General features: G+C 64.9%; 102 protein-coding genes, 1 tRNA gene and 1 other RNA gene (2 of these 104 cut by a window edge). 65 read left to right on the top strand and 39 right to left on the bottom strand.

Going from position 1 to position 113,267, the window contains the following annotated elements; genetic code table 11:
- From orn to ACFPME_RS00780, 4 genes are all read left to right on the top strand, one after another.
- Positions 1-537: the 3' portion of an oligoribonuclease gene (gene orn, locus ACFPME_RS00795; RefSeq protein WP_377301052.1), read on the top strand. Its footprint begins 30 nt before the window's first position; only the last 537 of its 567 coding nucleotides appear in the window; its start codon lies off the left edge, out of view; its stop codon occupies positions 535-537.
- A gap of 39 nt (positions 538-576) precedes the next feature.
- Positions 577-1,485: a dihydropteroate synthase gene (folP, locus tag ACFPME_RS00790; protein ID WP_377301049.1), complete on the top strand. Its 909-nt coding sequence runs from the start codon at positions 577-579 to the stop codon at positions 1,483-1,485.
- A gap of 63 nt (positions 1,486-1,548) precedes the next feature.
- Complete coding sequence (gene glmM, locus ACFPME_RS00785) at positions 1,549-2,901, top strand: phosphoglucosamine mutase (protein WP_377301047.1); 1,353 nt, start codon at positions 1,549-1,551, stop codon at positions 2,899-2,901.
- Between the two features lie 96 nt (positions 2,902-2,997).
- On the top strand, positions 2,998-3,930 hold the full coding sequence (locus ACFPME_RS00780) for an isopenicillin N synthase family dioxygenase (RefSeq protein WP_377301045.1): 933 nt from the start codon (positions 2,998-3,000) through the stop codon (positions 3,928-3,930).
- Positions 3,931-3,935: 5 nt separating this feature from the next.
- On the opposite strand, the gene ACFPME_RS00775 is transcribed toward ACFPME_RS00780, so the two are convergent.
- On the bottom strand, positions 3,936-4,607 hold the full coding sequence (locus ACFPME_RS00775; protein ID WP_377301043.1) for a DUF6445 family protein: 672 nt from the start codon (positions 4,605-4,607) through the stop codon (positions 3,936-3,938).
- 80 nt (positions 4,608-4,687) lie between these two features.
- Complete coding sequence (locus ACFPME_RS00770; protein WP_377301041.1) at positions 4,688-5,491, bottom strand: SDR family NAD(P)-dependent oxidoreductase; 804 nt, start codon at positions 5,489-5,491, stop codon at positions 4,688-4,690.
- Positions 5,492-5,623: 132 nt separating this feature from the next.
- On the opposite strand from ACFPME_RS00770, the gene tpiA reads away from it, so the two are divergent.
- From tpiA to ACFPME_RS00755, 3 genes are all read left to right on the top strand, one after another.
- Entirely contained in the window at positions 5,624-6,391 is a 768-nt protein-coding gene (gene tpiA / locus ACFPME_RS00765; protein WP_377301039.1) for a triose-phosphate isomerase, read from the top strand.
- 7 nt (positions 6,392-6,398) lie between these two features.
- Positions 6,399-6,842 carry a preprotein translocase subunit SecG gene (secG, locus tag ACFPME_RS00760; protein WP_377301037.1) on the top strand — a complete coding sequence of 148 codons (444 nt, stop codon included), beginning with the start codon at positions 6,399-6,401 and terminating at the stop codon, positions 6,840-6,842.
- 11 nt (positions 6,843-6,853) lie between these two features.
- A tRNA-Leu gene (locus ACFPME_RS00755) sits at positions 6,854-6,938 on the top strand.
- Between the two features lie 173 nt (positions 6,939-7,111).
- On the opposite strand, the gene ACFPME_RS00750 is transcribed toward ACFPME_RS00755, so the two are convergent.
- Positions 7,112-7,267 (bottom strand): hypothetical protein, encoded by a 156-nt coding sequence (locus ACFPME_RS00750; protein ID WP_377301035.1) that lies wholly within the window; start codon positions 7,265-7,267, stop codon positions 7,112-7,114.
- Between the two features lie 87 nt (positions 7,268-7,354).
- Between ACFPME_RS00750 and ACFPME_RS00745 the strand changes: the two genes are divergently transcribed.
- Positions 7,355-8,008, top strand: coding sequence for a response regulator (locus ACFPME_RS00745; protein ID WP_377301033.1), 654 nt, complete (start codon positions 7,355-7,357; stop codon positions 8,006-8,008).
- 75 nt (positions 8,009-8,083) lie between these two features.
- Here the strand turns inward: ACFPME_RS00745 and ACFPME_RS00740 are convergent, their stop codons facing one another.
- Entirely contained in the window at positions 8,084-11,179 is a 3,096-nt protein-coding gene (locus ACFPME_RS00740; RefSeq protein WP_377301031.1) for a ribonuclease E/G, read from the bottom strand.
- A 332-nt stretch (positions 11,180-11,511) separates the two neighbouring features.
- On the opposite strand from ACFPME_RS00740, the gene ACFPME_RS00735 reads away from it, so the two are divergent.
- Positions 11,512-12,510: an RluA family pseudouridine synthase gene (locus ACFPME_RS00735; RefSeq protein WP_377301029.1), complete on the top strand. Its 999-nt coding sequence runs from the start codon at positions 11,512-11,514 to the stop codon at positions 12,508-12,510.
- On the opposite strand, the gene ACFPME_RS00730 is transcribed toward ACFPME_RS00735, so the two are convergent.
- The gene (locus ACFPME_RS00730; RefSeq protein ID WP_377301027.1) at positions 12,511-12,852 is read right to left on the bottom strand and encodes a 4a-hydroxytetrahydrobiopterin dehydratase; all 342 of its coding nucleotides are present in this window, start codon (positions 12,850-12,852) and stop codon (positions 12,511-12,513) included. It abuts the gene before it with no gap.
- A 149-nt stretch (positions 12,853-13,001) separates the two neighbouring features.
- On the opposite strand from ACFPME_RS00730, the gene ACFPME_RS00725 reads away from it, so the two are divergent.
- A complete protein-coding gene (locus ACFPME_RS00725) occupies positions 13,002-13,610 on the top strand; it encodes an NfuA family Fe-S biogenesis protein (RefSeq protein ID WP_377301025.1) in 609 nt (202 codons plus the stop codon).
- A gap of 83 nt (positions 13,611-13,693) precedes the next feature.
- Here ACFPME_RS00725 and ACFPME_RS00720 read toward each other — a convergent pair whose 3' ends face one another.
- Both ACFPME_RS00720 and ACFPME_RS00715 read right to left on the bottom strand, forming a co-directional pair.
- A complete protein-coding gene (locus tag ACFPME_RS00720) occupies positions 13,694-14,047 on the bottom strand; it encodes a c-type cytochrome (RefSeq protein WP_377301023.1) in 354 nt (117 codons plus the stop codon).
- Between the two features lie 18 nt (positions 14,048-14,065).
- On the bottom strand, positions 14,066-14,389 hold the full coding sequence (locus ACFPME_RS00715) for a c-type cytochrome (protein ID WP_377301021.1): 324 nt from the start codon (positions 14,387-14,389) through the stop codon (positions 14,066-14,068).
- A 273-nt stretch (positions 14,390-14,662) separates the two neighbouring features.
- On the opposite strand from ACFPME_RS00715, the gene ssrA reads away from it, so the two are divergent.
- Positions 14,663-15,017, top strand: a transfer-messenger RNA (tmRNA) gene (gene ssrA, locus ACFPME_RS00710).
- Positions 15,018-15,074: 57 nt separating this feature from the next.
- Here ssrA and smpB read toward each other — a convergent pair.
- Positions 15,075-15,566, bottom strand: coding sequence for an SsrA-binding protein SmpB (gene smpB, locus ACFPME_RS00705; RefSeq protein WP_077517912.1), 492 nt, complete (start codon positions 15,564-15,566; stop codon positions 15,075-15,077).
- 82 nt (positions 15,567-15,648) lie between these two features.
- Here smpB and ACFPME_RS00700 point away from each other — a divergent pair, with 82 nt between their 5' ends.
- Together ACFPME_RS00700 and ACFPME_RS00695 are read left to right on the top strand one after the other, a co-directional pair.
- A complete protein-coding gene (locus ACFPME_RS00700) occupies positions 15,649-16,080 on the top strand; it encodes a type II toxin-antitoxin system RatA family toxin (protein ID WP_377301018.1) in 432 nt (143 codons plus the stop codon).
- A gap of 7 nt (positions 16,081-16,087) precedes the next feature.
- Positions 16,088-16,351 carry an RnfH family protein gene (locus ACFPME_RS00695; protein ID WP_377301016.1) on the top strand — a complete coding sequence of 88 codons (264 nt, stop codon included), beginning with the start codon at positions 16,088-16,090 and terminating at the stop codon, positions 16,349-16,351.
- Positions 16,352-16,403: 52 nt separating this feature from the next.
- Here ACFPME_RS00695 and ACFPME_RS00690 read toward each other — a convergent pair whose 3' ends face one another.
- Positions 16,404-16,859, bottom strand: coding sequence for an outer membrane protein assembly factor BamE (locus tag ACFPME_RS00690; protein WP_377301014.1), 456 nt, complete (start codon positions 16,857-16,859; stop codon positions 16,404-16,406).
- A 76-nt stretch (positions 16,860-16,935) separates the two neighbouring features.
- Here ACFPME_RS00690 and fur point away from each other — a divergent pair, with 76 nt between their 5' ends.
- The gene (fur, locus tag ACFPME_RS00685) at positions 16,936-17,358 is read left to right on the top strand and encodes a ferric iron uptake transcriptional regulator (protein ID WP_377301012.1); all 423 of its coding nucleotides are present in this window, start codon (positions 16,936-16,938) and stop codon (positions 17,356-17,358) included.
- Between the two features lie 290 nt (positions 17,359-17,648).
- On the opposite strand, the gene ACFPME_RS00680 is transcribed toward fur, so the two are convergent.
- A complete protein-coding gene (locus ACFPME_RS00680) occupies positions 17,649-19,256 on the bottom strand; it encodes an MASE1 domain-containing sensor histidine kinase (protein WP_377301010.1) in 1,608 nt (535 codons plus the stop codon).
- Between the two features lie 93 nt (positions 19,257-19,349).
- Here ACFPME_RS00680 and ACFPME_RS00675 point away from each other — a divergent pair, with 93 nt between their 5' ends.
- Positions 19,350-19,982, top strand: a complete 633-nt coding sequence (locus ACFPME_RS00675; RefSeq protein ID WP_377301008.1) for a response regulator — start codon at positions 19,350-19,352, stop codon at positions 19,980-19,982.
- Between the two features lie 26 nt (positions 19,983-20,008).
- Here the strand turns inward: ACFPME_RS00675 and recN are convergent, their stop codons facing one another.
- A complete protein-coding gene (gene recN, locus ACFPME_RS00670; protein WP_377301006.1) occupies positions 20,009-21,682 on the bottom strand; it encodes a DNA repair protein RecN in 1,674 nt (557 codons plus the stop codon).
- 124 nt (positions 21,683-21,806) lie between these two features.
- On the opposite strand from recN, the gene hrcA reads away from it, so the two are divergent.
- The 5 genes from hrcA to dapB all read left to right on the top strand — a co-directional run bounded on the left by hrcA (position 21,807) and on the right by dapB (position 27,652).
- Positions 21,807-22,868, top strand: a complete 1,062-nt coding sequence (hrcA, locus tag ACFPME_RS00665; protein WP_377301004.1) for a heat-inducible transcriptional repressor HrcA — start codon at positions 21,807-21,809, stop codon at positions 22,866-22,868.
- A 79-nt stretch (positions 22,869-22,947) separates the two neighbouring features.
- Positions 22,948-23,487 carry a nucleotide exchange factor GrpE gene (gene grpE, locus ACFPME_RS00660; protein WP_377301002.1) on the top strand — a complete coding sequence of 180 codons (540 nt, stop codon included), beginning with the start codon at positions 22,948-22,950 and terminating at the stop codon, positions 23,485-23,487.
- Between the two features lie 149 nt (positions 23,488-23,636).
- Complete coding sequence (gene dnaK / locus ACFPME_RS00655; RefSeq protein WP_377301000.1) at positions 23,637-25,556, top strand: molecular chaperone DnaK; 1,920 nt, start codon at positions 23,637-23,639, stop codon at positions 25,554-25,556.
- 115 nt (positions 25,557-25,671) lie between these two features.
- Entirely contained in the window at positions 25,672-26,799 is a 1,128-nt protein-coding gene (gene dnaJ / locus ACFPME_RS00650; RefSeq protein WP_377300998.1) for a molecular chaperone DnaJ, read from the top strand.
- A gap of 52 nt (positions 26,800-26,851) precedes the next feature.
- A complete protein-coding gene (gene dapB / locus ACFPME_RS00645; RefSeq protein ID WP_377300996.1) occupies positions 26,852-27,652 on the top strand; it encodes a 4-hydroxy-tetrahydrodipicolinate reductase in 801 nt (266 codons plus the stop codon).
- A gap of 223 nt (positions 27,653-27,875) precedes the next feature.
- Here the strand turns inward: dapB and ACFPME_RS00640 are convergent, their stop codons facing one another.
- On the bottom strand, positions 27,876-28,571 hold the full coding sequence (locus tag ACFPME_RS00640; RefSeq protein ID WP_377300994.1) for a 2OG-Fe(II) oxygenase: 696 nt from the start codon (positions 28,569-28,571) through the stop codon (positions 27,876-27,878).
- Positions 28,572-28,784: 213 nt separating this feature from the next.
- Between ACFPME_RS00640 and carA the strand changes: the two genes are divergently transcribed.
- Genes carA through greA form a run of 3 tightly spaced genes read left to right on the top strand, consistent with a single transcriptional unit; the run spans position 28,785 to position 33,614 of the window.
- Entirely contained in the window at positions 28,785-29,921 is a 1,137-nt protein-coding gene (carA, locus tag ACFPME_RS00635) for a glutamine-hydrolyzing carbamoyl-phosphate synthase small subunit (protein WP_377300991.1), read from the top strand.
- Entirely contained in the window at positions 29,914-33,141 is a 3,228-nt protein-coding gene (gene carB, locus ACFPME_RS00630; protein WP_377300989.1) for a carbamoyl-phosphate synthase large subunit, read from the top strand. Before carA ends, carB begins: the two co-directional genes overlap by 8 nt.
- A complete protein-coding gene (gene greA, locus ACFPME_RS00625; protein ID WP_377300987.1) occupies positions 33,138-33,614 on the top strand; it encodes a transcription elongation factor GreA in 477 nt (158 codons plus the stop codon). The genes carB and greA overlap by 4 nt, the downstream gene beginning before the upstream one ends.
- A 103-nt stretch (positions 33,615-33,717) precedes the next feature.
- On the opposite strand, the gene ykgO is transcribed toward greA, so the two are convergent.
- From ykgO to ACFPME_RS00605, 4 genes are all read right to left on the bottom strand, one after another.
- Complete coding sequence (gene ykgO, locus ACFPME_RS00620) at positions 33,718-33,843, bottom strand: type B 50S ribosomal protein L36 (protein ID WP_007080705.1); 126 nt, start codon at positions 33,841-33,843, stop codon at positions 33,718-33,720.
- A gap of 61 nt (positions 33,844-33,904) precedes the next feature.
- On the bottom strand, positions 33,905-34,816 hold the full coding sequence (locus ACFPME_RS00615) for a LysR substrate-binding domain-containing protein (protein ID WP_377300984.1): 912 nt from the start codon (positions 34,814-34,816) through the stop codon (positions 33,905-33,907).
- 255 nt (positions 34,817-35,071) lie between these two features.
- A complete protein-coding gene (locus tag ACFPME_RS00610; protein ID WP_377300982.1) occupies positions 35,072-37,090 on the bottom strand; it encodes an oxidoreductase in 2,019 nt (672 codons plus the stop codon).
- Positions 37,091-37,169: 79 nt separating this feature from the next.
- Entirely contained in the window at positions 37,170-37,427 is a 258-nt protein-coding gene (locus ACFPME_RS00605; protein ID WP_377300980.1) for an acyl-CoA-binding protein, read from the bottom strand.
- A gap of 97 nt (positions 37,428-37,524) precedes the next feature.
- Here ACFPME_RS00605 and cmk point away from each other — a divergent pair, with 97 nt between their 5' ends.
- From cmk to bla, 11 genes are all read left to right on the top strand, one after another.
- Positions 37,525-38,208 (top strand): (d)CMP kinase, encoded by a 684-nt coding sequence (gene cmk, locus ACFPME_RS00600; protein WP_377300978.1) that lies wholly within the window; start codon positions 37,525-37,527, stop codon positions 38,206-38,208.
- A gap of 173 nt (positions 38,209-38,381) precedes the next feature.
- Complete coding sequence (gene rpsA / locus ACFPME_RS00595) at positions 38,382-40,055, top strand: 30S ribosomal protein S1 (protein ID WP_377300976.1); 1,674 nt, start codon at positions 38,382-38,384, stop codon at positions 40,053-40,055.
- Positions 40,056-40,129: 74 nt separating this feature from the next.
- On the top strand, positions 40,130-40,429 hold the full coding sequence (locus tag ACFPME_RS00590) for an integration host factor subunit beta (RefSeq protein WP_377300974.1): 300 nt from the start codon (positions 40,130-40,132) through the stop codon (positions 40,427-40,429).
- A gap of 170 nt (positions 40,430-40,599) precedes the next feature.
- On the top strand, positions 40,600-40,857 hold the full coding sequence (locus ACFPME_RS00585; RefSeq protein ID WP_377300972.1) for a DUF1049 domain-containing protein: 258 nt from the start codon (positions 40,600-40,602) through the stop codon (positions 40,855-40,857).
- Positions 40,854-42,026 (top strand): lipopolysaccharide assembly protein LapB, encoded by a 1,173-nt coding sequence (lapB, locus tag ACFPME_RS00580; protein ID WP_377300970.1) that lies wholly within the window; start codon positions 40,854-40,856, stop codon positions 42,024-42,026. Before ACFPME_RS00585 ends, lapB begins: the two co-directional genes overlap by 4 nt.
- Positions 42,027-42,033: 7 nt before the next feature.
- The gene (locus tag ACFPME_RS00575; RefSeq protein ID WP_377300968.1) at positions 42,034-43,062 is read left to right on the top strand and encodes an MraY family glycosyltransferase; all 1,029 of its coding nucleotides are present in this window, start codon (positions 42,034-42,036) and stop codon (positions 43,060-43,062) included.
- On the top strand, positions 43,049-44,947 hold the full coding sequence (locus ACFPME_RS00570; RefSeq protein WP_377300966.1) for a polysaccharide biosynthesis protein: 1,899 nt from the start codon (positions 43,049-43,051) through the stop codon (positions 44,945-44,947). Before ACFPME_RS00575 ends, ACFPME_RS00570 begins: the two co-directional genes overlap by 14 nt.
- Complete coding sequence (galU, locus tag ACFPME_RS00565; protein WP_377300964.1) at positions 44,944-45,819, top strand: UTP--glucose-1-phosphate uridylyltransferase GalU; 876 nt, start codon at positions 44,944-44,946, stop codon at positions 45,817-45,819. Before ACFPME_RS00570 ends, galU begins: the two co-directional genes overlap by 4 nt.
- A gap of 112 nt (positions 45,820-45,931) precedes the next feature.
- Entirely contained in the window at positions 45,932-47,212 is a 1,281-nt protein-coding gene (locus ACFPME_RS00560) for an NAD(P)/FAD-dependent oxidoreductase (protein WP_377300962.1), read from the top strand.
- Positions 47,209-47,553, top strand: a complete 345-nt coding sequence (locus ACFPME_RS00555) for a tRNA-binding protein (protein WP_377300960.1) — start codon at positions 47,209-47,211, stop codon at positions 47,551-47,553. The genes ACFPME_RS00560 and ACFPME_RS00555 overlap by 4 nt, the downstream gene beginning before the upstream one ends.
- Before the next feature lie 107 nt (positions 47,554-47,660).
- A complete protein-coding gene (gene bla, locus ACFPME_RS00550; protein ID WP_377300958.1) occupies positions 47,661-48,554 on the top strand; it encodes a subclass B3 metallo-beta-lactamase in 894 nt (297 codons plus the stop codon).
- Positions 48,555-48,559: 5 nt separating this feature from the next.
- Here bla and ACFPME_RS00545 read toward each other — a convergent pair whose 3' ends face one another.
- The 6 genes from ACFPME_RS00545 to ACFPME_RS00520 all read right to left on the bottom strand — a co-directional run bounded on the left by ACFPME_RS00545 (position 48,560) and on the right by ACFPME_RS00520 (position 53,897).
- Positions 48,560-49,480, bottom strand: a complete 921-nt coding sequence (locus ACFPME_RS00545) for an MBL fold metallo-hydrolase (RefSeq protein ID WP_377300956.1) — start codon at positions 49,478-49,480, stop codon at positions 48,560-48,562.
- 185 nt (positions 49,481-49,665) lie between these two features.
- On the bottom strand, positions 49,666-50,307 hold the full coding sequence (locus ACFPME_RS00540; RefSeq protein ID WP_377300954.1) for a DNA-3-methyladenine glycosylase family protein: 642 nt from the start codon (positions 50,305-50,307) through the stop codon (positions 49,666-49,668).
- A gap of 19 nt (positions 50,308-50,326) precedes the next feature.
- Complete coding sequence (gene alkB, locus ACFPME_RS00535) at positions 50,327-50,983, bottom strand: DNA oxidative demethylase AlkB (RefSeq protein ID WP_377300952.1); 657 nt, start codon at positions 50,981-50,983, stop codon at positions 50,327-50,329.
- A complete protein-coding gene (locus ACFPME_RS00530; RefSeq protein ID WP_377300950.1) occupies positions 50,980-51,726 on the bottom strand; it encodes a 2OG-Fe(II) oxygenase in 747 nt (248 codons plus the stop codon). The genes alkB and ACFPME_RS00530 overlap by 4 nt, the downstream gene beginning before the upstream one ends.
- Complete coding sequence (ada, locus tag ACFPME_RS00525) at positions 51,723-52,802, bottom strand: bifunctional DNA-binding transcriptional regulator/O6-methylguanine-DNA methyltransferase Ada (protein WP_377300948.1); 1,080 nt, start codon at positions 52,800-52,802, stop codon at positions 51,723-51,725. Before ada ends, ACFPME_RS00530 begins: the two co-directional genes overlap by 4 nt.
- A gap of 93 nt (positions 52,803-52,895) precedes the next feature.
- Positions 52,896-53,897, bottom strand: coding sequence for an NAD(P)H-quinone oxidoreductase (locus ACFPME_RS00520; protein ID WP_377302798.1), 1,002 nt, complete (start codon positions 53,895-53,897; stop codon positions 52,896-52,898).
- A 268-nt stretch (positions 53,898-54,165) separates the two neighbouring features.
- Between ACFPME_RS00520 and ACFPME_RS00515 the strand changes: the two genes are divergently transcribed.
- Genes ACFPME_RS00515 through ACFPME_RS00505 form a run of 3 tightly spaced genes read left to right on the top strand, consistent with a single transcriptional unit; the run spans position 54,166 to position 60,708 of the window.
- Positions 54,166-56,808: a beta-mannosidase gene (locus ACFPME_RS00515; RefSeq protein WP_377300946.1), complete on the top strand. Its 2,643-nt coding sequence runs from the start codon at positions 54,166-54,168 to the stop codon at positions 56,806-56,808.
- Complete coding sequence (locus tag ACFPME_RS00510) at positions 56,805-58,244, top strand: glycoside hydrolase family 125 protein (protein WP_377300944.1); 1,440 nt, start codon at positions 56,805-56,807, stop codon at positions 58,242-58,244. The genes ACFPME_RS00515 and ACFPME_RS00510 overlap by 4 nt, the downstream gene beginning before the upstream one ends.
- Positions 58,245-58,284: 40 nt before the next feature.
- Positions 58,285-60,708, top strand: a complete 2,424-nt coding sequence (locus tag ACFPME_RS00505; protein WP_377300942.1) for a GH92 family glycosyl hydrolase — start codon at positions 58,285-58,287, stop codon at positions 60,706-60,708.
- Here the strand turns inward: ACFPME_RS00505 and ACFPME_RS00500 are convergent.
- Entirely contained in the window at positions 60,705-61,406 is a 702-nt protein-coding gene (locus ACFPME_RS00500) for a pirin family protein (RefSeq protein WP_377300940.1), read from the bottom strand. The genes ACFPME_RS00505 and ACFPME_RS00500 overlap by 4 nt on opposite strands.
- Positions 61,407-61,768: 362 nt before the next feature.
- Between ACFPME_RS00500 and ACFPME_RS00495 the strand changes: the two genes are divergently transcribed.
- A complete protein-coding gene (locus tag ACFPME_RS00495; RefSeq protein ID WP_377300938.1) occupies positions 61,769-62,149 on the top strand; it encodes a carboxypeptidase-like regulatory domain-containing protein in 381 nt (126 codons plus the stop codon).
- Between the two features lie 159 nt (positions 62,150-62,308).
- Here ACFPME_RS00495 and ACFPME_RS00490 read toward each other — a convergent pair whose 3' ends face one another.
- Entirely contained in the window at positions 62,309-63,892 is a 1,584-nt protein-coding gene (locus ACFPME_RS00490) for an SDR family NAD(P)-dependent oxidoreductase (protein WP_377300936.1), read from the bottom strand.
- A gap of 364 nt (positions 63,893-64,256) precedes the next feature.
- Here ACFPME_RS00490 and ACFPME_RS00485 point away from each other — a divergent pair, with 364 nt between their 5' ends.
- Positions 64,257-65,336: a hypothetical protein gene (locus ACFPME_RS00485; RefSeq protein WP_377300934.1), complete on the top strand. Its 1,080-nt coding sequence runs from the start codon at positions 64,257-64,259 to the stop codon at positions 65,334-65,336.
- Between the two features lie 264 nt (positions 65,337-65,600).
- Here ACFPME_RS00485 and ACFPME_RS00480 read toward each other — a convergent pair whose 3' ends face one another.
- Positions 65,601-67,664 carry an autotransporter family protein gene (locus ACFPME_RS00480; protein WP_377300932.1) on the bottom strand — a complete coding sequence of 688 codons (2,064 nt, stop codon included), beginning with the start codon at positions 67,662-67,664 and terminating at the stop codon, positions 65,601-65,603.
- A 539-nt stretch (positions 67,665-68,203) separates the two neighbouring features.
- On the opposite strand from ACFPME_RS00480, the gene ACFPME_RS00475 reads away from it, so the two are divergent.
- The 5 genes from ACFPME_RS00475 (at position 68,204) to ACFPME_RS00455 (ending at position 74,643) form a co-directional block, all read left to right on the top strand.
- Positions 68,204-68,734 carry an ECF-type sigma factor gene (locus ACFPME_RS00475; RefSeq protein ID WP_377300930.1) on the top strand — a complete coding sequence of 177 codons (531 nt, stop codon included), beginning with the start codon at positions 68,204-68,206 and terminating at the stop codon, positions 68,732-68,734.
- Positions 68,735-68,812: 78 nt separating this feature from the next.
- Positions 68,813-71,629, top strand: coding sequence for a serine/threonine-protein kinase (locus ACFPME_RS00470; RefSeq protein ID WP_377300928.1), 2,817 nt, complete (start codon positions 68,813-68,815; stop codon positions 71,627-71,629).
- Positions 71,630-71,790: 161 nt separating this feature from the next.
- Positions 71,791-73,230, top strand: coding sequence for a c-type cytochrome (locus tag ACFPME_RS00465; protein WP_377300926.1), 1,440 nt, complete (start codon positions 71,791-71,793; stop codon positions 73,228-73,230).
- A 322-nt stretch (positions 73,231-73,552) separates the two neighbouring features.
- Entirely contained in the window at positions 73,553-73,951 is a 399-nt protein-coding gene (locus ACFPME_RS00460; protein ID WP_377300924.1) for a hypothetical protein, read from the top strand.
- 89 nt (positions 73,952-74,040) lie between these two features.
- Entirely contained in the window at positions 74,041-74,643 is a 603-nt protein-coding gene (locus ACFPME_RS00455; protein ID WP_377300922.1) for a hypothetical protein, read from the top strand.
- A gap of 335 nt (positions 74,644-74,978) precedes the next feature.
- Here the strand turns inward: ACFPME_RS00455 and ACFPME_RS00450 are convergent, their stop codons facing one another.
- Positions 74,979-76,121 carry a helix-turn-helix transcriptional regulator gene (locus ACFPME_RS00450; RefSeq protein WP_377300920.1) on the bottom strand — a complete coding sequence of 381 codons (1,143 nt, stop codon included), beginning with the start codon at positions 76,119-76,121 and terminating at the stop codon, positions 74,979-74,981.
- 327 nt (positions 76,122-76,448) lie between these two features.
- Between ACFPME_RS00450 and ACFPME_RS00445 the strand changes: the two genes are divergently transcribed.
- Positions 76,449-77,849, top strand: coding sequence for a tyrosinase family protein (locus ACFPME_RS00445; RefSeq protein WP_377300918.1), 1,401 nt, complete (start codon positions 76,449-76,451; stop codon positions 77,847-77,849).
- A gap of 261 nt (positions 77,850-78,110) precedes the next feature.
- On the opposite strand, the gene ACFPME_RS00440 is transcribed toward ACFPME_RS00445, so the two are convergent.
- The 6 genes from ACFPME_RS00440 to ACFPME_RS00415 form a co-directional block, all read right to left on the bottom strand.
- Positions 78,111-79,085 (bottom strand): ribonuclease H-like domain-containing protein, encoded by a 975-nt coding sequence (locus ACFPME_RS00440; RefSeq protein ID WP_377300916.1) that lies wholly within the window; start codon positions 79,083-79,085, stop codon positions 78,111-78,113.
- Positions 79,082-81,544, bottom strand: a complete 2,463-nt coding sequence (locus ACFPME_RS00435) for a DEAD/DEAH box helicase (protein ID WP_377300914.1) — start codon at positions 81,542-81,544, stop codon at positions 79,082-79,084. The genes ACFPME_RS00440 and ACFPME_RS00435 overlap by 4 nt, the downstream gene beginning before the upstream one ends.
- Before the next feature lie 132 nt (positions 81,545-81,676).
- Positions 81,677-82,963 carry an Nramp family divalent metal transporter gene (locus tag ACFPME_RS00430; protein WP_377300911.1) on the bottom strand — a complete coding sequence of 429 codons (1,287 nt, stop codon included), beginning with the start codon at positions 82,961-82,963 and terminating at the stop codon, positions 81,677-81,679.
- Positions 82,964-83,159: 196 nt separating this feature from the next.
- Positions 83,160-84,365, bottom strand: coding sequence for an acetyl-CoA C-acyltransferase (locus tag ACFPME_RS00425; protein ID WP_377300909.1), 1,206 nt, complete (start codon positions 84,363-84,365; stop codon positions 83,160-83,162).
- Between the two features lie 204 nt (positions 84,366-84,569).
- Complete coding sequence (locus ACFPME_RS00420; protein WP_377300907.1) at positions 84,570-86,957, bottom strand: 3-hydroxyacyl-CoA dehydrogenase/enoyl-CoA hydratase family protein; 2,388 nt, start codon at positions 86,955-86,957, stop codon at positions 84,570-84,572.
- Positions 86,958-87,003: 46 nt separating this feature from the next.
- Entirely contained in the window at positions 87,004-87,618 is a 615-nt protein-coding gene (locus ACFPME_RS00415) for a TetR/AcrR family transcriptional regulator (RefSeq protein WP_377300905.1), read from the bottom strand.
- A 233-nt stretch (positions 87,619-87,851) separates the two neighbouring features.
- Between ACFPME_RS00415 and ndk the strand changes: the two genes are divergently transcribed.
- The 7 genes from ndk to der all read left to right on the top strand — a co-directional run bounded on the left by ndk (position 87,852) and on the right by der (position 94,666).
- Positions 87,852-88,277, top strand: coding sequence for a nucleoside-diphosphate kinase (gene ndk, locus ACFPME_RS00410; protein ID WP_140656098.1), 426 nt, complete (start codon positions 87,852-87,854; stop codon positions 88,275-88,277).
- Positions 88,278-88,305: 28 nt separating this feature from the next.
- Positions 88,306-89,439, top strand: a complete 1,134-nt coding sequence (gene rlmN / locus ACFPME_RS00405) for a dual-specificity RNA methyltransferase RlmN (RefSeq protein WP_377300903.1) — start codon at positions 88,306-88,308, stop codon at positions 89,437-89,439.
- Positions 89,429-90,217 carry a type IV pilus biogenesis/stability protein PilW gene (gene pilW / locus ACFPME_RS00400; protein ID WP_377300901.1) on the top strand — a complete coding sequence of 263 codons (789 nt, stop codon included), beginning with the start codon at positions 89,429-89,431 and terminating at the stop codon, positions 90,215-90,217. The genes rlmN and pilW overlap by 11 nt, the downstream gene beginning before the upstream one ends.
- On the top strand, positions 90,214-91,215 hold the full coding sequence (locus ACFPME_RS00395) for a helix-turn-helix domain-containing protein (protein ID WP_377300899.1): 1,002 nt from the start codon (positions 90,214-90,216) through the stop codon (positions 91,213-91,215). Before pilW ends, ACFPME_RS00395 begins: the two co-directional genes overlap by 4 nt.
- 181 nt (positions 91,216-91,396) lie before the next feature.
- Positions 91,397-92,047, top strand: coding sequence for a YfgM family protein (locus ACFPME_RS00390; RefSeq protein WP_377302796.1), 651 nt, complete (start codon positions 91,397-91,399; stop codon positions 92,045-92,047).
- Positions 92,044-93,240, top strand: coding sequence for an outer membrane protein assembly factor BamB (gene bamB / locus ACFPME_RS00385; protein WP_377300897.1), 1,197 nt, complete (start codon positions 92,044-92,046; stop codon positions 93,238-93,240). Before ACFPME_RS00390 ends, bamB begins: the two co-directional genes overlap by 4 nt.
- A gap of 22 nt (positions 93,241-93,262) precedes the next feature.
- Positions 93,263-94,666, top strand: coding sequence for a ribosome biogenesis GTPase Der (der, locus tag ACFPME_RS00380; protein ID WP_377300895.1), 1,404 nt, complete (start codon positions 93,263-93,265; stop codon positions 94,664-94,666).
- On the opposite strand, the gene ACFPME_RS00375 is transcribed toward der, so the two are convergent.
- Positions 94,650-95,249: a GNAT family N-acetyltransferase gene (locus tag ACFPME_RS00375; RefSeq protein WP_377300893.1), complete on the bottom strand. Its 600-nt coding sequence runs from the start codon at positions 95,247-95,249 to the stop codon at positions 94,650-94,652. The two genes, der and ACFPME_RS00375, sit on opposite strands and share 17 nt — an antisense overlap.
- Positions 95,250-95,316: 67 nt before the next feature.
- Between ACFPME_RS00375 and folD the strand changes: the two genes are divergently transcribed.
- The 4 genes from folD to tadA all read left to right on the top strand — a co-directional run bounded on the left by folD (position 95,317) and on the right by tadA (position 100,002).
- Complete coding sequence (gene folD, locus ACFPME_RS00370) at positions 95,317-96,189, top strand: bifunctional methylenetetrahydrofolate dehydrogenase/methenyltetrahydrofolate cyclohydrolase FolD (protein ID WP_377300891.1); 873 nt, start codon at positions 95,317-95,319, stop codon at positions 96,187-96,189.
- A gap of 81 nt (positions 96,190-96,270) precedes the next feature.
- Positions 96,271-97,728: an IMP dehydrogenase gene (guaB, locus tag ACFPME_RS00365; RefSeq protein WP_377300889.1), complete on the top strand. Its 1,458-nt coding sequence runs from the start codon at positions 96,271-96,273 to the stop codon at positions 97,726-97,728.
- 136 nt (positions 97,729-97,864) lie between these two features.
- Positions 97,865-99,442, top strand: coding sequence for a glutamine-hydrolyzing GMP synthase (guaA, locus tag ACFPME_RS00360; RefSeq protein ID WP_377300887.1), 1,578 nt, complete (start codon positions 97,865-97,867; stop codon positions 99,440-99,442).
- 71 nt (positions 99,443-99,513) lie between these two features.
- Positions 99,514-100,002, top strand: a complete 489-nt coding sequence (gene tadA, locus ACFPME_RS00355) for a tRNA adenosine(34) deaminase TadA (RefSeq protein WP_377300885.1) — start codon at positions 99,514-99,516, stop codon at positions 100,000-100,002.
- A gap of 13 nt (positions 100,003-100,015) precedes the next feature.
- On the opposite strand, the gene ACFPME_RS00350 is transcribed toward tadA, so the two are convergent.
- Positions 100,016-100,534, bottom strand: coding sequence for a VOC family protein (locus ACFPME_RS00350; protein ID WP_377300883.1), 519 nt, complete (start codon positions 100,532-100,534; stop codon positions 100,016-100,018).
- A 305-nt stretch (positions 100,535-100,839) separates the two neighbouring features.
- On the opposite strand from ACFPME_RS00350, the gene ACFPME_RS00345 reads away from it, so the two are divergent.
- Together ACFPME_RS00345 and ACFPME_RS00340 are read left to right on the top strand one after the other, a co-directional pair.
- On the top strand, positions 100,840-101,799 hold the full coding sequence (locus tag ACFPME_RS00345; RefSeq protein WP_377300881.1) for a L,D-transpeptidase family protein: 960 nt from the start codon (positions 100,840-100,842) through the stop codon (positions 101,797-101,799).
- Positions 101,800-101,891: 92 nt separating this feature from the next.
- Complete coding sequence (locus tag ACFPME_RS00340; protein WP_377302794.1) at positions 101,892-102,551, top strand: murein L,D-transpeptidase catalytic domain family protein; 660 nt, start codon at positions 101,892-101,894, stop codon at positions 102,549-102,551.
- Positions 102,552-102,726: 175 nt separating this feature from the next.
- Here ACFPME_RS00340 and ACFPME_RS00335 read toward each other — a convergent pair whose 3' ends face one another.
- Complete coding sequence (locus ACFPME_RS00335) at positions 102,727-103,521, bottom strand: universal stress protein (RefSeq protein ID WP_377300879.1); 795 nt, start codon at positions 103,519-103,521, stop codon at positions 102,727-102,729.
- A 329-nt stretch (positions 103,522-103,850) separates the two neighbouring features.
- Here ACFPME_RS00335 and ACFPME_RS00330 point away from each other — a divergent pair, with 329 nt between their 5' ends.
- From ACFPME_RS00330 to ACFPME_RS00320, 3 genes are all read left to right on the top strand, one after another.
- Positions 103,851-104,741: a universal stress protein gene (locus tag ACFPME_RS00330; protein WP_377300877.1), complete on the top strand. Its 891-nt coding sequence runs from the start codon at positions 103,851-103,853 to the stop codon at positions 104,739-104,741.
- Between the two features lie 134 nt (positions 104,742-104,875).
- A complete protein-coding gene (locus ACFPME_RS00325) occupies positions 104,876-105,505 on the top strand; it encodes a DUF2238 domain-containing protein (protein ID WP_377302792.1) in 630 nt (209 codons plus the stop codon).
- Positions 105,506-105,667: 162 nt separating this feature from the next.
- Positions 105,668-106,321 carry a BON domain-containing protein gene (locus ACFPME_RS00320; RefSeq protein WP_377300875.1) on the top strand — a complete coding sequence of 218 codons (654 nt, stop codon included), beginning with the start codon at positions 105,668-105,670 and terminating at the stop codon, positions 106,319-106,321.
- Between the two features lie 78 nt (positions 106,322-106,399).
- Here the strand turns inward: ACFPME_RS00320 and ACFPME_RS00315 are convergent, their stop codons facing one another.
- Positions 106,400-107,188, bottom strand: coding sequence for a universal stress protein (locus ACFPME_RS00315; protein WP_377300873.1), 789 nt, complete (start codon positions 107,186-107,188; stop codon positions 106,400-106,402).
- A gap of 219 nt (positions 107,189-107,407) precedes the next feature.
- On the opposite strand from ACFPME_RS00315, the gene ACFPME_RS00310 reads away from it, so the two are divergent.
- The 3 genes from ACFPME_RS00310 to ACFPME_RS00300 all read left to right on the top strand — a co-directional run bounded on the left by ACFPME_RS00310 (position 107,408) and on the right by ACFPME_RS00300 (position 110,068).
- Complete coding sequence (locus tag ACFPME_RS00310) at positions 107,408-108,235, top strand: universal stress protein (RefSeq protein ID WP_377300871.1); 828 nt, start codon at positions 107,408-107,410, stop codon at positions 108,233-108,235.
- A gap of 18 nt (positions 108,236-108,253) precedes the next feature.
- Positions 108,254-109,225, top strand: a complete 972-nt coding sequence (locus ACFPME_RS00305; RefSeq protein ID WP_377300869.1) for a zinc-dependent alcohol dehydrogenase family protein — start codon at positions 108,254-108,256, stop codon at positions 109,223-109,225.
- Between the two features lie 120 nt (positions 109,226-109,345).
- Entirely contained in the window at positions 109,346-110,068 is a 723-nt protein-coding gene (locus ACFPME_RS00300; protein WP_377300867.1) for a Crp/Fnr family transcriptional regulator, read from the top strand.
- A gap of 184 nt (positions 110,069-110,252) precedes the next feature.
- On the opposite strand, the gene ACFPME_RS00295 is transcribed toward ACFPME_RS00300, so the two are convergent.
- From ACFPME_RS00295 to ACFPME_RS00285, 3 genes are all read right to left on the bottom strand, one after another.
- The gene (locus tag ACFPME_RS00295; protein WP_377300865.1) at positions 110,253-111,002 is read right to left on the bottom strand and encodes a response regulator; all 750 of its coding nucleotides are present in this window, start codon (positions 111,000-111,002) and stop codon (positions 110,253-110,255) included.
- 390 nt (positions 111,003-111,392) lie between these two features.
- The gene (locus ACFPME_RS00290) at positions 111,393-111,842 is read right to left on the bottom strand and encodes a host attachment protein (RefSeq protein ID WP_377300863.1); all 450 of its coding nucleotides are present in this window, start codon (positions 111,840-111,842) and stop codon (positions 111,393-111,395) included.
- A gap of 161 nt (positions 111,843-112,003) precedes the next feature.
- Positions 112,004-112,366, bottom strand: a complete 363-nt coding sequence (locus tag ACFPME_RS00285; protein WP_377300861.1) for an ArsR/SmtB family transcription factor — start codon at positions 112,364-112,366, stop codon at positions 112,004-112,006.
- Positions 112,367-112,526: 160 nt separating this feature from the next.
- On the opposite strand from ACFPME_RS00285, the gene ACFPME_RS00280 reads away from it, so the two are divergent.
- Positions 112,527-113,267, top strand: partial view of an NAD(P)/FAD-dependent oxidoreductase gene (locus ACFPME_RS00280; RefSeq protein ID WP_377300858.1) — the 5' portion only. Its footprint extends 561 nt past the window's final position; the window shows 741 of its 1,302 coding nt (coding positions 1-741); it begins with the start codon at positions 112,527-112,529; the stop codon falls past the right edge of the window.

Here is a 113,267-nt window from a genome sequence, read left to right as displayed (position 1 = left end):
TGGATCGATCTGGAGATGACCGGCCTCGACACCGACAACGACTCGATCCTGGAGATCGCCACAGTCGTTACCGACAAGGACCTGAACGTGCTGGCCGATGGTCCGGTGTTCGCGATACGCCACGAGATCGATCGGCTTGAATCGATGGACAGCTGGAACACCAACCAGCACCACAAGTCCGGGCTGTGGCGACAGGTGCTGATTTCCGAGACGGACCACGCGATGGCCGAACAGGCCACGGTGGACTTCCTGCGCGCGTGGGTGCCGCCCGGCAAGTCGCCGATGTGCGGCAACTCGATCTGCCAGGATCGACGCTTCATGTACCGGCAGATGCCGCGGCTGGAGCGCTACTTCCATTACCGCAATCTGGACGTGTCCACGCTCAAGGAGCTGGCGAGGCGCTGGGCGCCGGAGGTCGCCAGGAGTGTCGGCAAGGAGTCGGCGCACACGGCGCTGTCCGATATCCGCGATTCCATCGCCGAGCTGCGCCACTACCGCCGTTTCATGGGCGAGCTGGGTGGTCAGATTCCGGTTTGAGTGCTGCGCAGGCGCTGGCGGCACCAGCGAGGTGAAGAGATGTCGAACGATCTGTTTGCGACGGTACTGGATTGCGCCGGCCGCCCCTTGCGGCTGGATCGCGCGCGGGTGGTCGGCATTCTCAATGTCACCCCCGACTCGTTCTCCGACGGCGGCTCGCATGCGGACGTGGAGTCTGCCGTGGCGCACGGCCTGCGCATGGCGGCGGAGGGCGCGGACATGCTCGATGTCGGCGGCGAGTCGACCCGGCCGGGCGCGGAGGAGGTGTCGGTCGAGGAAGAGCTGCGCCGCGTGCTGCCGGTGATCGAGCAACTGATCGCACGTACCACGCTGCCGCTCGCGATCGACACGTCGAAGCCCGAAGTGATGCGCGCGGCAGTGGCCGCCGGTGCCGGCATGATCAACGACGTCTATGCCTTGCGCCGCGACGGTGCGATGGATGCCGTGGCGGAACTGGGCGTGCCGGTGTGCCTGATGCACATGCAGGGCGAACCGCGCAGCATGCAGGTCGATCCGCACTATGCCGACGTGGTCGGCGACGTGCACCGGTTTCTCACGGACCGTCTGTTCGCCTGCGAGCTGGCCGGGATCGATCGGCGCAAGGTGCTGGTCGATGTCGGTTTTGGTTTCGGCAAGACGCTGGAACACAACCTGGCGCTGCTGTGCGCGCTGGAGCGCTTCAGCAATCTGGGCAGCGGCGTCTACGCGGGGCTCTCGCGCAAGGCCATGATCGGCACGCTGACCGGTCGGACCGAGCCGGCCGATCGTGCGGCGGGCTCGGCGGCGGCGGCCCTGATAGCCGTTCAGCGTGGAGCGCGCATGGTTCGCGTGCATGATGTGGCCGCCACCGTGGATGCGTTGGCAGTGTGGCGGGCGGTACATGCCGTCGATGCGGTTCCACAGCGGGTCGAAAAATCCAGCGTGCCGCGTTGGCCGGACGACGATTGAACCGGATGTTCGTGACGGCGCCTTGATTCGATACAGGGGAAACTCCAGGAAATTGTGGACACCATGAACCAACGCAAATATTTCGGCACCGACGGCATTCGTGGATTGGTCGGGCAATGGCCGATCAGCGCGGATTTCATGCTGCGGCTGGGGCGTGCCGTCGGCAGCGTGCTGGCGCGCGAGGGTGAGGATCGGCCCCGGGTGCTGATCGGCAAGGACACCCGCATTTCGGGCTACATGTTCGAATCCGCGCTGGAAGCCGGCCTGGTGGCGGCTGGTGCCGATGTCGGGCTGCTCGGGCCGATGCCCACGCCCGCGGTGGCATTCCTTACCTGCTCGATGCGCGCCCAGGCCGGCATCGTGATCAGCGCCTCGCACAATCCGCATCACGATAACGGCATCAAGTTTTTTTCCGCCGATGGCGAGAAGCTGTCTGATGCGATCGAACTGGCGATCGAGCAGGAGGTGGACGCCGACTTCGTCACCGTAGCCTCCGAGCAATTGGGCAAGGCGGTTCGTGTGGCGGACGCCGCGACGCGCTATGCCGAGTTCTGCAAGGCCACGGTGCCGGAGAGTTTCAACCTGCGCGGGCTGCGGATCGTGCTGGACTGCGCTCATGGCGCGACCTATCAGGTGGCGCCGAAGGTGTTTGCCGAACTGGGCGCCGAGGTGATCGCGATCGGCGACAAGCCGGACGGCTTCAACATCAACCGCGACGTGGGGTCGACGCACCCGCAGGCGTTGCAGCGGGCGGTGCTTGAACAGGGCGCCGACATCGGTATCGCGTTCGACGGCGATGGCGACCGGGTGATGCTGGTCGACCGGCACGGCGCGCTGGCCGACGGCGACGACATTCTCTACGTGCTGGCGCGCAGCCTGCACGCGCGGGGGTTGCTCAAGGGGCCGGTGGTGGGCACCTTGATGAGCAACTACGGTCTGCAGCTGGCGCTGGCGGAGTTCGACGTGCCGTTGATTCGGGCCAACGTGGGCGACCGCTACGTGATGCAGCAACTCAGGCAGCACGGCGGCATGCTCGGCGGTGAAACCTCCGGCCACGTCTTGTGCCTGGATCGGGCTACCACCGGCGACGGCATCATCGTGGCGCTGGCGGTACTGCAGGCGCTGGCGCTTTCCGGCCAGGATCTTGCCACCGCTCGCCAGGGTCTCAGGAAGTTGCCCCAGGTCATGCTCAACGTGCGCGCTGCCGGTGCCCGCGAGGCTCTCGCCGGCAGCGAGGTGCAGCAGGCGCTGGCCGAGGTGGAACGGATACTGCAGGGGCGCGGCCGGGTGGTGTTGCGCGCTTCCGGCACCGAGCCGCTGGTACGCGTCACCATCGAGGGGGCGGATGCCGCGGAAGTGCAACAGTTGGCCGAGAAGCTGGCGGGGACTGTAAAATCCGCAGCCGAACGCTCGTGAACCTGTAGCCGTATTGGGTCGCCATGGATTGGCCCGACGTGCCCGCCCTTTTGGTGCGGATGACCGACCGCATGCCCTGCCCAACGGACCACAGCAATGAAGAATGTTCCCACCCTCGATATCCGTCGTTACGACAGCGACCGTGACGCCTTCGTTGCCGAGCTCGGCGCGGCCTACCGCGAGTTCGGTTTCTGCTGCATCAGCGGGCATGGCATTGCGCGCGAGCTGATCGATGGTTCGTACGACGCCTTTCAGCGTTTCTTCGCGCTGCCGACTGACATCAAGATGAAGTACCACGTCGCCGGCAGCGGCGGTGCGCGCGGCTACACGCCGTTCAAGGTGGAGACCGCCAAGGACAGCCAGTACGCCGACCTCAAGGAGTTCTGGCACATCGGCCGCGAGATTCCTCGCGACTCGAAGTTCGCCGACGTGATGCCGCCGAACATCTGGCCCAGCGAAGTGCCGGATTTCAGGAGGTACGGCTACGGCCTGTACGAGGCTCTGGACAAGCTCGGCACGCGCGTATTGCGCGCACTGGCGCTGCATATCGACCAGCCGGAGAACTTCTTCGAGGACAAGACCGACGTCGGCAACTCGATCCTGCGCCCGATCCACTATCCGCCGATCACCCAGGACAACATCCCCAACGTGCGTGCCGGCGCACACGAGGACATCAACTTCATCACCTTGCTGGTCGGCGCCAGCGCCGAGGGGCTGGAGGTGCTGAGCCATGGTGAGTGGTTGCCCATCACCACCGAGGGCGACGCTATCGTGGTGAACATCGGCGACATGCTGCAACGGCTGAGCAACCACGTGTATCCGTCGACCTCGCACCGGGTAGTCAACCCGCAGAACGAGAACGCGCGCAAACCGCGCTATTCGGTGCCGTTCTTCCTGCATCCGAACCCGGACGTGATGCTCGATCCGCTGGACTCGTGCGTCACGGCGGATAATCCGCGGCGTTACGACACCTCGATCAGCTCGCACGAATACCTGCTGCAGCGCCTGCGCGAAATCAAGTTGATCTGAGGGCGTCAAGCCATCCAGAAGAATACGGCGGTCATCCGCTTGGTCGCCATTTCCAGTCCCCAGTACGCGGTGGCGCTGTGGATCAGGTTGGCCTTGTACAGCAGCAGGCGGTTGAAGCGATGCGCCACGCGTACGTCCTCGATGAACGCATTCGGCTGCACGAAGCGGTTTCCCAGCGCTTCTGCCAGAGTGCGATACGGCGGCATCACGATGTTGCCGCCGAGTTGCCCTCCCGGCAGGCGCTGGCGGAAGAAGCTGGTGCCGCACTGGCTGGGCACATCGGGGTTGAGATAGAGCACGGCGGCGTAGCGGCAGAGATGGGTCGAATCGGTATGCGGCTTGACTGCGCCTTCGACGGATCCGACCACCTGCACGCAATTGTGGTTGAGCCGCATGCCAGCCTCGGCCTGCTCGACCCAGACTCTTTTCGCGCCCGTCAAATGTCGGACCTTTGCTTCCAATGCACCCAGTTCTTCGTCCAGCAAGGCAGGCGTGGCACGCATGCCAGGCCACACTTCGGCGGTGTATGGATAACCCGATTCCCAATCCGTCTTGGCCAGGCAACGCGCGCGCACCTCGTCGGCATTCGGCAGGACATCGTCCAGCACCCAGTAGTCACGACCTTCGACGGGCTTGCGGTAAGGCAGCGGGCGCATCTGGGTCGGAAACAGGGACATGGCGTGGAGGGGCCGTGGACGAAGATACAGGGAACAGTAGCCGATAGGCGGCGCGAATCGCCGGATGGGTGTGAGCCGACCTAAACCTCGGTGTTGCGGTAGCGCTTCGACTCCCTCGCGGAAAGCCAGAGTGCGAGCCGATCGGGCATCAACTGGACGATGGTCTTGATGGTGCGGTTGACCCGCCCGGGAATGTAGACCGCATCGCCGCGTTCGACGGCAGCGATGCCCTGGCGCACCACGTCTTCCGCGCTCAGCCACATGAAGGCCGGCAGCTTGTTCATCTTGTCGCGCGTGCGGGTGACATCGTGGAACTCCGACCAGGTGAAGCCCGGGCACAACGCGCAGACATGCACGCCGGCAGCGCGGTTCTCCAGCGCCAACGATTGGGAGAACTTGATCAGATACGCCTTGGATGCCGCGTACAGCGTGTGTCCAGCCGGCCCGGGCACATGTCCGGCGAGCGAAGCGACATTGATGATGCGACCACGACCGCGCTGGCGCATGCCGGACAGCAATCGCCACGTCAACTCGGTGGGAGCGATGAGGAGCACCTGCAGGAAGTCGGCATGCGTGGCCCAGTTGTTGGCCTCGAACGTGCCGGGTACGCCGTAACCGGCATTGTTGATCAGCCAGTCCACCTGCAGGCCACGTTGTTCCAGCGCGTCGCACAGCGTTTGTGGCGCGGCTGGATCGGCCAGGTCACAGGTCAGCACGATCACCTGGATGCCGTGTTGACTGCGCAGTTCGCGGGCGAGGGATTCCAGCCGGTCGGTACGACGCGCGGTCAGTGCCAAGTCGTGACCGAGTGCGGCCAGCTGTCGGGCGAACGCGGCGCCAATACCGGAGGACGCGCCGGTGATCAGGCTGAATGGATGGGACATGGCGATGGGCGATTCAGGACAGGAATTCTCATTCTTGACCGGACCTCCCTTCCGACGCCAGCGATCCGCGCCGTTTGCCCATAGCTGGAGCCGCCCGGTAAGCTCGCGGTTTGATCGCAGCGGAAGCAGACCATGCGCAAGAAATTTGTTGCGGGCAACTGGAAAATGCACGGCAGCCGCTCGATGGCTGCAGCGCTGGTGAACGACATTGCTGCCGCCAAGCCGGATTCCATCGATGTCGCCGTGTTTCCGCCGTTTCCCTACCTCGCCGAACTCGCCGGCCAGCATGCCGAGGCGGGACCGGGCATCGGCGCACAGGATGTCAGCGAGCACCCGGGGCAGGGTGCTTACACCGGCGAAGTTTCCGCTGCCATGCTGGCGGATGTCGGGGCACGCTGGGTGCTGGTGGGCCACTCCGAGCGTCGCCAATATCACGGCGAAGACGATGAGCTCGTCGCGCGCAAGTTTGCCGCGGCGTGCGCAGGCGGCCTCACGCCGATCCTGTGCGTCGGCGAGACGTTGGAACAACGTGAGGCTGGCGAAACCGAGGCCGTCATCGCGCGCCAGCTGCGGGCGGTGGTATCGCTCAACGGGATCGCCCGTTTCGATACCGCAGTGATCGCCTATGAGCCTGTCTGGGCGATCGGTACCGGCCGCACCGCCAGCCCGGATCAGGCCCAGCAGGTGCATGCCTTCATTCGTAGCCAACTGGAAAAAGAAGATGTTATGATTGCCCGTCTGACCCGACTGCTTTACGGCGGCAGCGTCAAGGCGGCCAATGCCGCGGAATTGTTCGCGCAGGCGGATGTGGACGGAGGGCTGATCGGCGGTGCCTCTCTGGCCGCGTCCGACTTCCTTGGAATCTGCGCCGCGGCGCATCAGGCGCTACAGGCTCAATAGAAAATCTATGTTCGTCATTTTCAGCGTGTTTTACATTCTGATCGCAGCGGCGATGATCGTGCTGATCCTGCTGCAGAACGGTGCGGGAGCCGACGCTGGCTCCGGCTTCGGCGGCGGTGCATCGGCCACGGTCTTTGGTGCGCGTGGTTCGTCCACCTTCCTGACCCGTGCGACCGGGGTGCTTGCCGGGCTGTTCTTCCTGCTCAGCCTGGGCATGGGTATTTACCTGCATGGCAACGGGGCGCCCCACAGCAACGCCAATGATCTGGGTGTCATGGGGGCGATTGCCGAAAAGCCGGCTGCCGCCAAAGCCGCAATTGCCGCATCATCGGCGGGTTCGGAAGTGCCGTCGGCAACCCGCACCGCCGTTCCGGCCGCGTCGCCAGCAGCACTCCCTACCCAGAACAAGGGTGAGGTACCGGCGGCCCCGCAGCCTCCGGCCAAGCACTAAGCAACACACCTGCCCAGGTGGCGGAACTGGTAGACGCACTACCTTGAGGTGGTAGCGACGCAAGTCGTAGGGGTTCGAGTCCCCTCTTGGGCACCAATGAAGGTTTCGGTGGATTCATCACCGGGCCCGTAACACGGAGAACCGCCGCGAGGCGGTTTTTTCCGTTCATGGCTACGGGATAGCATTCATGCCGACTTGGTGACGGCCAACTGGGCGAGGCGGATGCGCGGCGCTTCCCGTACATCGCTCGTGGGTGTTGGCCGACATAACTACCGCTTCTGCCATGGCAAATTGCGCCCACAGACGAAGCTTTCGCCATCGTGCTGGCGCACCATGCGAACGATGATGCGCATGTTGTAGCTGTTATGACCGCGCAGGGCGGCCAGCTCGGTGAAAGCCAGCGTCTGCGACAAGGATCGCGGCATACCAATCGGTGTTGATGAGCGGCAAGCTGCTTGCATTGGTAAGCGGCGCGGCCTAATTTCAGCAAACCCTACCAAGGAGGGCGTCAGGTGATCAATGTGGTTCTGGTGGACGATCACGAGCTGGTTCGTACCGGCTTTCGGATGATTCTGCAGCAGCAATCGGATATCAATATCAGCGGTGAGGCGGGTACTGCCGAGGAAGGCCTGCAGCTGATCCGTACGCTCGCGCCGGAAATCGCCCTGGTCGATGTGCATATGCCTGGCATGAGCGGCATCGAGCTCACCGAACGGGTCAGCCGGTCAAAGCTCGCCACCCACATCGTCATCGTTACGGTAGTTGACGACGCTCGCTTTCCCAAACGATTGCTTGACGCAGGCGCCCTTGGCTACCTTACCAAGGGTTGCACCGCCGACGAGCTGGTATCGGCGGTACGTCAGGTGGCGATGGGCCGTCGCTATCTGGCACCCGCAGTGGCGCAGCAGCTTGCGCTGGCCACTCTGGACGGCAGTGCTTCACCGTTCGACGTACTGTCCAGCCGTGAACTCGAGGTTGCGATGATGCTCGTTCGCGGCAAGCCGCTTACCATTATCGGCGAACAACTCAATCTGAGTCCGAAAACGGTATCCACCTACAAGCAACGTCTGATGGAGAAGTTGCATGTGGATCATGTTCTCAGCCTGGCCCATCTGATGACGATGCACGGCTTGATCGATTCGCCCAATCACCATGTGGGCAGCTGACGATCTGACAAGAAAACCTGGGCACAAAAAAGCCGGACAGAAGTCCGGCTTTTTTGTGCTTGCAATACGCGGGCCTCAACTTTGAGAGTCGGAGTTCCGCTCGTCGTGTTCAGTCTCTGCGGTCGGGGTGACCGCGGTGGACGTCTCATGAGACGGCGCAGCAGACGGCTCCGGGCGCACGGGTTGGGCGAGCAGGTCGCCTTGTTTGGGCAGCGCCGAAGTATTCGCGGCAGGACTTGGTGCCGCTTCAGGTGAAGCGGCCGCTCCGGCGGAAACCGTTGTGCGTCCAGGTTCTGTTGGCGGATGGGCTTCGGCAACTGCTGGAGCCGAAACCACGGGGGTGAGCCGAACCGACGAGGGGGCCATGGCCGCTGGCTTGGTTTCCGGTACGGGTGTGGCGGCCGGACCTTCCGCAGGTGCTGGCGTAGCTGTCCTGGCAGGCGCCGGAGTGACCCATTCCGCTCTGACGGGAACATCCACACTGGCGGAGGGTGCGCGCTGTGGAGTGTCGCTGGAAGGAGCTTGGGAGGCGCCAGGCTGAACGGCCACTGTCACATTCGGGCGATCGGAAGCAGTTCCTGCCTGATCGGGAATCGGCGGCAACGTGGGCAAGTTGAACGCTGCCGTCACGGGTGCGGCGGCGTTGACCGCCGCCATGACCGGAGCGGCGGCGTCGGGCTTCGGCGGCATATCCAGCGCGGCAGGGGCGGTGCCGGCATCCGGTTTGCCGCCGGGCGGGTTTCCGACAGGAGATGCACCCGCCGATCGGGCTGTTTCGCCGCGGATCGCGACTTTGGCCGGCGCCAGAGAACTGGCGATCTCATCACGGTCCTCATCGTCGAGCGCCTGTGCCTGCACGGTATCGAGATTCGCTTCATTCGGTACCGATTCGTCATGGCGACGCCGACGACGGCCGCCGCGACGGCCACGACGACGGCGCGACTGGCTGCCATCCGTGTCCAGAGCGTTATCGATTGCTTCCGACCCCATGGGCTCCGATTGGGTTGCGAGCAATTCGGCTTCCTTTGCGGCATCGTCCGCCGGAACGGCGATCGGTTGTTCGGTGGAAGGGCGGGGCTGGCGTTCGGGCTTGGGCTGTGGCGGATTGGGTTTGCGTTCGGCGCGGGCCTGATTGTTCTCGACGTTGGCGGGCCTGGGCTGGCGCTCCGCTTTCATGGTCTGGGTTTGGGACTGTTGCGCCTGGCGCGGTTGCGTCTCGTTGCCGCGCTGGCGATTGCTACGGGCCTGCTGCTGGGCACCGGCCTTGGACGACGAACCCGGCTGCGCAGACTCGCGCCGCGGCTGGCGCTGTGAAGGCGCGCTCGATGTGCTGGCACGCGCTCCCCGTTCGTCGCGTCGATTGCGATTGCTGTCACGAGCGTTGTCGTCGTTGCGTGGAGCTGCCGGCGGCGGGGCGGCCTCGGCGGCGCTGCGGAACCAGCCAAGGAGTCGCGAGATGACGCCGGTCGCCGGCGCCGTCGGAGGCACGGCGTGGGCGATCGGGCGTTGACGTCGTGCTACCGGTTGGGTTTCCACCGCAGCCGGTTCGGGGACTTCATCACGCAATGGGGCCGGGCTGGAAGGCACGATGCCGCTTACGGCTGGCTGCTCGGTGCTGCCAAGTGCCTGGCCCATCTTGGGTAGCTCGGCGGCGTCCACCGTGGTCAGGCGCTCATAGCTTGGTTTGCTATGTTCGCCCATGTCCGCCTCGCGAATGCGCTGGATCTCGATATGGGGCGTTTCCAGCTTCTCGTCAGCGACGATCATCACGTGCACCTTGTGGCGCAGTTCGATCTCGACCACGCTGGCGCGCTTTTCGTTGAGCAAAAAGTTGACGACGCTGGACGGCGCCTGCACCAGTACCTGGCCGGTGTTGTCCTTCATCGCGTGCTCTTCGATCAGGCGCAAGGTCGACAACGACAGCGACTCCACGCCGCGAATATGGCCGTGGCCTTCGCAACGCGGACAGACGATCTGACTCGCCTCACCAAGGCTGGGGCGTAGCCGCTGACGCGACATCTCGAGAAGGCCGAAGCGCGAAATGCGTCCGATCTGCACGCGGGCGCGATCCTGCTTCAGCGCTTCTTTCAGGCGATCTTCCACCTCGCGCTGATGTTTGGGGCTGTCCATGTCGATGAAGTCGATCACGATCAGGCCACCCGCATCGCGGATACGTGCCTGGCGGGCGATCTCCACCGCCGCCTCGCAATTGGTATTGAATGCGGTCTCCTCGATGTCGCTGCCCTTGGTGGCCTTGGAGGAGTTGATATCGATCGCGGTCAGTGCTTCGGTCTGATCGATGACGATGGAGCCGCCGGACGGCAAGCGCACCTGGCGATCGAACGCGCTCTCGATCTGCGTTTCGATCTGATAGCGGGTGAACAGTGGGGTGTCGTCCCTGTACAGCTTGAGTTTGCGCAACGCGTTGGGCATCACCTGCTGCATGAAATCGCGTGCATCGTTGTACAGCGCTTCCTCGTCGATCAGGATCTCGCCGATGTCGCTCCGCAGGTAGTCGCGCAGCGCCCGGATGAACAGCTTCGATTCCTGGTAGATCAGGAAGGGCGCGCGCTGCTTGCTGGCGGCTTCGGAGATCGACTTCCACAGCTGCAGGAGGTAGTCGAGATCCCATTGCAATTCTTCGGCGTCGCGGCCGAGACCCGCGGTACGCACGATCAGGCCGACGTCATCAGGCACAGTGACGTGGTCGAGTGCCTCCTTCAATGCCTGCCGGTCCTCGCCCTCGATCCGGCGCGAGACGCCGCCGGCCTTCGGGTTGTTCGGCATCAACACCATGTAGCGGCCAGCCAGGCTGATGAACGTGGTCAGGGCGGCGCCCTTGTTGCCGCGCTCTTCCTTTTCCACCTGGACGACGATTTCCTGGCCTTCCTTGACCAGTTCGCGAATGCTGGACTTGTGGTGGTCGAGGCCCGGCGTGAAGTACTCGCGGGAAATTTCCTTCAGCGGCAGAAAGCCATGGCGTTCTGCCCCATACTCGACGAAGCAGGCTTCGAGTGAAGCTTCAACTCGAGTGATTCGTCCCTTGTAAATATTGGACTTTTTTTGTTCCCGCGAAGGGATTTCAATGTCCAGGTCATACAGGGTCTGGCCATCGACAATGGCCACGCGCAACTCTTCACGCTGAGTCGCGTTGATCAACATACGTTTCATGGTGGTTATCCTCGGCTTGGCCGCGCGTCGCGTGCCGCGGTGGCGCCACAATGGCGGCCTGCCGGGGATCGCGCCGCTGCGGTTAAGCGGCAAAAAAACGGCACCGTTGCCGGCGTCGGGATGATTCGGTCAGCTGCGCCTGCCGCCCCGACACCTCACGGCATCGGACAAACAGCGACCCAAACCGTTACGATGAAAGGGAGCCGCGACCGGCCGCCAAGGCAACCGGCGCAATCCTCGCCGACGTTACGGGCAGGCATTCGACCCGATCCAGATACCGATGGGCAGAATGTAGCGCCCGACGAGTATCCTATTTCAGCAGGTTTTTTTCAATGCAGACGGCAACTTCCCCCGACGCACCTCACGGTGTACGTCAAGTCGAGATCGGTCCCGAAAGGGACGGTCAGCGCATCGACAATGCGCTGGTGACCCTGTTGAAGGGGGTGCCCAAGAGCATGATTTATCGCCTTTTGCGCACGGGCCAGGTGCGCGTCAACGGCAAACGGGCCAAGCCGGATACCCGTCTCGCTGACGGTGATACGTTGCGCATTCCGCCGGTTCGGGTAGCGGCGCGCCCGGAAGGGCGCCCGCCCGCCAGTGGCTTGGTGGCCTCGGTGGCCGATGCCGTCATATTCGAGGACAAGCACCTCCTGGTGATCGACAAACCCTCGGGGGTCGCCAGTCATGGCGGCAGCGGGGTCAGCCATGGCGCGATCGAACTGCTCCGAGCTGCGCGGCCGCACGAACATCTGGAACTGGTGCATCGACTCGACCGCGATACCAGCGGCGTCCTGGTGTTTGCCCGCACGCGGGCTGGTCTGACCGGGCTGCAGGCTGCGATTCGCGCCGGCGAGGTCACCAAACAATATTTGTGTCTCATGCTCGGCCACCCGTCCAAGGCGAAATTCGACGTCAACGCGCCATTGTTGAAATCGGTGTTGCAAGGCGGTGAGCGGATGGTGCGGGTCGCCGACAACGGCAAGCCGTCGCTGACGTTTTTTCGGGAAATGGAGCAGTATCCCGGTGCACGCCTGATGCAGGCTACGCTGGGCACGGGGCGCACACACCAGATCCGTGTGCATGCGGCGCACATCGGTCATCCTCTGGCGGGCGACCCGAAGTACGGCGACAAGGAAATGAACAAGCGTTTCCGCGACATGGGTTTGCAGCGGTTGTTCCTGCATGCTGCGCACATGAGCTTTGAGCTCGATGACCGGGCGTACAGTTTTTCCACACCGCTGCCGGATGACCTGAAGGAGTTTCTCGATGTGCTTGCCGTCAAAGGCAAACGGCTCGTCTACTCGCGGGACAAGTCGCGCACTGACTTCTGATCACCTTCCCAGCAACGCCTCGACCCGTGCAGCGCAGATGAAGTCGTTCAGCGACAGACCGCCGACGTCATGGGTCGACCAAAGCAACCGGCAATGGCCGTAGCCGGCTTCGAGATCGGGATGGTGGTCTTCCCTGTTGGCCATGAAACCGACTGCGTTGATGAAGCCGAGCGTTTGGTGAAAGTCGGAGAACTTGAAGTCCTTGGCAATGGCCATGCCGTCGTCAAGCAGTTGCCAGCCTGGCAGCTGCCGCAAATAGCCAGACACCTGATGGATATCCAGTGCATGTTCCTTGCCCTTGCGCGGCTCGCAATGGCGGGTGGCCAGGTCATTGGCATTCATAGAGGGTTTCCACGCGGATGACATTGAAGGCGAAGCGTCGAAGTTGTGCGCGTAAAAGTCAAAGCAAGCAGCGGATTCGAAACAGGACTAAAATGGTGCTGTTTCGCCGGCAGGGTTGCCGGCACCCGTTTGGCGACACTGGAGCAAGCATGATCGATATTTCCGAACGCGCGCAACAACACTTTCTGCGGCTTCTCTCACAGCAGGGCATTGACGGGTTGAGCATCCGCCTGCGGGTGACCGCGGCGGGTACGCCGGCGGCCAACTGCGAGCTCGAATTCTGCGAGCCGATCGATCTTGCGGGCGGTGAATGGACGATCGAGTGCGCCGGCTTCAACTTCCATGTCGACGGCGACAGCGCCAGCTGGCTGGACAACGCGACCATCGACTTCGAACCGAACGCCACCGGTGGCCAGCTGAACATCCGCGCGCCCAAGATCAAGGGCGACATACCGGGGGCGCAAGCGGGATTGATCGAGCGCGTGCGCTACGTGCTGGAAGCAGACGTCAATCCGAAACTGGCTTCGCACGGGGGCAGGGTGACCCTGCTGGAGATCACGGCCGCCGGTGCGGTGGTGCTTCAGTTTGGCGGCGGTTGTCATGGCTGCGGCATGGTTGATGTCACCCTCAAGCAGGGCGTGGAAAAGACCTTGCGCGAGCGGGTGCCGGAGATAACCGCGGTGCTTGATGCCACCGATCACGCCGTGGGGGAAAAACCTTATTACGCCAAGGCCGACGGCAAGTCGGCGGTCGCCTGATTGCACTTTCCTGATCCCGGATAAGCAAGGGCCCGCCATTGCTGGCGGGCCCTTGGTACGTGCGGTGCGGCAGCAGCGTTCGCCTATTTGTCGCCTTCGACGTGACCCTTCAAGGTATCGAGCTTGCTCGGCAGGCTGGAAAAGTACGCGGCGATATCCTCGATATCCTGATCCGACAGGGTGGCCACCATGCCCTTCATGATCGGGTTCTCGCGCTGGCTATCCTTGTATTCATGCAACACCTGCTGCAGATACATGTTGTACTGTCCCGCCAGGCGCGGATACTGGGGATCGACCGAATTGCCGTCCGCCCCGTGACAGGCGAAGCAGGTAGCGGCTTTCTGTTTGCCGTTCTCGATGCTGCCACTGGCCAGCAACTGGGTGGAAACGAACGCCAGTGTGGCGCCGAACGAAAGCAGGGTGATCGCATGTTTCATGCGGAGATTCCTTGGCAACTACTTGGCGAGGCTGGAAAGATAAGCGGCAATATTCTGGATGTCCGTATCGGACAGGCTCTGCGCCTGGGCGCCCATGGTCGGATGCTTGCGATCACCACTTTGGTAGCCATGCAGCGCGTTGACGATGTACTGAGCGTTCTGCCCGGCGATTTTCGGGACGGGATACTGTGGGTAGGCGTTGGTATAGCCGGGAACGCCATGGCAACCCGCGCAGGTGTAAATCAATTTGCGCCCGGCAGCCTTGTCGCCTTCAGCGTGCGCACCGAGGGTGGCGAAGAGTGCCATGGCCGCAGCCAGGCCAATCAATTGCAATCGAGTCATCGAGATCATTCCCACGAGTACGGCGGGTACAGGGTGATGTAAAGTCCGGAAGTATAGTCGTTGGGTTCACGGCGGAACAACACCGGGACGAACGCCATCCATTTTTGGGTAGCCGTCCCACGCCATCTTCGGCGGACGACGAGATGACCGGCATGAGGATGAAATCCGAAGGTGCCTGGATGCGGGCCATTGGACAACGATGGTTCCAGTGGCGGGGGCATTGATGTATCAGTGGCAAGCCCCATATACTGCTCTGATCAAATCGTTTTCCCCGGGGGTGTTCTGGCTTCGACGGGGGTAGTGAGATGACTTGGTGCATGCCGAGGGGGCAGCTTTCCTCGTTAATCCAGCAGCAAACTTCTAGTTGCCAACGACGACAACTACGCTCTCGCCGCTTAAGGCGTAAGCCCCGAACCCACTTGTGCTCATGCTCGTCGGTGTAGGGTCATTATCATGAGATCGCCGAACGCTGCCGCCTGGCGGTTCTAGGCTAGATCAATCAGGCTGGTTCCGCGGTGCGCTTCGCCCATCGTGCTTGTCGCGGAACGAGATCGAACGGTGAGCTAAGCATGTAGATCCGGGCATTTAACGCCTTCGGACGCGGGTTCGACTCCCGCCACCTCCACCAATGCAGAACCCCCGAGCGATCGGGGGTTTTTTTATGGACGACGGCAGTGGAGTGGATTCAAGCGGAGCGATTGTGCGAACGCATGGTGCGCTGTTTTTCGATCTGCCAGTCGCGCTGCTTTTCGGTGTCGCGCTTGTCATGCTCCTGCTTGCCGCGGGCGAGGCCGATCTCGACCTTTACCTTGTTGCCTTTCCAGTACATCGCGGTGGGCACCAACGTATAGCCCTTGCGCTCGACGGCACCGACCAACTGGTCGATTTCCTTGCGATGAAGCAGAAGCTTGCGCGTGCGCCGATCTTCGGCGATGACGTGGGTGGACGCGCTGATCAGTGGCGGGATCGAAGTGCCGATCAGGAAGATCTCGTTCTTGAGGACGACGGCATAGCTGTCGCCGAAGTTGATCCGCCCAGCACGCAAAGCCTTCAACTCCCAACCCTGCAGCGCCACGCCGGCCTCGAAACGCTGGTCGATGTGGTACTCGAAACGCGAACGCTTGTTGAGCGCGATGGTGCCGCCGCCCTTGTTGTCTTTGTCCTTCGCCTTGGCCATGTCCGTTAAACTCGGGCCTTGCTGCCCTGATGCTGGTTCCGCCGCACAGCGGGCCAAACCAAGCGTGATGTAAGAGGTTGCCGTGATCGAAATCCGCCGCAGCGCACTGGTGAAATACTCGCCGATGCAGATGTTCGACCTGGTCAATGACGTTGAAGCATACCCAAAGCGCTTCGCGTGGTGTGCCGGTGCGGAGATTCTCGAGCGTAAGGATAATGCGCTGGTGGCGCGGCTGGATCTCAAGTTCGCTGGATTGCGGCAGAGTTTCACCACAAGAAACACCGTCGACCCACCCGTGCGACTGCAGATGAGTCTGGTTGATGGCCCGTTTCGCAGCCTCGAAGGCCTATGGGAATTCACAGCCCTCGGTGACGCCGGTTGCAAGGTCGCCTTTGCGCTCGATTTTGACTACGCGGGCCGGCTTGGTGGCGCCGCCTTGAAGCTGGGCTTCCAGGGTTTGGCCGGGCGCATGGTGGACGACTTCTGCGGCGAGGCCGAGCGCATCTATGGTTGAGCGAACGATGGTGGTCGAGGTGGTCTATGCGGATGCCGACAGGCAGGTATTGCTGCGGGTGGAACTGCCCCATGGCAGCTCGGTCAAGCAGGTGATTGATCTTTCAGGTATTGCCGGCGAGCTCCCCGACGGCGTAGTCGACCTTCATCGGTTGGGCGTATTCGGCGACAGGGTCGCGCCTGATCGCACTGTGCAGAACGGCGACCGGATCGAGATCTATCGACCGTTGCTGCTAGATCCCATGGAAGCGCGCCGCCGGCGTGCCCGCTGACACCCCGCGAATAGGCAAATTGGCCTCGGGCTCGCCTGCCAGCGATTGACGATCAATGGCTGTTGTCGTCCTTCCCGAAACCACCGTCGTTCTTGCTTTCCTGCGGTGATTTGCTCTTGTCGCCTTCGGTTTCGTTGACTGGGTAACCGGCATTGTATTTCTTGCTGTCCTTGACCAATTGCTGGGCATCCTGCGCAAAGAAGTCGCCTTCGGTACGAACCAGCGTGTCGTTGTTGAAGGTCAGCGTGAAGGTACGCACTTTTTGCGGATTGCCGCGATGCGAAAACGTCGAGACATAGTCCCAGCGGCTTTGGTCGAACGGCGTGCTCACCGATGGCGTGCCCATGAGCACCAACACCTGGTGCTTGGTCATGCCCGGCTTGAGTTGATCCACTACCTTCTTGTCGAGCAGATTGCCCTGTTGCACGTCGGGTTTGTAAGCGATGTGGCAGCCGGCAAGGGAAAGCGCCAGCATGGCGAAAACCAGCAGGGTAATCAGCTTTTGCATGCGTATTGCGTCCGGGTCGTAAGGGTGTCGGATGATACACTACCGGCTCGAAAACGCCGTGTGCGGAGAGTGACCAATGGAGCAGGAAACCAAAGAGTTGCGCAGGGTTGGCCTCAAGGTGACCCATCCGCGCATGCGCATTCTGCAGATCTTCGACGAGGAGGGGGTGCAGCACCTGACGGCCGAAGACGTCTACAAGAACCTGCTTGCGCATCAGGAAGACATCGGACTGGCCACCGTTTATCGTGTACTGACCCAGTTCGAGGCTGCCGGCATCATCGTCAAGCACAACTTCGAAGGGGGCCAGGCGGTTTACGAACTGGATCGCGGAAAACATCACGACCACATGATTGATGTGGACAGCGGGAAGGTGATCGAGTTCGTCAGCGAAGAGATCGAGCGCCTGCAGCATGAGATTGCTGCGCGGCATGGCTACGTGATCGAGGATCACAGCCTGGTGCTTTACGTGCGACCGAAGCCGCATTCGCGCAAAGGCTAGCGTTGACGAGGCGGCGAAGGTTGGGCCTGGCGCTGAGGGGCAGGCATAAAAAAGCCGCGAGAAGGACTCCTGTCCACTCGCGGCTGCTCCCCTACCTGATTCGATCGGCATGCGCGAATGGCTCGCGATTGCCTTGCTCGTCGCCAGGTAGTGGCGAAACGGCATCCTGCCGTTGTTTCAGAGCCCCCGTCCCCACGGTGACTCTGATCCACCATCTCGCGATGGTGGCTCCCCCACATCGATGAACCGATCGTAACGAGGGCTTCACGTTTCCGGTATCGGAAAAATTCCTAGTCCCGTCGGGCGTCCCGATGGCTGTCTACAGGATGGTTGTTGCTTCGCAGCAAAATACGCAGATGAACCCCGGCTTGTTCCGGGCGCAGCCGAAACTGGCCGCCCAACGAGGTGACCCGGTCGCGCATGCCCTGGAGCCCTCGGCCACCTCGGGGCAGCCGGCTGGGCAGGCCGGCGCCGTTATCGCGCAGATCCAGCACGGCCAGCGCGATGCCTTGGCGCTCGCCGATACGCAGGCGCAGCCGGAACTCGCTGGCCTGGGCGTGTTTGACCGCATTGGTTGCGCTTTCCTGGACCAGCCGATAGATCGCGGTGCGCGTGTCATCGTCCAGCAGACGGGGTTCACCATGCAGTTCGGTGTGGTACGTCATGCCGGCGGTATTCAGTAGATCCCGGATAGGTCCTTCGTCCAGCGCGCGCAGCAACCCGAACTCGTCCAGCACGGCCGGACGCAGGTCGTCCAGCAGGCGGTGCAGGGCCCGTCGCATGTGGGCGAGGATGGTGTTGATCGAGGTGCTGATGTCTTCCATGCCAGCCTGATGCAAGCGCGTCTGCGCCAGCTTGACGTGGGTCTGGATGGCCGTGATGTTCTGTCCCAGTTCGTCGTGGAGTTCTGCTGCCAGGTGGCGGCGCTGGTTCTCGTCCGCCTGCAGGTTGCCGCGGGCTGCGTCACGTAACTGATGGGCCAGTTGATCCAGTCGACGATTGACCGCGCCCAGGTAGACGTTCTGCTCGGCGACCCGGTCACTGCTTCGTCGCAAGGCGTCGGTGGCCGAGCCGAGCATGAGCGCGCCGGTGCCAGCCACGGCCAGAAACAGGTACGCGGCGGCGGTGGACGGCGCATGGCCAAGATGCTGGTCGACCAGGGTCATGCCGAGGCTGGTGATGAGCATCGCCAGGCTGGCGCCGCGCCAGCCGTGGCGGAAGGCGAAGAACAATACCGGCGCCAACGAAAGCACTCGCGCAAACTGCGGTTGGGGTGCAGCCTGTTCCGACAACACCAGCAGGATCGTCATGGAGGGCAGCATTACCAGCAAACCGTCCATGACCAGACTTGCCAACGCTCCCTGATCGATCCGGGTACGCAGCAGCATGATCATCAGCGGCACGATCAGCAGGATGCCCAGGTAGTGACTAAGCAACTCTTCGCCGAGCACGCGAAGCATCAGTTCGGGAGAATCCGGCACGCGGACCAGGGCGAACAAGGCCGCGTCAACCGCGGTGGTCGCCGTCACCATCAGTACAACAGAAAGCAGCAGCCGGGTCACCTCTTGCGGACTGTGCAAACTGGCATGCAGATTGAACCGCCGCAAAAGCCATAGCCCGCCAGCCATCACTAACGGTTCGGGCAATTCATCCATGGCAAACCCGGCCCAGCCGGCAGGCAGTCCATGCGCCAGCGCCAGACCCGTCGCAGCGGCAAGTTCCGCACCCAGCAACCAGCCCCAATGGCGCACCGGTATCAACAACAAGGCGCCGAAGCGCAGGCCGTACGGCAGCATCCAGAACGGCTGCACCGTGGGCCACAGCAGCAGCCACAGCAACAGATAGCCGGCGCCGAGCAGCGGGCCGGAGTCGGGCAGATGGAGTGGTTTCAGACGCATGCCGGAGATGGTACATGCGCGGTCAGCAACGGTGCGGGGCGGGGCGTCACAACGAACGTGCATGCGACGCGGCGCAATGTGTAAAGTAGCGGGATGTACAGCATCGTTCTGGTTGATGACCACGCCATTGTCCGCGAGGGTTTCAAGCGGCTGATCGAGATGGAGCCGGATCTTGACGTCGTGGCCGAGTGCCGCAGCGCCGACGACGCGGTGGAAGCCGTCGGTCACTGGCGCCCGGATCTGGTGGCCTTGGATCTGTCGTTGCCCGATGGCAGCGGGCTGCCCTTGATCGAGCATCTGCTCAGCGTTTGCTCGCATACGCGTATCGTGGTGCTGAGCATGCACGACGGCGAGCCTTACGTCTCCGAGGCCCTGCGCCGCGGTGCCAGCGGTTATGTCACCAAGGGCGTGGCGCCCGAGGAACTGGTAGCCGGCCTGCGCGCGGTAATGCACGGGGAGTGTTTCCTCAGCTCGGATCTGCGCCAACGGCGCGCCGACCGTCCGAACGCTGCGCTGGATCCGATCAACCGGCTGACGGCGCGCGAACGTGAGGTGTTTCTGTTGCTGGCCGGTGGCCGGGCGCCCAAGCAGGTGGCGGCGGAGCTCGGTATCGGCCAGAAGACCATCTACATCCACCGCGCCAGCCTGATGGGCAAACTGGGCGCGGGTTCGGAACTGGATCTTTACCGGATGGCGACCGAGCGTGGGCTGCTGTCACCCCAATAGCTGAGTGTCGGAAGCGGGCCGTGCGCTCAGGCGGTCTGCGCCCGCTCCAGCATCTGTTTGGCATGCGCTCGCGTTTCACGGGTGATCTCGACGCCGCCGAGCATGCGCGCAAGTTCATCGCGTCGCCCGCCGGCATCCAGCTTGTCGATGTGGGTGCGGGTGGACTCACCGTCACTGTGTTTGCTGACGCGCAGATGGGCATGGCCTTGCGCCGCGACCTGCGGCAGATGCGTAACGCACAACACCTGCCGCTGACCACCCAGCGCACGCAGCTTCTGTCCAACGACCTCGGCCACGGCGCCTCCGATGCCGGTATCGACCTCGTCGAAGATCATGCTGCCCACGGTGTCCTTGCCCAGTGTGGCGACTTCGATCGCCAGGCTGATGCGCGCCAGTTCGCCACCGGAGGCGACCTTGCGCAGCGGCCGCGGCGGCTGGCCGGGATTGGCGCTGACCAGCAGTTCACAACGCTCCTGGCCCTGCGGGTCAGGCTCTTCGCCGGCTACCGTTTCCAGTTCGATACGCAACTGGCCGCCAGTCATCCCCAGCTCGGCCATCAACATGCTGACTTCCTCGCCGAGTTTGTCCGCCGCAACGGCGCGCGCCTGGCTCAGACGCGACGCCGATCGGGTGTAGTCATCCTGTAGCTGCTGGCGCTGCGTGGCGAGCTGCTCCAGGGCGGCGCCGGCACCTTCAAGCTCCATCAGTTCGGTGCGAAGCGTGCCGAGCCTGTCGTGCAGTTCGCTCATGGGTAATCGATGCCGACGCGACAGCTCGTGCAGGCGGGCCAGGTGGTTGTCGACTTCGGTGTAGCGCTCCGGGTCAAGGTCGACATCCTGCGCATACCGGGCCAAGCCGTCGGCCGCCTCGCCGAGCTCGATGCCTGCGTTGTCGAGCAATTCCAGCAGGGGTGCGAGTCTGTCGTCGAGCATGGTGAGCTTGCCGAGCTCGGCGTGTGCCCGTCCAAGCGCGCGGCGAAGGGCAAACTCGCTGTCGCCATCGAGCAGTTCCACCACGCTGGCGGCGCCTTCGGCCAACCGACCGGCATTGGCCAGACGCCTGTGGCTTGCTTCAAGCTCGCCCAGTTCGGTTTCGGGGAGCGTCCATTTTTCCAGTTCGCCGACTTCATGGCGCAGCATGTCGATGCGCTTGTCGCGATCATCGCCGCCGCTGAGCCTGCGCACGCGCACACCGATCTCGCGCCATTGCATCGCACTGTCGCGCACCTGTGCCAGCAGATCATCGTGGCCGGCGTAGGCGTCGAGCAGTGCCATCTGATGTGATCGCGACAACAGCGCCTGATGCTCGTGTTGACCGTGGATCTCCACCAGCAGCGCAGCGAGCTCGCCTAGCTGGCGCGCGTTGGCGGGCCGGCCGTTGATCCAGGCTTTGGAACTTCCTTCAGTTCGGATCACCCGGCGCAACTGGCACCCACCGTCTTCGTCCAGCTCCTCGCGCTGCAGCCATTGGCGCGCTTGCGGAAGATCCGCCAGATCGAACTCTGCGGCCAGTTCGGCCCGGTCACTGCCAGCCCGCACCATGCCACTGTCGGCACGGGCGCCCGCCAGCAGCATCAAGGCATCGACCAGCAGGGACTTGCCGGCGCCGGTTTCCCCGCTGACCACGGTAAGCCCGGGGCCGAACGCTACTTCGGCGGCTTCGACGACGGCAAAATGACGGACGTAGAGTGACGTGAGCATAGGCTGGCAGATGATGGAATGAGTGGATTGTAGCGGCAGGTCGATGACGCAAGACGCTGCTCCCACTTGCAAGGGACGCGCGCAAACCTTATTTCTGTCGGGTCTCAAGGACTGCTACAACACTATGATCAACCCGCATGGCCACGATCTCGATGCCCGCGCCCGGCGCCTGCTGCGCACGCTGATCTCCCAGTATCTGGTCGATGGCGAGCCGGTCGGCTCGCGTACGCTGTCGCGCTCCTCGGGCCTGGACGTGAGCCCGGCCACGATCCGCAACATCATGGCGGATCTGGAGGAGGCCGGGCTGGTCGCCTCCCCCCACACCTCGGCCGGTCGTGTGCCGACGCCGCGTGGCTTGCGCCTGTTCGTGGACAGCCTGATCGAACTGCAGCCGCTGCCGCACGACGAGATGGCACGCCTGCAACGCGAACTGCCGCCCGGTCCCACCACGACGCTGGACCTGCTCGGCAATGTTTCCACGCTGCTCTCGGCGATGACGCGCTTCGCTGGTGTGGTCACCGTGCCGCGCCAGGTCGACTTTCCGCTGCGACATATCGACTTCGTTCCGCTGCCGGACGCCCAGGTGCTGGTGATCCTGGTGTTCACTGACAACCAGGTGCAAAACCGCATCGTCCAGTTGGCGAAGCCATTGGGCAGCGCCGAGCTGGAGCAGGCCGCAAATTATCTCAACGCGCAGTTTGCGGGCCTTCGCGTGGACGACATCCGGCTGCACCTGCTGGCCGAACTGCGCGAGACCGGCAGCGAGCTGAACCAGCTGCTGGCCAGCACGGTCGAGCTGGCCACCGCGTCTTTTGCACCGCAGGCTGGTGGTACCGATGTGCTGGTCAGCGGCCAGACCAATCTGATGGCGTATTCGGAACTGGCCAACCTGCAACGCTTGCGTGAGTTGTTCGATGCGTTTCAGCAGAAGAACGAGCTGCTGCAGCTGATGGAAGTCTGCGCCCGGGCGCCGGGCGTGCGCTTGTTCATCGGCGAGGAATCCGGCTTCACCGCGCTCGATGGCTGCAGCGTGGTCACAGCCAGTTACGGCGCGCAGGGGCGCGTGCTGGGCGCGGTCGGCGTGATCGGGCCGACGCGGATGGCTTATGAGCGGGTGATTCCGGTGGTGCAAGCCACGGCCGGATTGCTCAGCGATGCCTTGAATCGTGCCGCCGTGACCCTATAACCGCTGCGGGAGGCGGTTTTTTGGCATTGAACGGTCGGCATGCGCGTGCCGGCCACGAACTTTTTGTCTGGAGTGATGCATGCAGAACAACGATCAGCAGTCGCCCGGCGAGACCTCGCCACAAGGCCAGCAGGGCGAGCCGTCGGCGATCCATACCGAGCTTGGCAATGCGCAGGCACGTGTGGCTGAGCTTGAGGGGATCAACGCCGAGCTGCTCGAAACCGTGTTGCGGGAGAAGGCCGAGCTGGAAAACCAGCGCCGGCGTTTGCACAGGGATCTCGAACAGGCGCGCCGTTTCGCCAACGAGAAACTGCTGAATGAATTGTTGCCGGTCTACGACGGCCTGGAGAGTGGCCTGGCGGTCGAAGGTGGTGACCTGGCGTCCATGCGCGAGGGAATCAACCTGACCCTGAAGGCGTTGCTCAAGGTGGCTGAGAACCACGGCATGTCCCAGATTGATCCACTCGGACAGCCGCTGGACCCCGAACGCCATCACGCCGTGAGCATGGTGGACGCCCCCGGCAGCGCACCTGGCACCGTGGTCAGTGTGCTGCAGAAGGGTTATGTGCTGAATGATCGCCTGCTGCGTCCGGCTCTTGTCGCGGTGGCGAAAGACTGAGCGATCCACCGACGGAGGCGCCGAATGGCGCAACCGTGGGAACTAGGTAGAGCATCCGGGGCCTTGCCGGCATTGAATCGCTGCACCAGGCCCCCATCTGGAAACCATCCGGCCGCGGGGCCGCAAGAAAGACATTGGAGAGTAGACACATGGGCAAGATCATCGGTATCGACCTGGGCACCACCAACTCCTGCGTGTCCGTGATGGATGGCAGCAGCACCAAGGTCATCGAGAACTCGGAAGGCGACCGCACCACGCCATCCATCGTCGCCTTCAACAAGGACGGCGAGGTTCTCGTGGGCGCCTCGGCCAAGCGCCAGAGCGTGACCAATCCGAAGAACACTTTCTACGCGGTGAAGCGGCTGATCGGCCGCAAGTTCACCGATGCCGAAGTGCAGAAAGATATCCACATCGTGCCTTACGCCATTGTCGCGCACGACAACGGCGACGCCTGGGTGCAGACTTCCGACGGCAAAAAGATGGCGCCGCAGGAAATCGCAGCAAAAGTGCTGATGAAGATGAAGAAGACCGCCGAGGACTATCTCGGCGAGACGATCACCGAGGCGGTGATCACGGTGCCTGCGTACTTCAACGACAGCCAGCGTCAGGCCACCAAGGATGCCGGCAAGATCGCCGGCCTCGACGTCAAGCGCATCATCAACGAACCGACCGCTGCCGCGTTGGCCTACGGGATGGACAAGAAGGGCGGCGACCGCAAGATCGCGGTGTACGACCTGGGCGGCGGCACCTTCGACGTGTCGATCATCGAGATTGCCGAGGTCGACGGCGAGAAGCAGTTCGAAGTGCTGGCCACCAACGGCGATACCTTCCTGGGCGGCGAAGACTTCGACATGCGCGTCATCGACTATCTCGTTGACGAATTCAACAAGGAGCAGGGCATCGACCTGCGCAAGGATCCGCTGGCGTTGCAGCGTCTGAAGGACGCGGCCGAGCGCGCCAAGATCGAGTTGTCCTCCAACCATCAGACCGACGTGAACCTGCCGTACGTCACGGCTGATGCGTCTGGCCCGAAGCATCTCAACATCAAGCTGACCCGGGCCAAGCTCGAGTCGCTGGTGGAGGAGTTGATCAAGCGCACCATCGAGCCATGCCGCACGGCGTTGAATGATGCCGGCTTGCGCGTGTCCGACATCGACGACGTGATCCTGGTCGGCGGCCAGACCCGCATGCCCAAGGTGCAGGAGTCGGTGAAGGACTTCTTCGGCAAGGATCCGCGCAAGGACGTCAACCCCGACGAGGCCGTCGCCGTGGGCGCAGCGATCCAGGGCGGCGTGCTGGGCGGCTCGGTCAAGGATGTGCTTCTGCTGGACGTGACTCCGCTGTCGCTCGGCATCGAGACGATGGGCGGCGTGATGACCAAGCTGATCGAAAAGAACACCACGGTGCCGACCAAGGCAGCGCAGACGTTCTCCACCGCCGACGACAACCAGACCGCGGTGACCGTGCACGTGCTGCAGGGCGAGCGCGAGCGCGCCAGCGCGAACAAGTCGCTGGGCAAGTTCGACCTGTCCGGCATCGAATCCGCGCCGCGTGGCCAACCACAGATCGAAGTGACCTTCGACATCGACGCCAACGGCATCCTGCACGTGTCGGCCAAGGACAAGAAGACCGGCAAGGAGCAGAAGATCGAGATCAAGGCCGGTTCCGGCCTGTCCGAGGACGAGATCCAGCGGATGGTTGCCGATGCCGAGGCCAACAAGGAAGAGGACAAGAAGTTCCACGAGCTGGTGGCGACCCGCAACAAGGCAGACCAACTGGTGCACGCCACTCGCAGCGCATTGAAGGAACACGGCGGCAAGGTTCCGCCAGACCAGCTCTCCACGATCGAGGGCGCCTTGTCCGATCTGGAAAAAGTCAAGGACGGCGAGGACAAGGCAGCGATCGAGTCCAAGGTGGAGAAACTGGAGCAGGTGGCGCAAGCGCTGCATGCGGCGGCCCAGGCCGGTCCCACCGATGCCGGCACGCAGCCGCCGCCGGGCGGTGGATCGGCCCAGCCGGACGACGTGGTCGATGCCGAGTTCACCGAAGTGAAGGGCGACAAGCAATAATCGCCAGGTACGTTGTCGGCATGGCCGATTGACCAGCCCGCGCCTGGAACTCCTGGCGTGGGCTGTTTGCTGAAGCCGTGGTGCAAGGGGCGCGACAAGCAGTGTGGATGCATGAATGAGCAAGCGTGACTATTACGAAGTGCTGGGCGTCGAGCGCAGCGTCAGCGAAGCCGAACTGAAGAAGTCGTTCCGTCGGCTGGCGATGAAATGCCATCCGGACCGCTGTCCGGACGATCCGGCGGCGCAGGAGAAGTTCAAGGAAGCCAAGGAGGCCTACGAGGTACTGTCCGACGCTTCGAAACGCGCCATGTACGACCAGCATGGCCATGCCGCGTTCGAGCATGGCATGGGTGGTCGCGGTGGCGCTGGTTTCGGCGATGTCGGCGACATTTTCGGCGACATTTTCGGCGACATCTTTGGCCGGAACGGCGGCAGCCGCGGTCGCCCCCGGCGCGGTTCCGACCTGCGCTACATCATGGAACTGGATCTGGAGGAGGCCGTGTTTGGCGTCAACCGGCAGATCGAGGTGCCAACCCAGGTCAACTGCCACCATTGCAACGGCAGTGGCTCCGAGGATGGCAAGGTCAGCAAGTGCAAGACCTGCCATGGTCATGGTCAGGTGCGCATGCAGAACGGCATCTTCTCGATCCAGCAGGCTTGTCCGCATTGCGGCGGTACCGGCCAGGCGATCGAGAAGCCATGCAGGAAGTGCCACGGCGAAGGCCGCATCGAGGAGACCCGCACGCTGTCGGTGCAGATTCCCGAGGGCGTCGACAACGGCGATCGCATCCGCCTGGCCGGGCAGGGCGAGGCTGGTCCATCCGGTGCGCCGGCGGGCGATCTGTATGTGGAAATGCACGTGCGCGAGCACGCGATTTTCCAGCGCGAGGGCAACGATCTTTACTGCGAACTGCCGATCCGCTTCTCGCAGGCTGCGCTGGGCGCCGAGTTGCCGGTACCGACGCTGGAAGGCGAAGTGCCCATCAGCATTCCGCCCGAGACTCAGACCGGCACGCAGTTCCGCCTGCGCGGTCGCGGCGTCAAATCGGTGCGCAGCAGCCGACACGGCGACCTGATATGTCGGGTGGTGGTGGAAACGCCGGTGCGATTGACCAAGCAACAGCGTGAATTGCTGGAATCACTGGAAGCGACCTTCGACAGCAACGACGCAGGTAAGCACACGCCACGCGCGAAGGGCTGGGTCGATGGTGTGAAGCAGTTCTGGTCGAAAGTGACCGCATGAGCCCGGCAACACCCACTTTGGCATGTACCGACCGACTCCGTGGAGTACGCCGATGACCCGCCCGGTGCGTCTTGCCCTCAACGGCGCGTCCGGTCGCATGGGTAGCGCACTGCTGAGCCTGCTCGGCGATGACGGGCGCTTCGAGCTGGTGCATGCGGTAGTGGCGCCCGGCTCTTCCAATGACGGCCAGCCAGTGGTTGCGGGCCATCCAGCCTCATTGCGTTTTGCGCATGACTGGACGCAGGCTCCTGCGCTTGATGTGGTCATCGACTTCAGCGGTCAGGTGGGATTGACCTGCGCGCTCGATCACTGCCTGGCGCAGGGCGCGGCCCTGGTAAGCGGCACCACGGGGATCGACGCGACGCTGGAAGCGCGGCTGGCGGCCGCCAGCAAGCATATCGCCGTATTGCGGGCCGCCAACTTCAGCGTCGGCGTGGCCGTGTTGACGAGATTGTTGCGCGAGGCGGCAGCAGTGCTGCCGACGTGGGATGTCGAAATCGTGGAAGCGCACCATGGACGGAAGCTGGATGCACCGTCCGGTACCGCAATCGCTCTCGGCCACGCTGCTGCGGCAGTGCGCGGCACCACGCTGGCCGCGGCCGCGGTACATGACCGTCACGGCCGTCCGGGCGGGCGCGCCGATGGCAGCATCGGTTTCGCGGTGATCCGCGGCGGCGACATCGTCGGTGAGCACACGGCCATGTTGATCGGTCAGGGCGAGCGACTGGAGCTGGTGCATCGGGCCACCGATCGGTCGGTTTTTGCGCGAGGCGCGCTGCATGCCGCGCATTGGCTGGCCGGCCGTCCGGCGGGGCAATGGCAGCTAGACGATGTGATCTCGCCGCCGCGCTGATCCCCCCTGCGCGTGTGGTTCATGTGGGCTGTCTGGTGCACGCGTCTGCGGCGTTGACCCATGCGTGCCGCTTCCGCCGGTGGCGGCGTGTCCCGAATGACAACGTGCGCCAACGCGGCGGCGCCATCCGGGCGGGCATCACAGGAATGTGCGAGCTCCGATCATGCAAACCAGCGCTTCGAAGACAGCATGCGGCGCGGTCGGTTTATCGGTATCAGCAGGCTCAATCGGGATGGGAGGCGCTGCGGTCGCGTCCGGCGCCCAGTTTGGTATCCAGGCTGCCGAACAGCTTCTTGAACGCGCGCGAGAACTTGCCGCGTTTCGTCTTGCGCAGTTTTTCGTCCTCGCTGGTGAGCCACGCCACCTGGATCACCCGCCGCTCGCCTTCATAGGGCAAATGGCCATGGAAGGAATTTTCGCAGCGTTTGAAGACGGCAAACTCGCCGTAGAGCGGCGTCAGCTCCGGTACCACCACGCTGTCGATATCGTCGATCTTGTGGAGGAAGCGCAGGCAGCCATCGCTGGTGTCCGGCCATTGGCCATTGAGGTAGATGAGCGCCGTGGCGATCTTCGATTTGCTGTCGGTATGGATGGTGCCATGGCGTTTGTTCAACAGGCGGCACAGTGTCACGAGGGTCGGGTACCGGCCGAGGTTTTCGATACCCAGGCGCTGGCCGATGGCGCTGGCAAAGGCGGGCGAGATCATGTCCTCGATCAGCGCGTTGACGGATGGGCCGCAATCCTTCGGGTCGTACGGAAAAAAGCCGGCGCTGGCATAACGCGGGAAATCCCGATCCAGATCGCCGCGCATTTCATCGGGCAGCTGACCGTGCGCCACCATGAACGGGAAGGGCTGCTGCTGCACCGTGGTATCCGGGCGATCGAGCCGGGCGGGATCGAGCAGGACGGCAGCGCTCATCGGGCATTCAACTCCATTGAAAAGTGGCCTAGTGTAGCGCCGCCCAAGGGGTACCGTCGGCGTCGTAGACGGCGGATTCAGCCTCCGTGAGGTGGACAGAAACGCCGTCGCCGCCTATCATTTCCACCCGCCCTGACCCTTTCCCTCCCGAGCTCCACAAGCCAGCAGTGCAGCGGCTTGCGGACTTTGCTGCATCCAAAAGGCGGTTATCGTATGCCTCATCCTGCTCTGCTGGCCCTCGAAGACGGCAGCGTGTTTCACGGTCATGCCGTCGGCGCGCTTGGGGATACCGTTGGCGAAGTGGTCTTCAATACCGCGATGACCGGTTACCAGGAGATCCTGACGGATCCCTCCTATGCGCGCCAGATCGTCACGCTGACCTATCCTCACATCGGCAATACCGGCGTCAACGTCGAGGATGTCGAGTCCAACGCCGTGCACGCTGCCGGGCTGATCGTGCGCGATGTGCCGCGGCGACCCAGCAGTTGGCGCAGCACCGAAAGCCTGCCGGATTACCTGAAGCGCCATGGCACCGTCGCGATCGCCGGCATCGACACCCGTCGGCTGACCCGCATCCTGCGCGACAAGGGCGCGCTGGCCGGCTGCATCATGGCCGGCGAGCAGGTCGATGCCGAGGCCGCGCTGTCCAAGGCGCGCGCGTTCCCCGGCCTGAACGGGATGGATCTGGCGAAGGTGGTCAGCACCACCAAACCGTATGTGTGGAACCAGGGTGTATACGACCTCGACCGCACTGCATTCAATCAGCCTGCGGTACGTTTCAAGGTGGTCGCCTACGACTTCGGCACCAAGTTCAACATCCTGCGCTTGCTGGCCGAGCAAGGTTGCGAGGTCACGGTGGTGCCGGCGCAGACGCCTGCCGCCGAAGTGCTGGCGATGAAACCGGATGGGGTGTTCCTGTCCAACGGTCCGGGTGATCCGGCAGCCTGCGACTACGCTATTGCCGCCACCCGCGTGTTCCTCGATGCGAAGATTCCGCTTTTCGGGATCTGCCTGGGCCACCAGCTGATGGGCCTGGCGCTGGGTGGCAAGACCCTGAAGATGAAATTCGGCCATCACGGCGCCAATCACCCGGTCAAGGATCACGATGATGGTCGCGTGCTGATCACCTCCCAGAACCATGGTTTCGCGGTGGACCCGGCCACGTTGCCGGCAAACGTGCGAGTCACGCATACCTCGTTGTTCGACGGCTCGCTGCAGGGTTTCGCGCTCACCGACCGACCCGCGTTCTGCTTCCAGGGTCATCCCGAGGCGAGTCCGGGTCCTCTCGACGTCGGCTATCTGTTCAACCGTTTCGCGACCCTGATGCAGGAGGCCCGCACGCATGCCTAAGCGTACCGATATCAAGAGCGTCCTCATCATCGGTGCCGGTCCGATCGTGATCGGCCAGGCCTGCGAATTCGACTACTCCGGCGCGCAGGCGTGCAAGGCGTTGAAGGAAGAGGGTTACCGGGTGATCCTGGTGAACTCCAACCCGGCCACCATCATGACCGACCCGGAGACCGCCGACGCGGTTTATATCGAGCCGATCAACTGGCAGACGGTGGAACGCATCATCGCGAAGGAGCGTCCCGATGCCGTGCTGCCCACGATGGGCGGCCAGACCGGCCTGAACTGCGCGCTGGACCTGGCCGACCACGGCGTGCTGGAGAAGTACAACGTCGAGTTGATCGGCGCCTCCCGCGAAGCCATCCGCATGGCCGAGGACCGCGAATTGTTCCGCGTGGCGATGGCCGAGATCGGGCTGGATTGTCCGAAGGCCGAGGTGGTGCGCACGTTCGAGCAGGCGCTGTTGACCCAGGCCAAGGTCGGCTATCCGACCGTGATCCGCCCAAGCTTCACGCTGGGTGGCTCCGGTGGCGGCATTGCCTACAACCGCGAGGAGTTCGAGGAGATCGTCAAGCGCGGCCTGGAACTGTCGCCGGTCGGCGAGGTACTGGTCGAGGAATCCGTGCTCGGCTGGAAGGAGTTCGAGATGGAAGTGGTCCGCGATACCGCGGACAACTGCATCATCGTCTGCTCGATCGAGAATCTCGACCCGATGGGCGTGCACACCGGTGACTCGATCACGGTGGCACCGGCGCAGACCCTCACCGACAAGGAATACCAGCGCCTGCGTGACGCCTCGATCGCCGTGCTGCGCAAGATCGGCGTGGACACCGGCGGTTCCAACGTGCAGTTCGGCATCAATGCCGAGAACGGCCGTGTTGTCGTGATCGAGATGAATCCGCGGGTGTCGCGTTCGTCGGCGCTGGCGTCCAAGGCAACCGGCTTTCCGATCGCCAAGATCGCCGCCAAGCTGGCGGTGGGTTACACGCTGGACGAATTGAAGAACGACATCACCGGTGGTCTCACGCCAGCGTCGTTCGAGCCATCGATCGACTATGTGGTCACCAAGATTCCGCGCTTCGCATTCGAGAAATTTCCGGCTGCCGACGCCCGCCTGACCACGCAGATGAAATCGGTGGGTGAAGTGATGGCGATCGGCCGCAGCTTCCACGAGTCGCTGCAGAAGGCATTGCGCGGGCTGGAGATCGGCAAGACCGGGCTCAACCCGACCGGGCTGGACATCAGCACCGAGGATGGCCTGGCCGTGCTCAAGCGCGAGTTGCGCGAGCCGCGACCGGATCGCGTGTTCCATCTGGCCGACGCTTTCCGTGCCGGCATGTCACTGGAGGAAGTGCACAACCTGAGCCGGGTCGATCCGTGGTTCCTCGCCGCGTTCGAAGACATCGTGCTGACCGAGGCGGACGTCATCAAGCAGGGGCTGACCGCGCTGAACGAGCCGCGCATGCGCGAACTCAAGCGGCTCGGCTTCGCCGATGCCCGGGTGGCCGAATTGCTCAATACCGACGAGGCCGCCGTGCGCCATCTGCGCCATACGCTTGGCGTGCGTCCGGTATACAAGCGGGTGGATTCCTGTGCGGCCGAGTTCGCCACCAGCACCGCCTACATGTATTCGACCTACGAGGAAGAGTGCGAGGCAGCGCCGACCGATCGCGACAAGATCATCGTGCTCGGTGGCGGGCCGAACCGGATCGGGCAGGGCATCGAGTTCGACTACTGCTGCGTGCACGCTTCGCTGGCACTGCGCGAGGATGGCTACGAAACCATCATGGTCAACTGCAATCCGGAAACCGTCTCGACCGATTACGACACGTCCGATCGCCTGTACTTCGAGCCGCTGACGCTGGAAGACGTGCTCGAGATCGTGCACCTGGAAAAGCCGAAAGGCGTGATCGTGCAGTACGGCGGCCAGACGCCGTTGAAGCTGGCGCGTGCGCTGGAAGCGGCGGGCGTGCCAATCATTGGTACCAGTCCGGACAGCATCGATCTGGCTGAGGACCGCGAGCGTTTCCAGCAAATGGTCGAGAAGATCGGGCTTAAGCAGCCGCCGAATCGCACAGCGCGCAACGCCGATGAAGCCTTGGCGCTGGCCCGCGAGATCGGCTACCCGCTGGTGGTGCGGCCGAGCTACGTACTCGGCGGCCGTGCGATGGAGGTGGTTCATGATGACGCCGACCTGTCGCGCTACATCCGCGATGCGGTAAAGGTTTCGAACGATTCGCCGGTGCTGCTGGACCGCTTCCTCGATCACGCGGTTGAGGTTGACGTGGATGTGATCGCCGATGCTGAAGGGAATGTGCTGATTGGCGGCATCATGGAACACATCGAGGAGGCTGGCGTGCACTCGGGCGATTCGTCCTGCTCGCTGCCGCCGTATTCGCTGACCGCGGAAATCCAGGACGAGATGCGCCGCCAGGTCACCGCGATGGCGAAGGAGTTGAAGGTCATCGGTCTGATGAACACCCAGTTCGCGATCCAGGGTGACACTGTGTTCATCCTCGAGGTGAACCCACGCGCCTCGCGCACGGTGCCGTTCGTTTCCAAGGCGACGGGCGTGCCACTGGCCAAGATAGCGGCGCGGGTGATGGCAGGTCGTTCACTGGCCAGTCTTGGTGCAACGCATGAGGTGATCCCGGCCTACTACTCGGTGAAGGAAGCCATCTTCCCGTTCCTGAAGTTCCAGAATGTCGATCCGATCCTCGGCCCGGAGATGCGCTCGACCGGCGAGGTAATGGGGGTGGGTCGCAGTTTCGGCGCCGCCTTCGCCCGCGGTCATGAGGCCGCCGGGATCAGGCCGCCGACGGTGGGCAAGGTGTTCCTGTCGGTGCGCGATGCCGACAAAGATCGCCTGTTGCTGATAGCCAAGGAGGTCATCGCCCGCGGTTTCAATCTGGTGGCGACGTCCGGAACCGCCAGTTATCTGGCCGAGCACGGTGTGGTCTGCGAGCGCATCAATAAAGTGCTTGAAGGGCGCCCGCATATCGTCGATCTGATCAAGAACGGCGAAATCGTCTACATCGTCAACACTACCGAGGGCAAGCAGGCCATTGCCGATTCGTTCTCGATCCGGCGTGAGGCGCTGCAGCATCGCGTTACCTATTCGACCACCGTGGCAGGCGCGCGCGCGCTCGTGCATTCGCTGGATTTCCGTAGCGATGGCGAAGTGCACAGCCTGCAGGAACTGCATCAGGAGCTGAGCGCATGAGCCGTCCGCCGATCACCAAAGCGGGTTCCGAGCGCCTGCGCGCCGAGCTTGAGAAGCTCAAATTCGTCGATCGGCCGCGCATCATCGCGGCGATTGCGGAGGCGCGGGCGCACGGCGACCTCAAGGAAAATGCCGAATACCACGCGGCGCGCGAACAGCAGAGCTTCGCCGAAGGCCGCATCGGCCAGCTGGAGTCCCTGCTGTCGAATGCCGAGGTCATCGACGTCACGCGGCTCAATGCAGGCAGCCGCGTGGTGTTCGGCGCCATCGTCGACCTGGAGGATGAGGACAGCGGGACGACGGTGACCTACCAGATCGTTGGCGACCTGGAGGCCGACATCAAACGCCACATGATCGCGGTGTCTTCGCCGATTGCGCGGGCATTGATCGGTAAAAGCGCTGGCGACAGTTTCGAGTTCACGGCGCCCAACGGCGTCAAGCACTACGAGATCATCGGCGTTCGCTACGAGTGAAGCTTTACTGGCGCGATCGTTGACTCATCGATGCGCAGGCACGCAAAAAAAAAGGCCGCTTCCGCGGCCTTTTTCATGACTTCTTGCGGCGAGCCTGCTGGACTCAGCGCTGACGAGCCTTGAAACGGGGATTGCTCTTGCAGATCACGAACACCTTGCCGCGGCGACGCACGATCTTGCAGTCGCGGTGCCGCGCCTTGGCGGACTTCAAAGAGTTAAGCACCTTCACGGCCAGCTCCTGACACTAAACGAAAATGTAAGCGCGCAAGTGTAGCGACTCCAATGGCTTATCACAAGCCCGGTGCGACGGCAGCTTCCGCTACCGTGGACAGAAACTGCTGCAGGGCGGGTGCATGATCGTCGGCGCGACAGGCCACTGCCAGCAACAAGTAGGCATCGGAGTCCTCCAGCGGCACATAACTGACACCCGCCAGACGCACCTTGCGCATGCTGGCAGGCACCAGGGCAAGCCCCAGGCCTGCGGCAACCAGCGCGAGCAAGCCGTTGATCTGTTGCGCCTGCTGGACGATGGTTGGCTGGAAGCCCGCTCGGGTCGCCAGCTTAACCAGCCGGTCATACAGCGTGGCCGCCAAGTCGCGCGGTTGCGAGACGAAAGCATCTGCGGCTACTTCCGCCAGGCGCAGGCTGCTGCGATTGGCCAGCGGGTGACCCGCAGGCAGGGCAAGCAACAGCGGTTCGCGATCAATCACGCTCAACTGCAGGCCGCGGGCGTCCTGTGCATGGCGTGGCTCGTCGCGAACGAACCCGATGTCGATTTCTCCAGCCAGCAAGGCCGCGAACTGCGGTTCGGTATACATCTCGCTCAATTTCAGTCGCACATTCGGCGCGATCTGGCCGTAGCGCAGCAAGGTTCGTGGCAGCGCCGGGTGAAACGATACGGAAACCGTATACGCCAGGCGCAGCTGGCCGCTGTGGCCGGCTGCTGCCGCGGTCACCTGGCTGCGGGCGTCCTCGGCCTTGGCCAGGATCTGCCGGGCCTGTTCCAGAAATACGCGGCCCGGTTCGGTCAGCGCCACATGGCGCTTGGTGCGTTCCAGAAGGCGCACGCCAAGATCCTGCTCCAGCGACTGGATCTGTTGAGAAAGAGGGGGTTGCGAAAGGTGCAGGCGCAGAGCCGCTCGGGTGAAGCTCAGCTCTTCGGCGACGGCCACGAAATAGCGTAGCTGACGGAAATCGAACATATACTCATATCGAATTAATCAGGCGCTAAATATATATTAGATACTTTATTGCGTCGATCATAAACTCTCCCTCGTCCCGCCACTTCCCCTCCCCCCTAGTGGCGGCGGCCTCGCCCCGCAGCGACGCTAAATACGACATCTGGTTCAACTCCCCCCCTGAACCCATGTCGATGCGTCTCCCCTGCGGGGCGCTTTTCTTTAAGTCGTCGACGCCGCAGCTTCCGTTGCGGCGTTGTCGTATGGGGGCGGGACGAATCAGATCCGGCTGGCCAGCAGGGTGCCTTGGGCGATGGCGCGCTTGGCGTCGAGTTCAGCGGCCACATCGGCGCCACCGATGACATGCACCCGTGCGCCGGTTGCCAGCAGCTCGTCGGCCAGTTGGCGGTTCGGCTCTTGGCCAGCGCAGATCACCACATTATCTACCGGCAGGATCTGGGCCATGCTGCCGACGGTAATGTGCAGTCCCTCGTCGTCGAAACCCAGATAACGGACGTCCCCCAGCATGGTCACCTGCTTCGCTTTCAGCGTGGCCCGATGCACCCAGCCGGTGGTCTTGTTGAGGCGCGTGCCAGGGCGCCCTTCACTGCGCTGCAACAGCCAGATCCGTCGAGTCGGCGGTTCAGGTTGAGGAGGCTGCAGCCCGCCACGCCGGCTGAGCTGCATGTCGATGCCCCAGTCGTTCGTCCAGCGACCTACGTCGGTGGTGGGCGAGGGCGAGGGCTCCGCCAGATATTCGGCCACGTCGAACCCGATGCCGCCGGCACCGATGATCGCCACCCGTGCGCCCACCGGTTTGTGGTGGGCCAGTACGTCGATATAGCTCAACACGCGGGCGTCGTCGCTGCCCGGGAAACTGACCAGGCGCGGCTTGATGCCGGTGGCGATCACGACCTCGTCGTGACCCGCGGCGTGCAACGAGGCGGCATCGGCGGTCTGGCCAAGGCGCAGTTCGACGCCGGCATCGTTCAGTCGGTGACGAAAATAGCGTAGCGTTTCGTGGAACTCCTCCTTTCCCGGGATCTGTCTGGCGTAATTGAACTGCCCGCCGATATCAGCGGCCTGGTCGATCAGCGTGACCGCGTGGCCGCGCTCGGCAAGGGTGCTGGCGCATGCCATTCCTGCGGGGCCTGCGCCAACGACGGCAATGCGTTTGCGTACGCTGGCCGGTTCGATCTTCAGCTCGGTTTCATGGCAGGCGCGTGGATTGACCAGGCAGCTGGCGCGCTTGTTCTGGAAGACATGATCAAGGCAGGCCTGGTTGCAGGCGATGCAGGTATTGATCCGATCACTGCGACCGGCCCGGGCCTTGTTGACCCAGTGTGGATCGGCCAGCAGGGGACGGGCCATGGAAACCATGTCGGCCTGGCCTTCGGCGAGGATGCGCTCGGCCACGTCGGGCATGTTGATGCGATTGGTGGCAACCAGGGGAATCGTCACTTCGCCCTTGAGCTTCTGGGTGACCCAGGCAAAGCCGGCGCGGGGCACGCTGGTGACGATCGTCGGTATGCGCGCCTCATGCCAGCCGATGCCGGTGTTGATGATGCTGGCGCCGGCCGCTTCGATCGCCTTGGCCAGGGTCGCGATCTCGCTCCAGTCCTGGCCGCCTTCGACCAGGTCGAGCATCGACAGCCGGTAGATGATGATGAAGTGGGGGCCTACCGCCTCGCGCGTGCGGCGCACGATCTCGATCGGGAAGCGCATGCGCCGGGCCGCGTCGCCGCCCCAGGCATCAGTGCGCTGGTTGGTGCGGGCGGCAATGAATTCATTGATCAAGTAGCCTTCCGACCCCATCACTTCGACGCCGTCGTAACCGGCATCCTGGGCCAGTTCCGCGCAACGCACGAAATCCCGGATGGTTCGTTCCACGCCACGCGCGGACAGCGCGCGCGGCGTGAACGGTGTGATCGGCGACTTGATCTTCGACGGTGCCACAGACAATGGGTGATAGCCGTAACGACCGGCGTGCAGGACCTGCATGCAGATTCGCCCGCCTTCGCCATGCACGGCCGCGGTGACCTTGCGATGGCGCGGCATGTGCCAAGGCATGCTCAGCCGGCCGCCGAAGGGTTTCAGCCAGCCCTCGATGCTCGGCGAGATGCCACCGGTGACCATCAGGCCGACGCCACCGCGCGCGCGTTCGGCGAAATAGGCCGCGAGCTTGCCGTAGTCGCGGGCCTTGTCCTCCAGCCCGGTGTGCATCGACCCCATCAGGACGCGATTGGGCAGGGTGACGTGGCCCAGATCGAGGGGGCTGAACAGCTTCGGATAATTCATGCATCCACACGAGACTCAAACGATCGTATGAATGTGCCGGTGTTGGGCGTTTGAAAGCAAGCGTTTCCTGCAGCCCGCTTCAGGCCAGCAGTTGATGCACCAGGGCGATATAGCGGCGTTTGGCCTCCTCTGCGGACACGCCGTTCAACTGCGCCCACGCTTCGTGCTTGGCGGTGCCCACGAAATCGAAAAAGCCTGGCTGGGTGCGCCGCAGATCGCCCTCCGACCCCTGCTTGTAGAGTGCGTAGAGCTTCAGCAGCGTGTCGTTGTCCGGTCGTGTACCCAGCTGCTGGATGTCCCTGGCGGCTTGTTCGAACTCGCGGCAAAGATCGGTCATAGGGCGGATCAGACAACAGGGAGACCGGCTAGATAGCACGCCGTCTGCATGGGGTCAACGCGTTAAACTCGCGGTTTCCGTTCAACCAGGAGCAGTCATGAGCCACGCCCCGTCTGTGGTACCCGTACTCACCATCGACGGGCCGTCGGGATCGGGCAAGGGCACCATCAGCGCGCTGGTGGCCGAACGGCTGGGCTGGCGGCTGCTCGATTCTGGCGCCCTCTATCGGGCCGTAGGCTACGCTGCCGGCATGGCTGGCCTGGACCTTTCCGACGTGGAGGCGATGACCCGCTGTGCGCACGGTACGAAGATCCAGTTTCGTCCGGCAACAGACGGCGGCGAGACACGGGTTGTCGTCAACGGGCATGACGCCACCGACGAACTGCGCACTGAAACCGCAGGTGCCGCAGCTTCGGCGATCGCCTCGATGCCCTCGGTGCGCGAGGCGCTGGTGGCGCTGCAACTGGGTTTCCGCAAGGCTCCCGGCCTGGTGGCCGACGGACGCGATATGGGCACGGTCATCTTCCCCGATGCCGCGTACAAGGTTTTCCTCACGGCGAGTGCAGCCGAACGCGCCAGAAGACGCTATAAGCAGTTGAAGGAAAAGGGACTCAGCGTTACACTTGCCGGCCTTCAGCGAGAAATCGAGGCGCGTGACAGCCGCGATGCATCGCGAACGGTTGCGCCACTCAAGCCTGCCGAAGATGCCGTGCTGGTGGATACCACTGGCATGGGGATCGACGAAGTGGTCGCGAAAGTACTCGCCGTCGTGCAGCCCTGAGAGGGTGGGTGCGGCGGTTTCTGCGCCCCTGCTGCGGCGGGGGTTTTGGCCAACGGTGGCGACGGTCGGTTCCATTGAACCACCCGAAACACCCTCAACCGGTGGACCGGTAGTTCGTGCGCGACACAACAAGAGCGCAACGAACCACGGTCTTTTCCCACTATGGAATCAACATGACTGAAAGTTTTGCCGAACTGTTTGAACAGAGCCAACAGGCCATCTCCAAGCTGAAGCCCGGCGCCATCGTCACCGGCATCGTTGTGGAAATCCGCAATGACGTCGTGGTGATCAACGCGGGCCTGAAGAGCGAAGGCATCGTCCCGATCGAGCAGTTCAAGAGCGAGGACGGTGTGCTGGAGGTGCAGGTGGGCGACGAGGTGAAGGTTGCCCTCGAAGCTTTGGAAGACGGTTTCGGCGAGACCAAGCTGTCGCGCGAGAAAGCCAAGCGCTCGATGGTGTGGGACGACCTGGAGCAGGCGTTCGACAAGGAAGAGACGATCAAGGGCATGATCTCCGGCAAGGTCAAGGGCGGCTTCACCGTCGACATCAAGGACGTCCGTGCGTTCCTGCCGGGCTCTTTGGTCGATGTACGCCCGGTGCGCGAGCCGACCTACCTCGAGGGCAAGGAACTCGAGTTCAAGATCATCAAGCTGGACCGCAAGCGCAACAACGTGGTGGTCAGCCGTCGCGCCGTCGTCGAGACCGAGTTCTCGGCCGAGCGCGAGCAGCTGCTTGAGCGCCTGACCGAAGGCGCCGTGGTCAAGGGCACCGTCAAGAACCTCACCGACTACGGCGCGTTCGTGGACCTGGGGGGCATCGACGGCCTTCTGCACATCACCGACATGGCGTGGAAGCGTGTGCGTCATCCATCCGAAGTGGTCAACGTCGGCGACGAGCTGGACGTGCGCGTGCTGAAGTACGACAAGGAGCGCAACCGCGTTTCGCTGGGCCTGAAGCAGCTGGGCGACGACCCGTGGGTCGCCATCGCCCGCCGCTACCCGGTCGGCAGCCGTCTGTTCGGCAAGGTCTCCAACGTCACCGATTACGGCTGCTTCGTCGAGATCGAGCCGGGCGTGGAAGGCCTGGTGCACGTGTCCGAGATGGACTGGACCAACAAGAACGTCAACCCGGCCAAGGTGGTTCAGGTCGGCGACGAGACCGAGGTCACCGTGCTGGACGTGGATGAGGAGCGTCGCCGCATCTCGCTGGGTATCAAGCAGACCCGCTCGAACCCGTGGGAAGCCTTCGCAGCGATGCACAAGAAGGGCGACAAGGTCTCCGGCCAGATCAAGTCGATCACCGATTTCGGCGTATTCATCGGCCTGGACGGCGGCATCGACGGTCTGGTGCACCTGTCCGACATCTCCTGGCAGATGTCCGGCGAAGATCTGGTTCGCAATTTCAAGAAGGGCGACGAGATCGAGGCCGTGGTACTGGCGGTGGATCCGGAGCGCGAGCGCATCTCGCTCGGCATCAAGCAGATGGAGCAGGATCCGTTCGGCCAGTTCATGGCGGCGAACCCACGCGGCACCATCGTCAACGGCACCGTCAAGGAAGTCGATGCGAAGGGTGCGGTGATCGATCTGGGCGAGGGCGTCGAGGGTTACCTGCGTGCCAACGACATCGCCAAGGAGCGCATCGAGGATGCCACGCTGCATCTGAAGGTGGGCGACAAGGTCGAGGCCAAGTTCACCGGCATGGATCGCAAGGGTCGCCAGCTGGCACTCTCGATCCGCGGGAAGGACGAGGAAGACGCTCCCGATGCGGCGGTCGATTACTCGTCCGCAGCCAGTGGCACGACCAAGCTTGGCGCACTGCTCAAGGAGCAGTTCAACAAGGCTGACTGATCGGCAGTGAAAGAGCCTGACGCGGGGCGGCACATCGCCGCCCCGTTGTTTCATGTCACGGACATTGGGGTCCCATGACCAAATCCGAATTGATCGAAGCGCTGGCCAGACGCCAGACCCATCTTGCGTTCGCCGACGTCGAGATGGCCGTCAAGAGCGTGATAGAGCAGATGAGTCATGCACTGGCTCATGGCGAACGCATCGAAGTGCGTGGTTTCGGCAGTTTTGCGCTGCATTACCGACCGCCGCGCATGGGCCGCAATCCCAAGACAGGCGAGGCGGTGGCATTGCCTGGCAAGCATGTTCCTCATTTCAAGCCAGGCAAGGAACTGCGCGAACGCGTGAACCTTGAGCTTGACCATCAGGCCGGCTGACCAGGCCGGAGATAAAGGCGAAGAGCTGTTCGGGGGCAGGCGACGCAAGTCGGTCCTGCCTCTTTTTTTGCGCAGCATCTGGCGTGATCGCGATATCAGTGCTGACTGGCGGGTGCGAGGATCATCCTTGTCGCCTGTGCCTGTCACGATCAATCGGGTAAAGTCGCGGCATGCGCTTGCTCGTCATTATCATCCTGCTCCTTTTCGTCGCCGCCGGCATCGTGCTGGGCGCGCTCAACGCCGAGATGGTCGGCTACGATTTTTCTTTCATCCAGGTGCGCTTGCCCAAGGGCGCCGCCTTGCTGGGAGCATTGGTCGTCGGCTGGCTGCTCGGCGGCCTGACCGCATGGCTGGGGGTGAGTTCGGTGCAGCGGCGTCAACGCCGCCGGCAACTGCGCGCGGACAAGAAGCCGCCGGCCAAGCCATGAATTTTCTTTACATGCTGGTGCCGCTGGTTCCGGTAGCGTTTGCCTTGGGCTGGTGGGCTTCTCGCCGGGCCGGTGCGCGGCGTTCGGGCGTCGAGGTCAGCGAGCTTTCCTCGGACTATTTTCGCGGCCTCAATTACCTGCTCAACGAAGAGCAGGACAAGGCTATCGAGGTTTTCCTCAAGCTGGCCGAATACAATCGCGATACGGTCGAGACGCACCTGGCATTGGGCAACCTGTTTCGCCGCCGGGGCGAAGTGGATCGGGCGATCCGTCTGCACCAGCATCTGGTTTCGCGCCCCGGCCTGTCCGAAGCGATGAAGACGGTGGCCTTGCTGGAGCTTGGCGAAGACTACATGCGCGCCGGGTTGCTCGATCGCGCCGAAGCCTTGTTCTCCGATCTGGTGGCGATGGACGCTCATGCACCTTCGGCGTTGCGCCATCTGATAGCGATCTACCAACACGAGCGCGACTGGCACAAGGCGATCGAGCACGCGCGCCGGCTGGAGGTAATGACCGGCGAAAACGAAGCGCCCATGATCGCCCAGTTCTATTGCGAACTGGCCGACCGCTCGCGCCAGCATGGCGCCCGCGCCGAAGCCCGCGACTACCTGCGCCAGGCATTCGAATGCCAACCCGATTGCGTGCGTGCATTCATGCTGACCGGGCGCCTGCAATCAGAAGATGGCCATCATGCCGAGGCAGTGGCCGCTTACGAGGCGGCGGTGAATTCGGATATCGCGTTCACTCCGGAGATCCTGCCGCCATTGCTCAACAGCTACGCCCGCTCGCAGCAGATGGAGCGCGCCGAGACATTTCTGCGCGACATGCTGGGGCGGTATCACGGCGTTTCACCGGTGCTGGCGTTGACCCATCTGTATCGGCAGCGCGACGGCGAACGGGCGGCTATTGATTTCCTGACGGCGCAGTTGCGTCAGCGGCCCTCGGTACGCGGCCTGATGGCTCTGATCGACGCCACCATGGACAAGATCGAGGGCGAAGCGCGAGAGAATTTCCTGATCCTGCGCGACCTCACCCGCAAGTTGCTGGAAGGACAGGCGATGTACCGCTGCAGCCGCTGCGGCTTCGGCGCCAAGGCGCATCACTGGCAATGCCCCAGTTGCAAAAGCTGGAGCACGATCAGGCCGATCCATGGCGTCGCCAGCGAGTGACCGTAGCATGACAACGTACATCGCCATCGGATGGTTGCCCGCAGCATTTCTGATCACCTGGGTGTTGACGCGCGCAGCGATCCACTACGCGCACCGACGCGGCATGCTCGACCAACCCGGTCAGCGTCGTTCGCACCATCAGCCGACCCCGCGCGGTGGCGGCATCGGCATCGTCATTGCAATGTTGGGATGTGCGCCGGCCACGCTGCGGAGCTTGCCCGCCGCATGGCCGTCCGGCGTCGTCGCGGCCCTGCTCGTTGCGCTTTTCCTGGTGGCACTGGCGGGCTGGTGGGATGACCACCGCGCACTGCCGGTGTTGCCGCGACTGGCCGCCCAACTGCTGGGCGCAGGCACGTTTTCGCTGGCCCTGGTGATGACGGACCTGTCGTGGTGGTGGCTGCCGTTGCTGCTGGCTGGCGGAGTCTGGAGCATCAACCTGCACAATTTCATGGACGGCATCGACGGCCTGCTGGCGCAGCAGGCCGTCTTCGTGGGCTGCGGCCTGGCTTGGCTGGCTTGGACGGCGACGCAGCCGGCGCTGGCATTCGCTGCAGCCAGCCTGGCGGCTGCAGCGCTGGGCTTTGGCTGGTACAACTGGCCACCGGCGCGCATCTTCATGGGCGATGTCGGCAGTGGCAGCATCGGCCTGCTGATCTTTGCGTTCAGCGCGATGTTGTGGCGGGTGGATCATGCCCTGTTGTGGCCGGCGCTCATCCTGTCCTCGGCTTTCGTGGTCGACGCCAGTCTCACCCTGCTGGCCCGCGTCTTCGGCGGGAGGCGTTGGTACACTGCACATCGCGAACATCTGTATCAGTGGCTGGTGCGTCGCGACGCTACCCATGCACAGGTGGATATAGCCTATCTGGGCTGGAACCTGCTGATCGCCGCACCGTCGGCATGGTTGGCCTGCAGTCATCCGCGGATGGCTTTGCCGGCTACCATGGCCGTCTATCTGGCGGCGGCTGCAATGTGGCTGTTATTGAAACGTCGTTGTCTGCGGCGACACCGAGGCAAGGCATCCCATGTCACTGCGTAAATTCGTCGGCATCATCCATCCGCGCATCGCCGTCGTCCTTCACGACGTGGCGATCACCGCGATCGCGTGGTGGTTTGCCAAGCTGCTGCGCTATGCCTTGAACCCGGACGCAATTGTCAGCTTCGGGCCATTGGAGTTCCCGATCGTGTTGCTGGTGCAGGGCCTGATCTTCCGCTGGACCGGGTTGTATCGGAGCGTCTGGCGTTTCGCCAGCTTGCCGGACCTGTGGAACATCCTGCGTGCAGCCCTTGCCGGCACCGTGGCGATCTATGTGGGCCTGTTTCTGTACAACCGCCTCGATGGCGTGCCTCGCTCGGTGCTGCTGCTCTATCCGGTGTTGCTGGCTGCGCTGCTGGGGGCACCGAGGTTGGCGTATCGGTACTGGAAGGACAGTCGCAACGACCTGTTGCATAACCAGGCGGTGAAGCGCGTCCTCATCGTCGGTGCCGATCGCGCGGGCGAGGTGCTCTCACGCGATCTCCATCACGACAACCATTACGCCGTGGTCGGCTTTATCGACGACAAGGCCAGCCTGCGCGGGGCGAGCATCAATGGCCACCCGGTCCTTGGCCGCTTCGACCAGTTGCCCGAGGTGGCGCGCGAAGCCGCGGTAGACATGCTGCTGATCGCCTTGCCTGGTGCCTCGACCGTCGAGATGCGGCGGGTGGTGGCGCTGTGCGACGAGACCGATCTTCCCTACCGGACGGTGCCCCGGCTTGAAGACGTGGTCGCTGGCAGGGCGCAGTTCAACCAGATCAAGGAAGTGGCGATCGAGGATCTGCTTGGCCGCGACACGGTGGAACTGGACTGGACCGCCATTCGCGAAACCCTCAGTGCGCGTCGCGTGCTGGTGACCGGCGGCGGCGGCTCGATCGGTTCGGAGCTGTGCCGGCAGGTAGCCCGTCTGGGTGCGCATTCGCTCACCGTGGTGGAGCAGAGCGAATACAGTCTCTACCGGATCACCCAGGAACTGCGAGCCGATTTTCCGGAGCTGATCCTCGACGGCATTCTGGCGAATTGCGGAGACCTTCCCGCCATGCAGAAGGCCTTTGCCGAGGCCAAGCCCCAGGTGGTGTTCCACGCCGCGGCTTACAAGCATGTACCGATGCTGCAGGGGCAATTGCGCGCGGCATTTCGCAACAACGTGTTGGGCACTCGCACGGTGGCCGATGTGGCGCGCGAGGCAGGGGTCGAGTGTTTCGTGCTGATCTCCACCGACAAGGCGGTCAACCCGACCAGCGTGATGGGCGCTTGCAAGCGCATGGCCGAGATCTACTGCCAGAATCTCAACGCGCATGCCGAAACGCACTTCATGACAGTGCGTTTCGGCAACGTACTCGATTCGGCCGGTTCGGTGGTGCCGCTGTTTCGCCGGCAGATCCGCGATGGCGGCCCGGTCACCGTGACCCATCCGGAAATCTCGCGCTATTTCATGACGATTCCCGAGGCTTGTCAGCTGATCCTGCAGACCGCGAGCATCGGCAAGGGCGGCGAGATTTTCGCGTTGGACATGGGTGAGCCGGTCAAGATCCGCGACCTGGCCGAGCAGATGATCCGCCTGGCGGGCAAGAAGCCAGGCAGCGAGATTCCGATCGTGTACACCGGCTTGCGTGCCGGCGAAAAGCTGTTCGAGGAACTGTTCCACCCGCTGGAGAACTACAGCGCCACCACGCACAGCAAGATCTTCCTGGCACAACACCGGGAAGTGTCATGGGAGTTGTTGCAGGCACTGCTGCAAAAGGCCGCCGAAGCGGTTGATGTCTACAACGAAGAAGAACTTCGCCGTTGCGTATCCAGCTTGCTGCCTTCGTTCCGTTGGACGGAATCGGCGCAACCGGACAACGTGGTGTCGATCCGTCGCGCCAATCCGGAGATCAATGAGTGAGCAAGCCCCTGCGCAAAGTGGTGTTTCCTGTGGCCGGCCTCGGCACGCGCTTCCTGCCGGCGACCAAGGTGGTTGCCAAGGAGATGCTGCCGGTCCTCGACAAGCCACTGATCCAGTACGCCGTCGACGAGGCGGTGGATGCTGGCGCCGACACCCTGATCTTCGTCACCAATCGCTACAAGCATGCCATCGCCGACTATTTCGACAAGGCTTACGAGCTGGAAGCGAAGTTGCAGGAAAAGGGCAAGGCCGAGCTGCTGGCGCTGGTGCAGGGCACGCTGCCGCGGCATGTGCGGGCGATTTTCGTGACGCAACCGGAAGCTCTCGGGCTGGGTCATGCTGTGTTGTGCGCCAAGCCGGTGGTCGGCGACGAACCTTTCGGCGTGGTATTGCCCGATGATCTGATCTGGAACGGTGCCGGCAGGGGCGCATTGCGGCAAATGGCCGAACTCGCGGATGCCCGCCAGGCAGGCGTGATCGCGGTGGAGGAAGTGCCGCCGGACGAGACCGACAAATATGGCATCGTCGACGCCACGTCGATCGACGAGCGCAGTGCGCTGATCCGCCACATGGTCGAGAAGCCCAAGCCGGCCGACGCGCCATCGAACCTGGCCGTGGTCGGCCGTTATGTATTGCCGGGTCGCATCTTCCAGCTGCTGGAGCAGACTACGCCGGGCGCCGGCGGCGAGATCCAGCTGACCGATGCCATCGAGGCGCTGCTGAAAGAACAGGGCAAGGTGTTGGCTTATCGCTTCGAAGGCATCCGCTTTGATTGCGGCAACAAGGCCGGCCTGGTGCGCGCCACGATGCACATGGCGATGCAGGACCCGAAACTGGCGCCCACCGTGCGGGCCTTCCTCGATCAGCTTTGAGTGGAGCACGATTCGTGCGGCCGCGACGGCTTGAATCGTCTATTCGCCGACGCGGTTTTCCTGGGGCTATATTCGTTCCATCCCTGGCGTCGAGGCGAATCACCGCAGCAGCATGAATCCGCACTCCTACTATCGCGCCACCGCTACACCTTACGTACCTTACGCACCGCTTCAGGGCAGTGGACACGCACGCGTGGCGATCGTCGGCGGCGGTTTCGCGGGGCTCAATACCGCCCTAGGCCTGGCCGAGCGGGGCATGCGCGACGTCGTGGTGCTGGAGCGCGAACAGGTCGGTTTCGGTGCCTCCGGCCGCAATGGGGGCTTCGTGTTTGCGGGGTATTCGCTGGGTGAGCAATCCCTGCTGGATCAGTTGGGCGATGCCCGTGCGCAAGCCTTGTTCGGGCTGACCACCGAAGCGGTGCAGTGCATCCGCCAGCGCATCGCCAGGTACGCCATTCCCTGCGACGCGGTCGACCAGGGGGTGATCTGGGCCAACTGGTTTCGCGACCCCGCAGTGCTGCGCCAGCGCCAGCAACTATTGGCCGAACATTACGGCGTGCACTGGCAATGGTTGCCCGAGGCGGAGCTGCGCCAACGAGTCCGCAGCGAGCGCTATCACGACGGCCTTTACGAGCGCGATGCACTGCACCTGCACCCGCTCAACTACGCGATAGGTCTCGCGGCGGCATGCGCCGGACAGGGCGTAAGCATTCATGAGAATAGCGGCGTCCGCAGTCTCGCGCGCGAAGGGCTGCAGTGGCGTGTGAGTACGGCGCAAGGCGAGCTTCTGGTGGATCATGTGGTGCTGGCGTGCGGCGGCTATCTGGCTGGTCTGCAAAAGCCGATCGACCGGGCGATCCTTCCGATCGCCACGTACGTCATGGTGACCGAACCGCTCGGCGACCGGCTGGACGATTGCCTGCACACGCGCGCCGCGATTTACGACAGTCGCTTTGCATTCGACTATTACCGCGCGCTGCCGGACACGCGGCTACTGTGGGGCGGCCGCATTTCGATCCTCAACCGTTCGCCGCGAGCGGTGCAACGACTGTTGACGAAGGACCTTTTGCGGGTATTTCCGCAGTTGAAGGGAGTCAGGATCGACTACGCATGGTCGGGCCTGATGAGCTACGCCCGGCACCAGATGCCGCAGATCGGAGGCGACGGCAATGGTCTGTGGTGGGCGCAGGCGTTCGGCGGCCACGGGCTGGCGCCAACCTGCGCGGCGGGCGAGTTGCTGGCGGCGGCAATCGCCATGGGCGATGATCGCTGGAAGCAATTTGGCGACTACGGCTTGGGCAGCACGCACCGGCCTTTTGGCTATCTTGGTGCGCAAATGACTTACTTGTGGCAGCAGGGCCGCGACGCGTTGAAGACGAGGCTGGAAGGATGACCGGGGATTCCGCACAAATCAGCTGGGCCGATTTCGAGAAGGTGGTGATCGTCGCCGGTACGGTGACGCGCGTGGAGCCTTTCCCCGAAGCGCGCAAACCGGCGTGGAAGGTCTGGGCGGATTTCGGTCCGTACGGCGAACGCAAGACCAGCGCGCAGATTGCCGCGCTGTATCGGGCCGATGAACTGGTGGGCCGGCAGATCGTCGGCGTGATCAACTTTCCCGAGAAGCAGATCGGCCCGTTCCGCTCGCAGTTCCTGCTGACCGGGTTCCACACCGATGCCGGTGTGGTTATCACCGCGATCGAGCGGCCAGTACCGAACGGCACCCGGCTGGCCTGAGCGAGACCGTTGTCCCCGATCGGCCATGGACGCGCCCGGAAAGGGCCATTGCCAGGACCGTCGCGGCGGCGATCATGACAGCCCCTTTCTGCTGCCAGGACGATTCGATGACAACACTCCCGATCACGCGATGGTCGCGCATAGTTGCGTGGCTGTTCCTTACGCTGGCCACACTCGGCATTGCGCAGGCGGAGGAGCCGGCCTGGAGCCAGCCGCGACAGCCTTTTCGCATCTACGGCAACACCTGGTACGTCGGTACACAGGGGCTGAGCGCCATCCTGATCACCTCGCCCGGCGGCCACGTGCTGATCGATGGCACGTTGCCGCGCAACGCGGCGCAGATCGAGGCGAATATCCGAGCACTCGGGTTCAAGTTGCGCGATGTCCGGGTGATCCTCAACTCGCACGCACACGCGGATCATGCGGGCGCCATTGCCCGCTTGGCCAGGGACAGCGGCGCGCAGGTCTGGGCGAGCTCGAACGGTGCCCGCGCGCTCAAGGCTGGCGGCAACGATCCGGACGACCCGCAGTACGGCATGGCACCGCGTTATCCCGCCGTTGCCCATGTTGCGGTGATAAGGGATGGCGGCCGCGTGCGCGCGGGCACGATCACCGTCACCGCGCACTACACACCAGGCCATACGCCGGGCAGCACCTCGTGGACGTGGCAATCCTGCGAGGGCAGCCGCTGCCTGGCGATGGTCTACGCCGACAGCCTGACCGCGCTCGGCAGCAGGGATTACCGTTTCACCGACGACAGCAGCCACCCGCATCGGGTCGAGGACTTCCGCCATTCGATCGCCCGGGTGGGGGCCTTGCCGTGCGACGTACTGCTGACGCCGCATCCCGATGCCAGCGGCTTCATCGACAAGGCCGATCGGCGCGGACGGAGCGCGCAAGCAGACCCCCTGGTCGATCCCCAGGCCTGCAGGAACTATGCGGCCGGTGCGCGTGAGCGCTTCGATGGGCTACTGCGTCAGGAAGGCCGTACGCCGCACTGAGTCGCTCAGCGATCCAGCCACACTTCGAGCCCTTGCGCGTTGAGGTCGATATCCATGCCAAGCAGTTCGCGCAATGCATCGCGTCCCCGCTGCCAGCCATGGTCTTTCGCGCGGGCGGCGTAGAGGTCGGTAAGCGACTCCATCAGCACGGCGTGCCGATCGGGCCTGCCGTGCGCGGCGCGAGCCAGGCCGACCATCGCGTCGATCTGCACGTGCAGGTCGGCCGCGAGCTTCTCCACCTGTTCGACCCGTCCGAAGTGGGTGAGGTACATCGCGTCGGGCTTCAACGCGACCAGACGTTCGATGGATGCGTGGAGTGCCGCTGGATCGAACTGCACCGGCGAGGTGGTGGGCAGGATGAACGGCCCTTTCGCAGTGTCGAAATCGCGGTACGACAGGCCGAACACGTCACCGGTAAAGCATACGTTTGCGCGGGGGTCGTGCACGGTGAGGTGGTGCTTCGCGTGGCCGGGCGTGTCGATGCATCGCAGCGGCCGACCCGCCAGCTCCACCACGTGTCCGTCGGACGCCTCGATCACGCGCTCGGGCGGAACCGGGCGCAGCTGGCCGTAGGTTTCCTCCATCACCGCCGCGCCGTAGACCGCGCTGGCGCCGGCCCACAGTATCGAAGGATCGATCATGTGCCGGGCTCCGCGCGGATGCACCACCAGCCGCGCGTCCGGCAACTGCGCGATCAGCTCGCCCGCACCGCCGGCGTGATCCAGATGCACATGGGTAAGGATCAGCCAGTCCACGTCGGCAGCAGCGATGCCGGCATCGTCCAATGCGGCCAGCATGCGCGGCACGGCAAAGTGGGTGCCGCAGTCGATGAACGCACCGCGGCCGTTCTCGACGAGCAGATAAGCCGCGTCGAACTGGGGCCGCACAAAGCCGGTGTCGATGGTGTGGATGCCGTGGGTAGCCATGCTGCCTCCCGATCAGTCGATTCGGCAGGGTAGCAAGTCACTGCGCAACCAGCACTTGCACGTCGCCGGCCGGTTGCGGATACGCGCCAGCCCGGCACGCAGATAGAACTGCGGTAGGCTAGCGACGGGTGGGGGAACCGGGAAGTGTATGGGCACCGGCTGGGCGTCAGTCCGCCGTAGCGCGTTCAGCCTTTCGCCTTTGTCGGCCGCGGCACGCGCCACAGATACCAGGCGGCCGCGGTGCGATAAGGGCTCCAGGCCTGCCCGATCAGCGCCATCGCCTTCGGCGTGGGCGCCACGCCGAGCGACTTCAGCAGCCGATAACCTTCGCGTACACCGAAATCGTCCACCGGCAGGATGTCGGGCCGGGCCAGGCTGTAGATCAGGAACATCTCCACCGTCCAGCGGCCGATGCCTTTCAGTGCGCTGAGCCGCGCGATGAGTTCGTCATCCGGCAGTGCCTGCGCCGTGGCGAGATCCGGTACCACGCCGCTCAACGTGGCGGCGGCGATGCCGTGGATCGTTTCGATCTTGCGCGCCGAATAGCCGCAGGCACGCATGGCATCGAAGCCGGTGCCGAGCAACTGCGACGGCGACGGAAATGGCTGCTGCGGATACAGCGCCAGCAGGCGAGCGAGGATCGCATCGCCGGCTTTCACGTGCAGTTGCTGATAGGCCACCGCGCGCACCAGGGCCTCGAATGGTTCGCGCGCGGGCTTCGGTTCGTGGCCGCAGGGGCCGAGCTGCGCCACCAGTCGCGCCCAGTCGGGGTCGATCGACGCCAGATACGTCGATGCATCGGCAAACGCCTGCCTGCGGCTCTTCATCGGGATCGATTGTCCGTTGCTAGCCGGCACGGCGAAAGGTCAGGTTGATGCGGCATTCACCCAGTGCTGAGTGATGGTTCGGCTTGAGCGGCAGCACCCCGTGGTAGCGCAGCCGCGCGGGTCCGCCCCACACGACCACGTCACCGTGCGCCAGCGGCACGCGCATCGGGCGATCCGTGCGCCGCATGCCGCCGAACAGGAACACGGCCGGGATGCCGAGCGAGACCGATACGATCGGCTGCTCGAAGTCGTGCTCGTCCCGATCCTGATGCAGGGTCAGCCGGGTGCCCGGGGCGTAGCGGTTGATCAGGCAGGCATCCGGCACGAAACGGGCAAAGCCGGCTCGTGCGGCGGCCGCTCCAGCCAGTTCAAGAAAGGCTTCAGGCATGGGCGGCCATGGCATGCCGCTGTCCGGATCGATCGGGTCGTAGCGATAGCCGCGCCGATCACTGACCCAGCCCAGCGGGCCGGCGTTGGTCATGCCCACCGACATGCGGAAGCCGCCCGGCGTGATCAGGTGACGGAACGGCGCCTGTGCCGCGATGGTGTCGATCGCCTGCAGCAGCGGCGGCTCGTTCGCCAGCGCAAACCCGCGCAGCACCACCGCGCCATCGCATAGTGGTTCGTCCTGGCGCGAGGGATCGGGCACGGCGGAAAACAGATCGGTCGTGATCATGTGGCGTCGTGAAAGATGATGCCCAGCGTATGCCGGTGACCGCTGCGTATCCTGCTGACGCCATGCCGCAGGTTCACCCGGTAGCTGCCGCGCGTACCCTGCACCGGGCGCTGGTGGACCGCGAATACCACGGCGTCGCCCTGGCGCAATGGCACCACTTGCGGCCGCGATTGCATGCGCGGGCGCTGCTCGGTCAGCACGAACTCGCCGCCGCTGAAATCGCGCTCCGGTTCGGACAGCAGGATTGCCACCTGCAACGGAAACACGTGTTCGCCATAGAGATCCTGGTGCAGGCAGTTGTAGTCGCCGGCGCCGTACTGCAGCAGCAGCGGCGTGGGACGCTGCTGGCCGGCGACGTGGCAGCGCCCGATGAACTCGGTGTGAGTATCCGGGTACCGCACGTCGATACCCATCGTCGCATTCCAGCGGTTTGCGATCGGGGCCAGCCGCGGATAGATCGCGTTGCGCAGGCTGGCCACCGTGTCCGGCAAGGGATAGCCGAAGTACTTGTACTCGCCACGTCCGAACCCGTGCCGACCCATCACGACACGACTGCGGAAGAGCCTGTCGTCCGCGTAGAGGGCGGCCAAGGCGCGGCATTCCTGCGGCAACAGCAGCGCTTCGATCATCGCGCAACCCTGGGCGTCGAGATCGTCCGCCATGCCGGTCCAGTCGAACATCTGCAGCCGCGCGCAGGCATCGTCCGTGGTTGCGATGGGCAGCGCGCGCAGCTGCGCGCTCATGCCTGTACCTCGCGTGCGAGCAGGGCGCGCTTGCGCTCCACGCCCCAGCGATAGCCGGACAGACCGCCGTCATTGCGCACCACACGATGGCAGGGGATCGCCACCGCCAGCATGTTCGCTGCGCAGGCTCCGGCGACCGCACGCACGGCCTTGGGCGAACCGATGCGTCGGGCGACGTCGCTGTAACTGACAGTAACGCCGGCTGGAATCTCTCGGAGCGCCTGCCAGACGCGCTGCTGGAACGCGGTGCCGCGCACATCCAGCGGCAGGTCGAGGCCGAGCGCCGGAGCTTCGACAAGACCGACCACCTGCGCCACCAACTGCTCGAACGCATGGTCGCCACCGATCAGGTTCGCCCTGGGAAAGCGGTCCTGCAGGTCGCGGGCCAGCGCATCCGGATCGTCGCCGAACAGGATGGCGCAGACACCTCGCCCACTCTGCGCGACAAGGATGGCGCCCAGCGAGCATTCACCGATCGCGAAGCGGATGTCGTGGTCGGCGCCGCCGGCGCGATAGCTGGACGGCGTCATGCCGAGCAACCGGTTCGACGTCTCGTAGAAGCGGCTGCTGGCGTTGTAGCCGGCGTCGAAGATCGCCTCGGTGACGCTGCCGCCGCGATCCAGTTCGCTGCGCACGCGGCCGGCGCGATGGGCGGTGGCGTACTGCTTTGGCGTCACTCCGGTGACGGCCTTGAACACGCGATGGAAATGGAACGGGCTCAGGCCGGTCGATCCGGCCAGCTGTTCGAGCGTGGGTGGCGTGTCCGCGCGCTCGATCAGTCGGCAGGCTTCGGTGACCATGGCGGCGTGCTGTTCCGACAAGGACAGCTGATCCGGCTTGCAGCGTTTGCAGGGACGAAAGCCGGCACGCTCCGCCGCGGCGGCGGAATCGTGGAACGCCACGTTCTCGGGCCGAGCCGGCCGGGCACCGCAGGAAGGACGGCAATATACGCCAGTGGTCCTGACGGAATAGAAGAAGCTGCCGTCGGCGCGTGCATCGCGCATCCGGATGGCGGCCCAGCGTGGGTCGGTCAGCGTTGCGGCGGCAAGTGCGGCATGTTTGTCGGGCGTTTTCATGGGAGTTCTCTCCGATAGATTATCGCGTACTGCCCAATCTACGGATCGGTGGTGCCTGCGACACTCCGGGTCTTGCGCTTGAATTCGTCTGATTCACCATTCCAGCACGAGTTTGCCGATATGCGCACTGCTCTCCATCAGCGCATGGGCCTGGGCCGCCCCGGCAGCCGGGAAAACCTGATGGATCACCGGCCGCAGCTTGCCGGCACCGAGCAACGGCCAGACCTTGTCGTGCAGCTGGCGGGCCAGCGCGCCCTTGAACGCGACGGGGCGCGCACGCAGTGTGGAACCCGTGAGGGTAAGCCTGCGACGCATGATCATCGCTGCGTCGATGCTGGCCTTGCTGCCGCCCAATGTGGCGATGAGAACCAGCCGGCCGCCTTCGGCCAATGCGTCGAGTTCGCGCGGGATGTAGTCGCCGGCAACCATGTCGAGGATCACGTCGACGCCGCGATCCCCGGTGGCCTGTTTCACGACCGCGACGAAATCCTCGTGGCGGTAGTTGATCGCGCGCTCCGCGCCGAGCCGCACGCACGCCGCGCATTTCTCCGCGCTGCCGGCGGTGGCAAACACGCGATGGCCGAATGTCCGCGCCAGCTGGATCGCGGTGACGCCGATACCGCTGGAACCGCCCTGCACCAGCAGGGTTTCATGCGCGCCGCCCTCGCCGCGACCGAGCAGTCCGCGATCGAACACATTGCTCCACACGGTGAAGTAGTTCTCCGGCAGCGCGGCGGCCTCGATCAGCGAGAGTCCGGCCGGCGCCGGCAGGCACTGCGCCAGCGGCGCCACGGCGTACTCCGCGTAGCCGCCGCCGGCGAGCAGGGCGCATACCGCGCCGCCAAGCTCGAGGCCGAACGGGTTGTCGCCGCTGAAATCGCCATCCACCAGTTCGCCGGCCACCTCCAGGCCCGGCAGGTCGGACGCGCCCGGCGGTGGCGCGTAGTGCCCCTGGCGCTGGAACACATCCGGTCGATTCACGCCGGAGGCCGCCACCTTGATCAGCACCTCGCCCGGCCCGGCCTGCGGGATCGCGCGCCGCGCCAGCTGCAGGACGTCCGGGCCGCCGAAGCGGGTGATCTCGATGGCTTGCATGGTCATGACGGTTTCGCTCGGTGAACCGGTAGGCAGACACTGGCGCCGCCGCGCGAGATATCAAGTGTCTGGATCGCGCGGCACGGGGTCGGCCCGTGCGCAAAGTCAGATTTACCGCGCGATCGATCGCGTATACCTTCGAGGAGCCGTTGCATGGAGAATCGACATCGGCGCCACATCTTCCAGGGTCAAAGGCTCGCGCATGACGAAGCACGGGATGCAGGGCAGGGATGTTTCCCCACTCGCTGCGGCTGGTCCGCGCAGGCGCATGGCGATCCTGGTCCTGTTCGCATGGGCATGCGGCGTCGGTACAGTCGCGGCGGCCACGCAGACGCTCGCGGCAGGCTGGCGCTTTCGCCTCGCTCCCGGTTCGACCGCCGTACAGGCGCATCCGGAAGCGGCGGCGTGGCGCACTGCCCGCGTGCCAGGCAGTGTGCAGACCGACCTGCTGGCGGCGGGTGCGATCGATGATCCATTCGCTCGCGACAACGAGGCCAGGCTGCAATGGATCGGCCTGGCGGACTGGCAGTATCAATTGCCGCTGACGGTCGATGCGGCGACGCTGCAGCACGATCATGTCGAGCTGGTCTTCGACGGCCTGGACACGTTCGCCGATGTCTCACTCGATGGCCACAAGCTGCTGGCCGCCGACAACATGTTCCGGCGCTGGCGGGTGCCGGTGAAGGAGGTGCTGCACGCGGGCAGCAACACGCTGCTGGTGACCCTGCATTCGCCGATCACCCGGTTGCAGCCATGGCTGCTGCGGCAGCCGTATGCGTTGCCAGGCGAGTTCGATGCCGCGTTCGGCGACGAGCCGAAGGGCAAACAGACGTCCAACTATGTGCGCAAGGCGAACTACCAGTACGGCTGGGATTGGGGTCCGCGCTATGTCACCGAGGGTATCTGGCAGCCGGTGCACCTGGACAGTTGGGACGATCTGCGGTTGGCCGACTTCCACATCGCCCAGCAGCACGTCGATGCGGAGGCCGCGCAATTGCTGGCGCAGTTCGACATTCGTGCCGACCGCGCCGGCAAAGCCCAGTTGCAGTTGACATGGATCGCCCCCGACGGCGGTCGCCGCGGTGTGGCGCAGGAGGTGTCGCTGAAAGCTGGCGCCAACCATCTCGGCCTGCCCGTAAGCATCCGGCGCCCGCAGCGCTGGTGGCCGGCCGGCTACGGCCCAGCAAACCTCTATCACTTCCATGCCGATGTCGTTGTCGACGGCAAGGTGGTCGCCAGCAGCGAGCGAGACGCCGGACTGCGCAGCGTCGAGCTGCGGCGGCAGCGCGATCGCTGGGGCCGCAGCTTCGCCTTCGTGGTCAACGGCGTACCGGTCTTCGCCAAGGGTGCCAACTTGATTCCGTTCGACAGCTTCCCCGAGCGAGTCACCGATGCGCGCGTGCAGCAGATCCTGCAGTCCGCACGCGACGCCAACATGAACATGCTGCGCGTGTGGGGCGGCGGCTACTACCAGAGCGATGCGTTCTACGCGATGGCCGACCAGCTCGGCCTGATGATCTGGCAGGACTTCATGTTCGGCGGGGCGGTGCCACCGTACGACGCGGCGTTCCGCGAGAACACGCGGATCGAGGCGACCGAGCAGGTCATGCGCCTGCGCGACCATCCCAGCATCGTGTTGTGGTGCGGCAACAACGAAGTGCAGACAGGCTGGGAGTCGTGGCCCGACCGGAAGAAGTTCGCGCAGACGATCGGGCCGGCCGAACGCGCACGTGTCGAACAAGGCATGCGCACCCTGTTCGGCGAAACCCTGCGCGACGTGGTGCGGCGCTACGCACCCGACGTGCCGTACTGGGCCAGCTCGCCGGGCACGGATTTCGACGGGCCGGCCAATGTGCCGGATGACGGCGACATGCACGTATGGGACGTATGGGCCGGTTCCGCGCCGATCGAGGATTACCTGAAGACCACGCCGCGCTTCCAGTCCGAATACGGCCTGCAGTCGTTTCCGTCGATGGCGACGATCCGCAGCTTCGCGGCGCCGGCCGACCTGTCGCCGGACTCGCCGGTGATGCGCGCGCACCAGAAGTTCGATAACGGCAACGGCAACCAGCGCCTGCTGTTCTATATCCGCAAGTACTACGGCGAGCCGAAGGATTTCGATTCCTTCGTCTACCTCAGCCAGGTGATGCAGGCCGAGGGCATCGAGCTGGCCGCGGACCACCTGCGCAGCGCGCGGCCGCAAAGCATGGGTTCGCTGTACTGGCAGCTCAACGATGTGTGGCCCGGCGCATCGTGGTCCGGCATCGACTATTTCGGACACTGGAAGGCGCTGCAGTTCCATGCGCGTCGTTTCTACGCGCCGTTGCGGGTGGCGCCGATCCGCCGCGACGGGCGCACCGAGGTGTTTCTGGTCTCCGATCGAACCACGCCGCTGGACGCGCGGTTGCGCACGCGCGTGATGGACCTGGATGGACGGCTGCTGCACGAGCGCCTCGACGGGCTGCATGTGCCTGCCTTGACCAGCACTCGCGCCGCCGAGCTGACCGACGCGGCACTGCTGCAGGGCGCCGATCCGCATCGCAGCATTGCCGTGTTCGAGCTGATCGAGCAGGGCAGGCCGGTGTCGCGCCATCTGCTGTATTTCGAGCCCGCGCTCACACTTCAGTTGCCGGATCCAGGGCTGCATGCCGATTTCCACAACAGCGCCCACGGCATCATGCTGAGCGTGAGTGCGGAGCATCTGGCGCGCGAGGTCTGGATCGACTTCGGTTCGCTCGATGTGCAGGTTTCCGACAACGCATTCGACCTGCTGCCCGGCGAACGCGTCGAACTGCAAGTCACCGGCACGGGCGGCATCGCGTCGTTGCGTGATGCCCTGCATGTGCGTTCGCTGTTCGATGCCACGGTGCGCCCTCCCGCAGCAACCACTTCGGAGACCACACGGCCATGATCATCTCGCGCCGCTCCTTGCTGAAGCTGATGGCCGGCGCCGCCGGTAGCGTGATGCTGGGACGCCAGCCAGCGGCACGTGCGGCGACTCGCCATGTGAGCCATCGCCCGCCGGTCGGACACCGCAAGTTCGTCAGCCCCGCCGTGGAAGCGCTGATCGGCCGCACCAAGGCGAAGATCGGCGACCCTGAACTGGCCTGGCTGTTCGAGAACTGCTACGCGAACACGCTGGACACCACGGTGCGGCTGGGCAGCCTGCGCGGCAAGCCGGACACCTTCATCGTCACCGGCGATATCGATGCGATGTGGCTGCGCGATTCTTCCGCCCAGGTGTGGCCGTACGTGCCGCTGGCGGCGCATGACGAACCCCTGCGCCGGCTGTTCCGCGGTCTCATCCGGCGCCACGCGCTGTGCATCTCGATCGACCCGTACGCCAATGCGTTCCTGCCCGACCCGCAGGCGAAGGTGCCGCTGTCGTGGGCGCGGCAAGACCTCACCGACATGCACCCGGGCGTGGCCGAGCGGAAATGGGAAATCGACTCGCTGTGCTACCCGATCCGGCTGGCGCACGCCTACTGGCAGGCTACCGGCGATCGTGAGCCGTTCGACGACGATTGGCGCGCCGCGATGCACACGGTAGTGGCGACCTTCCGCGAGCAGCAACGCACGCACGGCCCCGGCCCGTACCATTTCCAGCGGCCGTCAGCCAACCCAACCGATACCCAGTTTCTCGGTGGTTACGGCAATCCGACCCGCGCTGTCGGGCTGATCCATGCGATGTTCCGTCCATCGGACGATGCCTGCATCTATCCGTTGTCGATCCCCGGCAACTTGTTCGCGGTGAGCTCGCTGCGGCAGCTCGCGGGGCTGTCTGTGATGTTGCACGATGACCAGGCCTTTGCCACCAGGTGCAATGCACTGGCCGATGAGGTCGAGCGTGCGCTGCAGAAATTCGGCGTGATGCACGACGAGCACGGCAACGACATCTGGGCGTACGAAGTCGATGGTTACGGCAACCAGCTGTTCATGGACGACGCCAACGCACCGGGATTGTCGAGCCTGGCCTACCTCGGCTGTTGTCGCAGCGACGATGCGCGCTACCGGCGCACCCGCGAGCTGGCCTGGAGCCCGCGCAATCCGTATTTCTTCCGCGGCCGCGCGGCGCAAGGCATCGGTGGCCCGCACCAGGGCTTGCGCATGATCTGGCCGATGTCGATCATCATGCGTGGCTTGACCAGCGACGGCGGCGGCGAGATCCGCCAATGCCTGAGCTGGCTGAAGACCACGCACGCCGGCACCGGCTTCATGCACGAGGCGTTCGATCAGGACGATCCAGCACATTTCACCCGCGCGTGGTTCGCCTGGGCCAATACCCTGTTCGGCGAACTGATCGTGCAACTGGCGACGCAGCGACCGGAACTGCTGCGGCGCGCATGACCACCCCGAGCCATCCCGAATACGCAACGGAGAACGCATCATGGTGACACGCAGACGTTTCCTGCAGGGCGCGGCCGCACTGAGCCTGCTCGGCAGTCGGCTCGAACCGCTCGCTGCGTTCGCGGCGCCCCGCAGTGGCGGTGCGATGTCGCCGGCGCCCGTGCCGGATGGCTTTGCGCGGCATGTCGATGTCTTCATCGGCACCGGCGGCCACGGCCACGTCTATCCCGGCGCGTCGCTGCCGTTCGGCATGGTGCAGCTGAGCCCGGATACCAACGATGCGAACTGGGATGCCTGCTCGGGCTATCACCAGGGCGACGGCTCGATCATGGGTTTCTCGCACACGCATCTGAGCGGCACCGGCGCCAGCGACATGCTCGACGTGCTGGTGATGCCGGCGCAGGGTCCGGTGCTGCTGCAGCCTGGCGCGCGCGGCTTGCCGGAGCAGAACTACCACTCGCATCACGATGGCGCGGCCGCCGGTGCCGGGCTTTCGGTTGACAGCGTGGGGCAGCCCGGACCGGGCTATCGCTCGCCCTACGACCACGAGCAGGCGCAGCCAGGCTACTACCAGGTGCACCTGAAGAATCACGACATCCTCGCCGAGCTGACCGCGACGCTACGTGCGGGACTTCATCGTTATACGTTCCACGGCGACGGCAGCGGGCACCTGCTGGTCGATCTCGTGCATGGCTATCACGACGATGCCGCGGTGCCGTGCAAGGTCAGCGATGCACGGCTGAAGCTGGTCGGCAACGACACCCTGGTCGGCGAGCGCCGCGTGCATCAGTGGGCCGGCGGCCGGCACATCTATTTCGCGATGAAGCTGTCGCGCCCGATCAACCAGGCCACGCTGTACGTCGGGGATGCAGCGTTGCCTGCCGGCACCGTCGAAGCGCACGGCACACATTTGAAAGCGGCGCTGCATGTGGACAACATCGCCAGCGCACCGCTGCTGGTGAAGGTCGGCATCTCCGGAGTCGATGTCGCCGGTGCGCTGCGCAATCTCGATACGGAGATTCCCGGCTGGGATTTCGAGCAGGTGCGCAAGGCTGCAGACAATGCGTGGGAACGCGAGCTTGGCCGCATCCGCATCGACACGGTGTCCGAAGACGTGCGCAGCATCTTCTACACCTCGCTGTATCACACCATGCTGGCGCCGACCCTGTTCAGCGATGTGGATGGCCGCTATCGAGGCATGGATCTGGCGGTGCACCAGCTGCCGCAGGGTGCCAACAACTACAGCACCTACTCGCTGTGGGACACCTACCGGGCGCAGCATCCGCTGCTCACCCTGTACCAATCCGATCGCGTGCCGGACTTGGTCAACGGCCTGGTGCGGATGGCCGGCGAGAGTCCCGACGGGCCGCCGGTATGGCCGCTGCAAGGCGTGGAGACCGGCTGCATGATCGGCTACCACTCCGCCGTGGTGGTGGCCGAGGCGCACGCGAAAGGCTTCGAGGGCATCGACTACGCCAGGGCATGGCCGCTGTTCCGCAAGCGTGCGATGGACGACGACTACCGCGGCCTGCCGTACTACCGCAAGCTCGGCTACATCCCCAGCGACAAGGAAGGCGAGGCAGTCAGCAAGACGCTCGAGTACGCCTACGACGACTGGGCTGTCGCGCACCTGGCTGATGCTGCCGGCGCGCACGCCGATGCCACCCGGCTTAAGCATCGCTCGCGCAACTACCGGCATGTATTCGACCGCAAGCTCGGCTTCGTGCGGCCGCGCGCCCATGATGGCCACTGGCTGGAACCGTTCGACCCACGTGGCATGGGCCACGCTTCGAAATGGCGCGACTTCACCGAATCGAACGCATGGCAGGCGAGCTTCCTCAACCAGCACGACCTGTACGAATACATGAAACTGTTCGGCGGCGAGCGGGCGTTCGAACACAAGCTGGATGCGCTGTTCAGCACCAGCTCGGCGCTGCCGGCCGACGCGCCGCCGGACATCGCCGGCATGGTCGGCCAGTACGCGCACGGCAACGAACCCAGCCACCACGTGGCCTACCTGTATGCGTACACCGGCGCGCACCACAAGACGCAGGCGCGCGTGCGCATGCTGCTCGAAAGCATGTACGAGGCGCAGCCGGACGGGCTCGCCGGCAACGAAGACTGCGGCCAGACCAGCGCCTGGTACGTGCTCAGCGCGCTTGGCCTGTATGCGGTCGATCCGGTCAGCGCGAACTACGTGTTCGGCAGCCCGCTGGTCGATCGGGCCGAGATCGAGCTGGCCGGTCGGCGCAAGCTGATGGTGCTGGCACCGGGCAACGGACCGGGCAGCCCGTACATCCAGTCGGTCAGCTGGAACGGCCAGCCGTGGAGCCGCAGCTGGATCAGCCATGCCGAGCTCGCTGCTGGCGGCACCCTAGTATTCCAGATGGGCAGCGCGCCGAACACGGCATTCGGCGCGGCTCCCGCGGACCGGCCGCCGTCGTTCGGCCAGGCTGCCGGTTAGGGCGCCGTGTCGACCAGTACCAGCTCGGCATCCTCGATTGCAGTGATGCGTAGCGCGGTCTCGTCGCGGATCGCCGCACCATCGCGTGCGTCGAGCCGGGTGCCGTTGATCTCCACCGAGCCGCTGGACGGCACCAGGTAGGCGTGGCGGTCCGCGCCCAGCGCGTACTCGACGGTATCGCCGGCTTTCAGCGTGGCGCCGAGTACGCGGGCATCGGTGCGCAAGGGCAGGGCTTCGGTGTCCTCCTTGAAGCCGCTGGCCAGTGCCACGAAACGGCCCGAGCGCTCGCCCTTCGGAAATGGCCGCGCACCCCACGACGGTGGCTTGCCGCTTTCGTCGGGAATGATCCAGATCTGGAAGATGCGCGTGACACCCGGTTCCACGTTGTATTCGGAGTGCGTGATGCCAGTGCCGGCGCTCATCACCTGCACGTCGCCCGCCTCGGTGCGGCCTTCGTTGCCGAGGTTGTCGCGGTGGGTGATCGCGCCCTCGCGCACGTAGGTGATGATCTCCATGTCCGCGTGCGGATGCGGCGGAAAGCCGGCCTGCGCGGCGATGGTGTCGTCGTTCCACACGCGCAGTGCACCCCAGCCCATGCGGCCCGGATCGTTGTAGCTGGCGAACGAGAAATGATGTTTCGCCTTGAGCCAGCCGTGGTCGGCCCCGCCCAGGCTGTCGAAGGTTCTGCGTTCAATCATGGGAATTCTCCGTATGCGATGGGCGCCGCCTGGCGCATGGCGAGGAACATAGGGCGCCCCGCATCAACTTGAAATGATCGCCGGGGAAACGGACTGTCGCCGGGTCGCGACTGAAGCGTGCTTTGGGGCTCCTGCATTCATGACCTTTGACCCTTAGACAAAGGTGGCAGTCGGCATAATCTGCGCGCAGCCGAATGGTGGGTGACGGGATCGTCCACCGGAAGGCTGTGGACGGAGCGACGGATCCCCACGCGTGTGGAACCACACGCAGCCGATCGAACCCTCTGGAACTTCCCCCGAGCCAATCGCCGAAAAGTGAATTCTGCGGGCTCGTATCCCCCTCGAACACATAAGGAAATCACATGAACATCGAAAACCGTCATCTCGTACGTCGCGGCTCCTCGGCGTGGAGCCTGGCAATGGCTGTCGTCATCGGCATCGCCGGCGTGGCCGGATCCGCTGTAGCCCATGCGCAGGCTACCGCAGGCAATGTCTTTGGCACCGCGCCGGCAGGCCAGACCGTTACCGCCAAGAGCCTCACGAATGGTCTCAGCCGCCACGTCACCGTCGACGCCAAGGGACGCTACAACATCGGCGCGCTGCCGGTGGGCATGTATACGGTAACCCTGGAGAAGGACGGCACCGCTGTCCTGCAGCACAACAATGTGCCGCTCACGGTGGGTCGTGGCGTCAAGGTCGATTTCCCGTGCCCGCAGAACCAGTGTGCAGGATCCAATCAGTAGCAGGCTGGGCGGCGCCCGATAGCGCTGCTTCGCGACGCGCACGGTTGAAGATGCCGCGTGGTCGCAACCGTCGCCCCGGAGGCATGTCGACAAACAGGATGCCCGGTACCGAAAGGTGCCGGGCATCCTGCCATGCGGGCCGAGCCGGTATCGGGTGCCTCACCAATCCGTCGGCCGATAGTCCTTCAGAAACTGCCCCCACACATGCTCGCCGGTGTTGATGCCGCTGATGATCGGATCGACGATGCGCGCGGCGCCATCGACGATGTCCAGCGGCGGGTGGAAGCGCTCTTCCAGCACTTTCTTCGCGGCCAGCCCGGCTGGATCCTCGTCGGTCACCCAGCCGGTGTCGACCGAGTTCATGTGGATGCCATCGTTGTGGTAATCGGTGGCCGAGGTGCGCGTCATCATGTTCAGCGCGGCCTTGGCCATGTTGGTGTGCGGGTGCCGGGTGGTCTTGAAGCTGCGGTAGAACTGGCCTTCCATCGCCGACACGTTGACGATGTGCTTGTCGCGTTCGGGCGTGCGCAGCATCAGCGGCTTCAGCCGCGCGTTGATGATGAAGGGCGCGATGGCATTCACCAGCTGTACCTCCAGCAGTTCCACCGATGGTACCTCGGCCATCAGCAGTCGCCATGAATTGCGCTCGCGCAGGTCGATCTGCTGCAGATCCTGGTCGAGCCGGCCTTCCGGGAACAGGTGGCTTTGCGCCAGCAGTTCCTCCGGCAGCAACGGCAATTGCGACAGTTCGGCGGCACGGGTCAGGCCGGGGATGTTCGCTTCGCGACCGGCTGGTGCGCTCGACGATGCGCCGGCCTCGGGCAGGATGTTCGAGCCGCGCAAACCTTCGTAGTGGCCGACCAGCTTGCGCACGTGCTCGGGCATGTCGTGCAGTGCGGCGGTCTCGCCGTCCATCATGTGGGCATAGAAATCCGGTGGGCGGCGCACGGTCTGGCAGGCGTTGTTGATGATGAAGTCGAGCCGCGGGCGCGTGGCGACCAGTTCCCGGCAGAACGCTTCCACACTCGGCGTATGGCGAAGGTCGAGGCCGTAGACCTGCAACCGATGACCCCAGTCGCCAAAGTCCGGCTCCTGCGCATAGCGTGCTGCCGAATCGCGCGGAAAGCGGGTGGTGACGATCAGTTCGGCACCGGCGCGGAGCAGCTTGAGGCCGGCCTGGTAGCCGATCTTCACGCGCCCGCCGGTGAGCAGCGCCACGCGCCCGCGCAGATCGACCAGTTCGGTGCGCTTGGCGTAATTGAACGCGGCGCAAGCCGGGCACAACTGGTCGTAGAAGAAGTGGATGAGCGAATACTTTTGCTTGCACACATAGCAATGCTTCGGCTCGATGGGCTCGATGGGCTCGCGCGGCTGCGCGGCGTCGGCGTGGGTATTGATGTCGTGCGGCAGGAAACCCTCGGGCGCAAACACGCTTGAGGTGGTGAACACCGGTTTGCGCCGCAGCGCACGGATGCCGGTCTGGTTGAGCACCGCATCCTCGGCCTGCAGCTTCGACGCATGCCGCGCCTTCTCGGCCGCCTTCAGCTTGATCCGGCGGGCCACCGGGTCGGGGTGATAGATCCGCGCCACCGCCTGATGCAGGCGGGCGCGGTCGTCGGCGGGAAGTTGATCCAGCAGGTGCGGATCCGCTGCGACCGACTCGAGCAATCGGGTGGCGGCGAGCAACCGTTCGCTCAGCGGCGATCCTGCGTCATCGAGAGGCGGTGTGGGGGAGGTGGTCATCGTCAAAGCTGTGATCTGTGCTGGAAGCCGCGAGCGCGACGGGGACCGCCGCAGGGCGGCAGATTTCATCAACCCTCCATTTTGCCTGCTTTTGACCCCGCCCACGGTATTTTTGCCGGGCGCCCGGCCGGGAACGGAGGCACGAATACGGACAGTGCCCGCACGCGGCGATGTTCCTGGTCGCCGCAATTGCAAACCAGCGCACACTTTGGGGCGCGCAGGTAATGCAAAAGTGAGGCCGTGACCATCCAGACGGATGGCAAGCGCGGCAATCGTGCGGAGCGGCAGCTTGCGGAGCAGGCGCTGCGACCGCCAAGGCATCAAAGGGTGTTTCGTGAGTGTGCCAATGCCAGCAGTCGCAAGTGTGCAAGAGGCCGTTCCGGCCAGCTCCAACGCGGTATTTTTTCCGGGCATCGAGGCTCTTCTGGTGGATCTGCCCAGCGCGCATCGCGCCTTGCCGATCGGGCGACGGATTGCCGGACAGGGTTGCCACGGCACGATGCCGTCGGCCGCGCCCACCGTCGCCAGGCTTTCCGCCACGCCCGCACAGGTTCCGCGCATCCGCTTTGTCTACTTTCCCTCGATCGACGACGGCGATCGCCGCGCGGCCTGTCATCAGCATCTGGTTCGTGCCGAAGTGCTGCTTGGCCGCGTGCTGGCGGCCCATGCCGCAGGCCTGCGCCCGATAGCACCTGCACTGGATTACGCCGCGGAGGCGCGCGCCATGGTGCCACCGCCGCGCGGGTTGTTTCATGTAGCCACGCTGGAGTACCGCCGGTGGTTCGACGCCAACGGCGCAGCGCGAGCGCAACCGCTGACCCAGGAGGCACTGGCAGAACAGTTGACGATGGTCGACGGCCTGCCGGTGGAGGATGCCCGACACCGCGCCGCGCATCGCTCGCATGCGCTACCGGCGGCTGATCAGGCGTGGCTGATCGATCGCCGGAACACGCCGCTGTCGCAGCGGCCGCTCAACCAGAGCGAGTTTCAGGCCCTGGCCGGCGCCGTCGACGGCGCGTGGCAGGCGTGCGCCGGCTCATCGCATGGCGAACGCGCGAACCGGCAGATCGCGTTGCGCGTCGCGGCCATGCTGGGCAGTCTGCTGGACGAATATACCGTTGCGCCGTTCAAGGTCGAGGCGCTGGCCCAGACCTTCATGCACCGCCACCTCATTCATTTGCGCCAGACCATCGAGAGTTCGCGTCAGGCGGAGGCGAGCCCGTGCGCGCTGCTGACGGGCCCCAAGGCCTGGTTTGCCGCAAAGGCGGCGCGGATGCACGCCGAGCACCAGATCGGCTTGTCCATGTCGCCAGCCGCGTTCCCGGCGCTGCGCCTGTCCACGCGTCCGGTGATTGCCGTGGTCGGTGGCCGGCTGCGCACGTTCGTGCATGGCTGGCATCGCGGCACTGTACGCACCGGGGTGACGTTCACCGCGTTCGGTTAGGCGTCGCCCATGGTGATGTCGGCGTGCCCCTGGGTTTAAGGGTACGTCCATGGCTGGCGAAGCTGTTCCGATGCCGTGCGCTCGACGACCTGGCTTCGCCAACGCGGCCATCGGGCGATTCCGGAGCCATGACATGCTTGTCGGCAACATCGAGCAGCATCTCGCTTGTTCCCCATCTCCGCGCAGTGGTACCCAAACGACGAAACGGCGCAGGCATGGGCAGCCTGCGCCGTTTCGATTCATCAGGTCGCCTTGGCGACCGGGTTACAGAGCGAGCGCGAACTTCACCATGACCTGGCCGGCCTTGAAGCTGTGGTTGAATTGGTAGTCGTAGGTGCTTTCCAGTGACCAGCGGTTGCCGCCGGCGATCAGCAAGCCAGCGCCCAGGTCAGCCATGTCCCGCCCCGTCTTGACGCCGGTGGTGGTGAATGACGGTCCACCGCTGGCAAACGCCGCGGTATTGCTCATGGTTCGGCCACTGAACGAATGCAGCCAGTTGGCATGGACCTCGGGCCGCACGGTCAGGGAACCGGACGTGGCCAGGTCGCGGGCAAATTTCACACCCAGGCCAGACTGCAGGAAATCGTACTTCTGCGCCTCGACCCTGAGGTTGACGGCATCGCCGCCGAACTCGCTGTAGCCAGGCGTTTTCAGGCGGGTGTACTGCAACGTGGCGGTCGGCGTGACGACCGAGCGTCCATCGCCCACGTAGAAGTGATAGCCGGTGCCGGCGAAAGCGGTGTACTGATGGCCGCTGTAGCTGGCCTGCGCCCTCTCGTCGAAGCCCGGAAACACGACCCGGCGTGAACTTGAGTAGTCGTCCAGTCCGTAGACCAGGGCTGCGTTGACAAACCAGGGGCCCGGGGCGTAACCGAGATAGGCGGTTGCCTGATAGGAACGGATGTTGCCGCGGCTCTCCGAGTCCAGGCCATCGAGCGTGGAACGAGCAGTCCGGACACCGATGCCTGCCGTGGTCGCCTGGCCAAGCGGAAAATCGAGACCGAGCATCGCGCCGTAGCTGTTGTCGGTATATCCCTCGTATCCGAGGTTGCCGCGCTGCGTGCCGGCGAAGCCGAATGCGGCGCCCCACACCTGCGGGCCCCGTTTGTCGGAGGTGCAGCCTGCCGCGTCGTTTCGGCGCTGTCTGTTCTGATCATCGGGTTGATCGCTTGAGCTGCAGGGCAGCTGGATGCTTTGCATATGCGACTCCCACAGGCCCTGGAACTGCTGGGTGGCGCGATAGTTCGCCTGCGGCAAGGCGAGGCTGGCGGCACTCGGCTGCAGCTGCGCCAGCGCATCGGCGACGGCGGGTGCGTCGGGCAACAGCGTGATGGCCGTCAGCAGCGGCGACGTGGCTGGCGTCAGCGGCAAGGCGTCGATGACCGGCGCGATGATCGGTGCCGTTGGGCTGCCGATCGGGGCCACCACTATTGCCAGCGGAATCTGGGTCGCGGTGATCTGCACCAGGCCGTTGGTGGTGGGCGCCGCCGAGAACAGGTAGCGCGTGGTGTTGCTGGTGGCGGTTACCGTGCTGCCACTGGTGCCGCTGGTGGCATCGACGATGTTGAACTGGCTGCCGACCGGAATCGGCCCGGTGACGGTCACATTCACCTGCAGCGCATTGCCGATGGTGGCCGCGCCGACCGGCACGATCTTGCCGTAGACCGTGGGGCTGAAGATCGTGGTGTTGATGGTGCCGGCTACCGGGATCGCGAACGCGCCGGCCACGTTGAGGGTGTTGGTATTGAGCGTATAGGCCGCGGCATTCGCCTGGCCAGTGATCAGCGCATTGCCGCCGACCACGTTGATCTGCCTGAGCCCACTCGCAGCGCCCACGGCGCCATCCAGGATGCTGTTGCCGTTGAGCGTCAGCGTGCCGGTGCCGGCGCCGGCGGTATTGGTGATGGCGGCCTTGACGGTCTGGCCCGCGCCGACATTGATGAAGCCGTCACCGGCAAAATCCATGGTCGAGCCGGTGTTGCTGGTGAAGCCGCCGTTGAAATTGACGGTGCCGGTACCGGCCACCGAGAACATCGTCGAATAGACCGGCCCGTTGAAGGTGACCGTGTTGGCATTCGTGCCGGCCGATATGTTGAGGAAGGTGCTGCCGGTCGTGCCGACGAATCCGGTCACCGTCGAATTGTTGCTGAACAGGATGCTCGCCGTATTGGCCGCGTCGGTGGTGATCGCGCCGCCGGGGTCATTTCCGGTGTTGATGTCCTGGGCGCCTACGGTAAGCAGGCCGGGGCCTTGCGTATCGACGCCGCTGGCGACACCGACCGGGCTTACCACGCCAGGCAGTACGACGACTTCGCGAGCTACGGTCATGGGGAGCCAAGCCACCATGGCCGTGCCAAGGAGGGGAATCAAAAGTGTTTTCTTCACGGGGTGTCCCTGCAGGATTTGCGAGCGAAACTCGCGGCGATACTTTCCCACTGGGTCAGCAGGTGCATGAAAAACGCTCGTCGGTCCCCGTTTGGAGTATCACCCCGGAGGTAAACGTGTGGAACAGTGCACCGCACACCCTTCATCGCTGATATCAGCGCTGTTCCCTGCAGTGCGAGTTCTGCACGACCGCATGGATCTGGAAGTTCCCGACGGATTCCACCGTGTTCTTCGGTGGGTCGAGCGACCATGCGCGGCTGGTACCGGAATGAAAGACTTCGATGCAACTAGTTAAGAATACGTCATCGGCGCGACGCCGATGTGAAGGCCGGCTTTGCGCCGGAACGGACGTGCGCATCCACGCAGGGCCACATCGGCTGGACGCGCCGGACGGCAGATCGCCGCGCAGCGACGCGCCGGCAAGTGACCGGGGGCGTACCATGCGGCCGTTGGAGGCCTGCATCGCATGGAGGTACTTCACTATGACTGATACCCGGCAGATGCCGCTCGACCGTTCGGCCGAGGCGCTGTTCGTCACGGTTTATGCCCGCCTCAAGGCGATGGCCGCGCGGCAACTGGCCAGCCGGCGCAACGCCACCCTGGATACCACCGAGCTGGTGCACGAGTTGTATCTGCGCATGGGGCAGCGGGAGGCGTTGCATTTCGACCATCCCGCGCAGTTCTTCAGCTACGCCGCGCGCGCCATGCGTCATCTGCTGATCAATCGCGCGCGCGATCGCCTGCGCCTGTGCGCTGGCGGGCAGTGGCAGCGGATCACGCTGGACGACCGCGACCTGAAATTGGCGCTGGACACCGCCGAGCAGGCGCTGGCGCTGGATGCTGCGCTGGACGATCTCGAGCAGACCGACGCCCGCGCCGCCCAGGTCGTGGAGTTGCGCTTTTTTGCCGGGCTCAGCCTGGAGCAGGTGGGCGAGACGCTGGGGCTGGCCCGGCGCACGATCGACCGCGATTGGCGTTTCGCGCGCGCGTTTATCAAGGCCCGCATGGAGTAGCGAGCCTCGCGGGCGACGTCGCAATCGGCGCGCATTCGGGGTTTATCGCAGGCAGGGCATCGTCGGGGAGAATCCGTCTTGACATCCACACCATCGTTGCGCGAGTTGTTCGAGGCGGCGCTCCCGCTGCCCGCCGCCGCGCGTGCGCGCCTGCTGGCCGAGCGCTGTGTCGATCCGCGGCGGCGCGCGCAGATCGAGCGCATGCTGGCCGCCGACGCCGCCGGGGGCGAATTGCTGTCCACCGGCGATGCGGCCCGCGCCGCCCGGGCGATCGGTGATACCTGCGTCGCCGATGCGCTGCCGGCCGGCAGCAGCATCGGCCCGTTCACGCTGCTTGAAGTGCTGGGGGAGGGTGGATCGTCGACCGTGTTTCGCGCGTTTCGCGACGCCGACGGCGTGCGTCAGGAAGTGGCGATCAAGTTGCTGGCACGAGGCCTGTACACCGCCGATGCGCAGCGCCAGTTCCGCCGCGAACGCGAAGCGCTGGCGCGCCTGCGGCATCCCGGCATCGCGCGTCTTATCGAGGGTGGGATCACCGACGGCGGGCTCGCCTACATCGCACTGGAACTGGTCGACGGCCTGCCCATCACCCGTTACGCACGCGACCACGGCCTTGACCTGCGCGAACGGCTTGTGCTGTTCCTGCGGGTCTGCCGCGCGGTCGAGACGGCGCATCGTGCGCTGATCGTGCACCGCGACCTGAAGCCGTCCAACGTACTGGTCACGGCCGACGGCGACGTCAAGCTGCTCGACTTCGGCATCGCCAAGCTGCTCGACGAGGACGTGCCCGGCGCCCTGCGGACCCAGCATCGCGCGCTCACGCCGGCCTATGCCGCGCCGGAGCAGTTCGCGCAGCAGCCGATCACCACCTCCACCGACGTGTACGCGCTCGGCATACTGCTGGACGAGCTGATCACCGGACGCCGTCGCGCCACCGGCGATACCACGACGCCATCGTCGCGGGTCGATCCGTCATCCGTGGCCGCTGCCTACGGCGTGGCGCAGGCGCTGGTATCGATGAAGCCGTTGCGGCGCAAACTGCGCGGCGATCTGGACAACATCGTGCTGAAAGCCGCAGCGATCGAGCCGGAGCGCCGTTACGCCTCGGCCGGCGCGCTGGCCGAGGACATCGAACGCCACCTGGATCGCCAGCCGGTGTTGGCGCATCCACCCTCGCGCTGGTATCGCACCCGCAAGTTCGTCGACCGCCATCGGGGCGGCGTGGCCATCACCGCGGTGTTCGTGCTGTCCATCCTGGTCTCCTTCTCGGTGGCCCTGTGGCAGGCGCACGTCGCGCGACAGCAGGCCGCGCGCGCCAACATGGTGCGGGCTTTCGTCGAGAGCCTGTTCGCGCCGATCCGCTACGGCGTCGCCGCATCGAAACAACCCAGCCTGGACGAACTGCTGGCGCGTGGCATCACGAAACTCGACACGTCGCCGCATCTGGATGACGGTGGCCGCGTCGATCTGCTGGCGATGTTCTCTCGCCTCTACGAGAACATCGGCGATGCCGCACGATCGCGCAAGCTGGCGAACCAGGCCGTCGCCTTGTCCGAACAGGCGCTGGCACCGTCCGACATCGAGGCGATCCGTGCGCTCACCGCGCGCGGCTATTCCGAGGTGCGCATGGAGGACTACGCCGCTGGCGGCGCCGACCTGCGCCTGGCGCACCAGCGCATGCTCGCGCAGGGGATCCACGGCGAAGCGCTGATCGACCTGCTCGGTCCGCTGGGCGCGGCCGAGAACAGCGAGGGGCATGGCGACATCGCGCTCGATCTCGCCCGTGAGGCATTGGCCGAACGGATCGCCACCTGGGGCGCGGACGATCCGCGGGTCGGCATCGGCTACAACGACGTCGCCTCCGCGCTGGAAGGGCTGGAACGCTACGACGAGGCGATTCCGATGTGGCGCAAGACCTGGCAGTTCGAGCTGGCGCATTTCGGCCCGTCCAGCGACGAATCCACCCTGGCGCTGTCCGGCTGGGCCTCGTCCGCGTTTCGCGCCGGCCACTGGATGCAGGCGCATGCGCTGTTCGCGCAGGCGCTGGCGATGTACGCGAGCAACGGCAGCCAGCCGCAGCTTACCCAGGTGTATGCTGCGCAGAAGGCCTGCGTACTGGAGGGACTGCGCGCCGATCGTGCCAGTGCGCAGGCGCGCTGCAGGCGGGCGCAGGCCTGGTCCGCCGGCGGCTTCGGGGCGGACACCGCCTTGCACGGTGATTCGCTGGAAGCCACCGCCTTCGGCGATGTGGAAAGCGGCGATCTCGCCGGGGCGCGGAAACGGTTCGAAGCAGCGCGCAAGTTATATGGCAACGATCCGGCCAACCGCATGCGCGTCGGCCGCGTGGACAGCGAGCTGGCCGGTATCGCCTTGCTGGAAGGCCAACCCGCGCTGGCGCGCGGGCTGCTGCCCGGCGCCATCGCCGACCTGCGCACGCACAGCTACCAGATGCCGCCGCTGATTGCCGAGGCTCGCCTGCTGCTGGCCTGCAGCCAATCTCCCGGCCCGCAGTGTCCAGTGGATCTCTCCGCAACGGTCGATCGCGACCTCGCCGCGATCGCGTCCCGCGGCGACCCGCAACTGCTGTGGGTGCAGACGCTGCTGGCGCAGGTCGAGCTGGAGCATGGCGAACCGGGCCAGGCGAAAGTGCGGCTGGCGACAGCGATCCGGCGCGCCAGCCATGAGTTGCCGCCGGCGCACCCACGCCGGCTCGCGGCGCAGCTGTGGCTTGCCGTTGCCGCCGCGCGCGGCGGCGATTGCGCCTACGCCGCCGCGCAGACGAGCGCTGCGCGCGCAATCATCGAAGCCGGTGATCTTGGCCCGCATCCCGAGCTGGCCAGCGCCACTGCGCTGCTGCGCCGGCCCATCGCGTCCTGCGGCACCCTGCTGAACTGACCCCCGCACCTCGCCTCGCGACAGCCCCGGTGCCGACAGTCCGTACGCGCCCCGCCGCGCGCATGTCGCACTTTGCCCGCGGGCAGTGTTCTCCGTCATGCCACGACCGTATCGGCCGGGCAGCGCCTGAGGAACGCTCAACCAGCCATGGGGCAACCGTCATGTTCGATCATCGTTTCCGATTCGCCGCGCGCCGGCGACTGGCAGCCACCCTTGTGGCCATGCTCTTGGCAGCCGCCGGCGCCACCCGTGCACAGCCGGCCGATCGCCAGCCCTCGCATGCCCATCCGTTGACCACCGCCGACCCGACCGGTTGGCTGCAAACCAGCACGCCCAGCGGCCGCATCGACAGCGGCAACCCGTTCTTCCAGAGCTTCGGCAGCAACGGCCGCTCCTGCAACTCCTGCCACCGCCAGGCGCAAGGCTGGACGGTCTCGCCGGACGAGCTGCGCCAGCGCTTTGCCAGGACCAGCGGCACCGATCCCATCTTCGCCCTGGTCGACGGCGCGGTGTCGCCGGTGGCCGATGTGTCGAGCGTCTACGCGCGCCGCAACGCCTACGCCATGCTGCTCAGCCGCGGCCTGCTGCGCATCGGCATGCCGCTGCCGGCCAACGCCGAGTTCCGCCTGAGCGGGGTCGACGACCCCTATGGCTACGCCAGCGCGCGCGAGCTGTCGCTGTTCCGCCGGCCGCTGCCGGCGACCAATCTGATCTGGCTCACCGCCGTGATGTGGGATGGGCGCGAGACCTTCACGCCGTTCAAGCCGCCGATGGATGCGGGCATCGACCTGGAAAACTTGCGGGTCAGCCTCGCCTCGCAGGCGCGCCACGCCATCCTCGGCCACGAGCAGGCGGCGGCCGCGCCCGACGATGCCGTCATCGGGCGGATCGTCGACTTCGAAACGCACCTGTTCACCGCGCAGGTCGACGACAACGGCGCGGGCCGGCTCAACAGCGACAATGCCATGGGCGGCGCGAACATCCTCGCCCAGCAACGCTTCTGGGTCGGCATCAACGACACCCTCGGCAACGATCCCACCGGCGACGCGTTCGATGAAAAGTCCATGCGCCTGTTCGACGACTGGGACGATCCCACCGCACAGTTCCGCCGCGACCCGCGGGACCGCGCGCGTGCCGCCATCGCCCGCGGCGAGCAGCTGTTCAACAGCATGCCGATCGCCATCAGCGGCGTGGCCGGGCTCAACGACGTGACCGGTATCCCGGTGATCCACGGCTCCTGCAGCAGCTGCCACAACTCGCCCAACATCGGCAACCATTCGATGGCGCTGCCGGTCAATATCGGCGTGGCCGACGCCAGCCGGCGCACGGCGGACATGCCGCTGTACACGCTCACCAACCGGAGCACCGGCAAGGTCGTGCAAACCACCGATCCCGGCCTGGCCATGATCACCGGCAAGTGGGCCGACATCGGCAAGTTCAAGGGCCCGATCCTGCGCGGCGTGGCCGCGCGCGCGCCGTACTTCCACAACGGCTCGGCGGCCACCCTGGGCGACGTGGTCGACTTCTACGACACCCGCTTCAACATACACATGAGCGCACAGCAGAAGAGCGACCTGGTGGCGTTCCTGTCGGCGCTCTGACGGGCGCCGGCCGCGCTGTCCGTCTTGCTGCTCGCTCATGCTCGGCTCCGCTGCGGCTCGCGCGGAAGGGGCGATGCTGTAGGAAGCTTTTTTTGTCCGGGGCCCGAGCTCCGAGGAGCTGCAGCGCCGGGAATTTTTTGCCCGGCGGTCGGGGCTTTCCGATCCATCGCGCTCGGCGGCCGGTGCTGTTTGCGTCGCCGCGGGGCTTTCGGGGTGGTCGTTGAGGCGATGCGATCCGCGGTTGCCGCCATGAAGATCGCCGCCGCCGGAATCGTCGCCGTCGCTTCTGCGCTATATTCGGCGGGAGTTCCAGGGGGAATGGATGACCATGCAGCGCTGGCCGATCGCCGCCGCCGTGACCTGTGCCGCCGCTGCAGGCTGTAGCGAAACGCCACAAGGCATCGCGGCACAAACCGCACGCCGGCCACAGCAGGCCGGCCCGACGCATCCGCTCGTCACCGCCGCTCATCTTGCCGGCGTCGAGGCTGCGGGCCTGACCGGCGACCAGCGCGCCATGCAGGGTCATATCGAAGCCATGCATACGGACAAGATGCGTTCCATGCATCTGGCCGATCCCTCGCGCCGCATCGACCACGAAGCCGCCCGCGCCGCCGCGCGCCCGCTGCAAGAAGGCGTGCAATCCGCCGTGTGGATCGACAACGCCGACCTGCTGGTGCTGGTCGGCGGCGGTAGCCGGGGCAAGCTCACCGGACCCCGATGAATGATCGTGCTCAGCGAATCGACAACAGTATCGAGACCAGGGCCGCTCACTCCGAAACTTTTTAGTCGTGCAACCACAAGGAGAGAAACATGCGTTTGATTCGTTGGAGTTTGGCCATCCTGCTGCTCGCTGGTCTGACCGGCTGCCAGTCGTCGTTGATGGTGAAGTCGGGCGGCTCGGCGCCGCAGCCGGAGCCGGGCAAGGCGTTGGTGGTTTTCATGCGGCCGTCGTCGTTCGGCGGCGCGATCCAGTCGTCGGTGTACGACACGCATGCGAAGCAGGACAAGTTCATCGGCATCGTGTCGAGCAAGACCAAGGTCGCCTACCAGGCCGAGCCGGGAGAGCACCTGTTCATGGTGATCGCCGAGAACGCGGATTTCATGGTGGCGCATCTGGATGCGGGCAAGACCTACTACGCGCTGGTCAGCCCGCGCATGGGCGTGTGGAAGGCGCGCTTCTCGCTGTTGCCGATACACAACCAGGCCGGCGCGAAGTACAGCACGCAGTCGTCCGATTTCCGCGAGTGGATGGCCAAGACCGCCTGGGTCGACGTCACGCCGGCCGCCGAAGCCTGGTACAGCGAGCACGCTGCCGACATCACCGCGAAGAAGCTCGACTACATGCGCCGATGGAACACGGCCGATGCCGAGCAGCGCGCGGAGCTGACGCTGCCGGCCACCGATGGCATCTAGCTCACACTGCCTTTCGCTTGACCCATGAAGAACGGCGCCGTATCGCTACGGCGCCGTTCTCGTTTCCTTCAGGCGATGGGCGCCCCGCTACCCCACGCACACTTTCCGTCATTCCACGATGGTCTCCTGGACTGCAGCCACCTTCTGCGTGGCATGCGTGACGGCGGGATTGGCGACCGCTTCGCCGGGGCCAAAAAACAAAGCCAAAGAGGACTTCTCCCGCAGCCTCCCATTGGGTGACGCAGAGGCCTCCGGACGTTCGGCTGCGTCAGATGGGCGGACTGTTTTCTCCGGAGCGATCGAGTGACATCGCGGCCGATCGTTCTCTACGTTCTCTACGTATGCGAGAGCCGCAGCAGCAGCCGAACGAGCTCGGCTTGTCGCCGGGTCTGGGTCTTGTCGAACAGCGAGCGCAGATGGGTGCGCATGGTGTTGATGGTGACCCCGCCTCTTTCGGCAGCCTGAGCGAGCGACATGCCCTGCATCATCCATTGCGCGAGCTGGGCTTCGGCGGTGGTGAAACCCCATTGGTCCTGCAGGCCGGTGCGAAGGCAGGCGGCATTGCCGGGGGCGACGCTCTTGACGAAGGCGATCACCCGGATATCGAACTCGGACCATTGCGTGCCGGCGACCATGCCGGCGGGACAGAACTTGATCGTGCCCGCCACCACACCGTCGCGTGCGTGCAGGGGCTGGATGAATGGCCGGGTGGCCTGACTGGCGCAAAGCTGGGGCAGGGTGCGTCGCAGAAGCTGCTCGTCGGCGGGCCAGTGCAGGCACAGCCGACCATCGGGCCGGCGGGCGAACAGGTGGTCGGCCTCCATCTGCTGCGCCACGACGTTGCAGAATTTCAGCTGGCCGCGCGCGTTGAGCAGCAACACGCCATCGGTCAGTTGATCCAGCGCGGCGTGGAAGCTCTGGCTTTCGTGGCGCAGCCAGCCCAGCCGTTGCTGCAGCGCGTAGGCGTTGCACAAGTGCGGCAGCAGCGACCGCGCCAGTTCGCTCTCCTGCTCGCTGTAGTGGCCGGTTCGCCAGTCCCGGTTGATGGTTAGCAGGGCCATGTCCTCACGCCCCCGCGCATGCATGCATAGCGCCATGCCGTGACCGATGCGGGCCTCGTCCATGAACTCGGCGTAGAACCGCGTAGCCCTGAGTTCGGACTCGGGCATCAGCCCGCGATCGTCGGCGATGCCATCGAGCAGCAACGCATAGGCGCCGCGCTCGAACCAGGGGTGCTCATAGGACAGCGAGGGATGCAGCGCCATCAGCCGCGACGACAGGCCGACGGCCATCATCAGCTGGCCGTGCCGATGGGCGTGGTCGTGGACCTGCACGGTCACCACATGAGAGCGAAATGCCTGCGCAACCTGATCCAGGAACGGGTTCCAGTCGGGTGCACGAAGGTCCATCCCGTAAAGGGCGTCGATCAACTGCGTGCTGCGCCGGCGATCCACTTGCAGTCTCTCAGTGGGCGACATGTCCCAACGTGATGCCTCATCCGTATGGATGATGACAAGCTAAAAACCTAGCAGTAGAAAGATGGTCAACGTGTGAACCGGCAAAGTCCGGGACACCGTTGGCGGCGCCCGACGATGGACTGTCTGGCGCCGCCGGGGCGCGGTAGACAAGAACCGGCGTTACATGGGCGTGCTGGCTGCGGGCGGTCGCGGGCGGTCATGGGCGCCTGCACATGGCGCGGGGTTTTTTCGATCGCAAAAGCTTCACGCAATCAACCGGAGTCTACGGCGCACAGCGACGGCCGCTCCGCTGCCAAAGCCCATCGACACCTCCAGCCGGAGAACAACATGATTTCCCGAAGGCGTTTCCTCCAGTCCACGCTCACCGCTGCGCTGGTGCCTCTTCTGCCGCGCGTCAGTTTCGGCACCACACTGAAAGTGCGGCAGGACTGGGGCACGTTCCGTACGACGCCGATGTTCCAGGTTTATCTCAATGCGGTAAGCCGGATGAAGGCCAATACCAACTCCGCCGATCCGTCCAGCTGGGCGTACTGGGTGAACGTGCACAAGAACTTCTGTCCCCACAGCGTCGCGTACTTTCTTGCCTGGCACCGCGGGTTCCTGTTTCGATTCGAGGCGCAGTTGCGCAAGGCGGCAGCGAACACCGCCCTGACCATTCCCTACTGGGATTACTACACCACCCCGCAAATGCCCATGGAGTTCACCGACCCTACCTCTCCCCTCTATATCGCCAATCGCGCCGGCACGGATGTGACCAACGCGCTCAGCCTCAATCCCTTTGCCGACACCGTGATCAACTTCCAGCGCGGCCTGACCGACGCGTTCGAGCCGACGCTGGAAAGCCTGCCGCACAACCCGGTGCACAATCTGATCGGTGGCGCGATGGGCAGTGTCACGATATCGCCAAGGGATCCGATCTTCTGGGTTCACCACGGCAACATCGATCGGCTCTGGACGGCCTGGTGCCATGCCGGCAACGGCCGGACCATGCCGCCTCGCACCGACCCGTACTGGTCGGGGTCGTTCAATTACGGCCCAGCGGTAGCCACCATGGCGCGTACCTGGGCGATCTCCGAAACCGGCCTCGGCTATCAGTACGACAACGAAATCATGCCCACCACGTTGCCTCCGCCACCTCCGCCCGCGCAACCTGCGGCCGTGACGTTGCAGGCGCTGTCGTCGCCGGTACCCGGCGCACTGGCGATGTCGCTGGGAGGTGGCCAGGACCTCGCGCTGAACGAAAGGTCGGTCAGCATCGTGGTGCCGCTGACCCAGGCGGACCGCAATCAGGTGCGATCGCTGCTGCTGAAGCAGGCCGCGCGGAAAGTGCAGGCACAGGCCGACAACTCGTTGCGAATCGTGCTCACCGGCGTCCGCCTGACCGGGCTGGGCAAGCAAGCCGGCTACTTCTACAAGATCTACATCAACCTGCCTGCACAGCCGGGTGTATCCCAGCCGGAGACGACGTATCTGCTGGGTACGCTGGGGGCGTTCGAGATCACCGGCAAGTTGAACCATCTGGCGATGAAAGGCATGGCGATGTCGACGGCCAGCGACGGCGTGCAGCTGGTCTATCCGGCCACCGATGCGCTGGCCCAGATCGCACCGGCCAACCTCGACAAGCTGATCATTTCCTTCATCCGTGTGAACGGCAGCAAGCCGGTGAAGAAAGGCACCGTGATCACCGTGAAGGAGTTCAGGGTGGAGACGTCGGGCACGGCATCGTAAGGAGATCAGGGGCGGCGGCAGGCACGATGGCATGAGGAGCTGGATTGAAGGGTGTGGGTGGTCATGCCGGGGGCGTCGCCGATGAGCGCCCCGCACAGCCACCTGGCCTGACGCCAATCAGGCGAAGGCGGAAGACGCGTTCGCGGAAAAGCGGTCTCCCGCGTTCGCGCTGTGGCTTCAGAGGACTGCAGCGGCGCCGCGAACGCAGCGCCACTGGGAGCGCCACCGCGGGCCCCTCGCGGCGAGCCGCGGCCGCTCGGCTCATCGATTCATGCCGGCCATCGTCAGCAGCACCCCGGCGAGGCTCTTGAGGTCCTGCGCGTTGTGCTGCGCCACCCGGCGCAGATTCCGCGCGGAGCCGCCCCGCAGGTAGGTGAGCCACGCCGCAGGCGCCTCCGCGCCGGGCAGGTCGTCCTCGCGCACCACGCCAAGCAGCTGCCGTTCCGCCGTGGCCAGACGGCAGTTTTCCCATTGGCCTTTCCAGTGGCGGCGTACCGGATGAAGCAGGTCGAGATGGCCCAGGCCCAGCAACGGATTGGACATGCGCGCCAGCCGATAGCGCGTGGCCAGCAGCGGCGCGTCGTAACACTTGCCGTTGTAGCTGACGAGCACGGTGTCGTCACCGAGCCAGCCGGCGAAGGCGCGCAGCAAGGCGGACTCGGCAGCCATGCTGGTGATGGTGAGCTGACGAATGCGGAAGCGGCCGTCGAGCCAGTCGGCCGCGCCGATCATGAAGGCACGGGTGCCGGTGCCGCCGGCGAGGCCGGTGGTTTCGGTGTCGAAGTGCAGCAGGCGCCCGTGGTGCAGCGGCTCCATTCGCGCGAAGGTGGCGTCGATGACGGTCGGCGGGGTGAGCCAGTCGACGCAGGTTTCGGTATAGCGCAGGCCGGGGACAAGTTCGATGCCGGGGACGTCGCGGTCGGTGGATGCCGGAGTGCTGGTGCCGCGCTTCAGGTGGGCATGGCGTTGGAGGAGGCGACGGAGGTCGGGCGAGAGTGGCTGGTTGGGGGTGATTCTCCTAGCTTCATGCCGCGGCGCTCCCTGGCTGCTCCCGGGGAAGTCCGCGGTGGGGTGGCCGTTCGGTTTCGGTTTTACTTCGTCACGCCCGTCCCGAGCCGTGCCGAAGGGCTCAGCGTGAGCGGAGGCTGGCGAGGGAGCGCTGGAGCGAAGTGCGGACGGCGCAGGCTGTCCCGCCTCGGCGTGCAGTTGGCGAAGTCTGTCGAGCAGTGCACTCACAGCGCCACCAGCAGGGCGAGCACGCGCAACGCCAGGGCTTTCGGGGCAGTGGTGTCCGGGCCATCCGCCGCCGTGTCGGTTTGACGGCACGCGGCCGTTTCGTCGGCGGCGCTTTCCGCGGCAGCCAGCACCGGGCCGACGCAGCCGGGGCAACCGGCGCGGCAGTCGCAGCGTTCGATCAGGGCGATCGACTGGGCAATCAGATCTTCGCGGCGAAGGAACAGCGGCTCGCTCTGGCCGATGCCGCCGGGAAAGGTGTCGTAGAGGTAGACGGTTGGCGTGAACGGCGCATCCGGCGGCAGCGCCGTCGGTTGTCCGTCGCCGCTGCGCAGCTGGCCGCGGCCGTGCAGGTCGGCACTGACGAACCATGCGCCGTCACCCGAGCCCACGGCTTTCTGCAGGTCGCGCGCTTCGGCCATCACCGCCACGGTGGCCACGATGTGCAGCGCGTAGGCGGCACCGAGAAAACCGTCGAGTGCCTGCTGCCGATTCTCGAACGCCGATTCCAGCACCCGTTGCGGGAGTTGCCACCACACCGCCGTGGTGTGCAGCTCCTGGTCCGGCAGGTTGACCGGTCCGTAGCCGATGTTCTCGTGCGAGTAGAAGCGGATCTTCTTGTAGCCGGGCACGCGGCGCACCACGTGTACCTCGCCGTGATGCGCGTGGCCGCAGCCGGCGTGCGAACTGTCGAAGCAGTCGAGCACCTTGAGCTTGGTGTAGTCGATCGCATCGGTGTAGTAGTCGACGCTGGTGCGCGTGACATAGGCCTTGCGGCCCTCCCAGTCCAGCCGCTCGACCTGGTAGGGCGTGGACTGGATCATGTGGATGGCGCCTTCGTACAGCGTCACCGGCACGGCCGAATAGTCGACCTCGGCGATGATGGTCTGGCGGCCGTCGGTGCGATCGACGACCACGAAGTTGCCATCCGCCACCGAGCGCAGCGACACGGCGATGGCCGGGTAGCTGTCGGCGATCCATTCCCAGCGATCGCCCTCACGATGCAGCACGCCTTCCTCGCCCAGCACATCGAGCCACGGCGTGGCGACTTCGGTGCCGAACATCTCGTCGCCGACGAACGGCAGCTCGAACGCAGCGCAGCGGATGTGGTCGAGCAGGATCAGCGGCTGATCGGCATGGATGCGGGCGTGCTCGGGCGTGGCCCCCTGGAAGAATTCCGGATGGCGCACCAGGTATTGATCGAGCGGATCGGAGCCGGCCACCAGCACGCCCAGTGCCGCTTGCTGGCGCCGGCCGGCGCGGCCGAAGCGTTGCCAGGTCGCCGCGACGGAACCGGGGTAGCCGTTCAGCACCACGACGTCGAGCGAGCCGATGTCCACCCCCAGTTCCAGCGCGGAGGTGCTGACGATGCCGTCGATCGTGCCCGCGCGCATCTCGCGTTCCGCCGCGCGGCGTTCCTTCGGCAGGTAGCCACCGCGGTAGGCCCGGATGCGTGGTGGCTTGCGCGGATCGTGGTCGAACACGTCCTTCAGGTACTTGGTGAGCACCTCGACCATCGTGCGCGACTGCGCGAACACCAGCGTCTTCATGCCCGACTTGATCGCCAGCCGCGCGATGCGATTGGTCTGCGAGCGGGCCGAGGCGCGCAGGCCGAGGTCGGAATTCACCACCGGCGGGTTCCACAGCAGCACGTGCTTGTCGCCGGTGGGCGCGCCGCTTTCGGTGATCGCGGTGACGGCATCCTCGATCAATGCCTCGGCGTGTTCCTGCGGATTGCCGATGGTCGCCGAGGACAGGATGAACTGCGGCGTCACGCCGTAGAACGCACACACGCGCTTCAGCCTTCGGATGACATTGGACACGTGCGAGCCGAACACGCCGCGATACGTATGCACCTCGTCGATCACCACGTAGCGAAGGTTCTCGAAGAACTGCGCCCACTTGGTGTGATGCGGCAGGATGGCCTGGTGCAGCATGTCCGGGTTGCTGACCACGATGTCACCGTGCAGGCGGATCGCCTGGCGCGCATCGCCGGGCGTGTCGCCGTCGAAGGTGAACGCCTTCACGCCAAGCTCGCCGGCCTGGTTCAACTCCAGCAGCTCGGCCACCTGGTCCTGCGCCAGCGCCTTGGTCGGAAACAGGTACAGCGCCTTGGCGTGATCGGTCATCGCCGCGCTGATGACGGGCAGCGTGTAGCACAGCGACTTGCCGGAGGCCGTGGGCGTGACGATGGCGACGTGCGCTCCGGACTGCGTGGCCTTCCAGGCCGAGGCCTGGTGGCTGTAGAGCTGGTCGATGCCGCGCGAACGCAGGGCCTGCGCCAGTGCGGGCGGCAAGCCATCGGGCAGGGGCGCGAACGATCCTTCCTGGCCGGGCACCATGAACGCACTGGTGATCCTCGCGGCATAGCGCTTCGACAGCCGCTGCGCCAGCGTGCGGCCATCGCCGGGCTCGCGCAGCACGAGGTCGTCGGTGGCGTAGCGGTCAGGCAAGGCGTTCATGGCATGTCCCCGGAAATGTGGGGGCATTAGGCCGGGGCGGTGTCTCAGCGGGTGAGATGGTGTCGCCGGCTCGGTGCGACCCCGGGTGAGGCCCTTCGTACGAGAATTGACGTCGACGACTGGCGGCGTGTTTCAGTGGCCCCAGGTCGCGAACATCACCAGCGCGGCGGTGGCCATCGCGGCCGTCGCCATCCAGCCGAACAGCTTCAGCGGCCATGGCATGGTGAATTCGCCCATGAGCTTGCGGCTCGAACCCATCAGCATCATCACGACCATCAGCGGCACGGCAGCGACGCCGTTGATCACCGCGCTCCAGTACAGCGCCTTGATCGGGTCCAGCGGAGTGAGGTTGAGCGCGATGCCGAGCAGGGCGGAGCCGATCAGCACGCCGTAGAAGAAGCGGGCATCACGCGGCTTGCGTTCCAGTCCGCTGCGTTGGCCGAATGCATCGGAAACGGCGTAAGCGGTGGCGCCAGCCAGCACCGGCACCGCCAGCAGGCCCGTACCGATGACGCCGGCGGCGAACAGCGCGAACGCCAGCGGGCCGGCCAGCGGCCGCAGCGCTTCGGCAGCCTGCGCCGAGGACTGGATGTCGGTCTTGCCGTGGGCGTGCAGCACCACGGCGGCGGTGAGGATGATGAAGAACGCGATCAGGTTGGAGAAGACCATGCCGACGGTGGTGTCGATGCCGATCCGCCGCAAGGCGCTATGCGCCTGCTCGGGCGCTTCGCGCAGCGCCTTGCGCTGCCGGCTCGAGTCGATCTCCTCCACCTCCTCCGCCGCCTGCCAGCAGAACAGGTACGGGCTGATCGTGGTGCCAAGCAGGGCGACCAGGCCCATGGCGTACTTTGCATCCCAGCTGATGGGCGGCATCACGATGCTCTTCAGCACGGTTGCCCACGGCACCTCGATCACCAGCACCGTGGCCACGTAGGCGAACAGGCTCATGGTGAGGACCTTGAGAAACGGCGAGTAGCGCGTGAACGGAATGAAGATCTGCAGCACGATCGACAGTGCCGCAAAGCCAGCGGCGTACAGCAGCGCCGGGCCGCCGATCAGCAGTTTCAGCGCCGCGCCCATCGCACCGATGTCGGCCGCCAGGTTGATCACGTTGGCAATGAAGACCGATGCCACCAGCACATAGACCAGCGTGCGCGGGTAATGCCGGCGCATGCCCTCCATCAACCCGTGACCGGTGACCCGGCCGATGCCGGCGCTGATAGCCTGGATCGCGATCATCAGCGGCATCGTGACCAGCGCTGCCCACAGCATGCCATAGCCAAACGCGGCACCCACCTGAGAATAGGTGGCGATGCCGCTGGGGTCGTCGTCCGCCGCGCCGGTGATCAGGCCAGCGCCGAGGTTGGCCCATGGCGGAGTTTCCGGGCCACCGTCTTCAGTGTTGGTGCGAACGGCCATGCTGGTGTATCCGGTGCGGGAGCAGGCTAAGGTGAGGGTGGACGGCCATTGGACTGCAATGCGGGCATGGTCGCAGCCTCAGGGCTCCGCTGCGTCGGCGCGGTGAACGCCATGGCTCGTTGGCGTCGCGGCCTGCCGACGGGCAACGGCGCCGCATCGCCTCGCCGCCGCTGCCCGGATCAGCCTGGCGCGCCTCTCAGAGCGCTTCGAAAATCCCCGCCGCGCCCATGCCGGTGCCGATACACATCGTCACCATGCCGTACTTCTGCTTGCGGCGACGCATGCCGTGCACCAGTGTGGCGATGCGTACCGCGCCGGTGGCGCCGAGCGGGTGGCCCAGAGCGATGGCGCCGCCGAGCGGGTTGACCTTGCTGGCGTCGAGGCCGAGGTCGCCGATAACCGCGAGGGCCTGGGCGGCGAAGGCTTCATTGAGTTCGATCCAGTCAAGCTGGTCGCGGGTGAGGCCGGCCTGCTTGAGCGCCTTGGGGATCGCTTCCTTCGGGCCTATCCCCATCACTTCCGGCGGCACGCCGGCGACGGAGAAGCCGACGAAGCGGGCCAGCGGCTGCAGGCTGTATTCCTTTATCGCCTTTTCGCTGGCCAGCAATACAGCGCCAGCGCCGTCGGACATCTGCGAAGAGTTTCCGGCGGTGACGGTGCCACCGAACTGGCCGTTGCGGAACACGGTCTTGAGCTTGCCCAGCACCTCCAGCGTGGTGCCGGCACGCGGGCCTTCGTCGGCGCCGATGATGCGGTTGTCGGTGACGATGCCGCGGGTGGCGAGGTTGGGGTAATGGTCGTCCAGCGCGAACGGGCTGATCTCTTCGTTGAACTCGCCGGCGGCCTGGGCGGCCAGGGCGCGACGATGGCTCTCCACGGCAAACGCGTCCTGCTGTTCCCGGCTCACCTTCCATTTCTTCGCCACGTTCTCGGCGGTGATGCCCATGCCGTAGGCGATGCCGATGTTTTCGTCGTTGAAGATCGCAGGGTTCATCGCGATCTTGTGGCCCATCATCGGTACCATGCTCATGCTCTCCGTGCCGCCAGCGAGCATGAGGTGATCCTCACCGAGACGGATGCGGTCGGCGGCCATCGCCACGGCCTGCAGGCCGGACGAACAGAAGCGGTTGACGGTGACGCCGGGCACAGTGTCGGGCAGACCTGCCAGCAGCAGGCCGATGCGCGCCACATTCATGCCTTGCTCGGCTTCGGGCATGGCGCAACCGACGATGACGTCGCCGATGCGCGCCGGGTCGATGCCCGGAGCCTGCGCCATCACGGCACGGATCACGTGGGCGAGCATGTCATCGGGACGGGTGTTGCGGAACACGCCGCGCGGCGCCTTGCCGACCGGGGTGCGGGTGGCGGCGACGATGTAGGCGTCCTGGATTTGCTTACTCATGGTCTTCGGTCCTGATGGAGTGGAAACGGGGAACAGGGAACGGGGAACGTGCGGGTGGCGCTTGTTTGGGGCTGCCGACACTGACGTTTCGTTCTCTCACCCTCCAAATCAAAAGAGCTTGGGAACCGGGTTGGGCAGGGCAGTGACCACAACTTGCTGTAGTCCACACGTTCCCTGTTCCCCATTCCCTGTTCCCTCTGCCGCTCAGTTCCTGAGCGGTTTGCCGGTGCTCATGGTGTGGGCGATGCGGGCTTGGGTTTTCTCGGTCTGCGCCAGTTCCACGAAATGCTTGCGCTCGAGTGCCAGCAACCACTCCTCGTCCACCGTCGAGCCGCGTTCGATCACGCCGCCGCACAAGGTGTCGGCGATGCGCGTGGCGATGTCCACGTCGTGCTCGGAGGCGAAGTAGCCGGCCTGCAGGTTGGCCAGCGAGGCCTTGAACGTGGCGGTGCCCACGTCGCCGGCGACCGGGATGGCACGGGCCGGCAGCGGCGGGCGGTAGCCACTTTCGGCCAGTGCGTTCGCCACCTGCTTGGCGACGTAGAGCAGCTCGTAGGCATTGAACACCACCACGTCGCCGTCGCGCAGCAGGCCAAGCTGCTTCGCTTCGAACGCGCTGGCGGAGACCTTGGCCATCGCCACGGTCTCGAACACCTTCTTCAGCTCCTCGAATGGGTCGGCCGGGTTTGCCTTGGCGGCGCGCACGGCCAGTTCATGCAGGCCGCCGCCGGCCGGCAGCAGGCCGACGCCGGCCTCGACCAAACCGATATAGCTTTCCAGCGCTGCCACGGTACGGGCCGAATGCATCTGGAACTCGCAGCCGCCGCCGAAAGCCATGCCGCGCACAGCGGATACCACCGGCACCAGCGCGTACTTGATCGCCATGCTGGTGCGCTGGAAGTTCTCCACCATCTTCTCGAAATCGGCGATCTTGCCTTCCTTGAGCAGACCCAGCGCGCCCTTGAGATCCGCGCCGGCGGAGAACGGCTCGCCGGTCTGCCAGATCACCATCGCCTTGAGCTTTTCCTCGGCCAGCTTGATCGCGTGCTGCACGCCGTCGAGCACGAAGTCGTTGACCGTGTTCATCTTGGTCTTGAACGAGAGGATGCCGATGCCGTCATCGCCCAGCGTCCACAGGCGCACGCCGTCGTTCTCCCACACGGTGGTGCCCTGGTCGAACTTCTCGCCGATCAGCGGATCGGGGAACAGCTGGCGCTGGTACACGGGATGCTGCGAACGGGGCTTGTCGGCGTTGGCGCTGGCCGAGTACGAGCCATCCTTGCCGTGGACGCCTTTGCGGCCATCGGTGACCCACGCCGGCAGCGGCGCCTTGCTCATCGCCTTGCCGGCGGCGATGTCTTCGTTGATCCAGCCCGCGACCTGCTGCCAGCCGGCGGCTTGCCAGGTTTCGAACGGGCCGAGCTTCCAGCCGTAGCCCCAGCGGATCGCGAAATCCACATCGCGCGCCGTGTCGGCGATGTCGGCCAGGTGATACGCGCTGTAGTGGAACAGGTCGCGGAAGCTGGCCCACAGGAACTGCGCTTGGGGATCGCCCGACGCACGCAGCTTGCCGAACTTCTCGGCCGGATCCTTGACCGCCAGGATCGCTGCGACTTCGTCGGACGGTTTCTGCTCCGATGCGCGGTAATCCTTTGCGGATGGGTCGAGCACCACGATGTCCTTGCCGACCTTCTTGTAGAAGCCCGCTCCGGTCTTCTGACCCAGCGCGCCACGATCGATCAGATCCTGCAACCACACCGGCGCCTTGAAGTAGGGGTGCCACGGATCTTCGGGCAGGGTGTCGGCCATGGTCTTGATGACGTGCGCCATGGTGTCGAGCCCGACGACGTCGGCGGTGCGGTAGGTGGCGCTCTTCGGGCGGCCTACGGCCGGGCCGGTCAATGCGTCGACGGTATCGAAACCCAGCTTGAACTGCTCCGTGTGATGCATGGCGGCCAGCATCGAGAACACGCCGATGCGGTTGCCGATGAAGTTCGGGGTGTCCTTGGCGATCACCACGCCCTTGCCGACCGTGGTGACGAGGAAGGCTTCGAGGCCTTCGATCACGGCTGGGTCGGTGAGTCTGGTCGGAATCAGCTCGACCAGATGCATGTAGCGTGGCGGGTTGAAGAAATGCACGCCGGAGAAGCGGTGGCGCATCTCTTCGGGCAACGCTTCGGCCAGTTGGTTGATCGACAGGCCGGAGGTGTTGGAGGCGATGATGGCGGTCTTCGACAGATGGCCTGCGATCTTCTTGTAGAGATCGAGCTTCCAGTCCATCCGCTCGGCGATGGCCTCGATCACGAGGTCGACATCCTTCAGATGATGGAGGTCATCGTCGTAATTGGCTGCGACGATCGCCGCGGCGAGGTTCTTGTCGGCCAGCGGGGCCGGCGACAGCTTGCCGAGGTTGGCGATGGCCTTCAGCGCGATACCGCTCTTCGGACCTTCTTTCGCGGGCAGATCGAACAGCACGGTTTCGACGCCGGCATTGGTCAGGTGCGCGGCGATCTGCGCGCCCATGACGCCCGCGCCCAGCACGGCGGCCTTGCGTATGCGCAGTGTGGGGCTGGTTGACGAGGCAACGGTCATTGGCTTCTCCGGGGAACAAACAGAAATGGATGATTGAGGCGGGAAATCAGGGGTGGCTCAGGCCGGCTGCGGCAAAACGAATGAGATGCTGCGCGGTCTGCTCGCGATGGGCGTGCTCGCTGACGTCACTCTTGCGCTGGATCATGCCGAAGCCGGACATCGCGTGAGTCAGAGCACCTGTGACCAGGTCGATGCGCCAATACAGCTCCGGCTTGCTCAGCTGCGGCAGCAGCCGGGCGAACTCGGCGGTGAACTGACGCATCACGTGGCCATAGTTTGCCGACAGGAACTGGCGCAGGGTGTCGTCATGTTCGGCGAAGGCGCGTGCCAGCACGCGCATGAACAAGGAGCCGCTACCATCGTGCGAAAGGTCAAGCGCCGGGCGGATGTAGGCATCCAGCACGTCTTCCACGCTGGTGTCGGGAGCGCCGGCAATCCTGGAGAGCGCGGCCAGCCGGCTGGCGTTCAGCGCATCCAGCCGGCGGCGGAACACCTGCTCGACCAGCTTTTCCTTGGATCCGAAGTGGTAGTTGACCGCCGCCAGATTGACACCGGCCGCGGCCGTCAACTGGCGCAACGAGGCGCCATCGAAGCCGCGCTGCGCAAACAATACTTCGGCGGCGGCGAGTATCCGTTCCTTGGTCGAGCCAGAGCTGTTCACTGCGGAGCACCCATCAGCCGAATGGCTAGTTCAAACGATCGTTTGAGGATACGCGGAGGGCTCCGCAGCCGTCAAACCGGGGCGGTTGCAAAGCGCAGGTTATTTGCGTATGAGTTAGAATCTGTCAAACTTTCATGAGCTAAGGCCTCAATCCTTGTCAGGTTTAGCTCATCTGCCGGCCCTAACTGGCCACGACCCTTTTCCTTAATCCGTTTCCCCCGGAGCAGACCCGTATGGCGCTGGAGCGCACCCTTTCCATCATCAAGCCCGACGCCGTTGCCAAGAACGTCATCGGTGAAATCTACGCACGCTTCGAAAAGGCCGGCCTCAAGATCGTGGCCGCGAAGATGAAGCAGTTGTCGCGCAAGGAAGCCGAAGGCTTCTACGCGGTGCACCGCGAGCGTCCGTTCTTCAAGGCACTGGTCGACTTCATGATCTCCGGCCCGGTGATGATCACCGCGCTCGAGGGTGAAAACGCCGTGTTGGCCCATCGCGATCTGATGGGTGCCACCAATCCGAAGGAAGCCGCGCCCGGCACGATCCGCGCCGACTTCGCCGATTCCATCGACGCCAATGCCGTGCATGGCTCCGATGCGGTCGATACCGCCAAGGTGGAGATTGCTTATTTCTTCGCCGCGACGGACGTGCTGTCGCGCTGAGCGATTCCATAGTTGTGAGGCATGCGTTGTGAACCAGGTCGTTGTGAATCCACCTGCCAAGGTCAATCTGCTCGATTTCGATCGCCAGGGTCTGCGTGATTTCTTCACGCAGATCGGCGAGAAGCCGTATCGCGCCGAGCAGGTGATGAAGTGGATCTACCACGATCTGGAAGACAACTTCGAAAACATGACCGACGTGGGCAAGGCGCTGCGCGCCAAGCTCACTGAGGTCTGCTATATCGGGGTGCCGAAGACCTTGCTGGACAAGGCCGCCACTGACGGCACCCACAAGTGGCTGCTGGGCATGGACAGCGGCAACGCGATCGAGACGGTATACATCCCCGAACCGACCCGCGGCACCTTGTGCGTTTCCTCGCAGATCGGTTGCGCGCTGAACTGCAGCTTCTGCTCTACCGGCGCGCAGGGCTTCAACCGCAACCTGTCCACGGCCGAGATCATCGGCCAGGTATGGGTGGCGGCGAAGTATCTGGGCAACGTCACCCACCTGAACCGTCGCATCACCAACGTGGTGATGATGGGCATGGGAGAACCACTGGCCAACTTCGACAATGTCGTGCGGGCGATGCGCCTGATGCGCGACGACCTCGGTTTTGGGCTGGCGGCCAAGCGCGTCACGCTGTCCACTGCAGGCATGGTGCCGCTGATCGATCAGTTGTCTGACGCCATCGACGTGTCGCTGGCGGTATCCCTGCATGCGGCGAACGACGAGCTGCGCACCGAGCTGGTGCCGATCAACAAGCGCTACCCGATCGCCGAGCTGTTGGCAGCCTGCCAGCGCTGGGTCGCGCGCAAGCCGCGCACCTCGATCACCTTCGAATACACCTTGATGAAGGGTATCAACGACCAGCCCGAGCACGCCCGCCAGTTGATCAAACTGATGCGCAAGCTGCCCACCTGCAAGGTCAACCTGATTCCGTTCAACCCGTTCCCCGGCACGCGATACCAGCGCTCGGATGCGAACGACATCCGCGATTTCCAGACGCAGCTCCTCAACGCCGGTGTGCTGACCATGTTGCGGCGTACCCGCGGTGATGATATCGATGCTGCCTGTGGCCAGTTGGCCGGACAGATCACCGATCGCACGCGGCGCAGTGCCGATCTTCGCAAGCGGCAGGATGAGGGGATATTGCATGCGAGTTGACCGGGTACTCGTTTTCAGCCTGCTGCTGCCGCTGGCGGGTTGCGTCACCACGCGTACGGATAGCAGCAGTCTCGGCAAGAGCATGCCGCAAAGCAGCAAGGCGGACCAGGCGGTGGATGCCGCGCGCATCCATACCGAGCTGGGCCAGCGCTACATGGCCAATGGCGACCTCGAGACGGCGCTTGAGAAGCTGACCAAGGCTTTGCAGTTCGATCCGAACTATGCACCGGCCCATACGGTGATCGCCGTCCTGTACGAGCGCATTCACAAGCTGCCCGAGGCCGAGGAGCATTACCGCAAAGCGGTGGCCCTGGAGCAGGGCAAGGGTGCTCCCAACAACAACCTGGGCGTGTTTCTGTGCCACGCAGGCAGAGCTGCCGAGGCGAATGGGTATTTTCGCAAGGCGGTGGCCGATCCGTTCTACCAGACGCCCGACGTGGCGCTGACGAACGAAGGCGTGTGTCAGTTGCGGGCCAACGATGTAAAGGGGGCCGAGGCGAGTTTTCGTGACGCCATCGCGCGAAATCCCAATAACGCAGAGGCACTCTTCCAGCTTGCCAACACGCTCTATCTGAATAAGGATATGTTTCGCGCCAGGGCTTTCATCCAGCGGTTCGACGCACTGGGTAAACCTACGGCCGCCTCACTGAAGCTTGGTCACGACGTCGAATCCCGTCTGGGCAACCCGGAAGGTGCCCTTGTCTACAGCAAGCGATTGCTCAGCCAGTTCCCGGATTCGGAGCAGGCGCACACTCTCGAACCTGCCGCCAGCCCATGACATCCACGCAGTCCGATCCGAACGAACAACACGAGTCGAGCAAGGTCGATTTGTTCGGCGCTCATTTGATTTGTGGAGACCAGCCTTCCTCACAGCCCCACGGCGTGAGTTTCGGCAGTCGGCTGCATGCGGCGCGTGAAGCTCGTGGATGGGATCTCGAGGCTTGTGCGCATGCCCTGAAGCTGCCCGCCCGAGTGTTGCGCCAATTGGAGCGCGATCAGTACGACGGCATCGACTCGAAGATCTACCTGGGCAGCTATATCGCCAAGTACGGCCACCATCTCGGCATCAACGAGGCAACGATCCAGGTCGAAGTGGATCGCATTCGCCAGATCGAACCACCGCTGGTGGCCACTGGTGGTATCTCGCATTCCCGCTTTCTGTTCGATCGCTATGCCACAGCAGCGACTTACGTCGTGCTTACTGCGGTGATCGTGGTGCCGATGATCTGGCTTGGCGTGCGCGGCACCATCGATCGCGACCTCAGCCACCTGGCGCCGCTGGATGCAACACCGGTGGCTCAGGTGGACGCGCCGGCCGCAAAGGTTGCCGTCAGCCAAGCCCCGGGTAGCCTCCTGACGGCACCGGCGACTTCGCCCAAAATCATGCTCCCGAAGGTGCAGGATCAGGATCAGCCGCTGATGGCATCGATGGCGGCGTTCCCCAGTCTTGAGAGCGCCAACCTGTCGTCGCCGGTCAAGCCTGCTGCGGTCGATGCCGGCACCGGTGGCCATAGCCTGACGCTCAACCTCAATGCAGCCAGCTGGGTCGAAGTGACCGGATCGGACGGCGCTCGCCTGGAGTACGGCCTCTTGCCAGCCGGCAGCAGCAAAACTTATCGCAGCGATCAACCTCTGGAAGTGCGCATCGGCAACGCCAATGCTGCGCAGATCAGCATCGACGGCCAGTCGGTGACCCTGGATGATTTCCGCCGCGCCAACGTGGCCCATTTCCGCTTGCAGATGCAGGACGGCAAGGCTTCCGCCGCAAGCCTCTGATCACCGGCCCGGACGCTCCGGGCAGTGCATTTCGGGTATGCTTGCCCATTGGTCGTCCGGTAACGGACGAACGCGAGCGGCCGGATAAAATCGGCGCCAACATAATCCAGAGTTTTCCTTTGCTTACCGCGCAGGCCAGTGCACGCGCTTGCGGGTGCGCAGCCTTCTGAAAGGTGATTGCATGGCATTTGAAGAATACGACAAGTACGAACAGAGCGAGCTGGTTCAGAAGTGGCTGCGCGAGAACGGCGTGTCGATCATTGTCGGTATCGCGATCGGTCTGGTCGGCATTTTTGGGTGGCAGCAATGGCGCAACCATCAGGCGCGTCATGAAAGTGAAGCTTCGCAGCTCTACCAGCAGGTGCAGATCGCACAGGCATCCGGCAAGACGGATAGGGCCGCGCAATTGACCGAACAGTTGATGAAGGACTACGCGAAGTCACCGTACGCCGTCTTCGCAGTCAGCAACCGGGCCAGGCAACAGGTGCAGGCCAAACAGCTGGACAAGGCCGAGGCCTCGCTGGAGTGGGCACAGGGTCATGCCGTCGATCAGGCCCTGAAATCGTTGACGTTGCTGCGCATCGCGCAAGTCGAGATGGCGCGCGACAATGGCAAGGCTGCTTTGGCCACGCTGGATCGTCTCCCGCCGGGTGACTATCCCGGCCTGGCGCAGGAACTCCGCGGTGATGTGCTGGTCAAGCTTGGACGTTCCGACGATGCACGCAAGGCCTACCAGATGGCTTTGTCGAAGCTCGGCGGAGAGGCGCCGCAACGCGGGGCGCTGCAGATGAAACTCGATGATTTGGCTGTGGCCGGGAAGCAGGGTGCATGAAACGATTTCTACTGATCACGCTGGCTTCTTTGGTAACCCTCGCCGGTTGCCACTCGTTCAAGAAGGAGAACGTCCAGCCGCCGACACCGCTGGCCAAGGATTTCAAACCCACCTTGCAGGTGACCCGTCTGTGGCGCACCAGCGTGGGCGATGGCGCGGGCGTCAGTGGCGCGCGCCTCCGGCCTACCGTGGTCGATGGCGTGCTCTACGCCGACAGCACCGACGGCAAGCTGGCCGCAATTGATGCGGCCAGTGGCAAGACCTTGTGGTCGAAGAGCTCTCGCACGCATGGGTGGTTCGGCTGGGGCGACAAGAAGCGCAAGGACGCCCTCTATGCCGGCGGACCGGCAGTCGCCGGCGATCTGCTCGCCGTGGGAACCCTGGATGGCCATGTCTATGGCGTGAACGCCAAGGACGGCAGCCCGCGCTGGGAAGCCGAGCTGAACGCGGAAGTGCTGGCCTCGCCGGTGATCGTCGGCGATCTGGTCGTCGTGCGTACCGGCGATGGACGGGTTTACGCGCTGGATAGTGCCAGCGGCGCGCGCCGCTGGGCGTATGACCAGGGCAGCGTTCCGCTGCTGAGCCTTCGTGGCAACGGCCCGTTGCTGGCTGCCAACGGCGTGCTGTTTTTCGGCAGCGACGACGGCAAACTCGTCGCGTTGCGGCAGGACAATGGCTCGAAGCTGTGGGAGCAGAAGCTGTCCAGCGGCGAAGGCCGCACTGAGATCGACCGTTTGAACGACGTCGATGGTGCGATCCTGCTCGACGGCCCCGTCCTCTACGGCACCGCCTATCACGGCAATCTGGTGGCCGTGGATGGGCCCAGCGGCCGGCCGCTGTGGTCACACCCCTTCTCCAGCTTCGGCTCGTTGGCGGTCAGTGGCAATGCGATTTTCGGCGTCAATGACCAATCGCAGGTGTGGGCGTTCGACAAGAACGGCGGCGCCGACATGTGGAAGAACGATGCCCTGAAGTACCGCTGGCTTACCGGTCCCGCCGTGCAGGGCAATTATGTCGTGGTAGGCGACATGGAAGGTTACGTGCATTGGTTGCAGACGGGCGACGGTGCCCTGGCCGCACGCGAGCGTCTGTCGAAGAAGGCGATCCGCGCCCAACCGCTGGTGGTGGGCGACATAGTCTACGTCGAGGACGTGGAGGGCCGCATCGGCGCCTACCGTCTGTCTGCGCACTGATCGCTGGAACGAAGTACATATCATGCTGCCCGTCGTTGCGCTGGTTGGTCGTCCGAATGTCGGTAAATCGACCCTTTTCAATGTACTGACGCGCAGCCGTGACGCCTTGGTCGCCGATATGCCGGGCGTTACCCGCGATCGCCACTACGGCGTCTGCCGCAGCGGTGAGCGGCCCTTCGTGGTGGTCGACACCGGTGGCTTGTCCGGTGTCGAGGAAGCCATGGATGTGCTGACCGCCAGGCAGGTTCGCCTGGCGATCGAGGAAGCGAACGTGCTGGTGTTCGTGGTGGATGCGCGCGAAGGCCTGCTGCCGCAGGATTACGCGATCCTGGGCGAGCTGCGCCGCAGCGGCAAAACCATCATTGCGGCCGTCAACAAGACCGATGGGCTGGAAGAGGAAGCCGTGCTGGCGGAGTTCTCCGCCTTCGGCGTCGGCAAGATCCTGCCGTTGTCGGCCGCGCACAATCGCGGCACCGGCGATCTGATCGACTTGATCCTACCCCTGCTGCCAGCCGACGAGGAAAGCGCGACGGAAGCGGAGGGTGAGGGTGGCAGCATCCGGGTCGCCATCGTCGGCCGCCCTAACGCCGGCAAGTCGACCCTGATCAACCGCCTGCTGGGTGAAGATCGACTGATCGTCTCCGATGTGGCCGGCACCACCCGCGACCCGATCCGCGTGCCGCTGGAACGCGACGGCAAGCGCTACACGCTGATCGACACGGCCGGCATCCGGCGCAAGGCCCGCGTCGAGGAAGCTGTCGAGAAATTCAGCGTCATCAAGACGTTGCAATCGATTGCTGCTGCCCAGGTCGTCGTAGTGATGATCGATGCCCGCGAGAACCTCGCTGACCAGGATCTCACCCTGATCGGCTATGCGATCGACGAGGGCAGGGCGCTGGTGATCGCCATCAACAAATGGGATGGCCTGGACCAGTATCAGCGCGACGAGTGCATGCGTGCGCTGGACCGTCGACTGGTGTTCGTCGACTGGGCCAAGCAGGTGCATATTTCAGCATTGCACGGCTCGGGTCTGAGCGAACTGATGCGCGCCGTGGTGCGCGCGCATGCGTCGGCGACCAAGGTGCTGGTCTCGTCCGACCTGACCAAGACGCTGGAGAAAGCCTACGAGGGCTACCAGCCGCCGCTGGTGCATGGCCACTCGCCGAAGCTGCGTTTTGCGCATCCGGGCGGCAACAACCCGCCGACCATCGTGATCCACGGCACCCGCACCAAGCACATCGCGCCGGCGTATCAGCGCTATCTGGAAAACTTCTTCCGCAAGCGGTACAAGCTGGAAGGCACGCCGATCCGGATTGCCTTCCGCGAAGGCGAAAACCCGTACGCGGGTCGCAAGAAGGTACTGACCAAGGAACAGGAGCAGAAGGCCCGTCGCCGGGTCAGTGACCTGATCAAGCGCACGCGCTGAGCAGACCTGCCTGGACCAAACCGTAGACCACGGCGTCACGGGGCTCTCCATCGACCCGGAGTCGTTCGGGTGCCAACGCCTCGAAGCAGGCGCCGATATGGGTCGCGGTATGCCGGCTCGCGAGATTGTCAGGCAGAGCCGCGATCTCGATCCGGAGCAACGCCAGTCGGTCGAAACCCCAGCCAGCCGCCAGGGCCGCCGCCGCTGCGGCCACACCTTGCCGCTGGCGCGACTGGCGCACCCAGTAGCCCAGATTGGCGCTGCGTTCGAGCCGGTTGCGCTGATTGAGGCCCACGCCGCCCAGCAGCTCGCCCGACCTGACGTCGAACACCGGAAACGCGTAGTGTTCGGCGGCGCGCCAGCCGGACTCGCAGTGCGCGATCCACAAACGCGCATCGTCCAGCCCGTAATCCGCGTGGCACCAGGGTAGCCAACGGCCCACCGTGGCCACCGACTCCCGCGCCGCTTCGACCAGGGCAGGAGCATCGCGCTCCTGCCAGGAGCGCAGGCGCACTCTGCCGTTGGTCAATTCCAGCGCGGTCGAAATTGTCGGGCTCGGATTCGGTTTCGGTTTCGGATCCATGGACAACGCCGTTTGTACGTACCAGGCCGAGGCTGGATAATGGTGGACTTCACAGCAAGGCATCAACATGGCCGCACGCATTCTCGACGGCAAACGCATCGCGCAGGAATTGTTGGGTCGCGTGGCGTTGCGCGTGGCCGACCGGGTGGCCCGAGGCTTGGCGGCGCCCGGCCTCGCGGTGGTGCTGGTGGGCGACGACGCCGCTTCGTCGGTGTACGTGCGCAACAAGCGCAAGGCTTGCCACCAGGTCGGCTTCCGGTCCTTCGACTATGACCTGCCGTCCACTACCAGCCAGCACGAGCTGTTTGCGCTGATCGACAGGCTGAACGCCGACCCCGACGTGCACGGCGTCCTGGTGCAATCGCCGCTGCCGGATCATATCGACGAAGACGCCCTGGTCGACCGCATCGATCCCGACAAGGACGTGGACGGTTTCCAGGCGGTGAACGTGGGCCGCCTCGCCTTGCGCCGCTTTGGACTGCGCCCCTGCACACCGAAGGGCGTGATGACCTTGCTCGGCCATACCGATCGACCGGTGCGGGGCCAGCACGCGGTGGTGGTCGGCGTGTCCAATCACGTGGGGCGGCCGCTGGCACTCGAGCTGATGATCGCCGGCTGCACCACCACGTCATGCCATCGCTTCACTCGCGATCTGGCGGGCTTTGTGCGCCAGGCCGACATCCTGGTCGTGGCCGTCGGCAAGCCCGGCCTGGTCAAGGGTGAATGGATCAAGCCCGGTGCTGTGGTGATCGACGTCGGCATCAACCGGCTCGACGATGGCCGGCTGGTTGGCGATGTGGAATTCGACCCTGCCGCAGAGCGGGCCAGTTGGATCACCCCGGTGCCCGGCGGCGTCGGCCCGATGACGGTCGCCACGCTGATGGAGAACACGCTCGAAGCCGCCGAGGCGCATGCGGCGGCGCCCGGAAAAACCGGCTGATACGTAGCCCGTACAGCCGCACGGCTGGCGAGCCTCACGCCGGGGCGCGTATAATTCCCTCTTTGCAGCGGGACTTTTCGCATGCGCATCCTCGCCGAGGCCCTGACCTACGACGACGTCTACCTTGTTCCAGGCCACTCCATCGTGTTGCCGCGCGATGTGAATACATCAACGCGATTCACCCGCGACCTGCGCCTGAACATCCCCATCGTATCCGCTGCCATGGACACCGTCACCGAAGCGCGGCTCGCCATCACCATGGCCCAGAATGGCGGCATCGGCATCATCCACAAGAACATGACGGCCGAACAACAGGCCGCCGAAGTGCGCCTGGTGAAGAAATTCGAGGCCGGTGTGATCCGCAGTCCGATCACCGTCGGGCCGGACACCTCGATCCGCGAAGTGCTGAGGCTGACCCACGCGCACAACATCTCCGGCGTGCCGGTGGTGGACGGTGCCAAGCTGGTCGGCATCGTCACCAGCCGCGACCTGCGATTCGAGCGCAAGCACGACGATCCGGTGCGCAACATCATGACGCGGCAGGACAAGCTCGTGACGGTGCGCGAAGGCGCCAGCCAGGACGATGTACTGCTGCTGCTGCACAAGCACCGCATCGAGAAGGTGCTGGTGGTCAACGATGATTTCCAGTTGCGCGGACTGATTACCGTCAAGGACATCCAGAAGGCGCGCGACAACCCGCATGCGGCGAAGGATCGCCACGAGGCCTTGCTGGTGGGCGCCGCCGTCGGCGTGGGCGGCGATACCGAGCAGCGGGTCGCCGCGCTGGTCGATGCCGGCGTCGACGTGCTGGTGGTGGACACCGCGCATGGACATTCGCAAGGCGTGATCGAACGCGCCGGCTGGGTCAAGAAGCACTACCCGCAGGTGCAGGTGATCGCCGGCAACATCGTCACCGGCGAAGCGGCGCGCGCACTGCTCGACGTGGGCGTGGACGCGGTCAAGGTCGGCGTGGGCCCCGGCTCGATCTGCACCACCCGCGTGGTGGCCGGCGTCGGCGTGCCGCAGATCACCGCGATCGACCTGGTCGCCACCGCGCTGAAGGACGAGATCCCGCTGATCGCCGATGGCGGCATCCGCTATTCCGGCGATATTCCCAAGGCGCTGGCGGCCGGTGCGTCCACCGTGATGCTCGGCTCGATGTTCGCCGGCACCGAGGAATCGCCCGGCGAGGTGGAATTGTTCCAGGGCCGCTCCTACAAGAGCTATCGCGGCATGGGCTCGATCGGCGCGATGCAGCTGGGCTCCAAGGATCGCTACTTCCAGGAAGAGGCCGACGCCGACAAGCTGGTGCCCGAAGGCATCGAGGGGCGCGTGCCGTACCGCGGCCCGCTGCGCAACATCATCCATCAGTTGATCGGTGGATTGCGCGCGTCGATGGGTTACCTCGGCGCAGCCAACATCGATGACGTGCGTCACAACGCGCAATTCGTCAAGGTGACCTCTGCGGGCGTCACCGAAGCGCACCCGCACGATATCCAGATCACCAAGGAAGCGCCGAATTACCGGCTGAATTCCTGATGGGCCGGGAATAGGGCTGTCGGAGTGGGGCGTCGTCGAAACGGCCTCTTCGTCCCGGCTGTTCCCTTAGACACCGGATGCATAGCGAACCGGCTTTTCCACTCCTGACTTCCCATTCCCGATTCCCGGCGATGCAATGACCAATATCCACAGCGACAAGATCCTGATACTCGACTTCGGCGCGCAGTACACGCAGTTGATCGCGCGGCGTATCCGCGAGCTCGGCGTGTACTGCGAGATATGGGCCTGGGATCACGAGCCAGCCGAGATCGCCGCGTTCGGCGCCAGGGGCATCATCCTGTCCGGTGGTCCTGAATCGACCACGCTGGAGGGTGCTCCGAAAGCGCCGCAGCAGGTGTTCGATGCGAATGTGCCGATCCTCGGCATCTGCTACGGCATGCAGACGTTGGCGGCCCAGCTGGGTGGCGCCACCGAGGCGGCAGACGCGCGCGAGTTCGGGCACGCCGAAGTGGACATCCTCGCGCCCAGCCGTCTGTTTGACGGGCTCAGCGATCGCCTGGACGGCCACAAGCTGGACGTCTGGATGAGCCACGGTGATCACGTCAGCAAGGCGCCGCCTGGTTTCGTCGTCACGGGCGCCACCGACCGCATTCCGGTCGCGGTGATGGAGAACGAGGCCCGCCGCTGGTATGGCGTTCAGTTCCATCCGGAAGTGACGCATACGAAGCAGGGTGGGGCGTTGCTCAAGCGCTTCATCACCGACATCTGCGGGTGCGCCACGTTGTGGACCCCTGCAAACATCATCGATGACCAGATCGCCCGCGTGCGCGAACAGGTCGGTACTGATCATGTGCTGCTTGGCTTGTCCGGCGGCGTGGATTCTTCCGTCGTCGCGGCGTTGTTGCACAAGGCGATCGGTGATCGGCTGACCTGCGTATTCGTCGACACCGGCCTGTTGCGCTGGCAGGAGGGCGACCAGGTGATGGCCACCATGGCCGAGCACATGGGCGTCAAGGTGATCCGCGTCAATGCGGCCGATCGCTATTTCGATGCCCTGGCCGATGTGGCCGACCCGGAGGCCAAGCGCAAGATCATCGGCGGGCTGTTCGTGGAGATTTTCGACGAGGAGTCGGAGAAGCTCATTGCCGACGGCGGCAACGTGAAGTGGCTGGCTCAGGGCACGATCTACCCGGACGTGATCGAGTCGGCAGGCAGCAGGACCGGCAAGGCTCACGTCATCAAGAGCCACCACAACGTCGGCGGCCTGCCGGCGCACATGAAGCTCAAGCTGGTCGAACCGTTGCGCGAGCTGTTCAAGGACGAGGTACGCCGTATCGGCGTGGCGCTGGGGTTGCCGCGCGTGATGGTCTATCGCCACCCGTTTCCGGGGCCGGGTCTGGGTGTGCGCATACTTGGCGAAGTGAGGCGCGAGTACGCAGAGCTGCTGGCGCAGGCCGATGCCATCTTCATTGACGAATTGCGCAAGGCGGATCTGTACGACAAGACGAGCCAGGCGTTCGCGGTGTTCCTCCCGGTGAAGTCCGTCGGCGTGGTAGGCGATGCACGCGCCTACGAATGGGTGATCGCATTGCGCGCGGTGGAAACCATCGATTTCATGACCGCGCATTGGGCACACCTGCCGTACGAGTTTCTTGGCCGGGTTTCCAACCGGATCATCAACGAGCTGCGCGGCGTATCGCGTGTCGTCTACGACATCAGTGGCAAGCCCCCGGCCACGATCGAGTGGGAATGACCAGGGCGTGCGTCTCTCGATCCGTCGGGAGACCTGCCGACAGCTACCGCAGCAAAGCGCAAAGTTCCGCAATGACTGACGAGACTCCCCATCCATCCGAAGCATTCTCGGCCGAGGATGCGAAGTACATGCAGCGCGCCTTGCAGCTCGCCGCACATGCGCGCGATGCCGAGAACGAAGTCCCGGTAGGTGCAGTGCTGGTGCAGGGCGGCGAGATCGTCGGCCTGGGCTGGAACCGCAACATCACCCTGCACGACCCGACCGCCCACGCCGAGATCATGGCGTTGCGCGCGGCGGGTGAAAAGCTGGCCAATCATCGCCTGTCCGGGGCTACGCTTTACGTAACCCTAGAGCCGTGCTCCATGTGTGCGATGGCCATGGTCCATGCGCGCATCGGCCGGGTGGTCTACGCGGCCGCGGACCCCAAGACGGGCGCTGCCGGCAGCGTGTTCGACACCCTCGTCGACGTGCGCCACAACCATCGTGTCGAGGTAGCCGGCGGCCTGCTGGCTGACGCATCCGCCGCTCTGCTGCGCGACTTTTTCCGCGCACGTCGCTGAATGCCTGCGGCGTTCAGCGCCCGCTCGCCGCGACATTCGTGTCCGGGCCGACCAACTGCAACCGCAGCCCCCACGGCGACACGAAGTTCACCGCCGTCATGCCGACGAACGGGCCAGACCGCAGCTTTTGCGACGGTCCGACAACACGAACCCCCGCGCCGCGCAGCCACTGGTCCGCGTGGGCGACGTTCCCCGAAATGAATCGAATGGGCTCGCCATCGGTTCCTGCAACGCGCTGCCGTGAAGAGGACCGGACACCGGTACGGTCGTCGACCAGTTCCACGATCGACCCGGCTTCGCAGACCAGCAACCGTGAACTGGCGTTCCTCATGCTCGACGTGGCAGGCGTCGCGCCCACGAGCTGGCAATCCAGAACGTCCTGGAAGAAGCTCACTGCCTGCGCCAGGTCCGGTACACCGATGCGCACATAATCGGCGTCATGAAAAGTGGCGGCAGGACTGCTCCAAGGCGCGAGGAAGGCGGCAACGCCCAGCGCGGCGACCGCCAACAGCGACAGCAGGGAATTTTTCATGATCCGGCACCGGAGTTCCTGTTGGCGCAAACATGGGGCTGCCCGCGCCGGGCAGAAGCTGCGGTGGTGCGCCTACTGTGTTTCCCTGCGCGAACGCTCAGCGGGAGGTTGGAGTGCCGGCCCTGTCATTTCGGTCTTTGCCCAGGGGACAGCAAGAGAGGACGCGGGGTGGTTTCCAGACGGGCCGTTGATTTCGATCAAGCGGCATAATTTCCCGGCGAGCAGAATGGGTTCCCGGTTCGACGGCGTGAAGACTCGTGGGATGTACTGACAGACTCGCGGTTCAACCAGCGCGGCGCGGCACTATGGGCCATCGACTGCTGGTGGTGTTGAGCTGGAGCTTGCTGATGCTTTCGCAGCCGTCCACTGCGGGCACGCCGGCCGGAAAACCTTTCTGGCGCCCGGACCTGGCTCCGGTGGGGCCGATGGTGATGCTGGTCAGCCTCGACGAGCAGCGGGTCTACGTGTACCGCAACGGGGTGGCGATCGGCGCGAGCCGCATCAGTTCGGGCCGGCGCGGCTACGAGACGCCTACCGGTGTTTACACGATCCTTCAGAAGGAGCGTGAGCATTATTCCAACCTTTATGAAAGCGCGCCCATGCCTTTCATGCAGCGCCTGACCTGGGACGGCCTTGCGCTGCACGCGGGCGCACTGCCGGGCCATCCCGCTTCGCACGGCTGCATCCGCCTCCCGGCGGCTTTTGCGGAACGCCTGTTCGAGATCAGTCCCCGCGGAACGGTAGTCGTGGTGACCGATGCGCGCGTGGCACCGCCGGCAATCAACCATCCGGCGGCGGTCGCGCCGCTGGGGTTGGGCGGAACACCCGTCGACCTGGCGAATGGAGGGGGCGCACCATGGCCTGCTAACGATGGGGGACCGGTGAGCATCGTGGTGAGCACCCACGACCGTGCCCTGTTTGTCCTGCAGTCGGGCCGCCTGATCGCCGGCACTCGATTGAGCGTCCCGGCGGGATTCACCGTGGGGGGCATGCTGCTGTATGTGAGGCGCGCCGAGCCCGTTGGCGCTACGGCGGAACATGATGGTGGGCTGTGGTCGGCCTATCGCGTCCTCGGCGAGGGACCCGCGCCGGCCCCGCGCGAACTGGCCAGCCGGCTCCGGGTGCCCGATGCCTTCGGCGCCCGGCTGCGCGAGCGTATCGCAGCCGGGACCACGGTGCTGGTCACCGACCTGCCGGCAGAAGGAGGGCAGCCCGTACCTTATGGCACCCTGCTCGAAGCGCAGGACGGGTCACCGGCGCGATAGCACTTCATTCAGCGGCCGCGGGGCATGCTGCCGACATCTATTGCTTTCGCCCCCAGGTCATGCCTATCCATTTCCGACGACTGTTGCTCGCCATGCTGTTGGTGCCCGCTGCGGCTGGCGCCTCCACCACATCCCCCGAAAAGCTCGTCCAGGCATTGAGCCGGGCGGCGCCGGCTGCCAATCCAAAGGTCCTGGCTCTGGCCACGCAGGCTCTGGCGTGCGTGCAGCGGCGCATGCCCGGGCAAACAACACTGAGCGTGATCGATTATTCGTTGCCCTCCACCAAGCCGCGACTGTGGGTGTTCGATCTTGCGCAACAGCCGCGCCTGTTGTTCGAGGAATGGGTCGCGCATGGTCGCAACAGCGGCGACAACCTGGCCAATCGCTTCTCCAATACGCCTGGCAGCTTGATGTCGAGCCTGGGCACGTTCGTCACCGACGGGACCTACACCGGCCACAACGGTTACTCGTTGCGTCTGAAAGGGATCGACGGCAACTTCAACGACCAGGCGGAGAGCCGCGCGATCGTCGTCCACGGCGCCAGTTATGTCAGTCCCGCATTCGCGCATAGCCAGGGGCGGCTGGGGCGCAGCTACGGTTGTCCAGCGGTACGTGCTGCCGTATCGCACAAGCTGATCGATGCGATCCGGGAACGCTCCGTGGTATTTGCCTACTATCCGGATCCACGGTGGCTGAGTGGTTCGCGGCTGCTCGGCGATTGCGGCGGCAACCAGCCGATGGCTTCGCGCTAGTCTTTCTCGGCCGGCTGCACGGACGTGGCAACAGATCTGCCGATCGTCCGCGATCACGATCGCGCTGGCCCTGTGAGGCACCCTGCCGATTCGACGTTCGGCGATGCTTGCCCTTGCATGACTCGCTGCCCCGGCTTGCCCACCCCACGGCTGTCCAGGCGGCAGGGTGCGAACGTCAGTGCGCCAGCAGCAAGGGCAGGTGCGCATGGGAGAGCACGTGATGGGTCGTGCCGCCCAGCACGAGCTCGCTGATCCGCGAGCGGCCCCACGCACCCATGACCAGCAGGTCCGCATTCATGGCTTCGGCTTTCTGGAGCAGGTGCGCTCCTGCCTCGGCGCCGGGATGGAACGAGTGCTGCTGGTGCACGGTGACTCCCTGGCGCGTCAGCCACGCGTACAGCGGGAGAGCCGGCGGTCCGAACCCGGGCAGGGTCTCCTGCCATCCGTCCAGCAGGTGCACCTGCGAGGCCTTGCGCAGCAGGGGCAGCGCCGCACGGATGGCCTCGGTGGACTCGCCCGAGCCGTTCCAGGCCACCAGCACGCGTTCCGGGACGCCGCGTACCTCGTAAGTACGGGGGACCAGCAACATCGGCGCGCTGCCGGCGAACAGCGTGTGGGTGATGTTGTCCCAGCCGACCGGTAGATCGATGTCGCCACCCGCTCCGCTGCAGACGAGCAAATCGGCCATCCGCGAACATCTCGCCAGCACGGATGCGTAGAGTCCGCGGAATACCTCCCAGGTTCCGTCCACGCCCGCCCGCCGGCACAGCTCCTGCCACCAGGGTGCTCGGTGGCGTGCCGATTCCTCCTCGGCCTGGAGAATGGTCAGCGCTTCGGGAATGGCTGTGACGGAAGGAAACTGCTGGACGATGTGGATACCGGACACGAAGGCCTGCTGTTGACCTGCCACGGCAAGACCCAGCTGGATGGCGGGAACGTCGTCCTGCATCCGGTCGACGTCGATGATCATTTCGTACATGGCGGCTCTCCGGCGAGGCTTGCATAGTCGACCGCCGGGAGAGGGCTCCGATTGATCAGGGTCAAGCGCGCCTCGGAATGGGACAACAGCGCCATGGCTCAACGGAATCCGCAAGGGCCGGCAGACCGGGGTCAGCCGCTGCGGTGCGGCGGCCCAGGGTCGCCCCCGGCACCACGCGACAGCGGGCGGAGTTGATTAGGATCAATCCGGCTCCTCCGCCGGCATGCCCCAATGCCATCCAGGGGCATATCAACGCGACGGAGTCGACAGCCCATGACCACCAGGCCGACCGCCGCTGTCGATGCAACGAGGATCCCGTGATGCCCGTCGAGTCCACCGTCGATACGCAGGCGCCCCAGGGCACCGCCAACCCCATGAGTTCCGGCACGGGATTGCCCGCCGACATCATCGCCATCGCCACGTCCGTTTCGCCGTGGAACCCGGCGGTGCAGGTGGCCGCCGAACTTGCCGCGCGCTGGCGCAGCCTGCTGACCGGCTGCTTCGTGGATGCCTCGCTTCGGATGTTGCGCGGCCCCGAAAGCGAGCCCTCGGTGCTCGGACTGCTGCTGGATACGCCAGTCCAGGATACGAAAGAAGGCGCCGACTTCCGGGCCTTCGCCAGGTCCAGGGGCGTGCCGCGCGCGTCGTGGGTGGTCGCGCACACAGGCCTGGCCCGCGTCCTGCGTGAACTGGGTGCCTGGCATAGCCTGGCTGTGCTGGAGCGCGATCTGGTGGATGAGGAAGCGATGACCGAGCTGCTCGGCGAAGCGCTGCTCACGTGCCGCCTGCCGAGTCTCATCCTGCCGACCGGCTGGAGCGGGGGCGTCCGCTTCCCGCGCGTGCTGGTGGCGTGGGACGGGAGTATCCAGGCGACGCGCGCCATCCACGCGGCGCTGCCATTCCTGCACGCTGCCGAGCGCGTGGTCCTGCTTGATGGCGGACGTCCCCACGGTCCGGAGGATGAGAGTTATCTGCCACGTTTCGAGCCCTTCGTATACATGGCCCGCCATGACATCGAGGCCGAGCCGATGTGCGTGGAACTGCCGCCGCGTGCCGCCGGGGCTGGAATGATGGAGAGGGTCGAGCGGGTGGGGGCCGATCTCATCGTCATGGGCGCATTTGGACATTCCCTCGTGCGTGAGCGCGTGCTTGGCGGCGCGACGCGCCATGTGCTCAAGCACGCGCACGTGCCGATCTTCCTGCAGCATTGATGCTGGCAGGGCTACGGAGTCGCAGGGCGTTGGCGAGGCTTGTCGCACAGCTGAAGAAGATAATTCTGGCGTTCGACGTACCCGCATGTGCACCGCCGGCGGCGCGATTTCGTGACATTGACCGACTGCCGATCGTGCTCTTGGCGGTATGGCTGGTGTTGGCCTTCGTTGCCGGCATCGCTCCTTACAGCCGTGAAGACTGGCTGCTCGAAAACGCGCTTGTTCCTATCGTGCTGGCCGCGCTCGCCGCGTTCCGGTTCAGCCATCCCTCCGTATCGCTCTCCAGGACCGCATGCGTGGCGTTGTTCGTGTTCCTGCTGCTGCATGAGATCGGAGCGCATTACACCTATTCGCTGGTCCCGTATCGCCAGTGGGCGGAGGCTGCGGGTTGGTCGCTACCCGGGCCGGCCTCGCGCAACCACTTTGACCGCGCGGTGCACTTGGCCTACGGCCTGCTGGTGGCGCAGTCGGTCGCGGAGATCCTGGCCACGCGTTGCGGCTTGCGCGGCGCCGGGTTGCGGGCAACGACGGTCGCCTGGATGGCTTTCGGGTCGATGCTCTACGAGCTGATCGAGTGGGGCGCCGCAACGGTTTTTGGCGGCGATCTGGGTATCACCTACCTGGGCACCCAGGGCGATCCGTGGGATGCGCAGAAAGACATGGCTCTGGCCCTGCTCGGCAGCCTGCTGTGGTCATGCCTGAGGTGGGTCGGCGCGGATCGCCGAGCCAGCATGGAAAAAGATCGGCATGGGCGGGGCCGTTGACGGTGCATACCTGCGCGCCGACGGCAGATTTTCGCGGCATGGCGCTCTCACCCAGTCGTCATCAACCGGCAGCTCCCCTCGCACAGAAGTTGATCTCCGTCAACCGGCGCGAGGGAGCTCGGTGGCCCAATGGCTTCCTCCCACAGACAGTCGAGGTGTGCCATGAAAGATGACCTGCGCTTGAGGGACGACATCCTGGACGAGCTCAACTTCGAGCCGAGCGTGGATGCGTCGAATATTGCGGTCACGGCCAAGGATGGCGTGGTGACGTTGCGCGGCCACGTCACCAACTATGCCCAGAAGCTCGCCGCCGAGCGCGCGGCGTGGCGGGTGGCTGGCGTAAAGGCCATCGCCCAGGACATCGAAGTTCGACTGCCCGGCGACAAGAAGCTCAGCGACGAGGACATCGCCAAGCGTGCGCTCGACATCCTCGATTGGGACGTCCTGGTGCCGTCGGACCGGCTCCACGTCAAAGTCGCCACTGGCTGGATCACGTTGACCGGCGAGGTGCCCTGGAACTACCAGCGCGTGGCGGCCGAGACCGCGGTGCGCAAACTGTCGGGTATCACCGGCGTTTCCAACAACATCATGGTCGAGCCGCATGTGCAGGCCGGAGACGTGCGCAAGAACATCGTCGACGCGCTCAAGCGGCATGCGGAAGTGGAAGCCGATCGGATCAAGGTGGAGATCCATGCCAACGGGGTGGTGGCGATCGATGGCCGGGTGGACGACTGGGAAGAGCGCCAGGCCGTGGAGCGTGCGGCGTGGTCCGCGCCCGGCGTGCGTACCGTGGAGAACCGGGTGCGGATCGCCTGATTGTTCCAAGCTCGAGGGGCGCCTGGCGCCCCTCATTCTTGTCAGTCCCGGCCGCGGCGGGATGTCGTGTCGGCGGCCTCAATGCTTGAGGAACACCGGCACGCGGCTCTGGGACAACACTGCGCTGGTGGTCGGGCCCAGGCAACGGTCTCCGAGGCGACGTCTTCCGCTGGCCCCCATCACGAGCAGGTCGGCACGCTGGTCAGCGGCATAGGCGAGAAGTTGCTCGCTTGCGCTCTCGTCCGCTGCTGCGATGGTGCCGACCGTGGTGACGACCACCCCGTGCGCCCGCAGATGCGAAAGCGCATTCGACTTGGCACTGCTCGCCTGCAACAGGGTTACCGATTCGGCGCCGCGCAACAACGGCAGCGCACCATGCAGGGCGCGGTTCGACGCCGCGCTGTCATTCCAGGCCACCACCGCATGTACCACGCGCCCAGGCGCGACGTTGGCATCAGGCACTGCAATGCAGGCAGTCCCGGAAAGCAGCACCTCGCAGAACAGGCGTTCGCCCGCGCTGGAAGATGGCGCAAGGCCCTGCAGCACCAGGACGTCGGTCCAATTGCCCGCAAGGACCAGCGCGTCTGCCAACGGTCCGATCGCCACCTGCCAGCGAGCTTCGCGCGCGCCCAGCTGGCCTGCCCATTCCGCAAAGCGGCGACCGGCAAGTATCGCCTGGTGAAGCTCCTCCTGCGCGTAGGCAGTCACTTCTTCGGCCAGCAAGGGAGGGCCCGGCGCGGAGCCATCCCGCGCGGTGACGTAAAGGCCAGTCAGGGTCGCCCGCGTCGATGCCGCGAGCTGCGCGGCATAACGCACGCTGGCATGCCAGTTCCGGAAACCCGGGCAGTGGACCACGATGTCGCGCACTGAAAGAGCCCTCGCCGACGCCGCAGCACTTGGTTCGGTCGCGGCAGTGAATAGCGTGCTGTTGTCGACGCGAGGCCAACTTGATCCAAGTCACTGCCCATGACGTCCCGCTCCGATCGTCGCGGCGTTTGACCTGTATCACCTCGGCCCCCGCCGGCAGGGCCTAGCGTGACTGCCGGCCGTCGCCATGGGGCGGCGCACCGGCTTGGAGCACCCGCCATGTACGACATCCTCATCAACACCATCGATTTCGAGAGCTGGCCCCGCGCCGCGCAGTACGGCACGCAGCTGGCGGGCCTGATGCAGGCTTCGGTCACCGGCGCCTACGTCTACCCGTCACCGCTCTTTGCAACACCCAGCTTCAGCACCCCCGAACTCATCGATGTGTTGATCGAAGCGGCCCGCACACTCGAAGCGAGCGCGCTCGGCGCCGAACGGTCCTTCATCGCCTGGGCAAACGGCATGGGCGTCGAGCATGCCGCCTGGGTGGTGGGGCAGGGCAACCTTTCCGATGCGCTGGTGCAGATCGCATGCTGGCACGACTTGCTCGTGGCCGAGCGGAATCCGGACCGGACCTGGGCCACTCCCTCCGATCTCGCCTCGCTGATTCTCACGGTGGGCCTGCCGTGCATCGTGGTGCCACCCCGGCCGGTGCAGGCCGTTTCGTTGTCGCGCATCGCCATTGCGTGGAACGGCGCACCCGAGGTGATACGCGCCGTGCACGCCGCGTTGCCCCTGTTGAAGCAGGCCAGCGAAGTGCTGTTGCTGCGCGGAGCCCCCAACGAAACTTTCCAGGAGGTCTCCTGGAAGCCGCCCTTCGACATCGACGCTTACCTCAACCGCCACGGCATTCACGCCCGCTCGCAGGATCTCGCCGGCGCGGAACGCGGTGTCGGGGAAGCGCTGCTGGAACAGGTTGGCCGCTTCCACGCCGACCTGCTGGTCATGGGTGCCTACGGCCGCAGCCGCTTCAGCGAGTGGGCGCTGGGCGGCACCACCCGGCACGTGCTCTGGAATGCACAGCTGCCTGTGCTGTTCCGCCATTGACGCGCAGCCATGCGCGCCATGACGCTCGAAACCATACGCGAACCGCTGGTGCTCAGGCAGGGTGCGGCTCCCGAGCCGGGGCCCGGCGAGGTGCGGCTGCGGGTCGAGGCCTGCGGCGTGTGCCGCACCGATCTGCACGTGGTCGATGGCGAGTTGCCGCACCTGCAGCTGCCCGTCGTGCCCGGACATGAGGTGGTGGGTCTCGTCGATGGGATCGGCATCGGTGTCGAGCGGCTTGCCCTGGGCCAGCGTGTGGGAGTGCCCTGGTTGGGCTCGGCCTGCGGCATCTGCGACTACTGCCGCCACGGCCGCGAGAACCTGTGCGATTCACCGGCCTTCACCGGCTATACGCGACCGGGCGGCTACGCCAGCCACCTGGTCGCCCGCGCCGACTTCTGCATTCCCCTGGGCGAGGTCGATCCCGTCGCCACCGCGCCGTTGCTGTGCGCTGGCCTGATCGGTTGGCGGGCGCTTTGCAGGACCGGGCAGGCGCAGACGATCGGAATCTACGGCTTCGGCGCGGCCGCCCACCTGACGACCCAGGTTGCGCAGCACCAGGGGAGGCGGGTGCTGGCGTTCACCCGCCCCGGTGACCTCGTTGCGCAAGCGTTTGCGCGTGCGCAGGGAGCGGCATGGGCAGGCGATTCCGATGCCTCGGCGCCTGAGCTGCTGGATGCGGCGATCATCTTCGCGCCGGCCGGCGAGCTCGTGCCTCGAGCACTGCAAGCCGTGCGCAAGGGCGGGCGCGTGGTGTGCGGTGGCATCCACATGTCCGACATCCCGACGTTCCCGTACCGCCTGTTATGGGAGGAACGCGAACTGGTATCGGTCGCCAACCTGACCCGGGCGGATGCACATGCCTTCTTCGCCGAGGCAGGCGGCGCGGGCATCCACGCCACCACGCGACGCTATCCGCTGGAGGCGGCAAACGACGCACTGGAGGACTTGCGCCACGGAAGGCTCAGCGGGGCGGCGGTACTTGTGCCGTAACCGGGTGTACAAGGCGAAGCAACTGTTACCGATCGTTACGCGGGGTTGCGCGATCGTCGTCATGCGGTGGCAGAGGCTGGCTAGTCTGGCATCCTCGTCCCGATCTCCCGGAAGCCCGCCATGAACGCCCTTGCCAGCCGGATCCAGGCCCCTGCGCACATTGCCATGCTGTCGCCGCCGGCCTCGATCAGCCCGCTGGACATCGAGCGGCTCTCGAGGCATGTCCAGGTCGTTCGCCGCAAGCTGGCGACCGGGCAGCATGCCTACCGCGCAGGCCAACCGTTCCACGCCATCTTTCTGGTGCACGCGGGGTTTCTGAAGGTCTGCGAGTTATCCGAGGATGGCCGCGAGCGGGTGACCGGGTTCCGCATGCGTGGCGACCTGATCGGTGTGGAATCCATCGGGTTGACCCGTTACTCCTGCGACGCGGTGGCGCTGGACGACAGCGAGATCTGGGAGTTGCCCTACCCGCCGGTACTGCTTGCCTGTTTGCAGATTCCCGAACTGCAGGAGCGCCTGACGGCGGCGCTTGCCGAGGAAATCCGCAACGATCGCGCCTGGATGCTGGCGCTCGGAACACTCACCGCCGAACAGCGCGTGGCTGCCTTCCTGCTGGACATGGCCGAACGTCACATGTGGCTGGGTTTCAGCCCGCGGCACTTCCTGCTGCGCATGGGACGCGCCGATATCGCAAGTTTTCTCGGACTCAAGCATGAAACGGTAACCCGTGCCCTTTCGAAACTGGACCGGCTGCACTGCATCGAGGTGCGGCGACGCGAGGTGCGGCTCCTGGATCCGAACGGCTTGCGGCGCATGACCGGGCAGGGGGACAGCGTGCACTGATCGGGTGCCGTCATGCCGCTCCGGCTTCAGCTGCCAGCGGCGGCGATTCGCCCGGTTGCTCCATCCGCCGGCTTGCGCAACAGTTCGATCCTGCGGCGACCGCCGCCATGGCATCGGGTGCCGCCGCAAAGAGCGCGCGGAACTGGCGCTGTTTGCCGGCAGCGCGCAGGGATGGCATGGCGCTCTACTCCTGGTGTACCGTGTCGCTGAAGATGTAGCCGGCGCCGCGCACGGATTTGATCAGGGTGGGCGCGGCCGGGTCGGGCTCGATCTTGCGTCGCAGGCGACCTATCTGGACGTCCACGGCGCGGTCGAATGGCCCGGAGCCCCGTCCATACAACTGGTTCATCAGCTCGTCCCGGGACAGTACCCGGTTGGCATGAGTCACCAGGATCCGCAACAGTTCGTACTCGCCGCTGGTCAGCGCGACCGGCTCGCCCGCTGGCGCCGTCAGTGTGCGGCTGTGGAGTTCGAACCGGTAGCCGGCAAACAGGTAGACCACGGGCCGCGATGCTGCCTGGCGGGTGCGTTCACCGGTGCGGCGCAATACGCTTCGGATGCGCGCCAGCAATTCGCGCAGCTCGAACGGCTTGGTGACGTAATCGTCGGCACCCAGTTCCAGACCCACGATGCGATCGACCGAATCGCCCCGCCCGGTCACGATGATCACCGGACCATGCCAGTGCTCGTGCAGATGCCGCGTCAGGTCAAGGCCATCCTCGCCGGGCAGGCCGAGGTCGAGCAGCACCAGATCGATCGTGTTTGCCTCGAGCAGTTCGAGCATGCCCTTGCCATTGCCGACCACGCTCACCGAAAAACCCTGGGCGGAGAGATAGCGCTTGAGCAGCGCCGCGATTTCGCTGTCATCGTCGACCACCAGCAGGTGGGCCTGCCGGAAGGACATCCCCTGCTGGTTGGGATCCTGTGCTGACACGAAAGTCCCTGACGCTTGCTGGTGCGGTTCGGTACTGGTCAAAGAACAGTGGCGCTTTTCGTGGCGGAGCCGCTCCCCTGCGTGCTGGAGGAGAGGGCATCGAAGGCCCACGTGGCGCCGTGGAAGTATGCCCCAAAATGGCGCGACGTTCCCCTGATCCGTGTCAGTGGCGCACGCATGCTGGCCCATGCCGGCATCAGGTCCGATCCGGGGGATCAAGTGATGCACGGGTGGCTGATCGACCCGATGCAGGCCGCCGCCTTTCCGGATGCGGCGCTGCCGCTGGCCAGGCGCGTGGCCGCCCCGGAACTTCCAGCACCTGCCGTTGCAGTCGCCGGCGGACCTTCCTGCCAGCAGGCGGGGAGCCGGGCGTTCGGGCGGGCGACGGCCCTACCGGAGCAGGTACTCGCGAATGCCGGAACTGTCCAGGCTGGTGAGGTTGTGCCTGAGTTCGCGGCTCAGGGCTTGCTGCAGAGTCTTGTCCAACCGCTTGTGCAAGGCTCCCAGAAAGCGGGGCGCCGCCGCGATGACGAGCGCCTGGAAGCGCTTTTCCTCGTACGCGGTGTGCAGCGCAGCCACGAGCGTCGCGGCGAAGCGCGCCGACGCTTTGTCCTTCTCGTTCGTGTGTGGCTCGATGGCGTGGCTTACCGGCCCCACGCTCTCGTGGACCCGTGGCGGCCGCTGGAAACTGTGCCCATGCACGGCATCGGGATTCACGAAACATTCCAGCTCGGTCCACGGCTCCTGACAGCGTTCGAACTCGAACAGGCGGGCCTTTTCGCCGTCGGCCACCAACACCCAGGTCTTGTTCATGGCGAGCTCGCTCCGGTTGACGTGCACGGTCAGGCTAACCAGTGGGCGCGCATGGAAGCTTGATGCAGATCAAAACGGACAAGGCATGTCGCGACGACCGACGACGTCATTTCGATGCGCGGAGCGGCCTCAGGTGGCTTGCGGCGAACCACGATGCTGGCGCGCTCGAGGGCATGGAGCGGTGGCGACTAGGTCGGGTCGCCACTGCGCCTGCTCGAAGACGAGCCGCGTCGAGCCGGCGCGCAATAGACGCCATGCAGGGTTTCGATCACCGCCTGCGCCGGGCCGGGCTCCAGGGCGTAGTGGATCGACTGCGCTTCGCGTCGCGTACGCACCAGGCCTTCGTCGCGCAGGCGGGCCAGATGCTGCGAGAGGGCGGATTGGCTCAGGTCCGGCAGCGCCTTGTGGATCTGGCCCACCGAACGCTCGCCCTCGACCAGCAGGCACAACACCCGCAGACGCTGCGGGTTGCCAAGCGCCTTGAGCAGGCCCGCCGCCTCATCGGCGCGGGCGTGCATGGCGGAAATGTTCGGCAGCGATGTCGGGGACATGGGATCGGGTGTCTGGTCCTGCTTGACTTTAGCAGTTAAGTACATTAGTTTTCTTTAAATTAGAATATGCTAAATTAAAACGATATTGATGCCGGTCAACTGCCCAAGGGCGCATCGCGCCGAGCATGTCTCCGACATTGAAAAAAGTGAGGCACCTGACATGGCCAACATCATCGTGCTCGGCGCTGGACTGGGTGGCACCGCCGCCGCCTACGAGATCCACGCAGCGCTGGGCGAAGACCACGAGGTCACCGTGGTGGGCGATGGCCCGCGCTTCAATTTCACCCCGTCCAATCCCTGGCTGGCGATCGGCTGGCGCAAGCGCGACGACATCGGTTTCGCCATCGGCGAGCGGCTGGAGCATCGCGGCATCCGCTTCATCGATGTGCCGGCGGAGAAAGTCCTGCCGGCCGAGAACCGGCTGCGCCTGCGCGACGGCAGGATCCTCGACTACGACTACCTGGTGATCGCGACCGGCCCGCGGCTGGCCTTCGATGAAGTGCCGGGGCTGGGGCCGGACGGCCACACCCACTCGATCTGCACCGCGGAGCACGCGCAACGCGCGTGGGAGGCCTACCAGGCGTTCCTGGCCAACCCCGGCCCGGTGGTGGTCGGCGCGGCGCAGGGCGCGAGCTGCTTCGGCCCGGCCTACGAGTTCGCGCTGATCCTCGATGCCGATCTGCGCAAGCGCAAACTGCGCGACCGCGTGCCGATCACCTTCGTCAGCTCGGAGCCGTACATCGGCCACATGGGCCTGGGCGGGGTCGGCGATTCGAAGGGCCTGATGGAACACGAACTCCGCCAGCGCGACATCAAGTGGATCGTCAACGCCAAGTTGCTCGCTGCCGAAGCCGGCAAGCTGAAGCTGCAGGAGGTCGACGCCAAGGGTGCGCCGGCAGGC

This window comes from Rhodanobacter umsongensis (assembly GCF_042654965.1).
Lineage (GTDB): Bacteria > Pseudomonadota > Gammaproteobacteria > Xanthomonadales > Rhodanobacteraceae > Rhodanobacter > Rhodanobacter umsongensis.
Note: the sequence above shows the minus strand (reverse complement) of the source record. Positions and strands in the feature narration are given on the sequence as shown.

What these genes read in the sequence shown, in the direction of transcription:
- folP (WP_377301049.1), top strand. Translation starts at nt 577, where the DNA reads ATGTCGAACGATCTGTTTGCGACGGTACTGGATTGCGCCGGCCGCCCC.
- glmM (WP_377301047.1), top strand. Translation starts at nt 1,549, where the DNA reads ATGAACCAACGCAAATATTTCGGCACCGACGGCATTCGTGGATTGGTC.
- ACFPME_RS00780 (WP_377301045.1), top strand. Translation starts at nt 2,998, where the DNA reads ATGAAGAATGTTCCCACCCTCGATATCCGTCGTTACGACAGCGACCGT.
- ACFPME_RS00775 (WP_377301043.1), bottom strand. Translation starts at nt 4,607, where the DNA reads ATGTCCCTGTTTCCGACCCAGATGCGCCCGCTGCCTTACCGCAAGCCC.
- ACFPME_RS00770 (WP_377301041.1), bottom strand. Translation starts at nt 5,491, where the DNA reads ATGTCCCATCCATTCAGCCTGATCACCGGCGCGTCCTCCGGTATTGGC.
- tpiA (WP_377301039.1), top strand. Translation starts at nt 5,624, where the DNA reads ATGCGCAAGAAATTTGTTGCGGGCAACTGGAAAATGCACGGCAGCCGC.
- secG (WP_377301037.1), top strand. Translation starts at nt 6,399, where the DNA reads ATGTTCGTCATTTTCAGCGTGTTTTACATTCTGATCGCAGCGGCGATG.
- ACFPME_RS00750 (WP_377301035.1), bottom strand. Translation starts at nt 7,267, where the DNA reads ATGCCGCGATCCTTGTCGCAGACGCTGGCTTTCACCGAGCTGGCCGCC.
- ACFPME_RS00740 (WP_377301031.1), bottom strand. Translation starts at nt 11,179, where the DNA reads ATGAAACGTATGTTGATCAACGCGACTCAGCGTGAAGAGTTGCGCGTG.
- ACFPME_RS00735 (WP_377301029.1), top strand. Translation starts at nt 11,512, where the DNA reads ATGCAGACGGCAACTTCCCCCGACGCACCTCACGGTGTACGTCAAGTC.
- ACFPME_RS00730 (WP_377301027.1), bottom strand. Translation starts at nt 12,852, where the DNA reads ATGAATGCCAATGACCTGGCCACCCGCCATTGCGAGCCGCGCAAGGGC.
- ACFPME_RS00725 (WP_377301025.1), top strand. Translation starts at nt 13,002, where the DNA reads ATGATCGATATTTCCGAACGCGCGCAACAACACTTTCTGCGGCTTCTC.
- ACFPME_RS00720 (WP_377301023.1), bottom strand. Translation starts at nt 14,047, where the DNA reads ATGAAACATGCGATCACCCTGCTTTCGTTCGGCGCCACACTGGCGTTC.
- ACFPME_RS00715 (WP_377301021.1), bottom strand. Translation starts at nt 14,389, where the DNA reads ATGACTCGATTGCAATTGATTGGCCTGGCTGCGGCCATGGCACTCTTC.
- smpB (WP_077517912.1), bottom strand. Translation starts at nt 15,566, where the DNA reads ATGGCCAAGGCGAAGGACAAAGACAACAAGGGCGGCGGCACCATCGCG.
- ACFPME_RS00695 (WP_377301016.1), top strand. Translation starts at nt 16,088, where the DNA reads ATGGTGGTCGAGGTGGTCTATGCGGATGCCGACAGGCAGGTATTGCTG.
- ACFPME_RS00690 (WP_377301014.1), bottom strand. Translation starts at nt 16,859, where the DNA reads ATGCAAAAGCTGATTACCCTGCTGGTTTTCGCCATGCTGGCGCTTTCC.
- fur (WP_377301012.1), top strand. Translation starts at nt 16,936, where the DNA reads ATGGAGCAGGAAACCAAAGAGTTGCGCAGGGTTGGCCTCAAGGTGACC.
- ACFPME_RS00680 (WP_377301010.1), bottom strand. Translation starts at nt 19,256, where the DNA reads ATGCGTCTGAAACCACTCCATCTGCCCGACTCCGGCCCGCTGCTCGGC.
- ACFPME_RS00675 (WP_377301008.1), top strand. Translation starts at nt 19,350, where the DNA reads ATGTACAGCATCGTTCTGGTTGATGACCACGCCATTGTCCGCGAGGGT.
- recN (WP_377301006.1), bottom strand. Translation starts at nt 21,682, where the DNA reads ATGCTCACGTCACTCTACGTCCGTCATTTTGCCGTCGTCGAAGCCGCC.
- hrcA (WP_377301004.1), top strand. Translation starts at nt 21,807, where the DNA reads ATGATCAACCCGCATGGCCACGATCTCGATGCCCGCGCCCGGCGCCTG.
- grpE (WP_377301002.1), top strand. Translation starts at nt 22,948, where the DNA reads ATGCAGAACAACGATCAGCAGTCGCCCGGCGAGACCTCGCCACAAGGC.
- dnaK (WP_377301000.1), top strand. Translation starts at nt 23,637, where the DNA reads ATGGGCAAGATCATCGGTATCGACCTGGGCACCACCAACTCCTGCGTG.
- dnaJ (WP_377300998.1), top strand. Translation starts at nt 25,672, where the DNA reads ATGAGCAAGCGTGACTATTACGAAGTGCTGGGCGTCGAGCGCAGCGTC.
- dapB (WP_377300996.1), top strand. Translation starts at nt 26,852, where the DNA reads ATGACCCGCCCGGTGCGTCTTGCCCTCAACGGCGCGTCCGGTCGCATG.
- ACFPME_RS00640 (WP_377300994.1), bottom strand. Translation starts at nt 28,571, where the DNA reads ATGAGCGCTGCCGTCCTGCTCGATCCCGCCCGGCTCGATCGCCCGGAT.
- carA (WP_377300991.1), top strand. Translation starts at nt 28,785, where the DNA reads ATGCCTCATCCTGCTCTGCTGGCCCTCGAAGACGGCAGCGTGTTTCAC.
- carB (WP_377300989.1), top strand. Translation starts at nt 29,914, where the DNA reads ATGCCTAAGCGTACCGATATCAAGAGCGTCCTCATCATCGGTGCCGGT.
- greA (WP_377300987.1), top strand. Translation starts at nt 33,138, where the DNA reads ATGAGCCGTCCGCCGATCACCAAAGCGGGTTCCGAGCGCCTGCGCGCC.
- ACFPME_RS00615 (WP_377300984.1), bottom strand. Translation starts at nt 34,816, where the DNA reads ATGTTCGATTTCCGTCAGCTACGCTATTTCGTGGCCGTCGCCGAAGAG.
- ACFPME_RS00610 (WP_377300982.1), bottom strand. Translation starts at nt 37,090, where the DNA reads ATGAATTATCCGAAGCTGTTCAGCCCCCTCGATCTGGGCCACGTCACC.
- ACFPME_RS00605 (WP_377300980.1), bottom strand. Translation starts at nt 37,427, where the DNA reads ATGACCGATCTTTGCCGCGAGTTCGAACAAGCCGCCAGGGACATCCAG.
- cmk (WP_377300978.1), top strand. Translation starts at nt 37,525, where the DNA reads ATGAGCCACGCCCCGTCTGTGGTACCCGTACTCACCATCGACGGGCCG.
- rpsA (WP_377300976.1), top strand. Translation starts at nt 38,382, where the DNA reads ATGACTGAAAGTTTTGCCGAACTGTTTGAACAGAGCCAACAGGCCATC.
- ACFPME_RS00590 (WP_377300974.1), top strand. Translation starts at nt 40,130, where the DNA reads ATGACCAAATCCGAATTGATCGAAGCGCTGGCCAGACGCCAGACCCAT.
- ACFPME_RS00585 (WP_377300972.1), top strand. Translation starts at nt 40,600, where the DNA reads ATGCGCTTGCTCGTCATTATCATCCTGCTCCTTTTCGTCGCCGCCGGC.
- lapB (WP_377300970.1), top strand. Translation starts at nt 40,854, where the DNA reads ATGAATTTTCTTTACATGCTGGTGCCGCTGGTTCCGGTAGCGTTTGCC.
- ACFPME_RS00575 (WP_377300968.1), top strand. Translation starts at nt 42,034, where the DNA reads ATGACAACGTACATCGCCATCGGATGGTTGCCCGCAGCATTTCTGATC.
- ACFPME_RS00570 (WP_377300966.1), top strand. Translation starts at nt 43,049, where the DNA reads ATGTCACTGCGTAAATTCGTCGGCATCATCCATCCGCGCATCGCCGTC.
- ACFPME_RS00560 (WP_377300962.1), top strand. Translation starts at nt 45,932, where the DNA reads ATGAATCCGCACTCCTACTATCGCGCCACCGCTACACCTTACGTACCT.
- ACFPME_RS00555 (WP_377300960.1), top strand. Translation starts at nt 47,209, where the DNA reads ATGACCGGGGATTCCGCACAAATCAGCTGGGCCGATTTCGAGAAGGTG.
- bla (WP_377300958.1), top strand. Translation starts at nt 47,661, where the DNA reads ATGACAACACTCCCGATCACGCGATGGTCGCGCATAGTTGCGTGGCTG.
- ACFPME_RS00545 (WP_377300956.1), bottom strand. Translation starts at nt 49,480, where the DNA reads ATGGCTACCCACGGCATCCACACCATCGACACCGGCTTTGTGCGGCCC.
- ACFPME_RS00540 (WP_377300954.1), bottom strand. Translation starts at nt 50,307, where the DNA reads ATGAAGAGCCGCAGGCAGGCGTTTGCCGATGCATCGACGTATCTGGCG.
- alkB (WP_377300952.1), bottom strand. Translation starts at nt 50,983, where the DNA reads ATGATCACGACCGATCTGTTTTCCGCCGTGCCCGATCCCTCGCGCCAG.
- ACFPME_RS00530 (WP_377300950.1), bottom strand. Translation starts at nt 51,726, where the DNA reads ATGAGCGCGCAGCTGCGCGCGCTGCCCATCGCAACCACGGACGATGCC.
- ada (WP_377300948.1), bottom strand. Translation starts at nt 52,802, where the DNA reads ATGAAAACGCCCGACAAACATGCCGCACTTGCCGCCGCAACGCTGACC.
- ACFPME_RS00520 (WP_377302798.1), bottom strand. Translation starts at nt 53,897, where the DNA reads ATGCAAGCCATCGAGATCACCCGCTTCGGCGGCCCGGACGTCCTGCAG.
- ACFPME_RS00515 (WP_377300946.1), top strand. Translation starts at nt 54,166, where the DNA reads ATGGCGATCCTGGTCCTGTTCGCATGGGCATGCGGCGTCGGTACAGTC.
- ACFPME_RS00510 (WP_377300944.1), top strand. Translation starts at nt 56,805, where the DNA reads ATGATCATCTCGCGCCGCTCCTTGCTGAAGCTGATGGCCGGCGCCGCC.
- ACFPME_RS00505 (WP_377300942.1), top strand. Translation starts at nt 58,285, where the DNA reads ATGGTGACACGCAGACGTTTCCTGCAGGGCGCGGCCGCACTGAGCCTG.
- ACFPME_RS00500 (WP_377300940.1), bottom strand. Translation starts at nt 61,406, where the DNA reads ATGATTGAACGCAGAACCTTCGACAGCCTGGGCGGGGCCGACCACGGC.
- ACFPME_RS00495 (WP_377300938.1), top strand. Translation starts at nt 61,769, where the DNA reads ATGAACATCGAAAACCGTCATCTCGTACGTCGCGGCTCCTCGGCGTGG.
- ACFPME_RS00490 (WP_377300936.1), bottom strand. Translation starts at nt 63,892, where the DNA reads ATGACCACCTCCCCCACACCGCCTCTCGATGACGCAGGATCGCCGCTG.
- ACFPME_RS00480 (WP_377300932.1), bottom strand. Translation starts at nt 67,664, where the DNA reads ATGACCGTAGCTCGCGAAGTCGTCGTACTGCCTGGCGTGGTAAGCCCG.
- ACFPME_RS00475 (WP_377300930.1), top strand. Translation starts at nt 68,204, where the DNA reads ATGACTGATACCCGGCAGATGCCGCTCGACCGTTCGGCCGAGGCGCTG.
- ACFPME_RS00465 (WP_377300926.1), top strand. Translation starts at nt 71,791, where the DNA reads ATGTTCGATCATCGTTTCCGATTCGCCGCGCGCCGGCGACTGGCAGCC.
- ACFPME_RS00460 (WP_377300924.1), top strand. Translation starts at nt 73,553, where the DNA reads ATGACCATGCAGCGCTGGCCGATCGCCGCCGCCGTGACCTGTGCCGCC.
- ACFPME_RS00455 (WP_377300922.1), top strand. Translation starts at nt 74,041, where the DNA reads ATGCGTTTGATTCGTTGGAGTTTGGCCATCCTGCTGCTCGCTGGTCTG.
- ACFPME_RS00450 (WP_377300920.1), bottom strand. Translation starts at nt 76,121, where the DNA reads ATGTCGCCCACTGAGAGACTGCAAGTGGATCGCCGGCGCAGCACGCAG.
- ACFPME_RS00445 (WP_377300918.1), top strand. Translation starts at nt 76,449, where the DNA reads ATGATTTCCCGAAGGCGTTTCCTCCAGTCCACGCTCACCGCTGCGCTG.
- ACFPME_RS00435 (WP_377300914.1), bottom strand. Translation starts at nt 81,544, where the DNA reads ATGAACGCCTTGCCTGACCGCTACGCCACCGACGACCTCGTGCTGCGC.
- ACFPME_RS00430 (WP_377300911.1), bottom strand. Translation starts at nt 82,963, where the DNA reads ATGGCCGTTCGCACCAACACTGAAGACGGTGGCCCGGAAACTCCGCCA.
- ACFPME_RS00425 (WP_377300909.1), bottom strand. Translation starts at nt 84,365, where the DNA reads ATGAGTAAGCAAATCCAGGACGCCTACATCGTCGCCGCCACCCGCACC.
- ACFPME_RS00420 (WP_377300907.1), bottom strand. Translation starts at nt 86,957, where the DNA reads ATGACCGTTGCCTCGTCAACCAGCCCCACACTGCGCATACGCAAGGCC.
- ndk (WP_140656098.1), top strand. Translation starts at nt 87,852, where the DNA reads ATGGCGCTGGAGCGCACCCTTTCCATCATCAAGCCCGACGCCGTTGCC.
- pilW (WP_377300901.1), top strand. Translation starts at nt 89,429, where the DNA reads ATGCGAGTTGACCGGGTACTCGTTTTCAGCCTGCTGCTGCCGCTGGCG.
- ACFPME_RS00395 (WP_377300899.1), top strand. Translation starts at nt 90,214, where the DNA reads ATGACATCCACGCAGTCCGATCCGAACGAACAACACGAGTCGAGCAAG.
- ACFPME_RS00390 (WP_377302796.1), top strand. Translation starts at nt 91,397, where the DNA reads ATGGCATTTGAAGAATACGACAAGTACGAACAGAGCGAGCTGGTTCAG.
- bamB (WP_377300897.1), top strand. Translation starts at nt 92,044, where the DNA reads ATGAAACGATTTCTACTGATCACGCTGGCTTCTTTGGTAACCCTCGCC.
- der (WP_377300895.1), top strand. Translation starts at nt 93,263, where the DNA reads ATGCTGCCCGTCGTTGCGCTGGTTGGTCGTCCGAATGTCGGTAAATCG.
- ACFPME_RS00375 (WP_377300893.1), bottom strand. Translation starts at nt 95,249, where the DNA reads ATGGATCCGAAACCGAAACCGAATCCGAGCCCGACAATTTCGACCGCG.
- folD (WP_377300891.1), top strand. Translation starts at nt 95,317, where the DNA reads ATGGCCGCACGCATTCTCGACGGCAAACGCATCGCGCAGGAATTGTTG.
- guaB (WP_377300889.1), top strand. Translation starts at nt 96,271, where the DNA reads ATGCGCATCCTCGCCGAGGCCCTGACCTACGACGACGTCTACCTTGTT.
- guaA (WP_377300887.1), top strand. Translation starts at nt 97,865, where the DNA reads ATGACCAATATCCACAGCGACAAGATCCTGATACTCGACTTCGGCGCG.
- tadA (WP_377300885.1), top strand. Translation starts at nt 99,514, where the DNA reads ATGACTGACGAGACTCCCCATCCATCCGAAGCATTCTCGGCCGAGGAT.
- ACFPME_RS00350 (WP_377300883.1), bottom strand. Translation starts at nt 100,534, where the DNA reads ATGAAAAATTCCCTGCTGTCGCTGTTGGCGGTCGCCGCGCTGGGCGTT.
- ACFPME_RS00345 (WP_377300881.1), top strand. Translation starts at nt 100,840, where the DNA reads ATGGGCCATCGACTGCTGGTGGTGTTGAGCTGGAGCTTGCTGATGCTT.
- ACFPME_RS00340 (WP_377302794.1), top strand. Translation starts at nt 101,892, where the DNA reads ATGCTGTTGGTGCCCGCTGCGGCTGGCGCCTCCACCACATCCCCCGAA.
- ACFPME_RS00335 (WP_377300879.1), bottom strand. Translation starts at nt 103,521, where the DNA reads ATGATCATCGACGTCGACCGGATGCAGGACGACGTTCCCGCCATCCAG.
- ACFPME_RS00330 (WP_377300877.1), top strand. Translation starts at nt 103,851, where the DNA reads ATGCCCGTCGAGTCCACCGTCGATACGCAGGCGCCCCAGGGCACCGCC.
- ACFPME_RS00320 (WP_377300875.1), top strand. Translation starts at nt 105,668, where the DNA reads ATGAAAGATGACCTGCGCTTGAGGGACGACATCCTGGACGAGCTCAAC.
- ACFPME_RS00310 (WP_377300871.1), top strand. Translation starts at nt 107,408, where the DNA reads ATGTACGACATCCTCATCAACACCATCGATTTCGAGAGCTGGCCCCGC.
- ACFPME_RS00305 (WP_377300869.1), top strand. Translation starts at nt 108,254, where the DNA reads ATGACGCTCGAAACCATACGCGAACCGCTGGTGCTCAGGCAGGGTGCG.
- ACFPME_RS00300 (WP_377300867.1), top strand. Translation starts at nt 109,346, where the DNA reads ATGAACGCCCTTGCCAGCCGGATCCAGGCCCCTGCGCACATTGCCATG.
- ACFPME_RS00285 (WP_377300861.1), bottom strand. Translation starts at nt 112,366, where the DNA reads ATGTCCCCGACATCGCTGCCGAACATTTCCGCCATGCACGCCCGCGCC.